Source organism: Umezawaea tangerina, from assembly GCF_003002815.1.
In the GTDB taxonomy this organism is placed as follows: Bacteria; Actinomycetota; Actinomycetes; order Mycobacteriales; family Pseudonocardiaceae; genus Umezawaea; species Umezawaea tangerina.
In genome coordinates this window covers 115,344-225,902 of sequence record NZ_PVTF01000016.1, presented here as the reverse complement: position 1 = coordinate 225,902, position 110,559 = coordinate 115,344, and the positions used below count along the sequence as shown (strand labels likewise).

Below are 110,559 nucleotides of genomic sequence, written 5' to 3'. Positions count from 1 at the left end.
GAACATGTCCGCAGCGAAGTCCTCGATCACCGGGCGCACCAACGCCATCTCCTCCGGCCTCACCGCTACAGAAGATCACATCGCCGACACACCCCCATCACACGACCTAACGAAGTCCTACTAGTCCCGTGCGAGGTGGCGGCGCAGGGTGGGGTGGCCGAACGCGTAGCCGTCCGGTCCGGCCCGCAGCAGGCCCTCGGCGACGAACGCCGCCAGGTCGGCGGGCAGCACGCCCGCGCGGGTCACGGCCTTCACGGCGACGCGGTGGCTCCACCAGCCGTGCAGCGACACGGCGAACGCCGCGAGCCACACGCCCACCGTGGCGGCCAGCATCAGGTGGTGGACGTAGGGGGCGAAGCGGCGTTCGACCAGTGCGAGCACGGCGAAGGCGGGCAGCAGGCCGAGCGCCAGCGCGGTCAGCCCGGCGGCGACGCGGACGGCGAGGGTCCAGCGGGACGCGGTGGGGCGGGTGCGGGCGGCGGGCGCGCGGGTCGGCAGGGTCAGGACGGCGACCGCCAGGCCCGCCGCCGTGCCGGGCAGCAGGCCGAGGGCGATGCCCGCGGCGCCGCCGAACATGCCGACGGAGGCGCCCGTGACGAGCCCGGCCAGGACGCAGGTGAGCAGGGCCGTGGCCGCCGAGCGCCAGTCCAGCGACCAGCGGGTGGCCACGAAGTCGCCGAGGTCGAGGCGGGAGCGGCGACGGTCGGTGGCGTTGCCCGCCGAGTACACCTGGGCGGCGGCCGACGCGGCGAGCACCGCGGCGCACAGCACCGCGAAGCCGGGGTCGGTGGCCCGTGTCGTGAAGGCGAGCAGACCGATGGCGGCGGCCAGCGCCAGCGCCGCGTAGACCCACGGCCCGACCGCGCGGGGAGTCCGCAGCCCGGCCTGGCGGACCCACGAGAGGTTCAGCGCCTGCACGGTGAAGACGTCCCGGTCGCCGCGGTCCATCAGCCTGGCCAGCCCGCGCAGCGAGGAGGCGCGGGCGGGCAGCCGCACGGCCCACAGGTGGTCGAGCCCGCCCGCGAGCAGGCGCCGCACCTCGTCCTCGGTGACGTCCTCGCCCCGATAGCCCTCCACGGCCAGCGCGAGCGCCAGCGGGGTGTCCAGCAGGGCGACCAGGTCGTCGTGGCGCAGGCACGCGGCGCGCAGCGACTCCAGCCCGTCGGCGGCCAGCGCGGTGTCCACGGCGGCCGCGCTCAGCGGCGGGATCCGCACGGCCTGCCCGAACTTGCGCAGCTCCACCTCGTCGGACGGCCGGGCGCACACCACGATCGCGGTGGTGAGGCGGGTCCTGAGCAGGGTCAGCACCTCGACGCAGCGGCGGCGGTCGTCGGCGTGGCGGATCTCGTCCAGCCCGTCGAGCAGCAGCACCACCGGGCACGGGTCGGCGCGCAGCCAGTCGGCGACCCGGCGGGGCGGCACCCGGTAGAGCCTGCCGACCTCGGTGGACAGCCACTCGACGGCGGTGTCCACGGCGTGGTCGACCTGCTCCAGCCTGGCCACGCTGAGCCGCTGGGCCCGTTCCAGCGCCTCGGTGTCCCAGTCGTCGGCGGGGACGACGTCCTGCGCGCTCGCCCACCGCAGGCTGCTGAGCCGGTGCGGCTCGACCCGCCAGCTGCCGGTGGACAGGGACAGCACGATCGGCACCGGGCCGCCGTCCTCCAGCAGCTCCGCGGCGAGGCGGTGCAGCAGGGTCGTGCGGCCGGAGCCGGGTTCGCCCAGCAGGACGCAGCCGCGGTCGGCCCGGACCGCCTCGGCCAGGTCGGCCTCCGGTGCCGTTCCGACCACCCCGAGCGGGTCGGGCAGGGCCGCGCGTGCCGTCCGACGCAGGTCGTCCAGGTGGCGATCGGTCACACCCGAGAATCGCACACGATCCGCGCGGCGGTGGCCGCCACCGGACAACCCGCTCTCACCTATGATCCGACCTGCGATGACTCTCACCGATCGGCTTCCGGCCACCCCCGACCCAGACCTGCTCTTCGACACGTTCGCCTCCTGGGCGGCGGAACGGGGGCTCCAGCTCTACCCGGCGCAGCAGGAGGCGCTGATCGAGCTGGTCTCCGGCTCGAACGTCATCCTGAGCACCCCCACGGGGTCCGGGAAGAGCCTGGTGGCGATCGGGGCGCACTTCGCGGCCATGGCCAGCCAAAATGAAGGACGCAGAAAGAGGTCCTTTTATACTGCGCCCATCAAGGCGCTGGTGTCGGAGAAGTTCTTCGCGCTGTGCGACACGTTCGGCCCGGCCAACGTCGGCATGCTGACCGGTGACGCGAGCGTCAACGACACCGCGCCGATCATCTGCTGCACCGCCGAGATCCTGGCGAACATCGCCCTGCGCGACGGCGCGGAGGCCGAGGTCGGCCAGGTCGTCATGGACGAGTTCCACTTCTACTCCGAGCCCGAGCGCGGCTGGGCGTGGCAGGTGCCGCTGATCGAGCTGCCGAAGGCGCAGTTCCTGCTGATGTCCGCGACGCTGGGCGACGTCTCGTTCTTCGAGAAGGACCTGACCCGGCGCACCGGTCGGTCCACGGCGGTCGTGCGGTCGGCCGACCGGCCGGTGCCGCTGAACTTCCAGTACGTGACGACGCCGCTGCACGAGACCATCGAGGAGCTGCTGCACGGCCGGGAGGCGCCGATCTACGTCGTGCACTTCACCCAGGCCTCGGCGCTGGAGCGCGCGCAGGCGCTGATGAGCGTGAACGTGTGCACGCGCGCCGAGAAGGACGCCATCGCGGCGATGATCGGCGGGTTCCGGTTCACCTCCGGCTTCGGCAAGACGCTGTCGCGGATCGTGCGGCACGGCATCGGCGTGCACCACGCGGGCATGCTGCCCAAGTACCGCAGGCTGGTCGAGCAGCTCGCGCAGGCGGGTCTGCTGAAGGTCATCTGCGGCACGGACACCCTGGGCGTGGGCATCAACGTGCCCATCCGCACCGTGCTGTTCACCGCGCTGAGCAAGTACGACGGCACCCGCACCCGCGTGCTCAAGGCGCGCGAGTTCCACCAGATCGCGGGCCGGGCGGGCCGCGCGGGCTACGACACGGTGGGGACCGTGGTCGTGCAGGCCCCCGACCACGAGGTGGAGAACGCGAAGCGGGTCGCGAAGGCGGGTGACGACCCGAAGAAGCTCAAGCGGGTCGTGCGCACGAAGCCGCCGGAGGGTTTCGTGTCGTGGAGCGACAAGACGTTCGAACGGCTGGTCGCGGCGGAGCCGGAGCAGCTGACCTCGACGTTCTCGGTCAGCCACGCGATGATCCTCAACGTCCTCAACAGGAGGGGGGACGCGTCCGGTGCCGACTTCTTCGGGGCGATGCGGCACCTGCTGGAGGACAACCACGAGACGCGCAAGGCGCAGCTCAAGCACATCCTGCGGGCGATCTCGATCTTCCGGGGGCTGCTCCAGTCCGGGGTGGTCGTGCGGCTGGACGAGCCGGACGCCGAGGGCCGCCGCTACCGGCTGACCGTCGACCTCCAGGACAACTTCGCGCTCAACCAGGCGCTGTCGCCGTTCGCGCTGGCCGCGATCGAGCTGCTCGACCGCGAGTCGCCCAGCTACCCGCTGGACACGCTGTCCATCATCGAGTCCACTCTGGACGACCCGCGCCAGATCCTGTCCGCCCAGCAGTTCAAGGCGCGCGGCGAGGCCGTGGCGGCGATGAAGGCCGACGGCGTCGAGTACGACCAGCGGATGGAGCTGCTCGACCAGGTCACCTATCCGAAGCCGTTGGAGGAGCTGCTGGAAGGCGCTTTCACGAGCTACCGGAACGGGCACCCGTGGGTCGCCGACCACCACCTGTCGCCGAAGTCCGTGGTCCGGGACATGTACGAGCGGGCGATGACGTTCACCGAGTACGTCAGCTTCTACCAGCTGGCGCGGTCGGAGGGGATCGTGCTGCGGTACCTGGCCGACGCCTACAAGGCGCTGCGCCAGACCGTGCCCGAGGAGGCGAAGACCGAGGAGCTCAACGACCTCATCGAGTGGCTGGGCGAGCTGGTCCGCCAGGTCGACTCCAGCCTGCTGGAGGAGTGGGAGAAGCTGCGCAACCCGCTCGACGAGGCCGCGAAGAAGATCGAGATCGACGAGCGGCCGCCCGCCGTCACCCGCAACATGCGGGCGTTCCGGGTGCTGGTGCGCAACGCGCTGTTCCGCCGGGTCGAGCTGGCGGCGCGCCGCGACTACTACGAGCTCGGGATCCTCGACGGCGAGTCCGGGTGGGACGCGGACGCGTGGGAGGACGCGATCGAGCCCTACTTCGAGGCGTTCGACGCCATCGGGATCGGGCCCGACGCGCGCGGTCCGGCATTGCTGATCATCACGGAGGAACCGGGGCGCTGGGACGTGCGTCAGATCTTCGACGACCCCGCCGGGGACCACGACTGGGGCATCTCGGCCGAAGTCGACCTCGAGGAGTCCGACGAGACCGGGACAGCGGCCATCAGGGTCACCGAAGTCGGTGCCATGTAAGGACTCCTGGCGCGGTGGCGGTCGTCGCGTTACCGTCGTCCGCGCCGTGAGGAGCAAGACAGGTGGGCCAGTCGCACGATCGGTTCGGTGTGCTCGGACCACTGGTGGTCCACCGCGGCGGCACCGAGGTCCCGATCACCGCGGCCAGGCAGCGGGTGGTGCTCGCCGCCCTGCTGCTGAACGCGGGCCGTTCGGTGTCGACGGCGGACCTGGTCCGCTTCGTCTGGGGTGACGACCCGCCCGCGCGGGCCGCGCAGACGCTGCCGGTGTACGTGATGCGGCTGCGCCGGGTGCTCGGCGAGCCGCGGCTGATCGACACGACGCCGACCGGCTACCGGATCACCGTCGAGGACGGCGCCCTGGACCTGCAGCGGTTCCGGTCGCTGGTGGCCGAGGGCGCGGCGCTGGCCGCGGCGGGCAGGCCGGAGGAGTCGCGGGAGGCCTACGAGCGGGCGCTGGCGTGCTGGCGCGGACCGCTGCTGGCCGACGTCGACGCGGACCGGCTGCCGACCGGGGGCCTGGTCGAGGAGCACCGGCGGGCGGACCAGGCGGCGCGTCGACCGGCCGTCGAGTGGTCGCCGGTGTCGCAGCTGCCCGCGCCGGTGGGCAACTTCGTCGGCCGCACCGAGGAGCTGGCGCGGGCCGCGGAGCTGCTGCTGCCGGGCCGGGGCGCGAAGGCGTCGCCGACGGTCGTGGTCAGCGGACCGCCGGGGGTCGGCAAGACGGCCGTGGCGATCTCGGTCGGCCACGCCGTGCGCGGGCGCTTCACCGACGGGCAGCTCCACGTGGACCTGCGCGGCCACTCCTCCGCCCCGACGCTGTCCACGACCGCCGTGCTGGCCCGGTTCCTGCGGGCCACCGGGATGAGGGGCGACCGCATCCCGCTCGACGAGGCCTCGCTGGTCGCCGCCTACCGGGCGCGGCTGCGCGGACGCCGGGTGCTGGTGATCCTGGACAACGCGATGTCGGCGGCCCAGGTGCTGCCGCTGCTGCCCGGCGACCCGGCGTGCGCGGTGCTGGTCACCAGCCGCAGCGAGCTGGACCTGCCCGGTTCGGCCGCGGTGCGGCTGGACGTGCTGCCGCCCGAGGACGCCCGGCTGCTGCTGCGCCGCGCGTTGAGCACGGACGCGCGGGAGGGCGTCGTGGCCGAGCTGGCCCGGCTGTGCGGCTACCTGCCGCTGGCGCTGCGCATCTCGCTGGGCAACCTCGTCGGCGCGCCGCGCGGGGACGTCGAGCGGTACGTGGCGGAGCTGCGCGAGGGCGACCGGCTCTCGGCGCTCGCGGTGGAGAACGACGACACGGCGGCGGTGCGGCGGGCGTTCGACCTGTCCTACACGACGCTGCGACCGCCGACCGCCGAGCTGTTCCGGCTGCTGGGGCTGGTGCCGGGGCCGGACGTGGACGCGCACGGCGCGGCGGCGCTGCTGGGCGCCGACCCGGCCACCGCGGCGGCGCTGCTCGGGGAGCTGGTGACCGCGAACCTGGTGCAGCGGCTGGACGGCGACCGGTTCGGGCTGCCGGACCTGCTGCGCGAGTACGCCGCCGAACGGGCCCGCGCGCACGAGCCCGACGGCGGCGCGGCGGCCGTGCAGCGGCTGCTCGACTGGTACCTGCGGACCTCCCACGAGGTCGCCCACCTGCTGTTCCCGGAGCTGGATGTGCCCAGGCCCGCCCCGCCGCACCTGCTCGCCGACGAGGGGGCCGCGAAGGCGTGGCTGGACGCCGAGCGGCCGAACCTGTTCGCCGCGGCGGAGGACTGCGCGCGGTCGGGGCCGCGGCCGATGGCGTGGCAGCTGGTCAACGGGATGGGCGGGTACCTCGGCACGCACGGCCACCACGTGGAGTTCCTCGGTGCCATCGACGCCGCGCTGGACGCGGCCCGCGGGCAGGGCGACCGGGCCGCGGAGACGCGGATGCTCGTGTGGCTGGCCGCGGAGCACCGCAACCTGGGCAACCAGCGGCTGGCGATGAGGCACATCGCGGAGGCGGGTGAGCCGCCCGGCTCGGAGGCGTGGCTGCTGGCCGCGTGGCGCGGGATCCTGGCGATGGAGCTGAACGACCTGCCGACCGCGGTGGCGGCCTTCGAGCGGCTGCTGGTGCTCGGCGACGAGGACTGGGCCATGCCGCACGTCCGCGTCTCCGCGCTCACCGGGCTCGGCGCGGTGGACCTGATGCGGGGTGACGTCGACCGCGCGATCGAGCGCCTGACCAGGGGCGTCGAGCTGGCGCGGACGTCGGCGGGGCTCAACGTCAAGGCGTCCTGCACGAGCCTGCTGGCCCGCTGCCACCTGGCGCTGGGCGACCACGGGAAGGCCGTGGAGCTGCTGCGGCTCACCGCCGCGCAGTGGGACCTGACCGGGTCCGGGCACCTGCTGACCGAGACGCGGGCGTACCTGGCGATGGCGCTGAGCCGATCGGGTGATCACGGGGAGGCGGTCGAGGTGGTGGGCCGGGCGCTGGAGGCGGTCCGGGAGGAGGGTGCGACCGACCGGATCGAGTGCGAGGTGCGCAACGCCTCCGGACTGGTGCTGTGCGGTGTCGGCGAGTACGCCCGATCGGTGGAGGAGTACCGCCGCGCGCTGGAGTTGGCTACGGCGGGCGAGTACCCGTACGGGGCCGTTCGAGCGCTTCTCGGCACGGCGGAGGCACACCTGTGCGCGAACGAATACGCACAGGCACTAGACCACTCCCGGATGGCACTGGCCATGGCCGTGCAGTCGGGTTTCGGATTATTCGAGGTCCGAGCGCGTGAAATGGTTGCCAGATTGCTGGTGACCCAGCTCACCGGAACGTAGGAATGGTTGGGGAAAGGGCTTGCCGCCGCCATTCCTGCGGCCGGTGACCAGGGCGAACAGCAGCCAATTGAGACCTGGTTGACCATTCCGACCGGCTATAGCAATATCCAGGGGTACACGACTGCGTCATGGGGGTGACGATGAACGCCGACTTGGATGCGCTGGGCGACCATCTCGCCCGGATAGCGGCAAATCCACCCTGCACAACGGGTGAACTGGTAGCCGCACTGGAGGGTTTGGCGAAGTTGTCGAACCAGTGGTCCGAGGTGCTGGAATCGCTGCAGGACCCCACGCGCCGCCTGGTCGGTCCGGCCGCCGCGTCGTCGGTGGTCGTCGCCGCGCGCCGCGCCGAGGAGTCCTTCGTCGAACTGGAGATCACCCTCGGGGACGCGCAGGCCGCGCACCCCAGGGTCGCGGACCACAGGTCCCGGCGCATCGCGGGCTGAGGGTCCGGTCGAACCGATCACCGCATTCCTGCGTGAAAGGGGTGCCGGTGGCACCTTGCTAGCGGCCCCTCGACGGGCGACGATGACCCACTGGTGGTCTAATCCCCGTCGCCGTGGAGATCGGCCGTTCACAGCATTGGACACGATCGGACATGACCGCAGGTCTGCCCTGCCCCCTCTGCGAGGGGCCCGAGCGCCGAGGCGCTCTCGAACGGACGTTGCGCGTGCTCGCCGTGGACGACGAGGCCCCGGCGCTGGAGGACCTGGTGTACCTCCTGCGCTCGGATCCGCGGATCGCGCACGTCGAGGGCGTGACGGACGCGACGACCGCGCTGCGCGGGCTGCACCGGGCCATGGACGCCGGTCAGCCGGTCGACGCGGTGTTCCTGGACATCCGGATGCCCGGTCTGGACGGGTTGGACCTGGCCCGCGTGCTGTCGCGGTTCGCGCAGCCGCCGCCCATCGTGTTCGTCACCGCGCACCAGGAGCCCGCGGTCGAGGCGTTCGAGCTGAAGGCGCTGGACTACCTGCTCAAGCCGGTGCGCGCGGAGCGGCTGGCCGAGTCGGTGCACCGGATCGTGCACGAGGTGCTGGACGTCAAGTCCACCACCGCCGAGGCACCCGCGCAGCCCGCCGTGTCGCAGGCCCCCGAGGTCGGCGAGGAGGTCATCCCGGTCGAGCTGGGCGGGATCACCCGGTTCATCCGGCTGGCCGACATCCGCTACGTCGAGGCGCACGGCGACTACGCCCGCCTGCACACCGCGACGGGCAGTGGTCTGGTCAGGGCGGCGTTGAACGGGTTGGAGGAGCGCTGGCGGTCCGCCGGGTTCGTCCGGATCCACCGCAGCCACCTGGTGTCGTTGAGCCACGTCGACGAGCTGCGGCTGGAGGAGGGGCACCTGAGCGTCAACATCGGCGGCGCGGTGCTGCCGGTCAGCCGCCGCCACGCCCGGCACCTGCGCCAGCTGCTGGTGCGGCGGGCGCGTCCGGTGGTGCCGCAGCAGGGTCCCGACGAGAGCGCGCGGAACCGGCAGGCCACGTGAGGCCCGAGCAGCCGCCGCCGACGCAGCGCGTGGTGGTGACGAGCCCGCGGACCGGTGCGCCCCGTCCCCGGCGGCCGTACCCGACGTCGCGGGAGATCAACGAGCAGAGCCAGCTGGGCGCCCTGTACATGCGGTCGCTGATCCGCACCCAGCGCACGCTGGGCCTGCTGGTGGTGGGCCTGGTCGCGGGCGGGTTGGGGACGTTGCCGCTGGTGTTCAAGTTCGCGCCGTCGGTCTCGCGGATCCAGGTGCTCGGCATCGGGCTGCCGTGGGTGCTGCTCGGGGCGGTGGTGTTCCCGGTGTTCGTGCTGGCCGGGTGGTTCTACGTGCGGCAGGCCGAGCGGAGCGAGCTGGCGTTCGCCGAGCTGGTCGAGCGGTCGTGAACAGCACCTACGGGGTCGTGGCCGTGCTGGTGGTCGCGCTCGGCACGATGCTGATCGGCGCCTACGGCCTGCGGATCTCGCGCACGACGTCGGACTTCTACGTCGCCTCGCGCACGGTGTCGCCGTGGTGGAACGCCTCCGCGATCGGCGGCGAGTACCTGTCGGCGGCGTCGTTCGTCGGCATCGCCGGGCTGATCTTCGCGCACGGCCCGGACATGCTGTGGTTCCCGGTCGGCTACACCGCGGGCTACCTGGTGCTGCTGACGCTGGTCGCGGCCCCGCTGCGCCGGTCGGGCGCGTACACGCTGCCGGACTTCGCCGAGGCGCGGTTCTCCTCGCCGGTGGTGCGCCGGGTGGCCAGCGGGCTGGCGATCGCCATCGCGTGGCTGTACCTGCTGCCGCAGTTCAAGGGCGCGGGCCTGACGCTGCACACGGTCACCGGTGCGCCGGACTGGTTGGGCGGGCTGATCGTCGCGGTCGTGGTGACGGTGAACGTGGTGTCCGGCGGGATGCGCAGCGTCACGTTCGTGCAGGCGTTCCAGTACTGGCTCAAGCTCACGGCCATCGCGGTGCCGGTGGTGTTCCTGCTGCTGGCGTGGCGCGCGCACGGCGGGGAACGGCTCAACGGCCCGGAGTTCCCGGTGTTCCGGCAGACCACGACGGTCGACTTCGACACCTCCACGCTGATCCACGTCGAGGCGCCCGCGAACTTCTCCGGCCACGGGCTGCTCGACGGGGTGCGGGTGGACGGCGACCAGCTGTGGGTCAACGCGGGCGAGCACACCGTCGCGGCGGGCAGCTCGTTCGTGTTCCCGGCGGGCGAGACCGTGCCGCACCTGGAGTCGTTGCCGCACACCACGAACGCGGACTGGGCGCTGCCGATGGCCGAGGGCGGGCAGTTCCCGCTCTACGCGGTGTACTCGCTGATCCTGGCGACGTTCCTGGGGACGATGGGGCTGCCGCACGTGATCGTGCGGTTCTACACCAACCCGAACGGCCGGGCGGCCCGGCGCACGACGCTGATCGTGCTGGGGCTGCTGGGGATCTTCTACCTGATGCCGCCGATCTACGGCGTGCTCGGCAGGCTCTACACGCCGGAGCTGCTGCTGACCGGTGACACCGACGCCGTGGTGCTGGTGCTGCCGAGCCGGATGGTCGGGGGTGTCGGCGGGCAGCTGCTCGGCGCGCTGGTCGCGGGTGGCGCGTTCGCGGCGTTCCTGTCGACCTCGTCCGGGCTGATGGTCTCGCTGGCCGGTGTGCTCAGCCAGGACGTGCTGAAGATGCGCGGTGTGCGCGGGTTCCGGATCTCCGCCGCGCTCGCCGCGATCGTGCCGCTGGCGATGACCGTGCTGGTCGGCGGGATCCCGGTGGCCGACATGGTCGGGCTCGCGTTCGCCGTCGCCGCGTCCTCGCTGTGCCCGTTGCTGCTGCTGGGGATCTGGAGCACCCGGATGACCACCACCGGCGCGGTCGCCGGGATGATCGCGGGCGGCGTGCCCGCGCTGGCCGCCGGGATAGTCACCATCAGCGCCAAGACCGCCGACCAGTGGTACCACGTGTTCCTGTCCCGACCGGCGGCCTGGACCGTGCCGCTCGGGTTCGTGGTGATGTACGTGGTGTCGCTGATGACGCCCGGCAGGATCCCGGAGAACGTCAACCGGGTCATGGTCAGACTGCACGCGCCCGAGAACCTCGGGCTGGAGATGAACGAGGAACCGTCCATGAGCGACATCCGCCGGAGAACCGGGACGTGACCGGCCTGCTGGCCGTGGGAGCGATACTGCTCGTCGGAGCGGCCATCGTGTTCGTGCTGTGGCGGGGGTCGGGTCCCCGGCAGGACTTCCTCACCGAGGCGCAGCGGATCACGTTCGAGACCCTGCACACCGCCTGGTCCGCCGCTCCCCCGCTGCGCGCAGGCCTCGTCCCCGAAGCCGCGAAGAAGTCGGCCCGCCACCTCAGGACCCTGCTCGACACCCCCGCGCTGGCGTTGACCGACGAGGTCGAGGTGGTCGCGTGGGAGGGCGTCGGGGAGCACCACTCGGCCGACACGATGCGGTTGGCGCAGGAGGTCTTCAGCACGGGGCGGACCCGCGCGTTCGACATCGGGTGCACGTTGCCGGACTGCCCCGTGCAGATCGCCGTCGTCGCCCCGCTCACCGTGGAGGGTCACGTCGTCGGCGTGCTCGCGGCCTACAGCCGGGAAGCGTCGGCCGGCTTGGTGCGGGCCACCAACGAGGTCGCCCGCTGGGCTTCCGGACAACTGGAGCTCGCCGAACTGGACCGCTCCCGGACCCGCCTCGTCGAAGCCGAGGTCCGGGCACTGCGGGCGCAGATCTCACCGCACTTCATCTACAACTCGTTGAGCGCCATCGCGTCGTACGTGCGCACGAACCCCGAACGGGCGCGGACCCTGCTGCTGGACTTCGCCGACTTCACCCGGTACTCGTTCCGACGGCACGGCGACTTCACGACCCTCGCCGAGGAGCTGAAGTCGATCGACCAGTACCTGGCGCTGGAACGGGCCCGGTTCGGCGAACGGCTGACGGTGACGCTGCAGATCGCCCCCGAGGTCCTCTCGGTGACCGTGCCGTTCCTGTGCCTGCAACCACTCGTGGAGAACGCGGTCCGCCACGGCATGGAAGGAAAGGTCGAACCCGGCCACATCCAGATCCTCGCGGCCGACGCCGGGGCGGAAGCGCACATCACGATCGAGGACGACGGGATCGGGATGGACCCGGAAGCGCTGCGCAGGACGCTGGCGGGGCAGGTGGACGAGACGGCCGGGATAGGGCTGGGGAACATCGACGAGAGGCTGAGGAGGTTCTACGGGGACGACTACGGGTTGGTGGTGGAGACGGCGCAGGGGCTGGGGACGAAGATCAGTGTGCGGTTTCCGAAGTACCAGCACGGGTTGCATCCGTAGGTGATGGGGTTGCCGGTTGTCCGTTGGTGGCGGTGGGGGGACCGGTCGTCGTGGGGGCGTGGGGTGAGCGAAGCCCAGCCCCCGGCGCGCGATTGTCTCAATGCCTTGCCCATGTTTGTCAAGACGATAAAGCCATCTTGACAAACATGGGCAAGGCAGGAGGGCGCTGTGTATCGGGGGCGGGAGGGGATCTGGCTTCGCCAGACATCGAGCTGCGCTCGACTCAAGCATCAGGCTGCGCCTGACAGAGCATCCTCGGCTTCGCCGTCGGACAAGGCATCGGCTGGCGCCGACAAGGCCCCAGGCACTCCGCGCCGGATGCGCGCTGGCGGGCTTCGCCCGTCGTGGGAGTCCTCGACTGCGCCGTCGGAAGGGAAGGCATCCTCGCTGCGCGTCGGACAAGGCATCCGAGCTTCGCCGGACCAAACATCCTCGCTGCGCGTCGGACGAAGCGGGCGGGCGCTCCGCGCCGGGTGCGAGGTGGCGGCTGCGCCAGTTGGTGTCCCTGGGCCGTTGAAGTCTTTTAGAGCGCGATTATCGGCCTGCTCGCGTAGGTCGTCTTGCCCCCGAACGCATCCTGACCAGGCACGCAGTCAGTTTTGTCGGTGCCCGTCGGTAGCGTTCAGTTCGGGGGGCCTTGAAGTCGGCGCCAGCTTTGCTGTGCCCGTTTTCCCAGCTCAGGCGGCGGCGGAGGGGGTGCTGAGGGCCAGTAGTTCAGCTCCTGCGGTGGTCAGGTGAGCGGGGAGCCAGTGGCCGAAGGGGGCGGTGGTGGCTGGTTCGACCAGGCCCGCGTGGACGAGTAGGCGGGCGGCTGGTTGGTCGCAGCAGGGGAGGTTGTCGACTCGGAAGTCGGGTTCGCTGCTGCACGTGAGCTCGACGCGGCCGGCGGCGGTGGCGCGGAGCAGGGCGAGAGCGCGGTGGGAAAGGGGGTCGGTGGCGGTCATGGGGTCCTCCTGGGGGCTTGCTCAGATGAACGTGGTGGGGGCCGATCCGGTTCAGGAGCGGCGGCCCACCACGTTCATCCGACGGTCAGCCCCCGGCCTTCGTTCCGCGGCGTTCGGCCGCTTCGAGGACCGCGTGGATCCATTCGCCGTCGTCCGAGGCGGTGCCCGCGGCCGGGGTGGTGCCGTGGCGGTCCATGGCCGCGCGGCGCAGGCGGAGCCAGAGGCCGGCGTCGGTCCACTCCTGGAAGCGGCGGTGCACGGTCGGGACCGTGACGCCGAAGGAGGAGGGCAGGTGGCGCCAGGCGCAGCCGCTGGTCAGGACGAACACGATCGCGGTGAAGATCGCGCGGTCGGAGACGCGGCTGCGGCCGCCGCCCTGCCGACGGATCTTGGCCGGTGGGATGAGCGGTTCGACCAGGGACCACAGCGAGGCGGGGACGAGGCGGGCGGCGAGCAGCTCGGTCACGTCGCCGCGGGCGGCGGCGGGCTGGCCGGGCTCGGGGTTCTGGCGGAGCCAGGGTTCCGGGCGGGCGGCCTGGGTGCGCTGGCGGGTGCGCAGCAGGGTGGACAGGGCGGCTTCCTCGGCGGGCGTGCGGCGTCGAGGTGGCGGGTAGCCGTACTGCTGCTGCTGCTGGGCTGTGCGGGTGATCTCCGCACTGACCGTCCGGCTGAACGGCGTGGCGGCGCCGCGGACGCCAGGTGGCACCTGGCGCGCCAACCGGGGGTCGGTGTTCCGTGCGAAGTGGGACTCGGACATCTGGTCCTCCGCCGAGGTAGTAGCGATGTGATCACCGTAGGAAGTGGCTTGACTACCCGATAGATGAATTAGGGGCCCTTAAGGCTGAACGGCCCCGCCTAGCGTCACGCGGTGTAGGGGTATGAGTTCAGCGGGCGATGATCTGCGACGAACGGATGAACGGTCATCTTGGCACCACCCCTACTCCCCCTGGCTGCTTCGGGGTGCTCGGAGAACGGCGTCGTGAACGGTTAAGGTCGAGAGGTGACCCGCACGCCGAGATTGCTCGCCACCAGCGACCTGCACGTCACGTACCAGGAGAACCGGGACTTCGTGGCGGCGGTCCAAGCGCCGTCGGCCGACGACTGGCTCATCGTCGCAGGTGACGTGGGCGAGAAGTTCCAGGACATCGAATGGGCGCTCGACCTGCTGCGCAAGCGGTTCGCCAAGGTCCTGTGGTCGCCGGGCAACCACGAGCTGTGGACGACGAAGGACGACGCGGTGCAGACCCGCGGCGAGGTGCGCTACAAGCAGCTCGTCGAGATGTGCCGGAGCATCGACGTCCTCACGCCGGAGGACCCGTACCCGGTGTTCGAGGGCTCGGGCGGTCCGGTGACGGTCGCTCCCCTGTTCACGCTGTACGACTACACCTTCCGCCCCGAAGGCACCTACGACCAGGTGTCGGCGCTGGCGAAGGCGCACGAGGTCGGTGTGGTCTGCACGGACGAGTACTTCCTGTTCCCGGACCCGTACCCCAGCCGCGAGGCGTGGTGCGAGGCGCGGGTCGCCGAGACCGAGCGCAGGCTGGCCGAGGTCGACCCGGCGCTCAAGACCGTGCTGATCAACCACTACCCGCTCGTCCGCGAGCCCACGAGGGTGCTGCGCTACCCGGAGTTCGCGCTGTGGTGCGGCACCGAGCGCACCGCGGACTGGCACACCAGGTTCAACTGCGTGGAGATGGTCTACGGCCACCTGCACATCCCGCGCACCACCCGGCACGACGGCATCCGCTTCGACGAGGTGTCGCTCGGCTACCCGCGCGAGTGGAAGCCGAGGGGCTGGACGGGCGCACAGCTGCACGACGTGCTGCGCGAGGGGGACGCCCGATGATCGCCGACCTGCTGCCGAGCCCGGTCGCGGCCGTGGACCGCTTCGACGACCCGGAGGGCGTCGAGCTGTTCCCCGAGGAGCTGGCGCTGCTGGAGAAGTCCGTCGAGAAGCGTCGCAAGGAGTTCACCACCGGCCGCTTCTGCGCCAGGACCGCGCTGGGGCAGCTGGGCTTCCCTCCCGTCCCGGTGCTGCCCGGCCCGAAGCGCGAGCCCGTGTGGCCCGACGGCGTCGTCGGCAGCATCACGCACTGCACCGGCTACCGCGCGGCCGCCGTGGCCCGCACGAGCGACTTCCGCTCGATCGGCATCGACGCCGAACCCAACGCCCCCACTCCGAAGGGCGTCCTGGAGGCCATCGCCGTCCCGACCGAACTGGCCAGGATGGACGGTCTGCGCGCGGCGGGCGACAAGGTGTCGTGGGACCGCTTGCTGTTCAGCGCCAAGGAGTCCGTCTACAAGGCGTGGTTCCCGCTGACCAGGTTGTGGCTCGGGTTCGAGGACGCCGACGTCACGATCGACCCGGACGCGGGCACCTTCACCGCGCGGATCCTCGTCGAAGCACCGATCGTGGACGGTGAGCCCCTGACCGGGTTCACCGGTCGCTGGCTGGCCAGGGACGGGTTTGTGATCACCTCGATCGCGGTACCCGCCTGAGCGTCTCCTGGTGCACAGTGTCCGGGTGCCACGAGCTTGAGGAGCCGCCATGGGTGACGACGTAGCCCGCCACGAGTTCACCCGCGAGGACCGCACCCGGTACCGGACGAAGGTCCGGCGCTGCCTCGACGTGTTCGCCAGGATGCTGCGCGAGTCCCGGTTCGAGTTCGAGCGGCCCATGACGGGGCTGGAGATCGAGCTCAACCTCGTGGACGAGCAGGGCGACCCGGCGATGCGCAACGCCGAGGCGCTGGAGGCGATCGCCGACCCGGACTTCGTGACCGAGCTCGGCCAGTGGAACCTGGAGATCAACGTCGCTCCCCGGCAGCTGGCCGACGACGGGATCCGCGCGTTCGAGGAGACGGTGCGGGCGAGCCTCAACGAGGCCGAGCACAAGGCGCGCGAGGTCGGCGCGCACATGACGATGATCGGGATCCTGCCGACGCTGCGCGCCGAGCACATGGCGATGGACGCGCTGTCGGTGAACCCGCGCTACGCGCTGCTCAACGAGCAGGTGCTGGCGGCGCGCGGCGAGGACCTGCAGATCGCGATCGACGGCATCGAGCGGCTGAACATGACCGCGGACTCGATCGTGCCCGAGGCGGCCTGCACGAGCACGCAGCTGCACCTTCAGGTGAGCCCGGACCAGTTCGCGGACTACTGGAACGCGGCGCAGACCATCGCGGGCGTGCAGGTGGCCGTCGGCGCGAACTCCCCGTTCCTGCTGGGCAAGGAGCTGTGGCGGGAGACGCGGATCGCTTTGTTCCAGCAGTCGACGGACACCCGCGGTGACGAGCTGAAGGAGCAGGGCGTTCGGCCACGGGTGTGGTTCGGCGAGCGGTGGATCACGTCCATCTTCGACCTGTTCGAGGAGAACGTGCGCTACTTCCCCGCGCTGCTGCCGATCGTGGACCCCGAGGACCCGTTGCAGGTGATCGACCGCGGTGACACGCCGGCACTGTCGGAGCTGCGGCTGCACAACGGGACCGTGTACCGGTGGAACCGGCCGGTGTACGACGTGGTGAAGGACAAGCCCCACCTGCGGGTGGAGAACCGCACGCTGCCCGCCGGGCCCACCGTGATCGACACGCTGGCCAACGCGGCGTTCTACTACGGTCTGGTCCGGGTGCTGGCGGAGAGCGAACGTCCACTGTGGTCGCAGATGTCGTTCAGCGCCGCGGAGGAGAACTTCCTGGCGGGCGCCAAGAACGGGATCGACGCCCAGGTGTACTGGCCGGGCCTGGGCACCGTGCCGGTGGTGGAGCTGGTGCTGCGGCGCCTCCTGCCGATGGCCTACGACGGCCTGGACCGCTGGGGCGTCGACCCCGCCGACCGGGACCGGCTGCTGGGCGTCGTCGAGCAGCGGTGCCTGACCGGGGTGAACGGGGCGACCTGGCAGTCGCGGGCGTTCCACCGGCACTACGACAACACCAGCCTGGACCGCGTCGAGGCGCTGCGGCTGATGCTGCGCACCTACCGCGACCTCATGCACACCAACGAACCCGTGCACTCCTGGCCGGTCAGCTGACCCGTGCACCCGCTTGGCCCGCACCGGGAGTCTCCGGTGCGGGCCAAGCGACTCAGGCGTCGAGCGCCCCCACCAGGTCCGCCGCCGAGTCGCCCCTGTTCCACGCCGAGACCAGCTCGGACAGCAGGACGGGCCACGGCACGGCGGCCATCACGCGGCGGTGCACCAGCAGCACGAGCTTGCCGGACAGGTCCGCGCCCGCGTCGAGCCACAGCACCCGGAACAGCGCCGAGCCCACCCGGTTCGCGACGGCGTCGACCTCGGCGGCCGCCCGGTCCACCAGCGCCTGCCCGGCCAGCCCGTGGACGGGGACCCGCCGCACCTCGCACACCGCACCGCTCTCGCGGAGCTCCTGGTGGCGGTCGAACACGTCGCGGACGGCGGCCGTCAGCCGCCGCTCGCCCAGACCCGCACGCACCTGCACTGTCATGGACTCGAACACCGGGTTCACCCTCGAACGGAAGACTGTGAGTTAGGCAAGCCTAACTCACGGCTGGGGTGCGTCCACGAAGTGGACCTCGTAGCCGAGCGCCCCGAACATCCCCTCCAGCATCTTCCGCGTGTTCTCCGCCGCCTTGTCCGACAACCCGGACTCCTTGGCCGCGTCCGCGATCTTCTGCTCCGCCGCCACGTAGAACGGCTGCTGGTCGGAGGTCTGCACGACGCTGGCCAGCCGGTCGAACAGCCCGCGCTCCTGCGCGAACACGTAGCTGTGCTCGTGGTCGAGGTTGGGCTTGTCCAGCTGCGGCTTGGGCAGCGTGACGTCGACCGTCTTGCGCTCCTCAGACACCGTCATCGCGCCGTCGGCGAGCCCGCCGAAGTCGACGTAGGCGTTGACGGAACCGTTGGACACGAACAGGGTCCGCTGCCCCGCCAGGACGTCCGGCACGAACCGCACGTCCTTCTCGATGTCGATCACGACCTGGTAGTCCCCCGAGGCCGCGTGGTACTGGCTCAGGTCGCGCAGCGACTTCAGCAGCGCGGGCTGGCTCCGGTCGACGGTGTCCGTGCCGAACAGGCTGAGCTTGGGCACCAGGCCCACCAGCTGGAGCGCGGCCGCCGCGACGACCACCAGGCACAGCGCCACGAAGCCGCGCCACACCCACGGAGAACGGGACGAGGACCGCCGAGGAGTCGTCATACCCGGTGGGTACCCACCTCGGCGGCCGGTTAGCCTGGGCCAAACGGCGGCACCGGCTGGTGCGGTGCCCCGCCGAACCCCGTCGGAACCGCTAGTAGTTGTCGCCCCCGAAGAAGATCTCCTCGATCTGGTCGGCCGTCCCCGCCAGCAGCGACAGCGGTTCCACGAACTCGTGGATGTCCAGCGTCTCCAGCGGCAGCGAGTGCCGCAGCACCACGTGCTCGCCCATGATCGCCGCGCCGGAGGCGATCGACGAGTGCCCGACCTCCTCCAGCAGCGCCCGCAGGTCGCAGTTCGCCGCGATGCCCACCGGCGAGGCGATCTGCACCCACTCGTGCTTGGCGTCGAGCACCTCGCGCACCAGGATCACCACCTGGGTGCGCTCGTCCTCCTCGTCGAGGTGCTCGAAGCTGAACAGGATCCGGATCTCGTCGCCTTCTTCGGAGATCACGTCGTACTGGTCGCGGACGTACGCCGCGAGGTCTCCCCACGTTGCCATTCCCCAAGCTTAGGGCGGTTCGCGGCGGCGATGGCCCACAAACCCGCCGCCAGCACCGCGATCACCTCGGAGATCACCAGGACGCGCTCGACGTACCCGATCGGGAACACCCGCCACCACGCCGCGCCACCGGAGGCGTGGACCAGGACGGCGTAGAGCAGCGGGGTGAACGCGGCCACCGACAGCAGCCCGAGGCCGAACGTCCAGCGGGCGTGGCCTGCCCACCTCGGGTGCCGCAACCACGGGCGGGCCAACGAGAGCACGGCGACGGGCAGGCTGACGAAGGCCAGCAGGCTGGCCATCCGGTGGATGCCGCCGCCGGCGGAGGCGGGCAGCGACCAGTCCTGCTTGGGGAAGACCACCACGAGCGCCAGGCCGACGGACCACAGGGTCAACGCGACGGCCCCGGTCGACCGCCACCGGGTGATCCCCTGGCGCACCAGCACCGCCAGCAGGGCGAACGAGCCCGCCGCCAGCAGCGAGACGGCCACCTCGAAGATCCAGCTGTCCGCGCCGAGGCCGTACTGGCTGATCGTGCGGCGCAACCCGGCGGTCGACACCAGCGCGCCCTTGAGGTCCAGCGCCCCGATCATGGCGACGGTGGTCAGCACCGCGGTGGTGCCGCCGAGGGCGACCAGGCGGGCGGCCGGGCTGGGTCGGGTCACCTCTGCTGTGGTCACGCCCGGCAAAACGCCCGGATCGGACGAGGGGTTCCGGGGTTCAGGAAACCAACAGGAAAGTCCTCACCCGCGCGTGGCCAGCCGGGCCGCGACCACGGCCCCCACCGCCAGCGCCCCGGCGAGCCACGGAACGGACGCGCCGACCGCCAACGAGCCCGCGGCCAGCGCGAAGGCACCGGCCGCCGCGAGGGGCGGGCGCGGGTCGGAGTGGTCGTCACCAGCCATGTGCCACGCCCTTCGTCCACCGACGACCTGCACGGACACCTTATCGCATAGAACTTGCAACAGAGACCATCTTGGGCTGTGCGGCGAGCCCCACCACCACATGTAGTATCCGACGCGCTGATGGTTCACCCCCGGTCCGCCGGAGGGTGAGGCAAGAGGGAATCCGGTGGGAATCCGGAGCTGCCCCGCAGCGGTGAGCGGGAACGACCGCCGTCAAGAAGCACTGGACGCGAGTCCGGGAAGCGACGGCCAGTAGGTCCGCCGGCGAGAGCCGGAGTGCCCGCGAGTCCGAAGACCTGCCACCAGCGTGCACGCGGCCTGCGTGCACCACCCGGTGCCCCGAGGGAGGGCGCGCGCGGACGGCGGACGGCCTTCGGTGCCGTGCTGCCTCGCGTCGCCGCCTCCCCCGTGGTTCTCCGGGTGTCCACCGAGCTCGCGAGGAGAGAGCCGTGATGTCGCACTCCAGCCTGGACGGCTGACCTCCACGCACCCGTTTCCCCCCGACCGTCGAGCGGTGCTCGCCGGGCGGTGCCGACTGCCCAGAACCAGCTGTGGAGAGCCATGTCCCCCACTGAAACACCCGTCCAAGTCCCGGTGATCGGCCGTGGCGGAGCGGTGTCCCCGTTCGACTCGACCAGGATCGCGACCGCGGTCGCGAAGGCGTTCCACGCCGTGGAGGGCGCCGACGCCGCGGGCTCGCAGCGGGTGCGCGAACTGGTCGCGGACCTGACCTCGCAGGTCGAGGAGAAGCTGCGGCGCCAGGCCGGGCCCGACCGCGGGGTGCACATCGAGCAGATCCAGGACCAGGTCGAACTGGTGCTGATGCGCGGCGGGCACCACAAGGTGGCGCGCGCGTACGTGCTGTACCGGGAGGAGCACGCGAAGGCCAGGTCGGCGGAGGTCGTGCCGGTGCGGCCCGCGCTGACGGTGCGGTACCCGGACGGCCGGGTGGCGCCGCTGGACGAGGAGCGGCTGGCGCTGGTCGTCGAGGAGGCGTGCGCGGGGCTGCCCGCGACGTCGGCGGAGACCGTGCTGGCCGAGACGCGGCGCAACCTCTACGACGGCATCACCCGCGCCGAGCTGGCCCTGGCACCGGTGATGGCGGCGCGCACGATGGTCGAGATCGACCCCGACTACTCGCTGGTCAGCGCCCGGCTGCTGCTGGACCGGCTGCGGCGCGAGGCGCTGACGTTCCTGGCCGGGAAGGACGACGAGGCGAACCACGCCGAGATGTCCGCGCGGTACCCGGAGTACTTCGCGGACTTCGTCCGGCGCGGGATCGAGCTGGGGCAGCTGGAGCCGCGGCTGGCCGAGTTCGACCTGGCGCGGCTCGGCGCGGCGCTGCTGCCCGACCGGGACCTGGCGTTCCAGTTCCTCGGCATGCAGGTGCTCTACGACCGGTACTTCCTGCACAGCGACGAGCACCGCTACGAACTGCCGCAGGCGTTCTTCATGCGGGTCGCGATGGGGCTGGCGCTGCGGGAGGACGACCGCGAGGCGCGGGCGGTCGAGTTCTACGAGCTGCTGTCGTCGTTCGACTTCATGTGCTCGACGCCCACGCTGTTCAACGCGGGCACCACCCGGCCGCAGCTGTCGTCGTGCTTCCTGACCACGGTCGACGACGACCTGCAGGGGATCTTCCACGGGATCAGCAACAACGCGCTGCTGTCCAAGTTCGCGGGCGGTCTGGGCAACGACTGGACGCCGGTGCGCGGCATCGGCGCCCACATCAAGGGCACCAACGGCAAGTCGCAGGGCGTCGTGCCGTTCCTGAAGATCGCCAACGACACGGCGGTCGCGGTGAACCAGGGCGGGAAGCGCAAGGGCGCGGTGTGCGCTTACCTGGAGACCTGGCACATCGACGTCGAGGAGTTCCTCGACCTGCGCAAGAACACCGGTGACGAGCGGCGCCGCACGCACGACATGAACACGGCCAACTGGGTGCCGGACGAGTTCATGCGGCGGGTCGGGTCCGGTGGCGACTGGACGCTGTTCTCCCCCGACGAGGTGCCCGACCTGCACGACCTGTTCGGCGACGCGTTCGCCGCGCGGTACCGCGAGTACGAGGCGGCCGCGGACCGCGGTGGGATCAAGGTGTTCCGCAGGGTGAAGGCCGCGGACATGTGGCGGCGGATGCTGACCATGCTGTTCGAGACCGGGCACCCGTGGATCACGTTCAAGGACCCGTGCAACCTGCGCTCGCCGCAGCAGCACTCCGGCGTCGTGCACTCGTCCAACCTGTGCACCGAGATCACGTTGAACACGAACCTCGAAGAGGTCGCGGTGTGCAACCTGGGATCGGTGAACCTGGCCCGGCACACCGGGCCCGACGGGATCGACAGCGCGCGGCTGGAGAGGACCGTGCGGACGGCCGTGCGGATGCTCGACAACGTGATCGACGTGAACTACTACACGATCCCGGAGGCCCGGCGCGCGAACATGCGGCACCGGCCGGTCGGCCTGGGGCTCATGGGGTTCCAGGACGCGCTGTTCGCGCAGCGGATCCCGATGGGGTCGACCGCGGCCGTCGAGTTCGCGGACCGGAGCATGGAGGAGATCAGCTACCACGCGATCTCGGCTTCGGCGGACCTGGCCGAGGAGCGCGGCGCCTACGAGTCCTACGAGGGATCGCTCTGGTCGCGGGGGATCCTGCCGTTCGACTCGATCGCGTTGCTGGCGGACACCCGCGGCGCGGACCTGGAGCTGGACCGCTCGTCCACTCTGGACTGGGCTCCGGTGCGGGAGCGCGTGCTGGCGGTGGGGATGCGCAACTCCAACGTGATGGCCATCGCGCCGACGGCGACGATCGCGAACATCTGCGGGGTGAACCAGTCGATCGAGCCGCTGTACCGGAACCTGTACGTGAAGTCGAACATGTCCGGCGACTTCACCGTGGTGAACCCGGACCTGATCCGCGACCTGAAGGCGCGCGGCCTGTGGGACGAGGTCATGGTGAGCGACCTCAAGTACTACGACGGGAGCCTGTCGCCGATCGAGCGGATCCCGGCGGACCTGAAGGCGTTGTACGCCACGGCCTTCGAGCTGGACTCGAAGTGGCTGGTCGAGGCCGGGGCCCGGCGGCAGAAGTGGATCGACCAGGCCCAGTCGCTCAACCTGTACATCGACCAGCCCAGCGGGCGCAAGCTCGACGAGCTGTACCAGCTGGCCTGGCTGCGGGGCCTGAAGACCACGTACTACCTGCGCTCGCAGAGCGCCACGCACGTGGAGAAGTCCACGCTGCGCGGCACCGACGGCAAGCTCAACGCCGTCTCCCCCGTCACCCCGGTCGCACCCGCGGTCACCGCCCCGGTGGTCGTCGAGTCCGCGGGTGCCGCCGTCTGCTCGATCATCGACCCCGATTGCGAGGCCTGTCAGTGAGCCCCGACGTGTCCACCGGCGCCGGTCCCATCGAGGTGGGCGCCGCCCGCGTCAGCGTCGACGACAAGGCGATGATCAACTGCCGCGCCGACGTGAACCAGCTGCTGCCGCTGAAGTACCACTGGGCGTGGGAGAAGTACCTCGCGGGCTGCAACAACGCGTGGATGCCGACCGAGGTGTCGATGCAGGCCGACATCTCGCTGTGGAAGTCGCCCGACGGGCTCACCGACGACGAGCGGCGCGCGATCAAGCGCAACCTCGGCTTCTTCGCCACCTCGGAGTCGTTGGTGGCCAACAACATCGTGCTCGCCGTGTACCGCCACCTGACCAACCCCGAGTGCAGGCAGTACCTGCTGCGGCAGGCGTTCGAGGAGGCCGTGCACACGCACACGTTCCAGTACATCTGCGAGTCGCTCGGCCTGGACGACGGCGAGCTGTTCAACATGTACCGCGAGGTGCCGTCGATCACGGACAAGGCCGCGTGGGCGCTGAAGTACACGCAGCACCTGGAGGACCCGTCGTTCACCACCGGCACGCCGGAGAAGGACCAGGCGTTCCTGCGTGACCTGGTCGCGTTCTACGTGGTGTTCGAGGGCATGTGGTTCTACACCGGCTTCGCCCAGATCCTGTCCCTGGGGCGGCGCAACAAGATGGTGGGGATCGCCGAGCAGTACCAGTACATCCTGCGGGACGAGTCGATCCACCTGAACTTCGGGATCGACGCGATCAACCAGATCAAGATCGAGAACCCGCACCTCTGGACGGACGGGTTCCAGGAGGAGATCCGGACCATGCTGGCCGAGGGGTGCGAGCTGGAGATCGCCTACGGGCGCGACACCATGCCCCGCGGGCTGCTCGGCCTCAACGCCGAGCTGTGCGAGGAGTACATGCACTTCATCACCAACCGCCGCTGCGCGCAGCTCGGGCTGGCACCGGTGTTCGCGCCCGCGGAGAACCCGTTCCCGTGGATGTCGGAGATGATGGACCTGAAGAAGGAGAAGAACTTCTTCGAGACCAGGGTGATCGAGTACCAGAACGGCGGGTCGCTGGAGTGGTGAGGTGACCGGGCGCCGCTCCGCTCGGGAGGGGAGCGGCGCCCGTCCCGCTAGCAGTCGACGACCTCGTAGTTCGCCAGCGACGCGGGCGCCTTGAGCTTGCGGCACACGGTCAGGTACGGGGCGCGCGGTTGCGGGGTCCTCGGGTAGCTGACGACCGGCACCGGTTTGCCCGTCGGCCAGAGGTCGTTGTCGGAGGTCGTGTCCTCCCAGTGGAACGAGCCGGAGGCGCCGTCGACCTTGTCCTGCGCCAACGAGTACAGCCCGTTGCGGACGTCCTGCGGGGTGGGCAGCCGCTTGCCGTCGCCGTTGGAGTAGATGCTCCTGGCGGCCTTGACCGCCGCAACGACGGCGTCGTGGTGCATCACGGCGTACCCGTCGTCCAGGTCGCCGTCGGGGAACCCGAGCGTCCCGGTGAAGGTCGCCCGGAAGCTCGCGAAGCGCTCCGGCACGTTGAGGTTCTGCCGCCACCCGACGACGTCGGTGGACGAGGCCGCCATGATCGTCACCTTCGCGTCCGCGAGGTCGGCGGTGGTCAACGCCTCGTCGCCCTTGCCCTTGGTCCCGGAGGCGATCACGGTCAGCCCGGTCATCCCCGTCGCCAGGACGACGGGCTCGGCGCTCCTGGCGCGGGTGGCCAGGCTCCGCACGAAGGAGGGCAGGTCCGCGTCGCGGCCAGCGTAGAAGACCACCGCGGGTTTGCCCTCGGGCAGGGCGTTGATGGCGTTGACGGCGGGCTGGAACAGGTTCGACGCCTGGTTGGTGTCGGTCGTGCTGCCGGTGAACGAAGCCCGGTGCTTGTCGAGGTCGAACTCCGGGAAGACGTGGACGAAGGCCTTGCCGAGGCTCTCGACGTAGTTGTCGTCGTTGCGGTCGGCGACGAGGAAGCCGCAGGTCACCTCCGGGTGCTCGGCGCGCAGCGAGTCGGCCAGCGCCATGGCGTAGTCGTGGTTCGACGGCGAGACCTTGAACAGCGCGGGCCGCGTGTTGGCCGGTTCGGCGCCCCTGGTGGTCATGTCGTCCGCGGTGAGCACGGCACCGACGGAGGGCAGGCCCCAGCGGGTGTTCAGCTCGACCGAGGCCGCCCTGGTCTGCGGAACGCTCACGCCGAGACCCGTCACCGCCACCAGCCGGTGCTCGCCCGACGTCAGCCCGCCGAGCTGCTCGACGACGTCCTTCCAGGCCTTCTGGTCCCACCCGGTGTTGGCCAGCACGAGCTGCACCTTGAGCCCCACGTCCCCGTACTCGGGGTCGCTGTTCGCGACCTCCTGGGCCGTCAGCGCGCCTTCGAGGGCGTGCAGGATCGAGTCGTCGTCCAGCTTCCCGCCCGGCCTTGCCGCCATGGGCATCATGACCGCCACCCTGACGTAGGGGGACTTGCCCCCGGCCACGGCCCGGTTCTCGTCGACGACCGCCTTGACGACTCGCTGGACCCGCTCGTCCTTTGTGCCGAACGCGTGGTCCCGGTCGACCGTCCAGCCGAGGCACTGCCCCTGGTCGTCGCGGTGCAGCGCGAACCCCTCGCCCGTCGTGGCGTCCAAGCCGTCGCAGCGAGTCGCGTCCACGATGTCCGGGTCGGGGTCGGCGTGCGCGATCGTCCACCAGACCGTGCCGCCGACGAGCAGCACCAGCACCGCGAAGACCGCGATCCACCGGCTTGTTCCGCTTCGGGGCACGGGTTGTCGTTCGGGCGCCTCGTACTGGTTCTCGGTCACCAAGTCTCCCTGAAGGCCTGTGCGGAATCTCTTCGGGGAGTCGAAACGACGGGCGGAACGGTTACGCGATTACTTCACCCGTTGGGGGGTGATTGTTCGTGTATGAGAAGTCGGGAAAAGCGCATTACTGCGGCCAGGTGTCACGTTCCCAGCTTCGCCAGGTACGCGGCCCGGCTGGATTCGATCCCCTTCGTCACGTCCAGCACGGCGGCGTTGCTGCCCGCCGACAGCTCCGACTTCGCGACGGTGGTGGACTCCTCGAAATGGGCGCGGAGCAGGGCGCGCAGCTGGTCGTCGAAGGCCGGTCCGGTCGCCTTGGTGAGCTTGTCCAGTTCGTCCGCGGTGACCATTCCCGGCATGTCGTGGCCCTCGTGCAGGTTCAGGTAGGTCTGGCCCGCGTCGGAGAGGGCCTTGCGGAGCTTGTCGAGCTCGGTGTGGTGGCCGGTCTCGACCTCGGTCGCCAGCGCGGCCAGCGCGGGGTCGACGCCCGCGCGCGTCTTGGCCAGCTCCAGGACGGGCAGGGTGGTCTCGTCCTGGGGGATGGCGAGCTGGACGTAGGCGACGTCGGTGTCGCTGAAGCCGCCCGCCGGGGTCGCCGCGGAGCTGCTGCTCGGCGGTGCGGCCGGGTGGACGTGCCCGCTGTGCTGCTCGGGTTGGGGGGTGGAGCAGCCCGCGAGCAGGAGCAGGGCCAAGGCGAGGGCGGTGCGGAGCATGTGATCACTCCCAGGATGAGGTCACGGGTGCTAGGCGGACTGGCGGACGACGAGGGTCGGTTCGAACACGACGGCGCTGACGGGTCTGGTGGGGCGTTCGATGCGGCCGAGCAGGAGCCTGGCCATCTCGGCCGCCATCTCCTCGACCGGTTGGCGGACGGTGGTGAGCGGCGGGTCGCAGGCGAGGGCGGGGCTGCTGTCGTCGAAGCCGACGACGGCGATGTCGTCGGGGACGTTCAGGCCGTGGCGGCGCAGGACGGGCAGGGCGCCGTGCGCCATGAGGTCGGAGGCGATGAAGATGCCGTCGACGTCGGGGCAGCGGACGAGCAGCTCCTCCATCGCGGTGGCGCCGCCCTCGTGGGTGAAGTCGGCCTCGACGGCCACGACGTCGGGGTAGCCGCGGTCTGCCATGGCCTGCCGGAAACCCGAGAGGCGGTCCTGCGCGGCGGTCGTGGACACCGGGCCGGTGATGGTCGCGACGCGGAAGCAGCCCCGGTCGGCGAGGTGGTGGGCGGCCAGTGCGGCGCCCGCGGTCTGGTTCACGTCGACGTAGGTGATCGGCATCGGGCGGACCGGCCTGGCCGCGAGCACGACGGGCAGGTTCGACTCGATGAGCAGGCGCGGCAGCGGGTCGGCGCCGTGGGTGTGGATGAGGATGACGCCGTCCAGCCTGCCCTGCCGCAGGTCGGCCACGACCTGCTGGTGGGTGCCGGTGCCCGCGCTGGTCAGGACCAGCTGCACGCCCAGTGGCTGGGTCACGTCCATGACACCGCCGACGACCCGGCCGAAGTACGGGTCGCCGAGCATCCTGCCCTCGTCGGGCAGGACGAGCCCGATGGCCCCCGCGCGCCTGGTCACGAGCGACCTGGCCGCGCGGTTGGGGGTGTAACCGGTGGCGACGATGGCGCGGGTGACCATCTCACGGAGCTCCTCGTCGACCGTGGAGACCCCGTTGACGACCCGCGACACCGTCGCCCGTGACACACCGGCGACCCGCGCCACCTCTTCCAAGGTGACCGGGGCGGGTGTGGAGCGGGGCTCTGGCACGTCTGCCTTTATACCGTTCTTCAAGCGGACACCCGGTCTTCACGACGAGACCAGTCCTGAATGGACGCCGCGCGGCTCCGGGGGTCGGGCCCCGGAGCCGCGCGGTGGTCATGGCAGGTCCTGGCCTACTGGTAGACGCGGACGTAGTCGACGAGCATCCGCTGCGGGAAGACCGTGCTGGCGTCCGGGGGACCGGGCCAGTCACCGCCCACCGCGTTGTTCAGGATGATGAAGAACGGGTGGTCGAACACCCACGGGCCGCGGGTCGCCTCCACAGTCGCCTTGTCGATGGCGATGACCTGCTGGTCGTCGATCGACATCTTGATGCCCTTGCTGTCCCAGTCCAGGGTGAACTTGTGGAAGGCGTTCATGTAGTCCGCCCCACCCGGCAGCGCCAGCGGGGCGCCGATGCCGCCGCCGCCGGAGTAGGCCGGCCCGTGGATGGTCTGGTAGGCCGTGTTGGGCTCGCGGCCGAGGTGCTCCATGATGTCGATCTCACCGGAGTTCGGCCACGGCGTGCCGTTGTCGAGGATGTTCGAGCCCAGCATCCAGAACGCGGGCCACAGGCCCTTGGTGCCGGACACCTTGATGTTCGCCTCGACGCGGCCGTAGGTCCAGGTGGCCTTGCCGTGGGTGATCAGCCTCGACGAGGTGTACTGGCACGTGCCGCTGCCGCTGACCGGGTCGACCGGGCAGGCCGATCCCGGCGTGACCTCGCGCCTGGCCTCCAGCACCAGGTTGCCGTTGCCGTCGGTGAAGGTGTTGTTGTTGTTCGTGTAGTACTGCAGCTCGGCGTTCTGGCCGGTGCCGACCTCCGGGCGCCACTTGTTGGCGTCCGGCTTGGTGCCGTTGGGCGTGTTGAACTCGTCCGACCACACCAGCTGCTTGGGGTTGCGCGGGTCCGGCGGGATCACCGGCTGCGGGTTCGGCGCGCCGCCGGTGCCCCACACCTGGAACTCCCAGAGCGAGTAGCCGTAGGGCGAGCCGCGGCCCGTGCCGTACATCCGCACGTACCGGCCGCTGCCGTTGACGGTGAGCGTCTGCTTGAAGCCCGTCCCCGTCGTGGTGGAGTAGATCGGCGTCCAGTTGCCCGTGCCGTTCGGCGAGACCTGGATCTCGAACGACTTGCCGTAGGCCGGGTCCCACTGCAGGACGACCTTGTGGATCTGGGCGGTGGCGCCGAGGTCGACCTGGATCCAGCCGGGGTCGACCCAGCCGACGTCGGTCGCGGTCGCCCACCGGGTGGCCGGGTCGAAGTCGAACGCCTTGTCCGTGGTGCAGCCGGTGCAGTTGGGGTCGTTCTGCTGCGTGGACGCCGTCCCCGGCTTCTTGTACGACAGCAGGACGTCCCCGTTGGTCGGCGGGTTCTCGGTGTCGCTGCCGGTGCGCACCGCGAACTCCCACAGCGAGACGCCCCACTGGGTAGCGCGGGCGGTGGTGTAGACGCGGATGTAGCGGCCGCTGCCGGTGAAGGTGACGTTCTGGACACCACCGGTGCTCGTGGTCGTCGAGTAGACCTGCGTCCACGCGTTGCCGTCGGCGGACACCTGGATCTGGTAGGCCGTCGCGTAGGCGGCCTCCCAGTTCAGCGTGGCGCCGCAGACGCTCTGCGTGGAGCCCAGGTCGACCCGCAGCCACTGCGGGTCGCCGGGCACGCTCGACCAGCGCGTGCCCGCGTCGCCGTCCACCGCCGAGGTGGCGACGAACGGGCTGCCCGCCTCGACCGACGAGGCGGTGACCGGCTTGCCCTGGGCCGCGTTGGCGGTGCCGCACACCGCTGCCGCCGCGTGGGCCGTGAGGATGGGTACCGCGACCGCGCAGGCGGTCACGACGGCCGTCAGGACGGCGACGAGCCGTCCCCGGTGTCGTGCTTGCATGACATCTCCATTGATCGTCGCAACAGGACGGACGGCGCGGCTCACGGGTGGCCGTCGACCCCGCACTTGATGATGGGGTTGATGCAGTCGCGCACGCGGCGTGCCATCTCGGCCTCGGGCCACGCGTTGAAGAAGTCGCCGTGCATGGTGAACCCGGCCCCCGACGCGAGCCGGAAGCCCGCCGGGTTCCCGTTCACCGGGTAGCGGACGACCTGGCGCAGCTTCGGCACCGGCACCGGGTGGGTGGAGGGGCAGTCGCCGTTGACCGGGTAGGCCATGTGGCTCTTGTGGTCGGCCGAGTCGAGGTCGCGCCCGTTCCAGCACTGCGGGAAGTCCAAGTAGGACTCCAGCTCCGTGCCCGCCGGGCATTCCACGAAGTCCTTGGACGGGTTGACCTGGCCGGCGTGCAGGCACGACCAGCGGGAGATGGTGGTGGCGTCCGGCGCGGTCGCCTTGGCGTTGCCCGCCACGATCCGCAGGCCCAGCGGCAGCGGCTGGATCCGCGCGATCACGTCGTCGCGCACGCCCTCGCCCAGGTAGTAGAACGTCGGCGGGTCGGGCACGACCACCTGGTTGTTGTTGTAGAAGTCCGGGATCCAGTACGACGACAGGTCCAGGGACGGGCTGCAGTTGCTGTTCGCGGCCAGCAGGGTGTTGATGTTGCTGTTGGCGTTGGTCGAGGTGTTCCCGAAGAACGCGTGCATGTGCGACGCGCCCGGCAGGCTCGGGAAGACGATCGGGTCGTCGGGCAGCCGGTGGCTGAACGGGCAGGACGCGAGGAACTCCGCCACCCGCACGATCGGACCGGACGGCGGCGGGGTGGTCGTGGTCGGACCGCCCGCGCGGGTGCCGTAGACCTGGAACTCCCACAGCGAGATGCCGTACTGGGTCGCGCGGGTGATGCCCTCGATCCGCACGTACCGACCGGACCCCGAGACCGCCAGCGTCTCCACGCCACCGGTCCCACCCGTCACCGTCTTGATCGTGGTCCAACCGTCCGCACCGTTCGCGGAGGTCTGGATCCGGTAGGAGCTCGCGTAGGCGTTCTCCCAGGTCAGCTTGACCTGGCTGACCGTCGAGGTGGAACCGAGGTCAACCCGCAACCACTGCCCGTCCGACGCGGCACTGGACCAGCGGGTACCGAGGTTGCCGTCCACCGCCGCCGGCGCGAGCGTGCCGCCGTTCTCGGAGGACGAGGCGGCCACCGTGGCGCCTTGGGACAGCAGGTCGGGAGCGGCGACGGCGGTGTTGCTGCCGACGTACAGCGCGGACGCGGTGAGACCAGCGATCGCAAGGCCCGCGAACAGACCTCGCCACCGGGTGGGCGCACGGCGAATCGTGAGTGCCACGACTCTCCTTTCGCAGGGGAGCGGGCCGCGCAGACCCGGTGCCGTGGACCTGGCACCGGGACGGCCCGGAAAGGTTACGAGGAGGTTTCAGGAGAGCGCTCTCTCAGCGGACGCTAGGACCGCGCGCGGACGACTGTCAAGGAATACCGGGAGTTCCGGTCCAACTTCAGCGATCAGGCCCGATTCTGCCGGACACAAATCCAGAGAGCGCTCTCTCGGAGGCGGTCATCTTTCGGAAAGCGCTTGCTCCCACCAGCCCCCGACTCCCCCTGCCGAACCACCCCTCGCGCGGCATACTCCTCGCCATGCATTTCCGCGCGAAAGTCCTGCTCAGCGGCAAGACCGCCACCGGCGTCCAGGTCCCCGACGAAGTCGTCACCGCCCTCGGCCCGAGCCGCAAACCCCCGGTCCGCGCCACCATCGACACCTACACCTACCGCACCAGCGTCGCCTCCATGGGCGGCGTCTTCATGCTCCCCATCAGCGCCGAGGTCCGCACCGCCACCGGCGTAGCCGCAGGCGACGACATCGACATCACCCTCGAACCAGACACCGACCCCCGCGACATCACCATCCCCGCAGACCTCGACTCCGCCTTCACCCCAGAAACCAGACACCGCTTCAACGCCCTCTCCTACAGCGCCAAACCCCGCCTGGTCACCCCCATCGAAGACGCCAAGACCCCAGAAACCAGACAACGCCGCATAACCAAGATCATCACCGACCTACAACCCTGACCCCCGCAAGCGATGCGAAGCGAGCCCACCCGACGCGAAGCGGAGCAAGGATGCCCCGCCCAGCACATTGCGAGCACGGACCCCCGTTGGGCGCAGCCCGCCAACGCGCATCCGGCGCGAAGCGCCTGGGGCCTCGTCGGCGCCAGCCGATGCCCTGTCGAGCGAAGCTCGATGCCCTGTCCGACGGCGCAGCCGAGGATGCTTTGTCGGGCGGAGCCCGATGCCCTGTCCGACGGCGCAGCCGAGGATGCTTTGTCGGGCGGAGCCCGATGCCCGAGTCGGACGCAGTCCGATGCTGGCGAAGCCAGACTTCCCCTCTGCCCCCGATCCACAGCGCCCTCCTGCCCGATCTTCGTTGTCAAGATGGCTTTATCGTCTTGACAACGAAGATCGGGCATTGAGACAATCGCGCGCCGGGGGCCGGGCTTCCCACGGGTGGGAGGGCCGAAAGCCGAACTCGCAGGATGAGAGGGCCGGGCGCCGGACTCGCAGGACGAGAGGGCCGGAACCGAGCTTCACGACACGAGGCCAGGAGACCGATCCTCACCAAAGCAGGACGGCCAACCCCCACCAGAACGCGACCCCACCAAACCCCCTCACCCCACCGCCTCCGCCGTCCCCACCAACGACGCCCTCCCCAGAACATGCGACGCCATCGTGAACCCCAACAACGCAGGCGTCCCGTCCACCGGCACCCCGATGTCCTCCACGTCCAACGCGTGCACCGTGATCACGTACCGGTGCACCCCGTGCCCCGCCGGCGGCGCCCCTCCCACGAACCGCGCCACCCTCGCATCGTTCGGCAGCTGCACCGCCGCCTCCGGCAACCCCGCCCCCTCCTCGTCCCCCGCCCCTCCGGGCAGCGACGTCACCTCGGCCGGGATGTTCGCGACCGCCCAGTGCCAGAACCCCGACATCGTCGGCGCGTCCGGGTCGTACACCGTGACCGCGTAGCTGCGGGTGCCTTCCGGGGCGCCGGACCACGACAGCTGCGGGCTTGCGTCAAGGCCGCCGGGCACGCCGAACATGCCGGACAGCTGGGCGGGTGCCAGCGGCTCGCCGTCGCGTACATCCGTGCTGGTCACGTCGAAACCGGGCACCTCGGGCAGTCGTGCGAACGGGTCGTTGACAACCATCGACTTCTCCTCACCAGGACTGGGAACGTCGACCACGCTAGCAATAATCGATTATCCCCGCTAGAGTCGACCATGTGACAGACAACGCGGTGCCCCCGTCGACCCGTGCCTACGAGTCGCTGCGCTCGGCCGTGCTGCACGGCGACTTCCGCCCCGGCCAGCCCCTCAAGCCCCAGGAGCTGGCCTCCAGCCAGGGAGTGAGCCTCGCCGTGGTGCGGGAGTCGCTGCTCAGGCTGGTGGGCGAGGGCCTCGCCGAACGGCTTCCCAACCGCGGTTTCGTGGTCCCGGAGGCGGGCGACGCGCGGTGGCAGGTCATCGCGGAGGCCCGTGCCGCGGTCGAGCCCACCATGCTGCGCATGTCCATCGCCCGCGGCGACCTGGAGTGGGAGACGAGGGTCCGCGCGGCCCACCACCGCCTCGCCCGCACGCCGACGTACGACAACGAGACCGACGCCCACTACTCCGACGCCTGGGCCACCGCCCACCACGAGTTCCACCGCGCGCTGCTCGACGCGTGCGGCAACGACGTCCTGCTGGACACCTTCGAGCGCTTCTGGACCGCGAGCGAGCTCTCGCGGCGGTGGTCGGCCGCCGAGTCCCCCGGACGCGACGCCGTGGCGGAGCACCTGCGCCTGGAACAGCTGGCTTTGACCAGGGAGGGCGACGCGGCGGCCGAGGCACTGGTGGCGCACCTCGGGATGACCGCGGCCAACCTGGCCAAGGCGGGCAGGAAGTCCTGACGCACCACGGGCCGGGTCGGGGGAGAACCCTCCCGAACCCGGCCCGCGAAGACCTTCGACCCGACCCTTCCGGACCGCTCGGCGCGGTGACCGCGCCCCCTCGACTGCTCTAGAGACGTGCGGCGGGCGGCAGTGCGCCCGCGGCCGCGACGGGCCAGGTGAGCGGGTCGGGTCCGAGCTTGTCCAGCTCCGCCACCTGGAGCTTGCACCACGGCGAGATGTCCCGCGTCCCGTCCAGGACCGACTCCGCGAAGTCCTGCCACGGCACCCATTCCACCGAGTCCACCTCGTCCGGGTTCGGCGTCGGGTCACCGACGGCGACACCGCGGAAGACGGGGCACATCTCGTTCTCCACCACGCCGTTCGGCATGACGGCGCGGTAGCGGAAACGGGGCAGGACCAGGTCGACCTCATGCACGTCGGGCAGGCCGAGCTCGTCGGTGAGCCTGCGCAGCACGCCGTCCGACATCCGCTCACCGGGCGCGGGGTGGCCGCAGCAGGTGTTGGTCCAGACACCGGGCCAGGTCTTCTTGTGCAGCGCGCGCCGGGTGAGCAGCGTGCGCCCGCGGTCGTCGAAGAGGTAGCTGGAGAAGGCCAGGTGCAGCGGGGTGTCGGCGTGGTGCACCTCGGCCTTGTCCGCCAGGCCGACCTGGTTGCCCGATTCGTCCAGCAAGAGAACCTGTTCCGTGGTCACGCCGGACACCTTGCCACATCGGCGGGACCGCGGAAGTCCCTCGAAAGGCTGCCGCGCAACGGGTGCGCGACAGCCTTTCGGGGGCTTTACAGGGTGATCGTCCAGGCGTCCAGGACACCGGTGTCGCCGGGTCCGTTGTCGCCGACGCGCAACGTCCAGGTGCCGGTGGCCTGCTCGCCGACCCCGGAAGCGGTGAACGTCCTGGGGCTGGGGAAGGCCGTGCACGGGTAGCCGCCGTAGCGCTGGAGCGGGTACGCGCGGCCCGACGGACCGACCAGCGTGATGGTCAGGTCCTGCGCGCAGGTGTGCGTCGCGGTGACCACGACGGTCGGCGTCCGCCCAGCTTGACCCGCCAGCGCGACCTTCACCGGGCTCACCGCCACGGTGTGGTCGCGGATCGGGAAGTCGGTGTCGTTGCCGAAGGTCCGGCCGCCGCCGGGGGTGCCGGGCGGGGTGTGCACGGTCACCGGTGCGCTCGCCGCGGACACGTTGCCCGCGGCGTCCTTCGCCTTGACGGAGAACACGGTGTCGGTGTCCGGTGTCAATCCGCTGATCGTGGCCGTTGTCGTCGACACGGTCGTGGCGAGGGCACCGCCTCGGTAGACCTCGTACCCGGTCACGCCGACGTTGTCGGTGGACGCGTTCCACACCAGCGTGGCGCTGCTCGACGTGGTGGCGGTGGAACGCAGGCCCGCGGGCACCGACGGCGCCTCGGCGTCCGGTGTCCCGCCGCCGGTCCCGGTGACGAGGGACAGCCCCCACTTGCGCAGCGCCTCGTCCACCGGCTGGAAGATCGACTGGTCGTCGGCGCCGCCGGGGCCGCACGAGGACTGGCCGCCGGAGTGCAGGCCGACCGCCTTGTCACCCGCCAGCCACGCGCCGCCGGAGTCGCCGCCCATCGAGCAGGCCGTGGTAGTGGCCAGGCCTTCCACGACGGTGGAGCCGTAGTCGACCGTCTGCTCGACCGCGGTCACCGCGCCGCACTTCCACTTCGAGGTGTTGCCGGAGTGGCAGACCGACTGGCCCACCAGGGGTTCGACCGAGCCGGTGACCGTCACCGGGGCGCTCCCCCAGGTGTTGACCGCCGCGGACAGCGTCCAGCCCGCCTCCGTCACGGCCACGACGCCCATGTCGCCCTCGCGGCCGTTCACCGTCCGGGAGCCGCCGGTGTTGGACGTGCCGATCCTGTTCTGCAGGCCGGACTGCCCGTAGGCGGCCTGGTTCGCGTCGTTCGTGCAGTGCCCGGCGGTCACGAAGTGCTTGCCACCGCCGGAGTCCGTGGCGGGGAAGCCGACCGAGCAGTTGCTCTCGCCGTCCGGCCACCACGGGTTGCCGGGCTGGACGGTGCCGGACTGCTGCACCGGGGCGGCGGACTCGACCACCCGCACCGGGGCGCCGAAAGCCCGGACGCGGTCGAGGAACGCCGTGGTGGCGGCGGACCTCGCGGCCCGGTCGACCCGGACGACGACACCGTCGGCGGCCGGGTCGGGGCCCCAGCCGGTCACGCCCGGCACGCCGTCGCCTGCCAGGTCGCCGATGGACGCGGTCAGCGGCGCCAGCTCCGCCTGACCTCGGCGCACGACCCTGGCCTCGGCGCCCCGAGCCCGGACCTGGATCGTCGAGGCGGGGTCGGTCACGGCCACGACGAGCTTGCCGGACGCCGCGTCGAACCAGCGGGCGCCGAGGGACTTCGGCAGGGCGGCCGACGCGCGCTGGGCGTCGGCCTCGGCCGCCAGCCGTGCCCGCGCCTGGGCCCCGGTCAGGCCGAGGTCGCGTTGCAGGGCGTCGAGGACGGCGGGCGGCGGCTCGTCGGGAGCCGCCGCCGCACCACCGGGTGCGAAGGACAGGAACAGCGCGCAGGCACTGGTCGCCAGCAGGGCTTTTCGCAACATGGGCCACTCCAGTTCGTGCAGGGTGGCTCGACGCTAGGTCGGCCGCCGAGGGGGCGAAATCGGGGAAACCCCTTGTCGGGCTCGCCCCGGCTCGCACCCACCCCCAGGATGTGGAGGTGCTGATCAGCCGGGGTGTGGCGGTGGACGGGTTCGACGGGGTGCGCAGGCTCGTGCTGCACGGCCCCGCCGGGATCGGCAAGTCGACCGTGGCCCGCGCGCTGGCCGAACGGGCCCCGCGGGCGGTGTGGCTGGCCCCGGACGCGGCCGACGCCGACCTGCCGTTCGCCGGGCTGGCGGAGCTGCGCGGGATGGTGCCGCGCGAGGTCGGGCCGGTCACCGCGGCCGTCGACCGGCTGGTCGCGCGGGGCCGGGCCGCGGAGGTCGTCCGGGCGCTGGGGCCGCGGACGCTGCTGGTGCTGGACAACGCGCAGTGGCTCGACGTGCAGAGCGCGGAGCTGCTGGCGTTCGCGTTGCGGCAGGCGCCCGCGGGGTTGCGGGTGGTCGCGGTCGAGCGGACGCACCGGGTGCCGGTGCGCGCCGCCGCGGTGTGCGGTGAGGGCGCGGCCCGGTGGGGGCTGCCGCCGTTGGCGGCGGACGGGATCGCGGAGCTGTTGGCGCAGAGGGGTTTGCGGTACCGGTGGGCCGGGCGGGTGCACGCGCTCAGCGGCGGGAACCCCGCGCTGGCGCTGGAACTGGGTGCCGCGATCGCCGCGCTGGACCACGACCTCCGGCCGTTCGAGGCGGTCCCGGTGCCCGAACGGGTGCGGGCGGTGGTGCGGGAGCGGTGGGCCGAGGTGGGGCCGGAGGCGGTGCGGACGCTGCGGGTCGCGGCGCTCGCGGACCGCCCGACCGTCGCCGTGCTGCACCGGGCGTGCGGGGCCGAGGCCGACGGGCACCTGGCGGAGGCGGTGGCGGCCGACCTGGTCTCGGTCGACGACACCGACCACGTGCGGTTCACCGCCGGGGTGCTGGCCTCCACCGCGGGCGTGCCGCACGCCGAACTGCTGGCGCTGCACGGGATCCTGGCCGAGGTGGCCGACGACCCGGTGGAACGCGCCCGGCACGCCGCGCTCGCCGCGGACGAGCCGGACGCCGGCGTCGCCCGGCGCACGCAGGAGGCCGCCGCGGTGGCGCGGGCGCACGGGAACCGGGCGCTGGCGGCGGAGCTGGGCCTGCTCGCGGCCCGGCGGACCCCGGCCGCCGACGAGGCGGAGCTGGTGGCGAGGTCGGTGCGGGCCGCGGTCGACGCCGGGTTCGCCGGGCACGTGGAGCGGGCGCGGGAGGCGGCGAACCTGGTGCTGGCGCGCAGCACCGACGCGGCCGACCGGGTCCACGCGCGACTGTCCCTTGTGGACGTCTCCGGGCAGTCGCTCGCCGCGGCCGACGAGGAGTTCGCGCACGCCTACGCCGAGGCGGAGGGGAATCCGGCACTGGTCGCGGCGGTGCGGCTGCGGGAGTCCTGGAAGGCCAACCTGTGCGACGGCGACCCGGTCGCCGCGCGGGCCGTGGCGGCGGACTCCGCCGAGCTGGCCGCGCGCGGCGGTGACCTGGCCGTGCGGGCGATGGCGTTGACCATGCAGGCGCGGATGGAACGGGTGCTCGGGATGCCGAGCGCGGACGCGGTGCTGGCGCGGGCGTTGGCGCTGCCGGTGGACGGGAGCGCGCTGGGGGTGCACAACTCCCCCGCCTACCTGGCCGTCCGGCACGCGCTGTTCGACCACCGGCTGGTGGACGCGCGGGCGCAGCTGCTGGCGCTGCTGCCGGCGGCCGAGCGGTCGGGGTCCGCCGAGGACGTCACCGACGTGCTGCGCAGCCTGGCCGAGGTGGAGGCGCGGGCCGGGCAGTGCGGGGTGGCGCTGCACCACGCCCGCCGGGCCGTGCGGACCACCGCCGAGGCCGGCCTGTCCCCCGGCCCCGCCTGGTGCACGGCCGCGCTGGCCGAGGCCGCGGGAGGGACGTTCGAGCGGGCGCTGGACTACGCGCGGCGCGGGGCGCGGGCCTCCGAGGAGGAGCACGACCGGGTGTTCCTGTCCCGGACGCTGCACGCCGCCGGGGCCGTGCTGCTGGCCACCGACCGGGCCGCCGAGGCCGTCGGGGTGCTGACGCGGGTGCGGGTGCTGGAGGACGAGCAGGTGGTGGGCGACCCGTCGATCCTGCGCTGGCACGGCGACCTGGCCGAGGCTCTGACCGCGGTCGGCGAGGAGGAGGCGGCACGCGAGCTGGTGGCGCGCACCCGCGCGGCGACCGACCACGCCGGGGTGCTGGTGGGGCTGGACCGGGCCGAGGGCGTGCTCACCTCGGACGTCGACCTGCTGGCCGCGGCGGCCGCGCGGGCGGTGCTGCCGCTGGAACGCGGGCGGACGCTGCTCTCACTGGCCGGCGTGCACCGGCGCGGGCGGCGACGCGGTGCGGCCAGGGCCGTGCTGCGGGAGGCGGTGGAGCTGTTCGCGGGTCTGGAGGCGCATCCGTGGACGGCCCTCGCGCAGGACGCCGCGGACCGGCTCGCGCCCCGGCCCGGTGCGGGGCTCACCGAGGCCGAGGCGCGAGTGGCGGAACTGGTGGGGCGGGGGGCGAGCAACCAGCAGGTCGCGTCGGCGTTGGCGGTCAGCGTGAAGACCGTCGAGGCGACGCTCACCCGCGTCTACCGCAAGGCGGGTGTGCGGTCCCGTTCGCAGCTCGCCGCGAACCGAGGTCAGCAGCCGCCGCAGTTGTAGAACGTGACGTCCCAGTGGTTCGACTCGTTGTAGTAGACGTTGCCGGAGTTGGCCTCCCACTTGCCGCCGCCGATGGAGGTGAAGTGGCCGGTGATGTAGTTGGTCAGGCAGGTGGACATCCGGAAGTCGAGCTTGTAGCCGTTCCAGTGGCTGTAGGTGCCGCTGGCGTGGCCGGTCTCGGTGCCGCCGGTGATGACCAGCGCGCAGCCGCTGGCGCGCTTGAGGACTCCCGCGCCCTGGATGCTGGCGAGGTTGACCTGGTCGAACGAGGTGCACGTGGAGTTGTTGCGGTTGCTGCAACCGCCGCTGGACGACCAGGTGATCCCCGCGGCCGTGAGGCGGCTCGCGGCGTCGCTGTGGGTCAGCTTGGTCACCTGGGCGGAGACGTCGGCACTCGCGACGGAAGTGCCTGCGAGAACGGCGAACAGGGCGAACGCCAGGACGGAGAGCGTGCGGGCAAGGCGCATGGACTTCTCCCCAGAAGTTGGTTATTCCCCGGCTGCGGCCGGGCTCCGAGGGATTCTGGCGGGGCCGTGTCGCACGGCGACAGTGCCGGGTCGTCCGCGCATACGGGTTCACGAACCCACTTGTCCGCTTTGTTGCCATCGCGGAGAAGTGTCAATCCCCTACTTGCCCACCGCGCACCTTGCACGTCGACCCGCCCTCCGCGCGGGTACTGCGCGGAGGGCGGGTCGACGAGGTGGTGCGGTCAGTCGGAGTGGCGCAGCACGCTCTCGACCTCGGTGACGAACGCGGCGACGCCGTCCTCGTCGGTGGCCGCGCCGTGGGCCTGGAGCAGCTCCAGCAGCGCCACGCCGCTGGCCGAGCGGCGGGCCAGCCTGCGCAGGCCGAACGCGGACTCGTACCAGACGACGGCCATCGCGGCCGCGGCCACGACCGCCGCGAGGAAGCCCCACATGGGCCGCCTGCTCGCGTCCGCCGCCGCGGCGGCGCCGAGCGCGGCGGCCGCGGCCAGCAGGAGCACCGAGAACGCCCCGGTCCAGCGGCGGGCCTTGGCGTACTTGGCGCGGCCCCGTTCGAAGCCGTCCAGGCGTTCGCCGACGCGGTGCTTGAGGTAGACGCGGAGGAACTGGATGCGCCGCTCCGCCTCGGAGACCGGGGGCCTGGGCCGGGCGGGCGCCTTGACGACGGGCCTGGGCGTCGGGCTCGGCTTGGCGGCCGGTGCCGTGACCGGCTTGGGCGTGGCCGCCTGCGCGGTCGCGGGCTTCGCCGCCGGTGCCGGGGGCTTGGGCGCCTGCGCCTGCCCGGTGGCCGCCTTGGCGGGCTGCGCCGGTCCGGTGGCGGGCTTGGCCGCCTGCTCCTGCGCCGGTGCGGGCGCGAGCGCGTCGGAGATGGACTTGGCCGGGGGCTTGGCCCGCGCCTTGGGGGCGGGCTTGGCCGGTGTCGGCGTGGAGGTGTCGGTGTCGGACGTCGTGTCGCTCATCAGGGTGTCACCGGTTCATGGCGGTACCGCGCCACCGCGTTCGCGAGCTCGCGCAGGCGCTCCTCGCGGTCGGCGTCGGACGTGGGCAGTGGGGCGGCCAGGTGGTCGAAGTACAGGGCGCGCAACGACTCGGCGCGGCCCGCGGCGGACAGGTCGTCCTGCGACGCCTCGTACCGGCGGGAGATGGCGACGAGCGCGGCCGCGAGGGCACCGGCCACGGCGACCAGGACACCGGGCCAGGGTTCGGTGCCCAGCCAGGCCTGGAGGGCGCCGAAGGAGACGGTGGTGAAGCCCGCGGCGATGGCCAGCACGATCAGCAGGCGGGCGTGGTTGCGCTCGCGGCCCGCGGCCGCCTCGCACTCGTGGAACGCGGGCGCGATCACCCGGTTGGCCTCGTGGATCGAGTCGGCCAGCAGGGGGTACTCGACGACGAAGCCGGGGTCGATGATCGGGACCGGCTCGGGGGCGCGGTAGCGCAGCTTCGGGAAGATCGTCAGCGGGGCGGCGGGCGGACCGCCGATGAAGCTGTCCAGCGCCGCCACGACCCGTTCGGGGCCCTCGTCGACGTGGACGACCGCGACGCTGCCGCTGCGGATCAGGACGGCGAGGTCGTCGTCCTCGGACAGGGTGCCGCTGGAGATCTCGTCGGCCAGGCCGCCGGTGCCCGCGACGACCACCAGCGGGCGGTCGCCGCCCAGGTGCGCGGTGAGCTGGTCGCGGGCCAGCTCGGCGCCGCCGATCAGCAGCGCGATCGCCTTGCCGCGCTTGCCGGTGATGGCGTCGATCGTGCGGAACAGGGCGGGCGTCTCCTCGCCCCAGTTCTTGCCGGGCACGAGCACGGCCACGTCGTGGTTGGGGTTGAGGGACAGCTCACCCTCCGACGGCTTGTCCTCCCCCGCGACGACCTTGCCGCTGGGGGCGACGGCCACGAACGGCGGCAGCTTCCCCTCGACCGCTTCGAGCGCGACCCCGAGCAGGTGCACGACCCCGACGTCGGCGCCCGCCGTGACGAACACCGCGTCCCGCCCGGTGACCACCCGGCGCAGCAACGGGAGCACCTGCGAGCCCAGTTCGGTGCTCAGGGAGTCGCCGGAGGAGAAGAGCGCGATCACGGGGCGACCTCTGGACACGCCCAGTGAGCGCGCCTTGATGTTCGCGTCGGGGTGCGCCAGTCGCTTGACGCGCGGACCATCCGCTGTTGGCATGCCGGGCACCCTAGCCCGGCCTCACGCGTATTTCACCCTTCCGGCGACGGAATTCTCACTGGAATGGGCGTTGCCCGAACGCCGGTACAGTGCTCACGGAACCCTGAGCAGGCGACATACGGACGGTAGTAGGGCATGACGGTGACCGAGCACGACGTGGAGATCGACCCGAGCCGGGGCGTGGCGGGGGTCGATCCGGCGCAGCTGGAGATCTGCCTGCGGGTGTTGGCGCAGGTCGAGCAGCTGCCGACCGAGCACCCGGACGCCGTCGCGATCCGCCGGGCCACCGCGGGGATCTTCAAGACCGTCCGCAAGATGCGCCGCACCGCCCGCCGCGAGGCGGAGTCGGCGGCGGACCGCGCGGTGATCGAGTCGACCGCCACCGGGTCGCCCAACCGCATCGACGACGAGACCCAGGGCATCCTGCTGGTCGACAGCACGCCGGGCGCGAAGGCGGGCACGCTGATCAAGGCGAAGGCCTGCTACACCTGCAAGAACAGGTACACCGAGGTCGACGCCTTCTACCACCAGCTCTGCCCGCCGTGCGCCGCCCGCAACCGCTCGCGCCGCGACGCGTCGGTCGACCTCTCCGGTCGCCGCGCGCTGCTCACCGGCGGCCGCGCGAAGATCGGCATGTACATCGCGCTGCGGCTGCTCCGCGACGGCGCGCACACCACGATCACCACCCGCTTCCCGAACGACGCGATCCGCCGGTTCAAGGCCATGCCCGACAGCGCGGACTGGCTGCACCGGCTGCGCGTCGTCGGCATCGACCTGCGCGACCCGTCGCAGGTCATCGCCCTGGCCGACTCGGTCGCGGCGGCGGGCCCGCTGGACGTGCTCATCAACAACGCCGCGCAGACCGTCCGCCGGTCCCCGCAGTCCTACGCCCCGCTGGCGGCCCTGGAGTCCTCGCCGCTGCCCGACGGCCCGCTGCCGGAGCTGATCACGTTCGGCCACACCAACGACGCCCACCCGGCGGCGCTGGAGGGCACCATGCCCACCGTCCCGACCCCGCACGCGCTGACCGCGCTGGCGCTCACCGCGGGCTCGGCGTCCCCGGCGCGGATCGCCACCGGCACCGCCATCGACGCGGGCGGCCTGCTGCCGGACCTGCACGACGAGAACAGCTGGACCCAGCGCGTGAACGAGGTGGACGCCCTCGAACTGCTGGAGGTGCAGCTCTGCAACATGACCGCGCCGTTCATCCTGGTGTCGAAGCTGCGCGCCGCGATGGCCGCCTCGCCCGCGCGGCGCAAGTACGTGGTCAACGTCTCCGCCATGGAGGGCCAGTTCAGCCGCGCCTACAAGGGGCCCGGCCACCCGCACACCAACATGGCGAAGGCCGCGCTGAACATGCTGACCCGCACCAGCGCGGAGGAGATGCTCACCGACGGCATCCTGATGACCGCCGTGGACACCGGCTGGATCACCGACGAACGCCCCCACCCCACCAAGATGCGCCTCGCCGACGAGGGCTTCCACGCCCCGCTGGACCTGGTGGACGGGGCCGCGCGGGTGTACGACCCGATCGTCCAGGGCGAGCAGGGCGTGGACCTCTACGGCTGCTTCCTGAAGGACTTCGAGCCGTCGGCCTGGTGACTACAGCCCGGTCAGCAGGTCGTCCTCGACGATCCCCGGCTCGGCACCGACCCGGATGAACCACTCGGTGCCGAACGAGTGGGCGAACGCCTCCTCGGACTGGCCGAGGAAGAAGGACTGCTCGCTGATCTGGCTGGCGTGGGCCCGCATCGCCGCGCGCTTGACGTCGGCGTACCCGGTGACGTCGACGGCCGTCGTCAGCTCGGTCTCCGGGGTGCCGAACCTGTTGTCACCGGTCAGGTCGGGCACCTCGATGCCCGCGGCGCGGGCGGCCTCCCAGCCGCGGCGGGCGTGGTCGCGGTTCATCGTGGCCTGGTAGACCCGCGGGGTCCCGGCCAGCTCGGCGGCGCGCATCCCGACCCGGTGCACCTGGATGTGGTCGGGGTGCCCGTAGCCGCCGTGGTCGTCGTACACGGTCAGGACGTCGGCGGCCTCCTCCACCAGGATCGCCGCGAGCCTGCCCGCGGCCTCCTCGACGGACGCGGTCCAGAACGTGTCCGGGGCGTCGTTGGTGGGCTCGCCCATCATCCCGGAGTCCACGTAGCCGAGGAACTCGACGCGCTTCGCCCCCAGGATCTCCGCGGACGCGTGGGTCTCGCGGACCCGGCGGTCGCGCAGCAGCTCCCCCTCGTCCAGGAACCCCTCGGCGACCTCGCCCACCTCGCCGCGGGTCGCGACGACCAAGACCACCCGGTGCCCCTCGTCGGCGGCTTTGCGCATGACACCGCCGCACAGGATGCACTCGTCGTCGGGATGGGCGTGGAAGGACACCAGGGTCGCCATGCCCCCGGACGTTACGGGAAGCCGACACGCGGGGCAGGGCGTCCACGAGGGCGGCGCGCCGTACCGCGATACTGCCGGGCATGCTCACCACGGAGGCCGGTCTGGTCATCTCGCCGACGGACCTGGTCGACCTGCTGGAATGCGAGCACCGCAGCACCCTGAACCACGCGGCGGCCGCCAGGGTCGCCGGTGTGCCCACAGCGGACACCACGGGCGCGGCGCTGGTCGGCAAGCACGGCGTCGCCCACGAGCAGGCGGCGTTGGCGCGCCTGAAGGAGCGCTTCGGCGACGGTCTGGTCGAGATCGGACTCCCCGCGCCGCAGCACGAGGCGCTGGCCGCCGCGGCCGAGCAGACCCGCGCGGCGCTGGAGTCCGGCGCCCCCGCGGTCTACCAGGCCGTGTTCTACGACGACGGGTTCTACGGCCGCGCGGACTTCGTGATCACCTCCCCGGAGGGCTACGAGCCGCACGACACCAAGCTGGCCCGGCACGCGACCCCCGCGGCGGTGCTGCAGCTGACCGCGTACGCCGACGCGCTGCGCCGGGCGGGCCACCCGACCGGCCCGTCGATGCACCTGCTGCTGGGCGACGACAACACGCACACGTTCGCCGTGGCCGACTTCCTGCCGCTGGTCGACCACCTGCGCACCCGGCTGCGCACCCGGCTCGCGGTGCCCGCCGCGCTGCCCGCGCGGCTGTGGGCCGACGAGCGGCCCGCGTGCGCGACCTGCAAGTTCGCCCGCAGCTGCGCCACCGGCCGGGAGGCCGCCCGCGACCTGTCGCTGGTGGCGGGGATCCGCACCGACCAGCGGCGCAAGCTGGCGGCGGCCGGGCTGGACACCATCGACGCGCTGGCCGACGCGACCGCCTCCGACCGCCCGTCCGACATGTCCGCCGGCACGTTCGGCGCGCTACGGTCGCAGGCGGCGTTGCAGGTCATCCAGGACAACTCGCGGACCGAGGACGACCCGACGGGCAAGGTCGCCTACGAGGTGCTGTCCCCGGACGTCCTGTCCACCCTGCCCTCCCCCAGCCCCGGTGACGTGTTCTTCGACATGGAGGGCGACCCGTTCGCCCTGGCCGGTGAGGGTTTGGAGTACCTGTTCGGGGCGGTAACCATCGGCGGAGCCGACAATCAGACAACAGCCGGTGAGACCGACGGCCCGACGGCAGCGGGTGGGTCCGCGGAGTCCTTCACCCCCTTCTGGGCGCACAGCAGGGCGCAGGAGAAGGCGGCGTTCGAGGGGTTCGTGGACTTCGCGCTGGAGCGGATCCTCGCGCACCCCGGCAGCCACGTGTACCACTACGCGCCCTACGAGGTCAGCGCGCTGAAGCGGTTGGCGGCGCTGCACGGGACGCGCGAGGAGGCGGTCGACACGCTGCTGCGCACGAGTGCGCTCGTCGACCTGTACGCGGTGGTGCGCAAGGCTTTGCGGATCTCGCAGCGGTCGTACTCCATCAAGTACCTCGAACCGCTGTACATGCCGGAGGCCCGGTCCGGCGACGTGAAGAACGCGGTGTCCAGCATCGAGGCCTACGAGGAGTACCTGACCCTGCTGGAGCTCGGCGACACCGAGCAGGCGGCGGTCGTGCTCGCGGGCATCGAGGAGTACAACACCTACGACTGCGTGTCCACGCACCGGTTGTACCGGTTCCTGCTGGACGTCCGCGCCGAGGCTGGCATCGAGCCGCACGTGCCGGACGAGTCCGTTGTGGACACACTGGTCAACGACACGGCCGAGGAGCTGGCCGCCGAGCGCCGGGCCGAACGGGCCGCCAAGCTGGCGGCGGTCGTGGACCCGTTGATGGAGGGGCTGCCGGACAACCCCGCCGACGCGACCGAGGACGAGAAGGCGCGCGCGTTGCTGGCCGCCGCCGTCGGCTACCACCGGCGGGAGACCAACCCGGCGTGGTGGGACTTCTTCCGGCAGGTCGGCGCGCCGCTGCCCGACCTGGAGGTGGACAACACCTGCGCGGTGCCGGTGTCGGTGCGCACGGACGACTGGGTGATGCCCAGCGGCCGCGTGCGCAACGCCAAGCGCGAGGTGCACGCGGTGTGCGACCCGGACCGCCCGCACCCCTTCGGGCAGGGCGAGCAGGTACGGCTGCTGTACCCCGGCAACCCGCACAGCTGGACCCGCAAGGCCGAGGTCGTGTCGGAGTCCGCGAACGGCGTGGTGCTGCTGGAGAGCGTCAAGCCCGACGAGCTGGACTCGTTGCGCCCCATCGCGATCCTGCCCGGCGACCCGGTGAAGCCCGCGCCGAAGGACGACGCGGTCTACGAGCTGGCGCAGTCCGTCGTGGACGTCCTGCCCGTGCTGCCCGCGCATCCGGGCATCGACCTGCTCCGCCGGATCCCGCCGCGGCTGGTGTCCGGGGCGCTGCCGCAGGGCGAGGACCTGGTCGCGGCCGTGATCCGCGCCGTGGACCTGCTGGACGGCTCCACGCTGGCCGTCCAGGGACCGCCCGGCGCGGGCAAGACGTACCTGGCCGGGCGGCTGATCGCGCACCTGGTCCAGCGCGGCAGGACCGTCGCCGTCACCTCGACCAGCCACAAGGCCGTGGAGAACGTGCTGTCGGCCGCCAAGGCCGCCGGGCGCGAGCTGGGCGTGCCGATCCCCTGCGCGAAGAAGGCGAAGGGCAAGCCCGCCAAGGACTGCGAGTGGGACCAGCCACGCGACAACCCCGCCATGGTGCGCTGGCGCGCCGAGCAGGGCGGCGGCCACCTCGTCGGCGGCACCGCGTGGACGTTCTCGAACGCGGCCGTGCGCGAGCAGCCGTTCGACGTGCTGATCATCGACGAGGCCGGCCAGTTCGCACTGGCCGACGCCCTCGCCGTCTCCACGTCCACCCGGAACCTGGTGCTGCTCGGGGATCCCCAGCAGCTGCCGCAGGTCGTGCAGGGCACCCACCCGGCCGGTGCCGACGCCTCGGCACTGGGCCACCTGCTCGGCGACGCCGACGTGATCCCACCCTCGCTGGGCTACTTCATGGACCAGTCGCGCCGGATGCACCCGAACGTCTGCGACCCGGTGTCACGGCTCTCCTACGCGGGGCGGCTGCACGCGCACCCGACAGCCGCGGGCCGATCCGTCGAGGGCGTGGACTCCGGGCTGTACCTGGACCTCGTCGACCACTCGCACAACATCACCAGCTCGCCGGAGGAAGCGGACGAGGTGGTGTCGGTGGTGCGGTCGCTGATGGGGCGGGCCTGGACCGACCAGGGGACCTCGCGGGCGTTGACCGAGGAGGACGTGCTGGTGGTCGCGCCGTACAACCTCCAGGTGCGGGTGGTGCGGCGCGCGTTGGAGAAGGCCGGGTACGACGGTGTGCGGGTCGGGACCGTGGACAAGTTCCAGGGCCAGGAAGCGCCGGTCGTCGTGGCGACGATGACGTCGTCCGCCGCGGTGGACCTGCCGCGGGGGCTGGACTTCCTGTTGTCGCGCAACCGGTTGAACGTGGCGCTGTCACGGGCGCAGGCCGTCGCGGTGCTGGTGTGCTCGCCGCGGTTGGTGGAGGCGGACATCCGCGGGGTGGAGCAGATGCGGCTGGTGTCGGGGATGATCGGGTTGATGAAGGGGGCGCGGGAGTGGCCGTCCCTAGCTCGGTTTGTTGAGGGCGGCCGTCCCTAGCTCGGTTTTGTTGAGGGCGGCCGTCCTTCGCTCGGTTTGTCGGTGGTGTGGCCGATTTGACTTGGGGCCCCTTTTTTGGGCTTCGTCGGGCGAAAAAGGGCAGGTGGTAGAGCCTGCCCGCCGACCAATTTTAAGCCCAAAAACCCCAAGTCAAATCGGCCACGCAATGCGTGGGTCGGCTCGCTGGTGCGTGGCCCACCAGGTTGTGGCGGGTTGTTGGTTTGGTTTGTTGTCAGGTCTTCGGCAGCCCCGGCGGGTTGATCTCCGACGTGGGCACGGCCTCGCTGGCCAACCCCCACCTGTCCAGGACTTCCGCGTACTTGCCGTTCTTGATCAGCAGGTTGAGCGCGTCCGCGACCGGTTTCACCAGGCCGCTGTCCTTCTTCGTGGTGGCGGCGATCTTGCCGACGATCTCGCCACCACCCGAGAAGCTGCCGATGACCTCGGTCTTGCCCGACGTGGCCACGTGGTGGGCCGATGTGGGGTTCGGGCCCAGGTAGGCCTCGATGCGGCCGGACTCCAGGGCCAGGTAGTAGTCGGAGGAGTTCTGGTAGTACTTGATGTTGGTGGGCTTCAGGCCCTTGGCCTCGTTCTGCTTGGACCAGTCGACGAGGATCTTCTCCTGGTTGGTGCCCGAGCCGACGGCGATCACCTTGCCCGCCACGTCGGCGGGGCCGTTGACCTTCCAGCCTGCGCCCTTCTTCGCCTCGAACGCCAGCGTGTCCAGGCGGTAGGTGGCGAAGTCGTACTTCTCCTTGCGGGCCTCGGTGACGGTGATGTTGGAGATGCCCAGCTGGTAGGCGCCGGAGTCCAGGCCCACGAAGAGGTTCTCCCAGGAGGAGACCTCGAGCTGGGGTTCGAGGCCGAGGACCTGGGCGACCAGGACGGCGATGTCGGTCTCGACGCCGATGGGGGTCTTGTCGTCGGTGGCGTAGAAGCGCAGCGGTGGTGCGGTGCCCGCCGAGCCGCCGATGGTGATCCTGCCGGTGGCCCGGACGGCTTCCGGGACGGCGGCGGCGATGGCGTCGTCCTTGGTGGCGCTGACGCGCTTCTGGTCGGCGCTGAGGTTGATGACCTTGCCCTGCGCCACGACCTGGTCGTCGGTCGCGGCGCCGGTGGTGCCGCCGCAGGCCGAGAGCAGGAGCAGGAGGGCTGCCGCGGCGGGGACGGTTCTGGCTCGGGGCACGGGACTCTCCATCTTCACAGCACTTTGGACAGGAAGGCGCGGGTGCGCGGGTGGGTGGGGCGGTCGAGCAGGTCGCCCGGTGGGCCCTGTTCGACGATGACGCCGCCGTCCATGAAGACGACGCGGTCGGCGACCTCGCGGGCGAAGCCGATCTCGTGGGTGACGACGATCATGGTGGTGCCGGTGCGGGCGAGGTCCTTGATGACGTCGAGGACCTCGCCGACGAGCTCCGGGTCCAACGCCGAGGTCGGCTCGTCGAAGAGCAGGAGCTTGGGGTGCAGGGCCAGGGCGCGGGCGATGGCGACGCGTTGCTGCTGGCCGCCGGAGAGCTGCCTGGGGTAGGCGTCCTCCTTGTCCGACAGGCCGACCCTGGCGAGCAGGCGGACGGCGGCGGTGCGGACCTCGGCCTTGGTCCTGCGCTGGGCGGAGAGCGGGGCCTCCGCGACGTTCTCCAGCGCGGTGAGGTGCGGGAAGAGGTTGAAGTTCTGGAACACGAACCCGATGTGGGTGCGCTGCTTGAGGATCTCGCGTTCCTTCAGCTCGTGCAGGCGGTTGCCCGCGCGGCGGTAGCCGAGCAGGTCGCCGTCGATGCTGACGTACCCCTGGTCCACCTTCTCGAGGTGGTTGATGGTGCGCAGCAGCGTGGACTTCCCGGAGCCGGACGGGCCCAGCACCACGACGACCTCGCCCGTGTCGACGCGCAGGTCGACTCCCTTGAGCACCTCCAGGGTGCCGAAGCGCTTGTGGACGCCGCGCAGGTCGACCATCGCGGCGCTCACCGGGCGACCTTGGCGCGCAGGACCGCGTACTGGGCGCGCACGCGTTGCAGCGGTGTCGGTGGCAGGTTCCTCAGCGCTCCCTTGGCGTAGTGGCGTTCGACGTAGTACTGCGCGACGGACAGCAGCGTGGTCATCGCGATGTACCAGACGGTGGCGACCATGAGCAGGGCCACGACCCGCGCGTTGCGGCCGTAGATGACCTGCGCCTGGTAGAACAGCTCCCCGATCGCCATGACGGACACGACGGACGTGCCCTTGAAGAGGCTGATGACCTCGTTGGCGGCGTTCGGGAGGATCGAGCGCATCGCCTGCGGCAGCACGATCCTGCGGAACTGGCGCAGGCGCGGGATGCCGAGCGCTGCGGCGGCCTCGAGCTGGCCGTGGTCGACGGAGATGACGCCCGACCGCACGATCTCGGCGGCGTAGGCGGCCTGGTGCAGCGCCAACCCGAGGACGGCGGCGCTCATCGGGCCGATGAGGTCCTTGGTGTCGAAGGAGACGAACGACGGTCCGAACGGGACGCCGAAGTCGAAGCGCTGGTACAGGTAGGCGATGTTGAACCAGAACAGCAGCTGCACGATCAGCGGGATCGAGCGGAACGCCCACACGTAGGTCCAGCTGACCACCTGGAGGAACGGGCTCTTCGACAGCCGCATCAGGGCCAGCACCACGCCGAGCGCGAAGCCGAGGACGGTGCCGTACGCGGTGAGCTGGACGGTGACGCCCACCGCCCGCAGGATCGAGTCGGCGGTGAAGTACTGCCGGAACGTCGGCCAGTCCCAGCCGGTGTTGGTCACCAGGCCGTGGACGAACTGGGCCAGCAGCACCAGCACGACGGCGACGCCGACCCACCGCCACGGGTGGCGGGACGGCACGACCCCCAACGCGGCTGGGTCGGCCTCGGTGTCGGGGACGGCCGCCAGCGGCCGCGCGGAAACGCTCATGGGGAGTCCTTGTGCCGGGGTGCGGCGAAGAGACCCGGCGGCCGAGGCGGGCCGGGTTCAGGGGAGGCGGGAGGTGGGGCTCAGCGGCCGGGACAGATGGCGCTGCTGACGCGCCCGAGGTCCACGTGGCGGCGGGAGCACAGGACTGCCATGGGGCGGCTCTCCGTTCGCGCTGGTTCGGGTGGTGGCGAAGCGAACCGTAGCCACGCCGCGATCGCGCGGACAAGACTCCAGGGGCACTCCGCGTGGATCGCCCAACTGGTGAAATGGCCCGGCTCGGCGGTTGACACCGTTTTCTCTCACTCGAATGGCCCAGCACCGCCGGTGAACAGCAGGTCGGTGCGGTCCGTATTGCCTAGTGGACCCCGACGACCGCACTGGAGTGACCCATGGAGCTCGTCCGCCTCGCCCGCACGGCGCTCGGCCTCGCCGTGGTGACGACCACGGCGGCGGTCGCGTGCCTGGCGACGGCCGCGCCCGCGTCGGCCGAGACGGCCGACGTGACGGCGGCGTGCGGGGCGGACGGCGCGGTCCTGTCGGTCATCCTGCGCGGCTACGGCAAGGTGAAGAACACGGTGAAGGTCCAGGACGGCACGATCGTCCTGGAGAGCCGCGAGTTCAGCCAGGAGTACCTGGGGTCGTTCCCGCGGTCCGCGGAGGTGCCGCACACGTTCCTGGTGACCTTCCGGGCGCCGGACAACACCAGGCTGTCGTTCGTGCGGGAGGTCAAGACGGCCGCCTGCGCCACGCCACCACCCGCCGCGGCGCCCTCGGCACCCCCAGCGCCCTCCGTTCCCGCCACGACGACGTCGTCGGCGGCCCCCACCACGACCACCACGACGACCACCACGCCCACTGGGAGTAGCTCCGCCGTCTCGTCTGGCACCGAGTCGGACGTCTCGGCACCGCCGACGACGAACACCGGGATCATCCCGCTGGGCAGCAAGAGCGACCTGTCGGGCGCCGGTGCGGGGGTCGCCATCCCGCTGCTGCTCGGCCTTTGCCTGGTCAGCGCGGTTGTCGTGATCCTCTTCAACGGCAGGCGGAGGCGCCGCACCGACTAGACCCACTTGATCGGTCAGGACACTCCTGGCCTGCCGTGATGCACTTCGGACAGTGACCAACCTTCACCTGATCGGCCTATCAATTGGCGTGAACAGGCATAGGGGTGGCTCCGTACAGAGAAGTGGCGGTCCGCGATGCCCGCCGTACGGACCACGACAGGAGTGTCACCATGCGGCATGCACGGTCGGACGACGCGGCCATCCGGGTGGCCCGGCGCGCGCTCGGCGCCTTCGCGCTGATCGGCACGACCGCCGTCGTCTGGTTCGGGTTCGTCGACCCGGCGGACGCGCACACGCCCACGGTGAAGACGAGCTGCGTGGACGGCCGGGCCGTGCTGGTCGTGGAGGTCCGCGACTACGACTCGCGGGTGACGAACACGATCGCCGTCGCCGACGGCTCGGACACCCTGGAGAACCGGACGTTCGGGGCGTCCTACCGCAACGCGTGGAGCAGATCGGGCACCGCGGCGCACCAGTACCGCGTGGTCGTGCGGGCGGGTGACGACCGGACCGGCGACAAGGGGTTCTCGTTCGAGCGGACGGTCCAGCAGGCGCCGTGCGCGCAGGCCGCTCAGGCCAGGCAGACGTCGTTCGGCTTCCCGTGGGCCGCCCCGTCGACCACCACGACCACCACCCGGACGACCACCACCACTCCCCCGCCGCCACCGCCGCCGGTCGTGACGTCCAGCTCGACGACGACGACCACGACCACGACGAGCGCACCGCCGGTGGTCGTCGAGCCGCCCGCCGGGAGCGGAGCGGCGGAGACCACGACCACCACCGCCCGCACCAGCACGTCGTTCGCCCTGGTGCCGCCGCTGGTCAGCCTGGTCGGACCGCCGGAGCTGGGGACCGAGCGGACGTCCACCGGGTCGGAGGCGCCGCCGAGCAGTTCCTCGTCGACCTCCACGACGACGCCGGCGGGCACGACCTCCGACACGTCGACCACCAGCAGCACGCCGTCGTTCCCCACGTCGACGCCGACGACCCGCAGCGACGTCTCGGTCCTCGCGGACGACCGGAACCTGCCGACCACCGGAGCCTCGGTGGCGATGCCCCTGCTGTTCGGGCTCTGCCTGTTCACCGCGGGCGGTGTCGTGGTGTTCAGCATGCGAGGGCAGCGCAAGCGCGGCAAGCACGCCGCCTGACCGCTTCCCCTGTCCCCCAACGCGAACGGGAGCCCGCCGACCGGAGTGGTCGACGGGCTCCCGCGGTGCGGTCGGAGGGGATGGCACTCCCCTCCCGCCGAGGTCAGGGCAGGACCTGGATCTTCCTGCCCTCACCCGCCTTGAACTGCTCGATGGCCGCCGCGTAGTCGCCGAGCGGGAGCCGGTCGCTGATGAAGACGTTCGGGTCCAGCACACCGGTGGCGAAGAGGTCCGCCGCCCGTTCGAACGAGTGCAGCACCGCCATCGAGCCGGTGATCGTGATCTCCTGGTTGTAGATCTTGTACGGCTCGATCGTCGCCCGCGCCGCGTAGTCCGACACGCCGAACTGCAGGAACGTGCCGCCCTTCGCGACCCGGCCGAGGCCGTCCTGGATCGCCCGCTCGTTGCCGGTGGCGTCGATCACGACGTCCCAGCCCTTGGGGCGGTCCAGCTCGTCCGCCGTCGTGGCCGTGGCCGAGACGCCCAGCTGCTTCGCCGTCGCGAGGCGGTCGGTGTTGATGTCGACCACCTCGATGCTCGCCGCACCGGTGAGCTTGCCCAGCTGCAGCATCATCAGGCCCATGGTGCCCGAGCCGTAGATGAGCACCCGGCTCGCCAGCTGCGAGCGGAGGATGTCGTACCCCCGCACCGCGCAGGAGAGCGGCTCGATCAGCGCCGCGTCCTCGGTCCGCACGTGGTCGGGCAGCTTCACGCAGTTCGCCACCGGTGCCACCGCGAACTCCGCGGCTCCACCGGAGACGGACACGCCGATCGCGTTCCACCGCTCGCACAGGTTGTTGCGGCCCAGCCTGCACATCCGGCACTCGTGGCAGTACAGCGACGGGTCGACGGCCACCCGGTCGCCGACCGCCACCTCGGTGACGTCCTTGCCGATCTCCACGACCACACCGGCGAACTCGTGACCGGGGATCACCGGGAGGGTCGGCGCGAACTCGCCCTGCAGGATGTGCAGGTCCGTTCCGCACAGCCCGCACGCCGCCACGTCGACGACCACCTCGCGCGGCCCCGCCTTGGGGTCGGGGACCTCGGTCACCTCGAGCTGACCGATGCCGGTGATCACGACGGCCTTCACTTGACAGCTCCTAGCGACAAGCCCTGGACCAGCTTGTCCTGGGCGGCGAACCCGGCGATGAGCACCGGGAGGGACACCACCGTGGCCGCGGCGCACACCTTGGCCAGGAACAGGCCCTGGCTGGTGACGAAGCCCGTGAGGAACACCGGGGCGGTGCCCGCGACGACGCCGGTGAGCACCCTGGCGAACAGCAGCTCGTTCCAGCTGAAGATGAAGCAGATCAACGCGGTCGCCGCGATGCCCGGCATGGCGATCGGTGCCACCACCCGGCGCAGCGTCGTGATGAGACCGGCTCCGTCGATCGACGCCGCCTCCAGGATCTCCGGTGGCACCTCGGCGAGGAACGAGCGCATCAGCCACACGGCGATGGGCAGGTTCATCGAGGTGTACAGGATCACCAGGAACGAGATGTTGTCGAGCATCCCGGTGAACTGCGCGACCAGGTAGATCGGCAGCAGGCCCGCGACGACCGGCAGCATCTTGGTGGAGAGGAAGAAGAACATGACGTCCGTCCACTTCTCCACCTTCTTGATGGAGAGGGCGTACGCCGCCGGGATCGCCAGCAGCAGCACGATGATCGTCGAGCCGATGCTGGCGCTGAACGAGTTGATCAACGGCGGCCACGGGGACTGGCCCGTGGACGCGCCGAAGAACTCCTCGTACCCCTGCAGGGTCAGCCCCGCGCCCAGCGACGGCGGGTTCGTGGCGGCGTCCGGCTCGCTGTGCAGCGAGGTCAGCACCATCCACGCCACCGGCGCGAAGAACAGGATCGCCGAGAACCAGGCGACCACGCCTACCAGCCTGCGCATCACTTCACCTCGTCCTTCAGCAGGGACGACACCACTCGCAACGCGAAGTTCGCGATGATGAGCGACCCGATGACCACCACGACACCCGCCGCGGACGCCTGTCCGTAGTCGTGCGCCTGGTAGAAGGTCTGGTAGATCGTGTACGGCAGGTTCGCCGTGCCCAGACCACCCGAGGTGATGGTGAAGACCGCGTCGAAGTTCTGCACGATGTAGATCGACCCGAGCAGACCGCCGAGCTCCAGGTACTGGCGCAGGTGCGGGAACGTCAGGTACCGGAAGATCTGCCACGGCGTCGCACCGTCGATGCGCGCGGCCTCGACCACGTCCATCGGCCTGCTCTGCAGACCCGCCAGCAGGATCAGCATCATGAACGGGGTCCACTGCCACACCAGCGCCGCCTCGACGGCGACCAGCGGCATGTCGCTGATCCACTCCGGCTGGGGTGGGCGGTCGGCCCCGAACAGGCTCCACAGCCAGGTGATCGCGCCGTTGAACAGGCCGTACTCGGGGTTGTAGAGGGCGTGCTTCCACAACAGCGCGGCGGCCACCGGAACGACCAGGAACGGTGCGATGAGCATCGTGCGGACGAGTCCGCGACCCCGGAACTTCTGGTCCAGCAACAGGGCCAGACCCAGACCGAGGACCAGGCAGACCACCACGACCACGACGGTGAGGATGACCGTCGTGACGATCGACGATCTGAGGTTCGCGTCGGTGAACACCGCCGCGTAGTTGTCGAACCCGGCGAAACCGCGGTTGTCGGGGTCGAGCGAGTTCCAGCGCAGCACCGAGATGATCAGCGTCGCCACGAAGGGCAGCTGGGTCACGATGATGGTGAAGATCAGCGCTGGGAGGAGGGGGGCCCGACGGGCCCAGCGCGCTGCCGCGCTGGGACCCTTCGGAGCGGGCGGGGTCGCCCGCCGCTGCTGCCGTGCTGGTGGTGGGGCCGTGTCGAGGCTCATCGAGGGCTCCCTGCTACTTGGCGCGGTACTTCTCGGCGACCTTCTCCGCGAGTGCCTGTCCCGCGGTCAGGGCGTCGTCGACGGACGTCGAACCGGCGATGGCGGAGCTGATCTGCTGCGACACCTGGGTTCCGAGGTCGGTGAACTCGGGGATGCCGACGAACTGGATGCCGCTCGCGGGCCTGGGCTGCACACCGGGGTCGTTCGGCTTGGCGCCCTTGATGGCCGCCTCTGCCTGCTTCGCGAACGAGCTGCCCGCCGCCAGGTAGTCCGGGTTCTGGTAGGTGGACGAGCGCTTGCCGTCCGGGACCTTGGACCAGCCGAGGGACGAGCCGACCAGCTTCTCGTAGTCCTTGCCGGACGCCCAGGACATGAACTTCCAGGCCGCGTCCTGCTTCTTGCTGGCCTTCTGGATGCCGAACGCCCAGCTGAACAGCCACTGCGAGGACTCGGTCTTCACGACGGGGGCCTGCGCGAAGGCGAGCTTGCCCTTGACCGGGGAGTCGTTGGCCTCCAGGAGACCCGCGGCGACGGTCGCGTCGTACCACATCGCGACCTTGCCCTGCGTCATGTTGTTCAGGCACTCGGCGAACCCGGCCTGCGGGGCACCGGCCTCACCGTGCGCGCGGACCAGGTCCACGTAGAACTTGGTGGCCTCCTTGAACTCCGGCGCGTTGACCTGCGCCTGCCAGTCCTTGGTGAACCAGGTGCCGCCGAAGGTGTTGACCACGGTGGTCAGCGGCGCCATGACCTGGCCCCAGCCCGGCTGGCCGCGCAGGCAGATGCCCTTCATGCCCGGCTCGGCACCGTCCACCTGGGCCGCGAGGTCGGCGACCTGCTGCCAGGTCGGCTTCTCCGGCATCGTGAGGTTCTTGGCGTCGAAGACGTCCTTGCGGTACATCAGGAAGGACGACTCGCCGTAGAACGGCTCGGCGTAGACCTTGCCGTCCGCCGCGGTGAGCGCCTGCCGGATCGGCTCCAGCACGTCGTTCTGGTCGAACGCGCTGTCCTTCGCGATGAAGTCGTCCAGCGGCGTGAGCCAGTTGTTCTTGGCGTAGATGGGCGTCTCGTAGTTGCTGATCGTCGCGACGTCGTACTGACCGGCCTGGCTGGAGAAGTCCTGGCTGATCTTGTCGCGGACGTCGTTCTCGGGCAGCACGGTGAAGTTCACCTTGATGCCGCTCTGCTTGGTGAAGTTGTCGGCCGTGAGCTTCTGGAGGTCCTGCATCTGCGGGTTGTTGACCATCAGCACGTTGATGGACGAACCGTCCGCTGTGGAACCACCCCCACCGGCGCCACTGCACGCCGTGACCCCGACTGCCACCAGCGCGGCTGCCGCCACTTGGGCGACGCGGCGAGAACTGAATGACGTCATCGTCTTTCCTTCCCATCTAACCGATTCTTGCCCTGGATGAGGGCGTCGAGCAGCCAGGTCACCACGTCGTGGAGATCGTGGTGCACCACTCGGGGGAACTGTGATCAGGTTCTGACAACTTTCGGACCCAGCGCGGCGTAGCGGTGTCCCTCGGCCGCGGGTAGCCCGGAATCCGTGATGATCGCTTCGAGATCCGAGATCGCGGCGAACCGGTTGAAGCTCGCCACGCCGAACTTGGTGTGGACACCGACGAAGATCTTCCGCCGCGATACCTGCACCGCTTGTGCCTTGACCGCACCGACAACGGGGTCCGGTGTGGTCAGACCGTGCTCGCGGGAGATGCCGTTCGACCCGATGTAGGCCAGGTCGATCACCATCTCGCTGAGCATCCGGATCGCCCAGTGGTCCACAGTGGCCAGTGTGCGGCCGCGAACGCGACCGCCCAGCAGGAGAACCGTGACCGAGGGCGTCCCGGACAACGCCGCCGCCGTGGGCAGCGACGCCGTGACGACTGTCAACGGATGCGTCGTGGGAAGGGACTCCGCCACCAGCTGCGGGGTGAAACCCTCGTCCACGAACACCGTCTCGGCGTCGGCGAGCCTGTCCGCCGCCGCCTTGGCTATGCGCCTCTTCTCCGGCACCATCGAAGCCGACCGGAACGCGAGTCCCGTCTCGAACCCCGCGCTCTCCACGGGGAAGGCGCCACCGTGCGTCCGGCGGACCAGACCGTGGTCGTCGAGGAGCCTCAGGTCCCTGCGGACCGTCTCCGGCGCCACGCCGAGCTCGGCGGCGATGTCGACGACGTCGACCCGTCCGTCGGCCCGAGCACGGGCGAGAATGCGGCGCTGACGCTCTTCTGCCTGCATGCACATCCTCCTGCCCGCTCGGACTGATGATGCCCGTTCGGGCTGCCCATAGGTTTAACACCGGTGAAACAGTGTGGCCAGCGACACAGCACGTGTGAAGATGCCCGATTCCGGCCCGTTTGGCCAGCCGAAACACCCCTATTTCGACCCCTATTACCAAATCTTTGCCCGTTCGGTACGGAAAGCATGCCCGAATCCCTGGGGGAGGGATGGTGCTGATGGGGGTACGGGGGTGGGGGTCGGATGCTGGATAGGGCCTGGGCAGGGCGGGTGAGGGGGGATGGGGTGGTGGGGGGAGGGTAACGAACCAATGACCGAACGGTCACGGTTGTGGGGTCAGCGTTAGGGGGGTTGTTTAAAGGGGTGGTTTTTGGGTTGTGGGGTGGGCATGGGCCGGGCCCCCGAGGAGGTCGAGGCTCGGGGGCCCGGGGCTTGGTGTTGGTGTGTGTGTGTGGGTTGCCGGGTGTGGTCGTCGTCGTGGGTCGCCCGGTGTGGGTGGGGCGGGGTGTGTCGCCCGGTGTCGGTGCCGCGGTCTCCGGGGGTGTCGCTACAGCGGACCCAGGTGCGGTCGGCTTGACTTGGGGCCCCTTTTTTGGGCTTCGTCGGGCGAAAAAGGGCAGGTGGTAGAGCCTGCCCGCCGCCGCAAGTCTAAGCCCAAAAACCCCAAGTCAAGCCGACCGCACGAGCGGACGAGCATGCTCGCTTCCAGCGTCGTGGGCCGCTTGTCGGCTGCTTCCAGCGTCGCTGGGCGGGGCGCTCGCTTCCAGCGTTGCTGGGCGGCTTGTGTGTTGGTTCCAGCGTCGTTGGTGGGTGTGGGTGGCTGGCTAGCTGTTGTAGACCTCGAACTCGCTGATCTGGGCTGCGGGCCAGCCGGTGTTGGCGGTGATGGTCAGGCGGACGTACCTGGCTTGGGTTGGGGTGAAGGTGGTGGTGGCGGTGTTGCCGGTGGTCGGGTCGAAGCGGTAGTCGGTGGAGGGGGCGAGGGTTTGGTAGGTGGAGCCGTTGGTGCTGGATTGGATGGTGAGGGTTTGGGCGCGGGTGGTCCAGGCGGTGGCGGGGGGAAGTTTGAGGGTGACTCGGCTGATCTGAAGGGGTGAGCCGAGGTCGACGGTGAGGGATTGGGGGAAGGAGCCGTTGGTGCTCTCCCAGTAGGAGCTCTGGTTGCCGTCGGTGGTGTTGGACGTGGGGAAGCCGCCGGTTTGGCTGGTGGCGGTGGTGGGTTTGCCGCGGGCCGCGTTGCCGGTGGGGTCGGGAGGTGGGGTGGTGGTGGTCGTTGTGGTCGTCGTAGTGGTGGGTGGGGTGGTCGGGTCGGTGTGGACGGGGTCGGGCCAGGAGCCGCAGTAGGTGTTGTCCCAGCCGGTGTTGCCGGTGCCGCGGGTGATGGCGAACGAGGTGCCGCCCATGCAGTTGTACGTGCCCGCGTTGCCCAGCCCGGTGGCGGTGACGTTGGTGAACGACGCGGCGCCCGGTGACTGGAGCTGGAGGGCGAAGGTGCCCGCGCCGATGATGCGCACGCCGCTGAAGAACACGTTGGTGATGGTGCCGTTGATGAACTGGATCGCCTCGTAGTTGGAGTCGACCAGGTCGGTGTCCGTCACGTCGATCCGCCCCGACATCGCCCCGTCGCGGGCGTCGAACCACAGGGCCCCGACGCCGAACTGCCAGTTGGAGTCGAGCACGCCGGCGCGCAGGGTGGTGTTGCGGGACAGGGTGGTGGTGCCCGCCAGCGGCACGGACTGGAAGCGGTTGCCGACGTGGATGCCGCCGCCCTGGTCCTGGGTGTCGGCGACGACGTTGTCGGTGGCGGTGTTGTCGTGGCCGCCGTAGATCGCGATGCCGTTGGCCTTCATGGGCACGACGACGGTGTTGTGCCGGATCGTGTTGTGGTGGTCGGCGTCGTGCTCGGACCACAACGCGATGCCGTCGTCGCTGATGTTGCGGAACAGGTTGTTCTCGATCAGCACGCCGCTGATGCCCTGGTGCAGGTTCATGCCGTCGGCGAGCTGGTCGACCACCTTGTTGCCGCTGACCGTGAGCCCGTCGAACGGCCCGTCGAGCCAGAGGCCGACCTTGGTGTGCTGCAGGAGCATGCCGGACACGACCGAGCCGCCGCCCAGCGCGCCGCCGATGGCGTTGACCTGGTCGCAGTCCTCGCGGGTGGTGACCTCGCCGATGATGGCGAAGTCGCGCAGCTCCACCTTGCCGCTGCGGCCGCTGTTGCCGCCGACACCGCAGCTGGAGGGCTCGCCGAGGCCGTAGAAGCCGACGCGGTTGCCGCGCACGACGCTGTGCCAGTGGCCCGCACCGCGCACAGTCACCTGGTCGACGGTGATGTGCCGGGTGACCGTGAAGGTCCCGGCCGGGATCCAGACCTCCTTGCCCGCGGCCTTCGCGGCGGCCACGGCGGCGACGAACGCGTCGCTGTCGTCACCGGAGTCGCCCGCCACGGCGCCGTGCTCGGTCACCGACACGGAGTTGGCGGGCCTGGTCGCGGGCTGGGCGACCAGTTCGAAGTCGGCGAGGTCGATCGTGTACGACGGCGCGTTGTCGCCGCTGTCGACCTGGAGCCGCACCTTGGCGCCCGCGGCCAGGGTGCGGCCGAACAGGGCCCTGGTCGAGTCGTACATGTGGTGCGGCTTGCCCTGGCCGGGGTCGTTCGCGTACGGGTAGCTGCCGTAGCGCCAGGAGTACTTGGAGGTGAGCGTGAGGCTGCTCGCCTTGGCACCCTCCAGGTACAGCGACAGCGGCGCGGTGATGCCCGCTCCCCCGTTGCCGTCCGGGACGCTGTAGCGGATGTCGATCGAGTTGGCGGGCTTGGTGAGGGTGAACTCGACGTACTTGCCCTGACCGGACAACGTGACCGCCTGGCGACCGGACGCCTCGCCCTCCAGGGTGCTCTGCCTGCGGCCGGGGCCGATCTTCGTGCCGTTGGTGGCGGCGGACTCGGCCTCCTGCTCGGTGAACGGGACGGTGGCGCCCCGGCCCGCGATGTCGAACGGGGAGGTGTACGCGGCCGCCGCGGCGACCTGGCCGGAGGCGGACTCGGGCGAGGCGACGACGACCAGCGCCGTCACCACCGCCGCGGACAGCGCGGCCGCGCTGAGCGCGAGCGGCCTGCGCAGGGGTGACTCGGTTCGCATGGGACGGGCCCTTCCTAGGAGGTGTAGGCCTCGAGCTCGGAGAGCTGCCCGGCGGGCCAGCCCGTGTTCCCGGTGAAGCTCAGCCGCAGGTAGCGCTGGTTCGCGGTGACGGCGACGGTCACCTGGTTGCCGGTGGCCGGGTCGAACCGGTAGCCGGCGGACGCGAGCACCTGGGTGAAGCTCCCGCCGTCACCGCTGGAGAGCACGCTGAACGTCTGGGTGCGCGCGCCCCACGCCGTGGCGGGCGGCAGCTTCAGCACCAGCCGCCGCACGGAGGTCGACGCGCCGAGGTCGACGGTGAGCGTCTGCGGGAACGAGTTGTTGGCGCTCTCCCAGTAGGAGGAGGCGTTGCCGTCGGTGGTGTTGGACGACGGGTACTCGCCGATCTGGCTGCTGGCACCGGCAGGCCTGCCGCGCGCGACGTTGCCGGTCTGCGGCGGTGTGGTGGTCGGCGGGGTCGTCGTGTCGCCCGCGTTGCGCGGGGGCCAGCTGCCGCAGTCGGTCCACTGGCTGTCCCAGCCGGAGTTGCCGCTGCCGCGGGTGATCGCGAACGTGCCCGCGCTCGACGGGTAGACGCAGTTGTAGAAGCCGCGGGTGCCCACGCGCGAGGCCACGACGTTGGAGAACCGGCCCGACCCCGGCGCCTCCACCTGGAGCACCACCGTGCCGACGCCCTCGACGGACGCGCCGTCGACGGTGACACCGGTGATCGGTTTGCCGGTGCCGCCGCCGGACACGAACTGGAGCGCGCTGTACGGGCTGTCGACGAACCGGTTGTCGGTCACGCTGACCGGCGAGGTGATCGGGAAGTCGTAGGAGTCGAACCGGATCGCGCTCATCGGGTGGCCCCAGTTGGGGTTGATCGCCCCGGTGCGGACCATGGTGTTCTGCGCGACCGTCGTGGTGCCCGCCAGCGGCGAGAACGAGCCGTCGTAGACGAACGCCTGGTTGGAGATGGCGATGCCGCCGCCCAGCGCGTTGGTGTCGCGGATCAGGTTGCCGCGCACCGAGATGTCGGTGCCGCCGTAGATCGCGATGCCGTTGGCCAGGTTGGGCTGGACGATCGTGTTGTCGGTGAACGAGTCCCGCACGTCCGCGCCCAGCGACCACATGGCCAGCGAGTCGTCGCCGGTGTTGCGCAGGAAGTTGTTGCGCACCACCGAGTCGGTCACCCGGCCGTTGAAGTTGAGGCCGTCGGCGGCGAGGTCGAGGAAGCGGTTGTTCTCGATCACCGCGCCGTTCGTGGTGCCGTTCATCGTCCAGATGCCGCACTTGAGGTGCTGCATCCACAGGCCGGAGATGACCGAGCCGCTGCCCAGCGGGCCGTGGTAGGCGTTGTCCGGGTTGTTGTCCACGCGCTGGGTGACCTCGCCCATGACGGCGAAGTCGTAGAGCTTGATGCTCCCCTGCACCTGGCCGTTGTTGAGGAACGGGTTGTTGCTGTGCAGCACCGAGTGCCACGCGCCCGCGCCGCGGATGGTGACCTGGTCGATCGCCAGGCCTCGGCCGATGTCGAACGTGCCCGGCGGCACCCACACCTCGCGGCCCTGCGACTTGGCCGCGTTGATGGCGTTGACGAACGCGTTCGCGTCGTCGCCGCCGTCGTTGGGCGTGGCGCCGTAAGCGGTGACGGACAACGAGTTAGCGGGCTGGCCCGCGGCACCGGCGACCTGCTCGAAGTCGGCGAGGTCGACGGTGGCGGTGGTGACGTTGCCCGCGTCGAGCTGGACGCGCACCCGGTCGCCCGCGACCGCGTCCCGGCCGAGCAGCGCCCGCGACTCGTCGTAGAAGTGGTGCTCCTTGGCGCCCGCGATCCACGGGGCGGTCAGCCAGCTGTACTTCGAGGTCACCGCGAGGTCGCGCACCTTGGTGCCGTTGACCTGGACGGAGACCGTGCCCTGGCTGCCGTCGGGGACGCTGTAGCGCAGGACGATCGAGTTGGCGGGCTTGGTGAGGGTGAACTCGACGTACTTGCCCTGACCGGACAGGGTGACCGCCTGGCGACCGGAGGCCTCCGACGGGAGCGTGCCCTGGGTGTAGTCGGGGCCGATCTTCGCGCCGTTCGTGGCCGCGGACTCGGCCTCGTACTCGGTGAACGGCACGGACGCGCCGTTGCCGCCCGCGGTGAGGGTCAGCGGTGGTGCCTCGCGGGGCGCGGCGGAGTAGACCAGCCCGCCGATCGCGGACGCGGCGACCAGCGCCAGCGCCAAGGGCAGGGCTGTGCTGCGGACAGGAGACATCGACGGCTCCAAGCAGGGGGACGAGCGCAGGGGGTCAAGACCCGGCCGGACGCCGGGCGGGTGGTGCCGGGCCCACCGGTGGTCGTGGCGACCACCGGTGGGCGCGCGCTGCGGCTTACCCGTGCACGGGTCTCAGGCGCGACGACATCGTTGTCCTCCTCGGGATCAGCTCAGCCGGAGCCAGGCGGCGGTGTCGGACGGCAGGTCGCCGTCGACGAGGGGAGCGCTGGTGAGCAGCACGCTGTCGTGCTCCGGCAGGGGGATCGGCGCCGACGACAGGTTGACCACGCACGCGAAGCCCGGTGAGCGGGTGAAGGCGAGCACGCCGGGACCGAGGTCCAGCCACGTGAGGTCGCCGTCGCCGAGCGCCTCCTCGCTGCGGCGCAGCCGGAGTGCGTTGCGGTAGAGGGAGAGCATCGACTCCGGGTCGGCGGCCTCGACCTCGGCGGTGAAGTCGCTCCACTCCTCGGGCTGCGGCAGCCACGCCGTGCCGTCGCCGAACCGGAACGGCGGTTCGGCGCCGCCCCACGGGATCGGGATGCGGCAGCCGTCGCGACCGCGGTCGGTGTGGCCGGACCGCACCCAGACCGGGTCCTCGCGCAGCTCGTCGGCGAGGTTCTCCACCTCCCAGAGGCCGAGTTCCTCGCCCTGGTAGACGTACACGCCGCCGGGCAGCGACGTGGTCAGCAGCGCCGCCGCGCGGGCCCGCCGGGTGCCCAGGTCGAAGTCGGTCGGCGCCAGGTGCTGGCGGTCGCCGAAGTCGAACGAGGTGTCCGCGCGGCCGTAGCGGGTGACGTGCCGGGTGACGTCGTGGTTGGACAGCACCCAGGTGGGCGGGGCGCCGACCGGGGCGTGCGCGGCGAGGGTGTCGTCGATGACCCCGCGCAGCGCGGAGGCCTCCCACGGGCAGCCGAGGAAGTCGAAGTTGAACGCCGAGTGCAGCTCGTCCGCGCGCAGGTAGCGGGCGAAGCGCTCGGGGTCGGGCAGCCACATCTCGCCGACGAAGATCCGCTCGCCGGGGTACTCGTCGGCGACGCGCCGCCAGTGCCGGTAGATCTCGTGGACGCCGTCCTGGTCGGAGAAGGGCAGCGGCTCCGGGGTCTCCCCGTTGAGGTCCGGCAGGCCGTCCTCCTTCACCAGGCCGTCGGCGACGTCGATGCGGAAGCCGTCGACGCCGCGGTCGAGCCAGAACCGCAGGATGTCCTCGAACTCGTCGTGCACCCTGCGGTTGGTCCAGTTGAAGTCCGGCTGCTCGGGGCTGTAGAGGTGCAGGTACCAGTCGCCCGCGGTGCCGTCCGGGTTCGTGGTGCGGGTCCACGCCGGGCCGCCGAACCGGGACTGCCAGTCGTTGGGCGGCTCGGAGCCGTCCTCACCCTTGCCCGGCTTGAACCAGAACAGCTCCCGCACCGGGCTGTCCGGACCTTCGGCGATGGCCTGGAGGAACCAGGGGTGCTGGTCGGAGCAGTGGTTGGGCACGATGTCGATGATGATCTTGATCCCGAGGGCGTGCGCCTCGTCGATCAGCTTCTCGGCCTCCACCAGGGAGCCGAACAGCGGCTCGATGGCCCGGTAGTCGGCCACGTCGTAGCCGCCGTCCGCCATCGGCGACGGGTACCACGGGTTGAGCCAGATCGCGTCGATGCCCAGTTCGGCGATGTAGGGCAGCTTGCGCAGCAGGCCCTGGAGGTCACCGACCCCGTCGCCGTTGCCGTCCGCGAAACTCCGGACGTACACCTGGTAGATCGCCGCCCCGCGCCACCAACGCGTGGTCGTGGTCGTCTTCGCTTCGGCCACTTCAATGCCCTTCTCGTGGAATGGGTCAGCCCTTGACGCTTCCCGCTGTGAGGCCGGCCAGGATGTGCCGTTGGAACGCAAGGAAAACGGCGATCATCGGCAGGGCGGCGAGCACCAGCCCGGCCAGCAGCAGGTTGATCGGGGTGTCGGGCGCGAAGCGCTGCAACGCCACGCTGAGCGTCTGCAGCGCCGGGTCGGAGAACACCAGCAGCGGCCAGATGAAGTCCTTCCAGGCGGCCACCACCGACAGGATCGAGACCACGGCCAGGATCGGGCGCGCCATCGGCAGCACGACCCGCCACAGCACGGTCACCGCTCCCGCCCCGTCCATCCGCGCCGCGTCGAGCAGCTCGGTCGGGATCTGGTCGAAGAACCTCTTGAGGAGGTAGATGTTGAACGCGTTGGCCGCCGCGGGCAGCCAGATCGCGGCTGGGTTGTTGACCAGGTTGACCCCGAGGACCGGCAGGTCCGTGATGGTCAGGTACATCGGGACCAGCAGGGTCGACGGCGGCAGCATCAGCGTGACCAGCATCAGCGCCAGCACCCCGTTGCCCAGCACCGGGCGCAGCTTGGACAGCGCGTACGCCGCGGGCACGTCGACCAGCAGCTGCACCGCCCACGCGCCCGCCACGACGACGACGGTGTTGAGGAAGTACTTCCCCAGGTCCATCAGATGCCAGGCCTCGGTGTAGTTGCCGGGGTGCCAGGTCCTCGGCAGGATCGTCGGCGGCACCTGCGCCAGCTCCACCGCGGGTTTCATCGCGCCCATCACCAGCCACAGGAACGGGAGCACGAACGCCGCCGTGAACACGACGAACGTCACCGTGAACGCGATCTTGTAGCCGATCCCCTCGCGGTTGCCGGAGAACAGCGTCCTGACGGCTCGGTCGCTCATGCCTCCGCCTTCCGGGTCACGCGCAGGTAGGCGAACGAGAAGACCGACAGGACCAGGAGCAGCAGCGTGCTGAGCGCGCTCGCCGTGCCGAAGTCGTTGTAGACGAAGGCGTAGCGGTAGAGCAGCAGCAGCACGGTGACGGTCGAGTCGTCCGGCCCGCCGCCGGTCATGATGTAGGGCTCGGTGAAGATCTGCATCGTCGCCACGACCTGGAGCAGCAGCAGCACCAGCAGCACGAACCGGGTCTGCGGGATCGTCACGTGCCGCATGCGCTGCACCACGTTCGCGCCGTCCAGCTCGGCCGCCTCGTACAGCTCGCCGGGGATGGTCTGCAGCGCCGCCAGGTAGATCAGCGTCGCCGAGCCCAGGTTCGACCACGTGGCCACCAGCACCAGCGACAGCAACGAGGTGCTGCTGTCGTCGAGCCAGTGCGGCCCGTCGATCCCGACCGCGCGCAGCAGCGAGTTGAACAGGCCGGGACCGGGGTCGTAGAACCACTTCCACAGCAGCGCCGCGACCACCGGCGGGAGCATCACCGGCAGGTACACGACCAGCCGGAAGTACCCCTTCGCGTGCCGGAGCTCGTTGAGCAGCACCGCGATCAGGAACGGGACGAAGAAGCCGAACACCAGCGCGAGCCCGGTGAACAGCAGGGTGTTGCGCCACGCGTCCCAGAACAGCGGGTCGGCGAACAGCAGCTCGAAGTTGTCCCAGCCGACCCACACCGGGTCGGTGATGAAGTTGACCTGCTGGAAGGCCAGCAGGACACCGCGGACGATGGGGTACCAGGAGAACAGCGCGAAGCAGAGCAGCGCGGCGCAGAGGAACCCGTACGCGGTCAGGTTCTCCACGATCCGGCGGCGGAGCCGTCCGGGGGCCCGCCCCGGACGCCGGGTGGCGTCCGGGGCGGGTGCTCCGGCAGGGCGGAGCAGCGTGGACGAGGACATCACTTCACCTGTGCCAGCACCGGGTTCACCTTGGCCTCGGCGTCGGACAGCAGCTGGTCGACGTCCGCGTCCTTGTTGGTGAGCACCGCCTGCATCACGTTGTCGAGGATCGCGTAGACCTGCTGCGCGTTCGGCGGCTCGATGGCGCCCTTGATGCTCTCGAAGGAGTCCACGTAGGCCTTGAAGTTCACCACCGGCACGGTCGCGCCGGCGTCCTTCAGCTGGTTCTGCTTGTCCCGCGTGGCGCCGGTCCAGATGTCGGCGACGGGCGGGACCGGCAGGCCGATGGGCTGGCCGTCCGCCTTGTAGCGCTGGAGGTTCTTCTCGATGCGGTCCGGGTTCAGGTACTTCCACTGCACCCACTTCAGACCGGCCTTGATCTTCTCGGGCGTGGCCTTCGGGTTGAGCATGTAGCCCTCGCCGCCGATCAGCGTGCCCTTGCCGTCCGGGATGCCCGCCAGGCCGTAGTCCTCGTACTTGCCCTTGAACTGGTTGACCAGCGTGGGCACGTTGTCCGGCGCGGCCAGGTACATGCCGAGCTGGCCCGCGCCCATCATCTGCTGCACGTCGGCGAGCTCGAGGAGCTGCTTCTCGCCCATGCTGTTGTCCTCCCACCTCATCTTCTTGAGGTGGTTCAGCACGGCCTTGCCCTTGTCGTTGTCGAAGTCCGCGACCCACTTGTCGCCGTCCTTGCGCGCGATCTGCCCGCCCTGCGAGTACATCCAGGTGGTGAAGTGCCAGCCGCCCTGGTTGCTCTTGCTGTACTCCGCGAAGCCGACCGTCCCGCCGCCGAGGTCGGTGATCTTCTTGGCCGCCACCGCGACCTCGTCCCACGTCTTCGGCGGGGAGTCCGGGTTCAGACCGGCCTTGGTGAACAGCGCCCGGCTGTAGAGCAGGCCCATCGAGTAGTTCGCCGTCGGCACGCCGTAGACCTTGCCGTCGGCCGAGAACACGTCCTTGAGGTTCTGCTGGATGTCCCCGTAGTGCGGCATGTCCTTGACGTACTCGGTGATGTCGGCCGCCTGGCGGCGCGCGATCAGGTTCGCCGGGTCGGTGAAGTACGCGTAGAACACGTCCTCCAGCTGCCCGCCCGCGAGCTTCGCGGAGAACGTCTTGGGGTCCATGAACCCCTCGTGCGGCTGGAGGTCGATGTCCGGGTTCGCCGCCTCGAACTCCGCGACGTCCTCGTCGAAGATCTTCCGGTCGAACGCCTGGGTCTGCGGCGGCTGGCCGTTGATCGACAACGCCACCTTCCCGCCGGTGGACGAGCTGTCGGACGTGCCGGACGAGCACGCGACGGTGGCCAGGCCGAGGCTGCTGACCAGCAACAGGCCTGCGGCTCTGCGGACCGTTGATGTCTTCATCGGTGGGGACCCTTCTCGACGAGGGTGCGCGGGATCTGACCGGAAGTCGGAGGTGACTCTCGGCGGCGGATCGGCGACGGCTTGTGTGGCGCACACCATAAGCGTGACGAGCCGGAGTCCGCAAGATGTCTACGATATTTCGCAAGATGCTGACATTTGCCACGGTGGTGCGGACGCGCCGAAGGGGCGAGCCGTGGTCGACTCGCCCCTTCGGGGTGTGGCGAACTGGGTGCGGGCCAGCGGTCCGGTCGACGAGGAGTCGCCCGCACAGGCGTCGTCCCGGCGCTCGCGTCCGACCTGACCGGAGCGGTCAGCCCGGTGTTCGCGGTCGGACGCCGCGGGGTGCTACCGGGGCGCGGGACCGGTCGAGGCGCGCACCACGAGCTCCGGCTCGAACAGCAGTTCCTCGTCGGGCACCTGCGCGCCGGAGATCTGGTTGGCCAGCAGCTCCACCGCCGCCCTGCCCATCGCCTCGATGGGCTGGCGGACCGTCGTGAGCGGGGGCTCGGTGCAGTTCATGAACGCCGAGTCGTCGTAGCCGACGACCGACACGTCCTGCGGGATCCGCTTGCCCTGGCGGCGGACCGCGCGCACGGCACCGAGCGCAAGCGGGTCGCTGGCGCAGACGATGCCGGTGACGCCGCGCTGCAGCAGGCGGGTGGCGGCGGCCTGGCCGCCCTCGAGGGAGAACATGGTGTGCTCGACGAAGTCGTGCAAGAGCTCCAGGTTCGCCCGTTCGGCGCAGACCCGCAGGGCCGCGAGCTTGCGCTGCGAGGGCACGTGGTCGGGCGGGCCGAGGACCGCGCCGATGCGTTCGTGGCCCAGTGACACGAGGTGGCCGAAGGCCTGTTCGACGGCGACCGCGTCGTCGCAGGAGACGCGCGGGAAACCGAGGTCCTCGACGGCGGCGTTGACCAGGACGGCGGGCAGCTTGCGGCGGGTCATCTGGCGGTAGTGCTCGTGCGGGGCGTCGGCCTGGGCGTACTGGCCGCCCGCGAACACGACACCGGAGACGTGCTGCTCGAGCAGCAGTTCCAGGTAGTCGGCCTCGGACACGCCGCCCGCCGTGCGGGTGCACAGCACGGGGGTGAAGCCGCGTTGGGCGAGCGCGTTGCCGACCACGTCGGCGAACGCCGGGAAGATCGGGTTCTGCAGCTCGGGGAGCACCAGCCCGACCAGCCGGGCGCGCTCGCCGCGCAGCTGGGTCGGACGCTCGTAGCCGAGCACGTCGAGGGCCGTGAGCACGGCCGAACGGGTGGCGTCGGAGACACCCGGCTTGCCGTTGAGCACGCGGCTCACGGTCGCCTCGCTCACGCCGACCTTCGCGGCCACTTCCGCCAACCGTCGCTGCACCATCCAGCAAGTATACGACAGCGATTAACGCAGTCTTGCGTACTCTTGCACACGCTTGCGCGGTTTGTCTGCCGCGTGGCTGAGCGCCAGGTCGCGCGCCGACGCAAGCAGCGCGCAAGGCGACACCACCTGGTCCACCAACCCGGTCCGCAACGCCTCCGCCGCGCCCACCCGGCGGCCGGTCAGCACCGCCCGGTCGACGTCGGCGGCCGTCACGCGCACGAGGCTCCCACCGGCTACGAGCACCCGCGCGTCGCACGCCAGCGCGACCGCGCACCCGCCGCCGAAGGCGTGGCCGCCGATGGCCGCGACCACCGGGACCGGCAGCAGCGCGACCGCCTCGCAGAGCCGGCGGAACAGCTCCGCGCGGGCCCGCAGCTCGGCCACCGTCGTCCGCGCGAGCCGGGTCAGTTCGACGCCGGGGAGGAACGCGCCGTCGCCGCCGTGCAGGACGACGGCGTCGGCGTCCGACGCGGCGTCGAGTGCCGACCGCAGCGCGGCGGCCTCGGGGTCGCCCATCCCCGTCGGAGGGCATCCGACGAGGACCAGCGCGACCCCGGCGAGGAACTCCAGGGTGACGGGCATGAGGCCGTCATCGTGACCGAACGCGGACCCGTGTGTCATGCGGGTGACCACCATCGAGTGACATGCGGCGTGTCATGTCAGGAGGTCAGGCAGGGTGGGGGGTCGCCCTCCGGGCACCGTGACCGGGTCGGTGAGCCCCACGGGGTGACTACGCGGAGTGATCACAACCAGCCGCGGCGCATCGCCTGCACGCCCGCCTGGAACCGGGTCTGCGCGCCGGAGCGGTCCATCAGCTGCCGGACGCGGCGCTGCACCGTGCGCGGCGCCAGGCCCAGCTGCCGGGCGATGCTCTCGTCGGTCAGCCCGGCCGCGAGCAGCGCCAGCAGCTGCGGGTCGGCGACCTCGTCGGCCGCGCCGCCCGCCACCGACCGCGGTGTGAACGGGATCCCCCGGTCCCAGTACAGGTCGAACGTGGAGATCAGCACGTCGAGCAGCGCCGACGGCCTGATCAGCAGCACCTTGTCCACCACGCCGTCGGACGCGATCGGCAGCACGGCCACGCGGGCGTCGACCAGCCCCAGCTTGAACGGCAGCGTCGGCGTGACCCTGGCCCGCTCCCCCGCCGCCACCAGGTGCACGATCTCGGCCAGCCTGCCGGGCAGCTCGACGCTGGACCGGTCGTAGATGACCCGCCACTGGACCTGCCGGGCGCGCGTGTCGACCTCCAGGGCGACGTGGTCCTCCGGCGGCGAGACGTAGGGCGGCTGGTCCAGCACGCACACCTCGGTGCGGGCACCCGCGAGCAGCGTCACCCACAGGTCGCGCACCGCGCCCGCCCCGGTGACGACCTCGACCATCCCGCTGTCGTCCTGGTGCTGCTCGTCGCGGCCGCGCAGGTACAGCTCCATCAACGGCAGCGCCTCGGCCCGCGCGCGCCGGTGACCGTCCTCGCGCGCGGCGATGAGCATCTCCACGGCCAGGTCCGGCGCGACGGCCTGCCACACCGCCGGGTCGCCGGAGCGGCGCTGCACCAGACCCAGTGCCGCCAACGACTCCACGACCGGACCCGCGGCCAGGTCCGGCAGCTCGGCGGCGATCTCGTCGACGGTGCAGGTGCCGACCCGGACCAGCACCTCGTAGACCCTCGACTGCTCCGGCGTCACGCCCAGGTGTTCGAACACCGACGCATTGTTCACCACTGGACCATTCGGTCGCACCGGAGCGACCGTCCGGCGCAGTGGCCGTGGCGGGAACACGGCACTGGCGCGAACCTGCCCGTCCTGGGCCTGTGCCCGGCGGCAAGGCCCTGCCTACCTTCCAGCTCAGCTCCGCGGCCGCTTCGGAAACCCTGATCCCTCGGCGGCGAGCGGGGTCCCTGCAGTCGGAAGGAACACCGCAGTGAACGGATTGCGACGCACCGCCACGTGCGCCGCCGTCGTCACGGTGACGCTGCTCGGCGGCCTCACCACGACGGCGGTCGCGGCACCGGCGGCTCCGCCCGCCGCAGACCCGCAGGCCCAGCCGACCGCGACCGGGAACGCCCGACCGTACGACCGGCTGATCGTGGGCTACAAGGCCACCGCCGCCGAGGCCGGTTCGGACGACGCGGCGGCCGCGGACGCGAAGTCCAAGGGCGACAAGGCGGGCAAGGCCCTCAAGCTGGACCGCAGGCTCGCCACCGGTGCCGCGGTCGTCGACCTCGGCGGCCCGACCACCGCGGCCGGCGCCGCGAAGGCCATCGAGGAGTTCCGCGCCGACCCCGACGTCGCCTACGTCGAGCCCGACCTGCTGATGCAGCCGCTGGCCGACCCCGACGACACCGAGTACGCGAAGCAGTGGGACCTCTTCGAGGCCACCGCGGGCATGAACGTGCCCGGCGCGTGGACGGGCTCCACCGGCGCGGGCGTCACCGTCGCCGTGATCGACACCGGTTACGTGGCGCACTCCGACCTGGCGGGCAAGACCGTGCCGGGCTACGACTTCGTGTCCGACGCCGCCCGCGCCCGCGACGGCGGCGGCCGCGACAGCGACCCGTCGGACAACGGCGACTGGATGAAGCGCGGCGACTGCGGCGTGGACTCGCTCGGCCAGCCGGTCCCGTCCGCCGACCAGGGCTCCAGCTGGCACGGCACGCACGTGGCGGGCACGATCGCCGCGGCCACCAACAACGGCAAGGGTGTCGCGGGCATCGCCTACGACGCCAGGATCCAGCCGATCCGGGTGCTCGCGCAGTGCGGCGGCAGCACGTCCGACATCGCCGACGCCATCGTCTGGGCCTCCGGCGGCGCGGTGTCCGGCGTCCCGGCCAACCCGACGCCCGCCAAGGTCGTCAACATGAGCCTGGGCGGCCGGTCGGCGTGCTCGGCGACCTACCAGAACGCGATCGACACGGCCGTCGGGCGGGGTACGACCGTGGTGGTCGCGGCGGGCAACTCCAACGCCGACATCTCCGGGTTCACCCCCGCGAGCTGCAACAACGTCGTGGCGGTCGCCGCGAGCAGCCGCGAGGGCAACCGGGCCTTCTACTCGAACTTCGGGACGAAGGTCGACATCACCGCGCCGGGTGGGGAGACCCGCCGCGGCACGGTGTCCACGCCGGAGAACGGCATCCTGTCGACGCTGAACACCGGCGCGACCACGCCGGGCGGCGAGACCTACGCGCCCTACCAGGGCACCAGCATGGCCGCACCGCACATCGCCGGGCTGGCCGCGCTGGTCGTGGCCAAGAACGGCTCGCTGACGCCCGCCAGGGTCGAGGCGCTGATCAAGGACAACGCCCGGCCGCTCGCGGGCACCTGCACCGGTGGCTGCGGCGCGGGGCTGGCCGACGCGGCGAAGACCGTCGCGGCGGCGGGCGGCACCACGCCACCGGCCGGCGGGACGTTCCAGAACACGACCGACGTGCAGATCCCGGACAACGGCGCCGCGGTGACGTCGTCGATCACGGTCAGCGGGCGCACCGGCAACGCGCCGTCCGCGCTGAAGGTCGGCGTGGACGTCAAGCACACCTACCGCGGCGACCTCGTGATCGACCTGATCGCACCGGACGGCAGTTCCTACCGGCTCAAGGGTTCGGCCGACGACTCCGCTGACAACGTGACGACCACCTTCACCGTCAACGCCTCCAGCGAGGTCGCGAACGGCACGTGGAAACTGCGCGTCCAGGACGTCGCCGCCGCCGACACCGGCTACCTCGACTCCTGGAGCCTCGTGTTCTGACCTCCCCGGCCCCTCCCCTGTCGGGCCGGACACCGAGTCGGAGGAGCCCCGGACCTAACGCGGTCCGGGGCTCTTCCCGTTGTCCGGCAGGGGTTCCAGCACGGTGCGGTGGATGTGCCGGAAGATGATCGAGCTGCGGAACCCGACCACCTCCTTGCGCACGGCCAGCCGGTCGGCCAGGAACGCGTGCAGGTGGTCGATGTCGCGCACGCTCACGTGGATCAGGAAGTCGTCGCTGCCCGCGGTGACGAACACCGACATGACCTCCGGCAGCTCGCCGAGCGAGCGCTGGAACGCGTCGATGACGACCCGGCTCAACGGGCGGACCTGCGCCGAGACGATGGCCTGCACGCCGCGGTTGAGGCTCGGCAGGTCGATGTCGGCGTGGTAGCCCCGGATGACGCCGCGCTCGCGCAGCAGCCGGGTCCGCTCCAGGCACGTGGACGGCGCGATGCCGACCTTGCGGGCGATGTCGCGGTTGGACTGCCGAGCGTCCTCCTGGAGGTGGCGGACGATCGCCGAATCAAGTTCATCCACGGGCTGCTCCCACCTCGCTGCGCCGAACTTCGTTCGGGACCGCCCCCATCGGGCTGGGCTTCACCCTAACTTCTGGGACATGACCCGTTCATCGTCCAAGGAGAGCCCCTTGAAGTGGAATCACGAGGACCTGGTCGTGCGCCGCGGCCGCCGGTCCGGCGTCACCACGATGGTCGCCGTCCACTCGCGGGTGCTCGGTCCCGCGGTCGGCGGCTGCAGGATGAAGGCGTACCCGGACCTGGGCGCGGCGGTCGACGACGTGCTGCGGCTGTCGCGGGCGATGACGGACAAGTGCGCGGTGGCGGGCGTGCCGTTCGGCGGTGCCAAGAGCGTGATCGCACTGGAGGAGGGCACCGTCCTGACCCCGGAGCTGCGGCACGACGTGCTGCTCGACCACGCCGACCTGATCGACTCCTTCGACGGCTCCTACCTCGCGGGCCCGGACGTCGGGACCGGCCCGGAGGACATGCTGGTGCTGCGCGGGGTCACGCCGCACGCGTTCTGCCTGCCCGAGGCGCACGGCGGCACCGGCTCCTCCAGCGGCCCGACCGCCGTGGGCGTGCACGCGGCCATGGTCGCGGCGGCGGGCGCGGTGTTCGGCTCGACCGACCTCGCGCGCCGCCGGGTCGTGATCGCCGGGTTCGGCTCGGTGGGCACGCTCCTCGCGGCCTCGCTGGCCAAGGCGGGCGCGCGGGTCGTGGTGTCCGACGTCGACGGGAGCAGGCGCCGGGCCGCGGGCGAGCAGGGCCTGGAGTGGGTCGACCCGGACCGGGCGCTGTCCACGAGCGCGGACATCGTCGTCCCCGCCGCCGTCGGCGGGGTGCTGGACCCGGACTCCGTCGCGCGGCTGGACACCGCGCTGGTCGTCGGCCCGGCCAACAACCAGCTCACCGACGACTCGGTGGCCGCCGACCTGGCGGGCAGGGGCATCACCTGGGTGCCGGACTACGTGGCCAGCGCGGGCGGCATCGTCTACACGCTCGGCCGCGAGTTCGACGGCCTGTCCCACGACGCCGCGATCGAGCGGGTGAAGACGATCGGCGCGACCGTGGAGCAGATCCTCACGGCCGCGGCGGAGGCGGGCACGACCCCGCTGCACGAGGCCACCGAGCTGGCCGCGCGGCGCCTGGTCGGCTGAGGAAGTCCACGACCAGGCGGTCGAACTCGGCGGGGCGGTCCAGGTTCACCAGGTGGCCCGCGCCGGGGACCACCACCTTGCGCGCGGCGGGTGCCTCGCGGGCCACGAGGTCGGCGGCGCCGTGGATGTCGGAGGAGTCCAGGGCGCCGACGAGCAGCAGGGTCGGGGCGGCCAGCTCGGCGACGCGCCCGACCGCGCCGAACGGGGTCGAGGGCTTCGGCGCCGCGCGGTGCCGGACGAAGTTGTCCAGCACCACCTCGCGGCACCGCTCCCGCACGGCGGGGTCGACCTCGTCCGGGGACCGGTGCGGGCCGTCGACCCACGTCCGCAGCACGAGCTCGACCCGGCCGTCGACACCTCCCGCCGCGCCGAACCCGCCCATGTGCTCCAGGACGAACGGGTCGCGGAACACCATCCCGCTGATCCCCGACCCGACCAGCACCAGCCGGTCGACCAGGTCGGGGCGCGCGATGGCGAGGTCGAGCGCCGTGAGCCCGCCCAGCGACATGCCCACCAGCGACGCGCGCGGCACGTCGAGACCCGCGAGGAGCAGGCGCAGGTCCTCGTGGTGGGCGAACGGTCCCGTGGGCGTGGACGACCCGCCGTGGCCGCGGGCGTCGTAGCGGATGACGGTGTGGTCGCGGGCGAGCACGTCGGCCTGCGCGTCCCACATCGCACGGGACAGGTAGCCGCCGTGCAGCAGCACGACGGGGCTGCCGTCGCCGCGGACGTCGTAGGCCAGCTCGCCGCCGTCGACCGCGACCGTGCCGGTGATCACGGCGGCCGACCCTACCGGAGGGTGCGGCGGACACCGTCCGGATGGCACAGTCGTGGCGACCGCACCCGTCGCCATCAGGGGGATAGCCGCATGACCCGACCCGCCCGCCGTGACCCGAGCAAGCTCGTCGACGCCACCGGTTTCCGCGAGGACGTCCGGAGGGGGTGGGGCGCGGCCGACCGCGCCGTCCGGCTCCCCGAGGGCGCCGCCCGCGCCGCCGCCGACCACCGGGCCAGGCTCGCCGCGGCGCTGCCGGGGCGGCGGATCGCCGTCGCGTCCGGGTGGGCGCCGGTGCGGGCGAACGACAGCGACTACGGGTTCCGGCCGGACAGCGACTTCTCCTGGCTGACCGGCTGCTCGGCCGAGGGCGCGGTGCTGGTGATGCGCGACGGCGAGGCCGAGCTGTTCCTGCACGAGCCCGCCGGGCCGGAGGACCCCGACTTCTTCGCCAGCGCGCGCGACGGCGAGCTGTGGATCGGGCCGGTGCCCGGACTGGCCGACTGGTCCGCGGCGCTGGGCCTGCGCTGCCGTCCGATCGACCAGCTCGCGTCGGCGTTGCGCGGGCGGCTGCCCGAGGTGTTCTCCGCCCACGGCACGGACCCGCTGCTCGACGCGCTCGCGAGCGGCGCGAACACCGCCGAGCTGCGCTGGACGCTGGCAGAGCTGCGGCGGATCAAGGACGACTGGGAGGTGGGGCAGCTCCAGCGGGCCGTGGACGCCACCGCCGTCGGGTTCGCCGAGGTCGCGGCCGAGCTGCCCACCGCCGTGAAGGGCGGCGGCGAGCGCTGGCTGGAGGGCACGTTCGACCGCAGGGCGCGCACCAGCGGCAACGGGCCGGGGTACGCCTCGATCGTGGCTGCCGGTCCGCACGCGCCGGTGCTGCACTGGGTGCGCAACAACGGTCCGGTGCCCGAGGACGCCGTGCTGCTGCTGGACGCGGGCGTGGAGGTCGACACGCTCTACACCGCCGACATCACCCGCACGCTGCCGATCTCCGGCGAGTACAGCACCGAGCAGCGCCGGGTGTACGACCTGGTGGCCCGCGCGCAGGTCGACGCGCTGGCCGCCGTGCGGCCGGGCGCGGACTACCGGGCGTTCCACCACGCGGCGATGCGGGTGCTGGCCGAGGGCCTGCACGACTGGGGCCTGCTGTCGGTGTCGGTGGACGAGGCGCTGTCGCAGGACGGGCAGCAGCACCGCCGCTACATCGTGTGCGGCGTCGGCCACTTCCTCGGCCTGGACGTGCACGACTGCGCGAACTCCCGCGCCGAGGCCTACCACGACGGGCCGCTGGAGGTCGGGATGGCGCTGGCCGTGGAGCCCGGCCTGTACTTCCACCCCAACGACGAGACGGTGCCGCCGGAGCTGCGCGGCATCGGCGTCCGCATCGAGGACAACGTGGTCGTGCGCGAGGGTGGCGTCCAGGTGCTGTCCACCGCCCTGCCCACCGCGCCGGACGAGCTGGAGCGGTGGGTGCGCGCCCAGCAGCGCTGACCCTCAGCTGTAGAGCACGCCCAGGAACTCGACGAGCAGCCGTTCCCGCAGGCGCGGGCTCGCGGCGGCGAGCAGGGCGTTGACCGGGGCCATCCGCTCCGGCAGCGCGCTGTCGCCGCCGCCCAGCCCGGCCGCGGCGAGCAGTCCGGCGAACTCCTGCGGGGTCAGCGCGTCCGGGTCGAGAGCCCTGATCGCGGCCACGACCTCGGGCGCCACCGGGACGGGTCCGGCCTTCACGGCGGCGCGGACGGACTCGTCGAGGTCGGCCAGCAGTCCGGCCTCGGAGCCCGCGTTGGCGGCGGTGACGGTGAGGTGCAGGTTCGCGGGCGAGGTGCCGTGGGCGAACTGGGGCTGCACGTACCAGTTCCGGGCCTTCATCTCGTCGGCCACGGTGAACACGTCGAAGTCGTCGCGGTCCGCCGTGACGGCGACCAGCGTGGAGTCCGGCGAGCCGAGCACGCGCAGGCCGTCGATGCGCGCGATGCCGTCCAGGATCAGCCGCACCGCGCCGAGCGTCCGCTCGGCCAGCCCCAGGTAGCCCTCGTCGCCGAGGTGCCGGGTGACCGCCCAGGCCGCGGCCAGCGGCCCGCCCGAGCGGGTGGACTGGGTGGTGGGGTTGAGCATCGTGTAGCCGGGCCAGTCGGCGCTGGCGAAGTACTGCGGGCGCCGCAGGTCCGCCGACGCGTGCAGCAGCACCGACGTGCCCTTCGGGCAGTAGGCGTACTTGTGCAGGTCGACCGACATGCTGGTCACGCCCTCTACGGTGAGGTCGAACGGGGGCAGCTCGACGCCGAGCCTGCGGAAGTACGGCAGCACCCAGCCGCCGATGCAGGCGTCCACGTGGCACCGGACGCCCGCCGCGGCGGCGGCAGCGGCGATCTCGGTCACCGGGTCGACCACGCCGTGCGCGTAGGAGGGCGCGCTGGCCACCACGAGCACGGTGTCGTCGTCGATGGCGGCGGCCATCGCGGCCGGGTCGGCGCGGAACGTCTCCGGGTCGACCGGCACCATGACGGCCCGCACGCCGAAGTAGTGCGCGGCCTTGTGGAACGCCGCGTGCGCCGTGGCGGGCAGCACCATCGCCGGGCGGGCCACGTCGGGCCGGGAGTCGCGGGCGGCGACCACCGCCAGCAGGCACGACTCGGTGCCGCCGGAGGTCACCGTGCCGACGGTCGCGGCGGTGCCGCCGAGCAGCCCCGCGGCCATCCGCACGACGTCGTTCTCCAGCGTCAGCAGGCTGGGGAACGCGGTCGGGTCGAGCCCGTTGACCGACGACGCCAGCGCGTGCGCCGAGGCCGCCAGCTCGTCCAGGCCCGGCACGGCGCTGTCGTAGACGTAGGCGAGCGTGCGCCCGCCGTGCGTCGGCAGATCGCCGGAGCGCAACGCGCGCAGCTCGTCCAGCACCTCGTCGTTCACACGGGCTCCTCACGCTTGAGCAGGGGCAGGGCGACCACGGCCAGCACCGCCGGGATGGCCGTGAACCCGACCAGCGCAGCCAACACGGCCCCCGACGACTGCACAACCGCGCCGTCGGTGCTGGCTTCGTACCCGCCCAGGGCGAGCACCAGCCCGTACACGCCAGGACCGAGCGCCAGGCCGAACGTCTCCCCCGCCGTCCACACACCGGAGAACAGCCCGGCGCGCGAGGAGCCGCTGGCCCGCTCCTCGGCGGTGATCACGTCGGGCAGCATCGCCAGCGGGAACACCTGCATGCCCGCGTAGCCGACCCCGACGAACGCCATCAACCCGATCACCACGCCGACCGGCAGCACCCGCGCCGCGCCGAGACCGACCACCGCGACCGCGAACAGCAGCGACGCGGCGACGAGCCCGATCCGCTTGCCGTACCGGCCGCCGACCCGCTGCCACAGCGGCATGACCAGCAGCGCCGGTCCGACGAACCCGACGAACAGCACCGTCTGGTACTTCGAGTCGCCGAGCACGAGCCGGGCGAAGTAGTCGACGCCCGCGAGCATCGTGCCCAGCCCGACGGCCTGGACGACGAAGACGGTGAGCAGCAACCGGAACGGCTTGGACCCGCGCACCACGGCCCACAGCTCGCGCGGGCTCGCGGCCGTGGTGACCCTGGTCGACGCGGCGACCCCGGCCGTGCCCAGGTAGGTGACCAGCGTGCCGAGGAGGATGAGCACACCGACGGAGACGCCCATGACCGGGTAGCCCGTCAGGTCGCGGACGGCCGGGGCACCCGCGCCGCTGACCAGGATGGCCAGCGCCAGGACCGCCATCCGCCAGGCCATCAGGCGGGTGCGCTCGTCGTAGTCCTCGGTGATCTCGGCGAGCATCGCCACGTACGGGACCTGGAAGAACGCGTACGCCGTCGCGCACAGCAGGAACACCGCGGCCACGTACACCGCCGACCCGCCCGCGAACAGGGCGGCGAACAGCACGGCGACCGCGAGGCCACCGCCGAGCAGGAACGGCCTGCGCACCCCGGCCCGGTCGCTGATCCGGCCCGCGACGGGGTTGAACACCACGTCCCAGGCCTTCGGCAGGAGCACCAGCAGACCCGCGACGGCGGCCGGGACGGCGAGGCCGTCGGTCAGGTAGGGCAGCAGCAGCAACCCCGGAACCGTGCCGAACGCGCCGGTGACGAACGAGCCCATCGCGTATCCCGCGCGAACGCGGGTGGTGACCTGCCGCATAGGCAGGAGATCGTAAGGCCCGATCGCCCCACGACCGCGACACCGGCTTCGGTGGCGTCCTCGGCGGCGGGAAGAACAAGACTGTTTCTTCGCAGGTTGGCCGCGCACCCTTGGCGCTGCGATCACGAGGGGGTGTGCGGAGTTGACCGATCGGGAGATCGAGCTCGAACAGGAACACGTGACCGGGCTGTACGCGCGGGTGGACGCGCTGCGGGAACGGGCGCTGGCGGGGAGCGAGGACGCGGACGCCGCCGCCGTCCGGCGCGCCGAGGTGGAGCGGTTGGCCGCGGTGGAGCACGGGCTGTGCTTCGGACGGCTGGACATGGCCGACGGGCGTCGGGTCCACATCGGACGGATGGGCCTGTTCGAAGGCGACGAGGCGTTGCTGGTGGACTGGCGGGCGCCGGTCGCGAAACCGTTCTACACGGCCACCGCGGCGGTGCCGGAGGGCGTGCGGCGACGGCGGCACATCACCACGCGCGGCCGCGAGGTCGTGGCGCTGGACGACGAGCTGCTGGGGTCCGGCGGGGACGGGGACGTCCTGGTCGGCGAGGCGGCGCTGCTGGCGGCGGTGACCGCGGAGCGGACCGGGCGGATGCCGGACGTCGTGATGACGCTGCGGGCCGAGCAGGACCGGATCATCCGCGACGAGAACCGCGGCGTGCTGGTCGTGCAAGGGGGACCGGGGACCGGGAAGACCGCCGTGGCGCTGCACCGGGTCGCCTACCTGCTGTACCGGCACCAGCACCTGCGGGGTCGCGGCGTGCTGGTCGTGGGACCCAGCCGGGTGTTCCTGGAGTACATCGGGCAGGTGCTGCCGGGACTCGGCGAGAACAGCGTGGTCACGTCCACGGTGGTCGGGCTGCGGCCGGACCTGGTGGTCGACCGGGTGGACCCGCCGGAGGTCGCGGAGGCGAAGGGGCGGATCGGGATGGCCGCCCGGCTGGCCGCGGCGGTGCGGGAGCGGGTCGTCGTGCCCGACCACGCGGTGGCCGTGGAGTTCGAAGGGCAGGTGCTGGAGGTGACGCCCGCGGAGTGGGAGGCGGCGGTCGGGAAGGGGAAGGCGTCGGGGCTGCCGCACAACCAGGGGCGGTTGGTGTTCGAGCGGGAGGTGGTGGAGGTGCTCGCCGGGCGGTTGGTGGAGGGGATGGAGGGGGTGGTGCTGGACGACGGGGGTGAGGCGCTGGACGGGGGTGACGCGGATGGGCGGTTGAGCGCGGCGGATCTGAGGGGGTTGGCGGCGGCGGGGGTCGTGGTGGGGGAGGACTTGGGGCCTCGGGCGTTGCTGGATGAGGTGGATCGGGGGTTGTTGAGGGATTCGTTGTTGGCGGATGGGGGGTTGAGGGAGGTGTTGGAGGGGGTGTGGCCGGTGTTGTCGGCTGCGGAGGTGGTGGGGGGTGGGGGTGCTTGGAGTGGGGATTCGGGGAGCGAGGCTTCTTGGAGTGCGGCTGATGTGGCTTTGGTGGACGAGGTGGAGGCGTTGATCGGGGGTGGTCGGGTGGTGTTCGGGCATGTGGTGGTGGACGAGGCGCAGGAGTTGTCCGCGATGGAGTGGCGGATGGTGATGCGGCGGTGTCCCAGTCGGTTCATGACCGTGGTGGGGGATCTGGAGCAGACGGGGAGCGTGTCGGGGGCGTCGTCGTGGGGGGAGGTGTTGGGGCCGTTCGTGGGGAAGCGGTTCGAGGTGGCGGGGTTGAGCGTGAACTACCGGACGCCGGTGGAGGTGATGGAGGTGGCCGGGGCGGTGCTCGCTGCGCATCGGGAGGGGGTGGTGGTGCCTCGGTCGGTTCGGGTTGGTGGGGAGGTGCCTTGGCGGGTGTTGGTGGAGAGGGGGGAGGTGGTGGGTTGGGTGGGTCGGTTCGACGGGGCGGTTGTCGCTTCGGACGGGGTGGTGGAGGAGTTGTGTCGTGGGCTGCCGGGTCGGGTGGTGCTGACGGCTCGGGAGGCGAAGGGGTTGGAGTTCGACTCGGTGCTGGTGGTGGATCCGGTGGGGATTCTGGGTGGGCGTACTGGTGTGAGTGATTTGTACGTGGCGATGACTCGGGCTGTGCGGAGGTTGGGGGTGGTGTGTGTTGGGGAGGTGCCTGGGGAGTTGATGGGGATGGTGGAGTTCGGGGGGTGACGAAGCCCAGCCCCCGGGCGCGCAATTGTCTCAATGCCTCACCCCTGTTTGTCAAGACGGTGAAGCTGTCTTGACAAACAGGGGTGAGGCAGGAGGGCGCTGTGTATCGGGGGCGGGAGGGGATCTGGCTTCGCCAGCATCAGGCTGCGCCTGACTTCAGGGCATCGGCTGGCGCCGACAAGGCCCCAGGCGCTTCGCGCCGGATGCGCGCTGGCGGGCTGCGCCCAACTGCGGATCCTCGGCTGCGCGTCGGACAGGGCATCCTCGCTGCGCGTCGGACAGGGAAGGCATCCTCGCTGCGCGTCGGACAGGGAAGGCATCCTCGCTGCGCGTCGGACAAAGCAGGGGTGGGTAGGTGGGTGGGCTGCGTCCGGGGAAGTGGCCGGACGCAGCCCGGGTGGTTGGTTTTAGCTTTGGTAGGGGGCGGCGGCGGATTTTGCTGCTACTACGAAGGCACCCTTGTTCTTGGGCCAGAAGGTGCTGGAGACGCAGGAGTAGGCGGGGAAGAAGCCGCCGCAGGTGCCGCTGGAGGCGCCGACCTCGAAGGTGACGCTGGCTACGCCGAGGACGCCGTAGGTGTAGTCGTCGGTGGTGCCGGTGGTGTCGTAGCCGACGGTTTCGGCGTTGGTGCCGACGAGGTAGCCGTTGTAGGCGGCCATTTTCTTGCCGAAGGCGCGCATCTGGGCGTCGTTGGGGGCCTTGGTCTGGCTCCAGCCCCAGGGGATGATGATGTCGTTGCCGTAGCTGTGCAGGGTGATCATGGTGCCCCTGGCCGTGGTGGGGGCGGGGGCGGTGTCGGAGCTGTCGCGCTGGTCGGGGTAGATGGAGCTGAAGAGGCTTTCGAGGGCGGCGGTCTCGGGTTCGGACTTGGCGGCGGTGCCCTGGTAGGTCTCCGAGCAGGCGGAGTTGGAGTCGCCGCCCCACTTGAAGGACGAGTTGCGGTTCAGGTCGATGCCGATGTTGGTGCCGGAGCAGGAGCCCCTGGAGTTGTTGGCGTTCTTTCGTTGCAACCTGGGGCTGTTGCCGCCGGCCGCGACGAGGTCGACGCCGTCGGGGTTGGCGACGGGGACGACCCAGACCTCGGTGGTGTCGAGGATGGTGGTGGCGTCGGCGTCCGTGCCGTAACCGTCGACCAGGTAGTCGATCCAGCGGGAGGCGAGCTCGCCGGTGGAGAGCTCGCGGGCGTGGATCTGGGCGATGATGGAGAACCTGGGCTTGGTGGAGTTCGGGGTGCGGGCGCAGTCGCCCGCCTGCTTCTTGGTGATGCAGATGGCCTTGATGTCGTGGCCGGTGCTCAGGCCCTGGGTCTTGCGCCAGGAGTCGCCGATGTCGTACTGGGTGGTGAGGTCCGGGTGGGCGGAGGCGACGGAGTTGAGGTGGGCCTCCTGCTCGGCGGCGGTCTTGTAGCCGCCGTAGAACGAGGCCGTGCCGACGTCGGCCTTGCCGGGCGCGATGTCCTTGTACACGGTGTCGAAGCGGGTCGGCTTGAAGCCGGCCTGGCGCAGCCGGGTGGCCTCGGTGGTGTCGCCGATGACGAACGCGGCACCGTCCTCCGACTCGGCCACGTCGAAACCGGCATGGTCGAGCTGGTGTGCCTGGGCGGCCGAGGAGACCGGCACCCGCCAGACGTAGGGGACTCCCGCCGGGGCGGCCTGCGCCGTCGTGGGAACGACGAGCGCGGCCGCCACCAGCGCGGTGGTGAGCAGGGATTTCGGTCGCACAGGGAACACCTCTCGTGCGGGCCTGACCATGCAGGGGTAGTCAGGCGAACACGCTCAGTGTGCCCACCTGGCTCCCCGCCGCCACCCCTCGAACGGCTGATTCCCGCTATCGGGTGGTCCGAGTCCGGACAAACCGATCACCGCAGCCGCTCGGCGAGGACCGGACCGACGACGTCGAGCGCCACCGGGTCGGTCATCTCGCCGTGCGAGCAGTCGACGAGCCGGACTTCGAGGGAGCCCACGTGCGGCTCCCAGTCCGAGGGCGCGGGCGAGCCGGGGCCCTTGTCCGCGATGGCGCCGAAGAACAGCATCGCGCCGTCGTAGCGACCGCTGGCCACCGTGCTCATCAGGTTCACGTTCTGCGCGAACACCGTGACCAGCGCCTCCAGGGGCACACCGGGCACCGAAGGCTCGTGCCCGAGGGACCGGACCATCGCCTCCAGCGCCGCGGGGTCCTCCGGGACCAGCGGTGGCACCGACGGGTCGACGCGGGTCGGGTAGCCGTCCAGCACGGCGAGCAGCGACACCTCCTCGCCCTCGGCGCGCAGCCGTTCCGCGAGCAGGTGCGCCATCCCGCCGCCGAACGACCACCCGAGCAGCCGGTAGGGGCCCTCGGGCTGGACCTCCCGGATCCGCTCCAGGTAGTCCTTCACGACCTCGTCGGCCGAGGCACCGCGCGCGTCGGGCTCGGTGAGGCCGCGGGACTGCAACCCGTACACCGGGCAGTCCACGTGCCGCAGCAGACCGGAGTACACCCAGCTGATCCCGGCCGCCGGGTGCACGCAGAACAACGGCGAGCCGGAACCGTTGGCGCGCAACGGGAGCAGCACCGCGAGCGGGTCGCCCGCACCGCCGTCCAGCCGCGGCGCCAGCTCCACGACCGAGGGCGACTCGAACAGGTCGCGGATGCTCGGCTCCGCGCCGAGCACCGCCCTGATCCGCCCGATCAGCCGCACGGCCAGCAGCGAATGGCCGCCCAGGTCGAAGAACGAGCTGTCGATGTCCACTCCGGACACCCCCAGCACCTCCTCGTACAGGCCCAGCAGGGCTTCCTCGCGCGGGGTCCGCGCGGCGCGCCCGCCACCGGTGTGCTCCGGTGCGGGCAGCGCCGCGCGGTCGAGCTTGCCGTTGGGCGTCAACGGCAACGCGTCCAGCACGACGCAGGCCGACGGCACCAGGTGCTGCGGCAGGACGTCGGCCAGGCGCTTGCGCAGCAGCCCCGTGTCGACCCCTTCGCCCGAGGGGACGACGTAGGCGACCAGCTGCTGCCGGTCGGCGCGGACGGCGGCGGCGGCTTGCGCGACCTCCGGGCACGAGGTGAGGGCGGCCTCGACCTCGCCGAGCTCCACCCGGAACCCGCGCAGCTTCACCTGGTCGTCGACCCGTCCGAGGTACTCGAGCTCCCCGGACGGCAGCCACCGGACCAGGTCGCCGGTGCGGTACATCCGCTCCCCCGCGCCGAACGGCGAGGCCACGAACCGGGCGGCGGTCAGCCCCGGCCGGTCCAGGTAGCCCCGCGCCAGCCCGTCACCGGCGACGTGCAGCTCGCCGACGACCCCGACCGGCACCGGACGCAGCACCGCGTCCAGCACGTGCACCCGCGTGTTCCACGCGGGCCTCCCGATCGGCACGGCACCGGGCCGCACCGACTCCCCCGGCCGCACCACGGACCACGTGCAGCCGACGGTCGCCTCGGTGGGGCCGTACTCGTTGACGACGGTCGCGGTCGGGTGCCGCTCCCGCCACCGGTCGAGGACCTCGCCGAGGAGCTGTTCGCCGCCGACCACGAGGTCGCCGGTCGGCGAGAACCCGTCCGGCAGCTCCTCCAGCAGCGCCAGGTGGCTGGGGGTGGCCTTGAGCAGCCCGCAGGCGAAGTCGCCCGCGCCCTCCAGCGGCGTGACCCGCACCGTGCCGCCGACGGTCAGCGGCACGTGCACGGCGGTGACCGTCAGGTCGAACGCGATCGGCGAGTGGAACAGCGACTCGCCGCGCGCGCTCGGGTAGGTGTCGCCGGCCCAGGCCAGGTAGTCGACCACGGACGCGTGCGACACGACCACGCCCTTGGGCCTGCCGGTCGACCCGGACGTGTAGATCACGTAGGCCGGGTGCCCCGGCAGCAGCGGCGTGAGCCGGTCGGCGTCGGTGAGGTCGGTGTCGGGGCAGTCCGGGACCTCAACGGAGTCCAGCACCAGCACCGGGTCCGCGTCCGACAGCAGGTAGGCGATCCGGTCGGCCGGGTAGTCGACCTCCACCGGGACGTAGGCGGCGCCGGTCTTGAGCACCGCGAGCAGCGCGACGACCAGGTCGGCCGACCGCGGCAGCACCAGCGCCACCCGCCGCTCCGGTCCGGCGCCCGCCGCGACCAGCGACCGCGCCAGCCGGTTCGCCCGCGCGTTCAGCTCCGCGTAGGACAGCCGGGTGTCCCCGTCGACCACGGCGGTCGCGGCGGGGGTGCGGCGGACCTGCGCCTCGACCAGCTCCGGCACCGACAGCGCGGGCACGGGGTGGTCGGTGCGGTTCCACTCCACCAGGACCGACTCCCGCTCCCCCGGCAGCAGCACGTCCACCGCGCCGACCGGCAGGTCCGGGTCCGCCACGACCTGCGCGAGCACCGCGGCCAGCCGCGCCACCAGCGCCTCGGCCGTGCCGCGGTCGAAGAGGTCCGCGCGGTACTGCAGCACGCCCTCCAGCCCGTCCGGGGTCTCGCCGAGGCTGAGGTTCAGGTCGAACTTGCCCGCCCCGCCCTCCACCGGCTCCGCGGTCACCTCGACACCGGGGAACTCCAGCGACGCGCCGGCGTTGTTCTGCAGCACCAGCATCACCTGGAACAGCGGGTGCCGCGCCATCGACCTGGTCGGGTTGAGCGCTTCCACCAGCCGCTCGAACGGCACGTCCGCGTGCCCGAACGCGGACAGGTCGGTGTCGCGCACCCGGTCCAGCAGCGCCCGGAAGCTCGGGTCGCCGGAGGTGTCGGTGCGCAGCACCAGGGTGTTCACGAAGAACCCGACCACGTCGTCGAGCGCCTCGTCGGTGCGCCCGGCGACCGGTGTGCCGATCGGCAGGTCGTCACCGGCGCCCATCCTGGACAGCAGCACCGCCAGACCGGCCTGGAGCACCATGAACAGCGTCGTCCCGGTGGCGCGGGCCAGGTCCAGCAGCCCGGCGCGGGTAGTGGCGTCCCAGCGCACCGGCACGAGACCGGCGTCGGCGCCCGGTGTCGCGGGCCGCGGCCGGTCGACGGGCAGCGCCAGCTCCTCCGGCAGGTCGGCCAGGACCGAGGTCCAGTAGCCGACCTGGTCGTCCTCGGCGAGCAGGTCCCGTTGCCACAGCGCGTAGTCCACGTACCCGACGGGCAGCGGCGACCAGTCCGGCGCGACACCCCGGCGGCGGGCCTCGTAGGCGGTGCCGAGGTCGCCGAGCAGCGGGCCCAGCGACCAGCCGTCGCACGCGATGTGGTGCAGCACCAGCACGAGCACGTGCTCACGCCGCCCGACCTCCAGCACGGTGGCCCTGATCGGCAGCTCGGTGGCCAGGTCGAACTCGTACCAGGCCGCCGAGTCCACCGCGGCGGCCGAGTAGGAGGCCACCTCCAGCGGCACCATCCCGACCGGGTGCACGTGCTGGTAGGGCTCGTCGTCCACGACCGGGAACACCGTGCGGAGCGCCTCGTGCCGCGCCGACACGTCGTTGAGCGCGGCGCCGAGCGCGGCGATGTCCAGCTCCCCGCGCAGCCGCAGCGCGAACGGCACGTTGTAGGCGGACCTCTCGCCGAGCTCGGCCAGGAACCACAGCCGCTGCTGGGCGAACGAGAGCGGCGGCCGCTCGGGCCGCTCCACCGGACGCAGCGCGAGCCGTGCGCTCGGGCCGTCGAGCCGCGCGGCCAGCCGGGCCGGGGTCGGTGCCTCGAACACCGCGCGGATCGACACCTCGGCGTCGAACGCCGACCGCACCCGGCTGACCAGCCTGGTCGCCAGCAGGGAATGGCCGCCCAGCGCGAAGAAGCTGTCGTCCGCGCCGACCGCGGGCAGACCAAGCACCTCGGCGAACAGTCCGCAGAGGATCTCCTCGCGGACCGTGCGCGGCGCCCGGCCGCCCACCGCGGCGGCGAAGTCGGGTTCGGGCAGCGCGGCCCGGTCGAGCTTCCCGTTGGCGGTCAACGGCAACGCGTCGAGCACCAGCATGGCGGCGGGCACCAGGTGCGAGGGCAGCACCGACGCCAGGTGCTCGGTGAGCGCGCCAGGGTCGGTCGAGGCGACCGCGTAGGCGACGAGCTGCTTCTGCCCCGCGGAGTCCGGCCGCACGACGACCGCGGCGCGGGACACCGCCGGGTGCGCGGCCAGCACGGCCTCGACCTCGCCGGGCTCCACCCGGAACCCGCGGATCTTGACCTGGTCGTCGGCTCGGCCCACGAACTCCAGCACTCCCGCCGACGTCCAGCGGGCGAGGTCGCCGGTGCGGTAGAGCCGTTCCCCTGCACCGAAGGGCGAGGCCACGAACCGCTCCGCGCTCAGCCGCGGCCTGCCCAGGTACCCCTCGGCCAGCCCGATGCCGCCCACGTACACCTCGCCGACCACACCGGGCGGCACCAGCCGCAGCCGGCCGTCCAGCACGTGCACGGAGGTGTTGCCCAGCGGGGTGCCGATCGGGACCACGGCGGTGTCGGCGGCGGTGACCTCGTGCGCGGTGGCGAACACCATGCTCTCCACCGGCCCGTACCCGTGCACCAGCCGCAGGTCCGGGAAGTCCGCGCGGGCCCGCACCACGTGCGCGACCGACGGCGCGTCCCCGCCGGTCAGCACCTGGCGGACCCGGCCGAAGACCGAGGGGTGCAGGTCGACCATCACCGCGAACAGCCCGGCGGACAGCCACAGCGTGGTGATTCCGTGCCGCTCGACCAGCCGCTCGACCTCGGCCGGGTCGGGGGTCTGCCCCGGCGCCAGCACGCACGTGCCGCCGTGCAGCAGCGCGCCGAACAGCTCCAGCACCGCCGCGTCCCAGGACACCGGCGCGCACTGGAGGAACACCTCGTCGCGTCCGAAGTGGACGTACGACTGGCCGAAGAACGTCCGCACCACCGAGCGGTGCGACCCCATGGCGCCCTTGGGGACGCCGGTCGAGCCGGACGTGTAGAGCACGCAGGCGATCCCGCGCGGGTCGACGTCCAGGACCGGGTCGTACGGGCTGCGCGCCGACACGTCCGGGACCGCCGTGACGACCCGGTGCGCACCGGCCTCCTCCAGCACGGCCCTGATCCGCTCGGCCGGGTGCGACGGGTCCAGCGGCAGGTACCCGGCGCCGGTCTTGAGCACGGCCAGCAGCGCGACCACGAAGTCGGGTCCGCGCTCCACGCACACGCCGACCAGCTCGTCGCGGCGGACGCCGTCGGCGATCAGCTCGTGCGCGAAGCGGTTGGCCCGCGCGTTCAGCTCGGCGTAGGTGACGCTCTCGTCGCCGAAGACCAGCGCGACCGCGTGCGGCGTGCGGCGGGCGTGCTCCTCGACGAGCTCGTGCACGCACCAGTCCGGGATGGCGGCCCCGGTGTCGGCCAGCAGCCGTTCGCGTTCGCCGGGCAGCAGCACGTCCACGGTGCCGACGGGCGCGTCCGGCGCGGCGGCGACCTGGTCCAGCACCAGGGCGAAGCGGGCGGCGAGCCGTTCGGCGGTGCCGTGGTCGAACAGGTCGGTGGAGTACTCCAGCACCCCCTCGATCCCGGTGGCGCGCTCCTTCAGGTTCACCGTCAGGTCGAACCGCGAGGAGTGCGCGCCGACCGGCTCCACGTCGGCGTCGGTGCCGGGGAAGCTGACGTCGCCGTCGGAGTTGTTCTGCAGCACCAGCATCACCTGGAACAGCGGGTGCCGCGCCATCGACCTGGTCGGGTTGAGCGCTTCCACCAGCCGCTCGAACGGCACGTCCGCGTTGCCGAACGCGGTCAGGTCCAGCTCGCGCACCCGTGCCAGCAGCTCGCGGAAGGTCGGGTCGCCGGAGACGTCGGTGCGCAGCACCACCGTGTTGACGAAGAACCCGATCAGCTCGTCGAGCGCCTCGTCGGTGCGGCCCGCGACGGCCGTGCCGAGCGGGATGTCGTCCCCCGCCCCGAGCTCGGCCAGCAGCACCGCCACCGCGGCCTGGAGCACCATGAACGTCGTGGCGCCGGTGTCGCGGGCCAGCTCCGCCAACGCGTCCCCGGTCGCGGCGGACACCCGGACCGGCACCAGCCCGCACCCACCGGACGACTCCGCGGACCGCGGCCGGTCGGCGGGCAGCGCCAGCTCGTCGGGCAGGTCGGCCAGGACCCGCGTCCAGTGGCCGAGCTGCCGGGAGACCGCGCTGTCCGGGTCGTCCTCCTCGCCGAGCACCTCCAGCTGCCACAGGGTGTAGTCGGCGTACTGGACGGGCAGCGGCTCCCAGTCCGGTGCCCGCCCGTGCCGCCGGGCGTCGTAGGCCTCGGCGAGCCCGGCCAGCAGCAGCCCCATCGACCAGCCGTCGCTGGCGATGTGGTGCACCACCACCAGCAGCACCCGCTCCTCGGGCCCGACCTCGAAGAGCCACGTCCGCAGCGGCAGGTCGACGGCGAGGTCGAACGGCAGCGCCGCCGCGGCCCGCACCGCCTCCGCCGAGTAGGGCTCGACCCGCAGCTCCGGGGCGGTGTCGAGGACCCGCTGCTCCGGTACCCCGTTCACGTCGGGGAACACCGTGCGGAGCACCTCGTGCCTGGCCGCCACGTCGGCCACCGCCGTCCGGAGCGCGCCGACGTCCACGGCGCCGCGCAGCCGGAGGGTGAACGGCACGTGGTAGGCGGATCCGGTCTCGAACCGGCTGAGGAACCACAGCCGTCGTTGCGCGTGGGACAGCGGAACCATGATCTCCTCCTACCTCGCCCTGCGGCGCAGCGCCGGACGGGCCTTGGCCGCGCCGCCGACGCGTTCGGCGAGCCCGGCGACGGTGGGCGCCTCGAAGATCGCCCGGATGGACAGCTCCACGCCCAGTGCCGTGCGCACGCGGCTGATCAGCCGGGTGGCGAGCAGCGAGTGGCCGCCCAGGTCGAAGAAGCTGTCGTCGATGCCGACCTCCTGCAGCCCCAGCACCTCCGCGTACAGTCCGCAGAGGACTTCCTCCTGCGGGGTGCGCGGCTTGCGGCCGGTGACCGCCGCCGCGAAGTCCGGCGCTGGCAGCGCCCGCTTGTCGAGCTTCCCGTTGGGTGTCAGCGGAAGCGCGTCCAGCACCACGAACGCGGACGGGATCATGTGCTCGGGCAGCAGCCCGGTCAGGTGGTCGCGCAGGTCGCCGGACTCCACCTCGCCGACGACGTAGGCGACGAGCCGCTGGTCGCCGGGCCGGTCCTCGCGCACCAGCACGGCCGCCTGGCCGACGGCGTCGTGCCGCATCAGCGCGGCCTCGATCTCGCCCGGCTCGACCCGGAACCCGCGCACCTTGACCTGGTCGTCGACCCGGCCGATGTACTCCAGCACGCCCTGCGCGGTCCACCGGACGAGGTCACCGGTGCGGTAGAGGCGTTCGCCGCCGCCGAACGGGGACGCGACGAACCGCTCCGCGGTCAGGCCGGGACGGCCCACGTACCCCTGCGCCAGGCCGATACCGCCGACGTAGAGCTCACCGACGACGCCGACCGGGGTCAGCCCGAGCGAGCGGTCCAGCACGTAGGCGCGCTTGTTGCCGATGGGCTTGCCGATCGGGATCGAGTGCCGGTCCAGGTCCGGCTCGACGACCTCGTGCACGGTGGTGAAGCCCATGCTCTCGGCCGGGCCGTAGCCGTTGATCACGCGGATGCCGGGGAACTCGCGCAGCGCCTTGGCGACGTGCGCGACCGAGGCCGCCTCGCCGCCGGTCATGGCCTGCCGGACGACCTTGAACACGTCCGGGTACTCGTCGAGCATGAAGTTGAACAGGCTCGCGGACATCTGCAGCGCGGTGACGTCGTGCTTGGCCACCAGGGCGGCCATCACCGACGGCTCCGGGTTCTGCCCGGCCTGCAACACCGTGGTGCCGCCGTGCAGCAGCGGCCCGAAGACCTCCAGCGCGAACGCGTCCCAGGAGACCGGCGAGCACTGGAGGAACACCTCGTCCGGTCCGAAGTGGAGGTACTCCTGGCCGAGGTAGGTGCCGACGAGGCCGCGGTGCGAGGTGGCCACGCCCTTGGGCTTGCCGGTGGAGCCGGAGGTGAACATGACGCAGGCGACGGTGTCCGGGTGGCCGAGGCCCTCCAGGTCGCCAGCGGACTCGCGGCCGATCAGCGCGCCGTCCAGGTCGGTCCGCACGCAGTCCACGGGCGCGCCCTCGAGCCGGTTCGCCAGGCCGCGGCGGGTGACCACGGTCCGCACGCCCGCGTCGGTGAGCACGCCGGTGAGCCGGTCGGCCGGGAACTTGGGGTCCAGCATGGTGTAGCCGGCACCGGCCTTGAGCACCGCGAGCAGCGCGGCGACCAGCTCGGGGCCGCGGTCGAGGTAGACGCCGACGAGGTCGCCGGGGCGCACCCCGCGCCGCACCAGGTGGTGCGCCAGCTGGTTCGCGGCCGCGTTCAGCTCGCCGTAGCCGATCTCGGCGCCCTCGTGGACCACCGCGATCGAGTCCGGCGTGCGGTGGGCCTGCTCCTCGAACAGCTCGTGCAGGCACCGGTCGGCCGGGATGTCGACGTCCGTGCTGTTCCACGTCACGCCCAGGACGCGGCGCTCGTCGTCGTCGAGCACGTCGATCAGGCCGACGCGGGAGTCGGGGTCGCGCACGGCCTGGGTGAGCACCCGGACCAGCCGGGTGGCGAGCGCGGCGATCGTGGAGCGGTCGAACAGGTCGGTGGCGTACTCGATCGCGCCGCCGATGCCCGCCGAGGTCTCCTCGAAGCCGAACATCAGGTCGAACTTCGACGAGCCGGTGCGCACGATCTCCGGGCTCACCGCGAGGCCGGGGAACTCCAGCGCGGCCTTGCTGTTGTTCTGCAGCACCAGCATCACCTGGAACAGCGGGTGCCGCGCCAGCGAGCGGGCCGGGTTGATGGCCTCGACGAGCCGTTCGAACGGGATCTCCTGGTGGGCGTAGGCCGCCAGGTCCGTCTCGCGGACCCGTGCCAGCAGGTCGTTGAACGTGGGGTTGCCCGAGACGTCGGTGCGCAGCACCACCGTGTTGACGAAGAACCCGACCAGGTCGTCGAGCGCCTCGTCGGTGCGGCCCGCCACGACCGAGCCGACCGGCACGTCGTCCCCGGCGCCGAGCCTGGTCAGCAGGGCCGCGACACCGGCCTGCAGCACCATGAACAGCGTCGTGCCCGACGAGCGGGCCAGCTCGGTCAGCGCGGTGTGCAGCTCGGGGTCGACGCGGAACCCGTGGACCTCGCCGCGGTTGCTGGTGGCGCTGGGCCGCGGCCGGTCCACCGGCAGCGCCAGCTCGCCCGGAATCCCCTCCAGGGCACCGGTCCAGTACTTGAGCTGCGCGGCCAGCAGGCTCTCCGGGTCGTCCGCGTCGCCCAGCAGCTCCTGCTGCCACAACGTGTAGTCGGCGTACTCCACCGGCAGCGGCTCCCACACCGGCCGGTCGTCGGCGCAGCGCGACTGGTAGGCGATGCCGAGGTCGCGCAGGAACGGGCCCATCGACCAGCCGTCGCTCGCGATGTGGTGCACCACCACCAGGAGCACGTGCTCGTCGGCGCCGACGCCGAACAGCCACGCCCGGATCGGCAGGTCGACGGCGAGGTCGAAGTGGTGGCCGGTGAACCCGGTCAGCGCGTCGGCCAGTCCCGACTCGTCCAGCTCGACCACGGTCAGCTCGGGTGACGCCTCGCCGGGCTCCAGGATCCGTTGGTACGGCTCGTCGTCGGCGACCGGGAACACCGTGCGCAGCGCCTCGTGGCGCGCGACGACGTCGGCCAGCGCGACCCGCAGGGCCTCGCGGTTGAGCGCGCCCCGCAACCGGACCGCGAACGGCACGTTGTAGGCGACACCCTCCCCGAGCTGACCGAGGAACCACAACCGGCGCTGGGCGAAGGACAGGGGGATCACAGCAGTCTCCTCAGTGCAGTCGGGCGGAACGTCAGTTGGAGGCGGCCATCGCCGCGACGAGGCTGGCGGGACGGAGGTCGGTCCAGTGGGTCTCGACGTAGTCGAGGCAGGCCTGGCGGGTGCCCTCGCCGTGCACGGCGGTCCAGCCGGACGGGATCTCGATCGCCGCGGGCCAGAGCGAGTGCTGCCGCTCGGCGTTGACGAGGACCAGGTAGACGCCGTCTTCCTGCTCGAACGGGTTGACGCTCATCGGGAGACCTCTTCTGCGGTGGGGGGTTCGGTGGGCAGGACGCGCTGCGAGCGGAACGGGCCGAGCAGGCGCAGGAGCTTGCCGAGCGCGGTGGCGGCCAGCAGGACCCACATGGCCTCGCGGATGCCGATGGCGTCGGCCAGGACGCCGCCGAGCAGCGCGCCGATCGGGATGACCCCGAAGGCGACGAACCGCGAGCTGGTGAAGATGCGGCCGAGCAGGTCCGGCGGGCAGTAGGACTGGCGGAAGCCGTTGACGACGACGTTCATCACGACGATGCCGACGGACGGGATCATCAGGCCCAGCACGAAGAACACGAGTCCGTAGCCGGGCTGGGTGAGCGGGATGAGCAGGCCGAACGGGGTGGCGCCGAGCGCGGCCAGCAGCAGCGCGCGGCCGGAGCCGAAGCGCTTCACGATCCGGGTGGCGATGAGCGCGCCGAGCACGCCGCCGAGCGCGTCGGCGCCGATCAGCAGGCCGACCGTGCTCGGACCCTCGCCGACCTCGCGGAACAGGAAGATCACCAGCAGGGCCTGGGCGCCGCTGAGCGTGAGGTTGTCGACCGCGCTGCACAGCGCCAGCACCCGCAGGTACGGGTCGCGCACGACGTAGCGCAGGCCCTCGCCGATGTCCTTGCGCAGCGTCGTCCGCACGGCCTTGCGCTCGACCGGCGGCTCCTGCGCCCGGATGGCCCGCAGGCAGACCGCCGAGACCAGGAACCCGACGGCCTGGGTCAGCAGACCCGTGGCCGCGCCGAGCGCCTGGACGACCAGGCCGCCGAGACCGGGGCCCGCGACCATCGCGACCTGCTCGCTGCCCGCGAGCTTCGCGTTGCCCTCGGCCAGGTCCTCCTTGTCGACGACGGTCGGCAGGTAGGCCTGGTAGGCGGCGCTGAAGAACACCTGCCCGACCCCGGCGAGCAGGGTCACCACGAGCAGCTGGGTCATCGTGAGCGCACCGGCCCACGCGGCGATCGGCACGCTGAGGAACAGCAGCATCGACACCAGGTCGACGGTCACCATCACCGGCCTGCGCCGCATCCGGTCGGTCCAGGCGCCCGCGGGCAGGCCGATCAGCAGCCACGGCACCCACGACATCGCGCGCAGCAGCCCCATCTCGAAGCCGCCCGCGTCCAGCACGTCGACGGCGACCAGGGAGACCGCGACGGCGGTGACCGTGCCGCCGATCTTGCTGATCGTCTCGCCCGCCCACAGCAGCCGGAAGTCCCGGTGCCACAGCAGGCCGCCGCGCCGCCTCGGCGGGTCCTGCACCGCCGTGTCGGCGGGGTTGGTCTCCGTGGTCGTCACGACCTGACCTCCTGGTGCGGCAACGGGAAAAGCCGGAACGGCACGACCACGCGGCGGGCGCGGTCGGTCGCGGCGCGGGCGAAGACCGCGGCGGCCGCGCCCGCCCGGACGGTGGACGGCACCGGGTCCTCGGGGCCGAGGACCACGAACCGCCTGGCCGGTGACCGACGGCGGTCGCCTGCCTGGATCGTCGACGGCGCGCCGTCGGACGGGGAGGGCACGGCCCGCACGCCGTGGCGGCGGGTGCCCCCGGCACGGGCCCGGACCGGCAGCGGCTCCGCGCCCGCCCTGCCGAGCAGCAGGAACGCCTCGACCGGCGACCACACCTCGCGGCCGCGGCCCCACCGGACGCCGCTCACGACCGGACCCCCTGCTCGGGCAGCAGGATCTGCTCGGGCGCGGGCCGGGACCACACGTCCTCCGAGCCCAGCGCCCACGGCGCGTACTTGCCCACCGAGCTGATCAGCAGCCGCAGCTCCAGCGCGAGGCACTCGGCCAGCCGCACCAGCCCCTCCTCGGGGTCCTCGTCCACGGCCAGCAGCGCGGCCCGGCCGAGCCCGACGGCGCGGGCGCCCAGCGCGACGGCCTTGGCCGCCCTGCTGCCCTCCCACATCCGGCCGGTGACCAGCAGGCAGCCCTCGGGCTCGCCGATGCGGCGCAGGCACTCGCCCAGCGGCAGGCCGACGTGGTCGAGGAACCCCGACGGCGCCCAGCCGGTGCCGCCCTCGGCGCCGTCCACGGTCACCGCGTCCGCGCCCGCTCCCCACGCCACCCGCACGGCCGAGCCGATGTCGCGGGCGGGCGGCAGCTTCACCCACACCTTCGCGCGGGGGAAGTTGTTGCGCATGAACCGGATCTGCTGGTGCAGGATCTCCTCGGTGAACGTGCCGGGGCTGCTGGAGCGCAGCACCCGCGAGCCGAACAGCGGGTCGATCGCGAACGCCTCCGCGATCCGCGCCGCCTTGTCGGCGTCGAGCACGGTCATGCCGCCGAGGCCGGGTTTGGCGCCCTGCCCCACCTTCAGCTCGAACGCGAGCCGCCCGCTGTCGAGCAGCGGCTGGGCCGACAGGTCGCTGTAGACCAGGTTCCACACCTCGGCGTCGGCGTCCTCGGTGCTCTGCTGGACCACGACGCCGCCCCAGCCGTCCGGCGAGGTCTCCGCGTAGGCGCTGATCCGTTCGAGCAGCGACTTGTCCGTCGTGCCGAGCCGCCCGTACCCGTTGACCGGCACGATGTTCTCGCCGATCACCATCGGGATGCCGAGCGCCCCGGCCTGCCTGCTCGCGGCCTGCCCCAGGTCGGTGCTGGCGACCTGGGTCGACCCGAAGGCCGACAGGTACACCGGCATCGTGGAGCGGAAGCCGCCGACCACCGTGGTCAGGTCGACGTCGCCGTAGAGCGGTTCCCTGGCGAGGTCGATCAGCTTCTCCAGCCGCTGCGGCATGAACACCGGCGGCACCAGCCGCATGGTGTCCAGCTCGTCGGCGAACCCGGTGCCGCTCGCCCCGAACAGCCTGGTGCCGTACTGCTCGACCGGCGGGAACGCGCACGCCGCGCCACCGCGGGCACGGGCGCGTACCTCGTCCTCGGGGAAGCCCTCCGCGCGCAGCCCGCTCACCAGGACACCACGCCGGGGATCTTGGGGTAGGCGCTGGCCTGCCACACCGCGTCGAGCCCGCACAGGTAGCGCACGAAGCGCTGGACGCCGATGCCGAACCCGGCGCTGGCGGGGATGCCCTCGCGGACCATCTGCAGGTACCAGCCGTACTTGGCGGGGTTCTCGCCCGTCTCGCGCATCCGGGCGACGATCCGGGCGTACTCGAACTCCCGCTCGCTGCCGGAGCACAGCTCGCCGAAGCCCTCGGGGGCGATCAGGTCGAAGTTGCGCAGCACGCCGGGTTCGGCCGGGTCCTCGCGGTCGTAGAACCCGCGCGAGCCCTTGGGGTAGTCGGTGATGAAGAACGGGCGGCTGGACTTGCGGGACAGGATCGCCTCGCCCTCCCAGTCGATCTCGGCGTCGGCGCTCTGCGCGTGGCCCAGGCCCCGCAGGTCCGCGACGGCCGCGCCGTGGGTGACCCGGCCGAACGCGCCGGACAGCAGGTCGGTGAACGCGTCCTTGTCGCGGCCCAGCTCCTCGAGCTCGGCGGGCATCTCGGTGACGACCCGGTCGACCATCGCCGCGACGAGCTCCTCGACGACCTTGAGCGCGTCGTCGCGCTTGGCACCGGCGATCTCCACGTCGAGCTGGTGGAACTCGGCCAGGTGCCGGGAGGTGTTCGCGGTCTCCGGCGGCTCCAGCCGCACGTTGGGCGCGATGGAGAACATCTTGTCGAAGCCGAGCAGCGACGCCTGCTTGTAGAGGATGGCGCTGGTCATCAGCTTGTAGCGGTGGCCGTAGTAGTCGACGTCGACCTGCTTGGACCCGCGGCCGCCGGGGTCGGTGACCGGGCCGATGACGGCGGGCAGCAGCTCGGTGAAACCGTTGTCGCGCAAGTACTCGCGGGCGGCGGTCAACGCCTTGTCCTGCACGCGCATCACGGTGCGCGTCACCGGCGAGGTCAGGTGCTCGCGGGGGGACGGTGGTGCGGTGGTCGTGCCCGCCGTGGTCGTGGTCAGGGTCATCTGCGCGGTCCTCTCCAGTCGTTCGTCGTCGAACGTCCGCTCCACGTGGGTCAGAGCGGTCAGCAACGTCGCCGAGGTCATGCCCTCGGCACGGGGTGGGGTCACGAGGTGGCCGATCGGCAGCGCGCCGATCCGGCTCCACGCGAGGCGCCCGGCACCGTCGACGTGCCCGCGGGTGCGGCCCGCGTTGTCGGGGTGCAGGCAGTACGGCACGTCCAGGTAGCCGAGCTCGAAGGCGCGGACGAGACCGCGGCCCAGGTCGGGGTCGAGGTCCAGCACCGCGTCCACGATCGCGCGGGCCTCCTGGTACACGGCGCTGTCGTCGTCGCCCGCCGGTGCGGTCCCGGCCCGTTCCGCCGCGCGGGCGGCGTGCTCGAGCGCGGCCACGTTCTCCGCGATCGTCGGGATCCGCGAGGACTCGGCGACGGTCTTCACGATCAGCCGGGCCCCGCCGGTGCGCGCCGCCAGCCGGGCCGCGCCCGCGAGCAGGCTCAGCGCGCCCTTCGGGGTGCGCGGGTAGACGCCCATGTAGGCGTAGACCACGACGTGCCACTGCACGCCGTCGAGGAACTCCCGGCCCAGCCTGCGCAGGGCGCGCATGGCGTCCTCGTCCTGGCCCGCGTCGGTCTGCTGGGCGTAGCTCAGCGAGATGCTGCGCAGCCCGTGCCGCCGGAAGAAGATCCCCTCCAGCACCGAGATCGCGACCAGCAGGCTCGGCGGGCACAGCTGGCCCATCATGCAGCCGCCGAACGTCTCCAGGTGCGCGTCGGGCACCGCGGCCAGCAGCTCGCAGGACCGCGACCAGTTGTCCACCGAGTCGCGCAGCGGCAGCCTGCTGTAGGGCAGGCAGTAGGACACCGGGCCGCCCTCGGTCGCGGTGAACCCGGCGCCGAGCAGCGCCGCCACGATCGGCTCCGGGTGGGCCGAGCCGTGCCGGATCTGCACCGGGAAACCCCGGCCCCGCAGGCCTTCCACGACCGCGGCGGTCGTGCTGGGCTCGTGGGCGACGATCGGGTAGCCGTTGAGCGCGACGCCCTCGGCCAGCGCGCGGCGGGCCTCGCCGTCGGCACCGACGCGGGTGTAGCTGTCCAGGGTGATCGTGCCGACCGTGGTCGCGTCGGCGAGCTTGGTGGCGATCAGCCCGGACCGCATCTGGCCCGGATCGCTGAACCCCATCCTCGGCTGCACGACCAGGCGGCCCGCGGCGGCGGCCTCGGCCACGAAGTCGCCGAACGCGACGGCCGAGGACACCTGGTGCGCGATCCGGCTCATGCCGTCACCGCGGTCAGCGCGCCCAGCGCGTCCACGTACTCCCGGAACGCCGCGATCGGGGCGCTGTCGTCGAACACGGCGTCGAACCCGGCGCGCAGCAGGTCGTCGGTGTGCCGCGCGTTGTCGACACCGCCGATCCCCAGCTTGCCGCCGATCACCACCGGTGTCCCGATGAGGTCGGGGTGCGACCGCAGCTCGTTGATGACGCGGACGCCGTCGTGGTGGCCGTGGCCGTTCACGCTGCTGATGACGACCAGGTCCGGCCGGTGCCGAACGCAGGAGGCGATCAGCAGGTCGTCCGGGACGCAGGCGCCGATGTTCACCACGCGGTGGCCCAGCTCCTCCAGCAGCAGCTGCAGGAAGACCAGGTTCCAGGTGTGCGAGTCCGAGGCGACGCTGCTGACCAGGACGGTGAACTCTCTCTTCTCAAGCTCCATCGTCGGCCTTTGTGAGTGACGGGTAGAAGCGGTGCCGAGTCTCACGGCGCCGGACCGTCGCGGGCATGGGTGCGGCACCCCCACATTCCGTCCTGACCTGGCACGGGACCGACCGACGGGGGTGCGGTGCGAATCTGGGGGCGAAGCCCCCATGTCGAACCGCGGCGCAGGTGACACCGTCTTCCCCGTGACCTCCTCACCCGCCGCGCCGCGACCCACCACCTGGTGGGCGGGTGGCCTCCGCCTCGCGGAACGGCCGCCCGCGCCCAGCGGGCGGACGAGCGCGCGGCTGGCGAAGTGGAAGGCCGCGCACGACACCGCCGAGTGGTTCGCCGCCCGGCTCGCCGACGCGGGTCTCGACGAGGACGCGCTGGCCGCCCTGCTGGGCGAACCACCCCTGGAGCTGGCCGCCCGCACCGGGCGGCCGGAGTGGGCCGCGTTCGTGGAACGCGCCACCACGGACGCGCCCCCCGCTCCGCACACCGGTGGTACCTGGCAGTCCGGCTTCGCCCACGTCCTGCGCCCGCTCGCCGCCGCGGCGGCCGCCACCGACGCTCGCCTGGACAGCGCGTTCACCGAACGGCTGACGTCCCGGCTGGTCCGCACCGCGGCCCGCACCCTGGTGCTCGAGCTGAACCTGGCCCGGCAGCGCGGCGAGCTGGTCGGCGCGACCCCGGCCGACCGGTTCACCTGCTTCGTGAACGGCGTCGACCTGTCCGACCTGCTGGCCCGCTACCCGGTGCTGGCGCGGATGCTCAGCCAGACCTGCCTGCACGCCGCGGAGGCGCACGGCGAGATGCTCGACCGGTTCGCCGCCGACCGCGACCGGATCGTGGCGGAGCTGCTCGACGGCGTGGACCCCGGCGCGATCATCGCGGTGGAGTCCGGCCAGGGCGACTGCCACGGTCGCGGCCGCACGGTGTGCACGCTGCGGTTCGCCGACGGCTCGCGGCTGGTCTACAAGCCGCGCCCGATCGACCTGCACGTCCGGTTCAACGAGATGCTGGGCTGGCTGGACGGCCACACCCGGCTGGGTCTGCGCCGGGTGCGGATCGTGCGCGGCGACGACTACGGCTGGGTCGAGTTCGTCGAGCACGAGGAGTGCTCCGAGGTCAGCGGGATCGGCCGGTTCTACCACCGGCTCGGCGCGGTCCTGGCCCTGGTCTACGCCGTGGACGGCACGGACATGCACTACGAGAACCTGATCGCGTGCGGCGACCAGCCGGTGCTGATCGACATCGAGACCCTGTTCCACCCGACGCTGCTGACCGCCGCGCCGAGCTCGGACCCGGCGGCGAACGCGCTGGCGAACTCGGTCACGCGCACCGCGCTGCTGCCCCAGATGCTGCTGGGCGACCACGGCGTGTTCGACCTGTCCGGCCTCGGCGGCGACCACGACGGCGCGAACTACCCCGCCGAGACGGTCGACTGGGCGGACCCCGCCACCGACACCATGCGGCTGGTCCGCCGCCCCGCGCCGAGCACGGGCGCCCACAACCGGCCCCGGCTCGGCGGCGAGGAGGCCGAGCCCGGCGACTACCAGACCGCGCTGCTGGCCGGGTTCCGCGTCGGCCACGACACGATCTGCGCCCACCGCGCCGAGCTGCTGGAGCTGCTGCGGACGTGCGCCGACGTGCCGGTGCGGTTCGTCACGCGGGCCACCCGCACGTACGCGACCGCGCTGGACGAGACGACGCACCCGGACGTGGCGCGCGACGCGCTGGACCGCGACCTGGCGCTGGACCTGCTGTGGACCGAGGCCCGCGACGACGCGCTGCTGCGCGCGCTGGTCCCGCACGAACTGGCCGACCTGTGGGCGGGCGACGTGCCGCTGTTCACCGTGCGGCCCGGCAGCCGGGACGTCTGGACCGCCCACGGCCTGCGCGTCCCCGACCTGCTGCCGCTGTCCGGCCTGGAGGCCGCCGAGCGCAAGATCGCCGGGATGGACGAGGTCGACCGGCACGACCAGCAGTGGCTCATCGCCGCGTCGCTGGCCAGCAGGACGGGGACGGTCGCGCACCGCGGCGCCGCCGTCGTGCCCGGACGGGTCGCGGCCGGGGTGCCCGACCCGCAGCGGCTGCTGGTCGCGGCCTGCGGCATCGCCGACGAGGTCCTGGCGCACGCCACCGTCGACGGGGACCGGGTCAACTGGCTGGGCCTGGAACTGGTGGACGACCGGCACTGGACCGTCATGCCGATGGGCGCCGGGATGTCGAACGGCTACACCGGCGTCGCGCTGTTCCTGGCCCAGCTGGGCGCGCTGACCGGCGCCGAGCGGTACACCGACTTCGCCCGCGACGCGCTGCGGCCGATCCCCGGCCTGCTCGACGCGCTGGCCGCCGACCCCGAGCTGGCCCCGGCCGTCGGCAGCGGCGGCTTCCACGGCCTGGGCGGCATCGCCTACGCGCTCGCCAGGCTGTCCACGATCCTGCCCGAAGACCCAGAGCTGCCCCGTTGGCTCGAAGCCTGCGTCGAGTTGGCCTCCGACATCGACGACGAGTCGTCGTCGGTGGTCGACGGCTGCGCGGGCGGACTGGCCGCGATGGTGGCGGTGCACGCCGAGACCGGACTCCCCCAGGCCGGGAAGCTCGCGCACCGCTTCGCCGACCGGCTGGCCGACCGCGCGGTGCGCGGCGACGGCTTCGCCCGCGGCGGCGCCGGGGTCGGGTGGGCGCTGCTGCGCTTCGCCGCCGCCAGCGGCGAGGTGCGGCACGCGGTGTCCGGGAGGGCCGCGCTGCGCGCCGACCGCAGCCTGCGCCAGCGCCTGCTGCCCGTCGGCGAGGCCGACCACGGCTGGTGCGCGGGTCTGTCCGGCGCGGTGCTCGCCCACGTCGCGCACCCCGAACAGCCGCTGGACGCGTACACGCTGCACCTGGACCGGTGCATCAACGCCCTCGCGGTGCACGAGCCCCTGCGCGACCTCAGCCTGTGCCACGGCGAGCTCGGTGTCGTGGAGTCGCTGGCGGTGCTCGCCGAGCGCGGCCACGAGCGGGCGGCCGCGGCGAGGACCCGCCGGGCCGGGCTCGTGCTCGGCGCGCTCGACCAGTACGGCGCGCGCTGCGGGACACCCGGCGGAGTGCCCTCCGCGGGACTCCTCACCGGTTTGTCCGGTATCGGCTACGGACTGCTCCGCCTAGGTTTTCCGGAACACGTGCCTTCCGTGCTCCTGCTCCAGTCCCGATGAACCATGAATCCCACAAGGAGAAAATCCCGATGAGCAACGCCATGCACACCGAGGCCCCGGCGCTCGCCACCGACGAGGACGACGCCGAGACCAACCCCGCAGGGGAGATGGCGCTGTCCAACCGGACCAGGGTCGGCATGCGCACCAGGGTGCTCTCCGGTCTCGCGCTGACCGCGGGCATGGCCGTCCTCGCGTACGGCACCAACACCTTCACCACGGTCAGCGCCCCCGGATTCCCGGTCTGACCGGTTTGTCGTCCGGACTGCCTGCCCCCTGGGGGTGCAGGCAGTCCGGTCATCCCACATTCGGCATTCCAATAGCGGAACCGGCCGATGCCGGAGTCTCGCTAAGGTCGGCTTCATGCAGACCCGCGCGCCGGTCGTGGTCGGCCGGGACAAGGAAGTCCACGAGCTGGAGCGGGCACTGGAAGACTCCAGGGCCCGCCGCGGCAGCGCCGTATTCCTCGTCGGCGAAGCGGGTGTCGGCAAGTCGAGACTCGCGCGGGTGGCCGCGGGCCGGGCGTTCGACAGCGGTATGAGGGTCCTCCGGGGCCGCGGCAGCACCATCGGACCGATGGTCCCGTTCCGCCCGCTGTCGGAGGCGCTGCTGTCGCTGTTCCGCGGCGGCGAGGGACCCGACGAGCAGGAGCTGGGCCCCTACAAGCCCGTCCTCGGCAGGCTCATCCCGGAGTGGAGCCGGGGCGAGGGCCAGCACAACGGCGAGTCGCTGGTGGTGCTGGCCGAGGCCGTGCTGCGACTGCTCTCGATCGTGGGCAAGCGGCAGGCGTGCCTGCTGGTGCTGGAGGACCTGCACGACGCCGACGCCGAGACGCTCGCCGTCATCGAGTACCTGGCCGACAACCTCGACCAGCAGCCGGTCGTGCTGCTGGTGACCATCCGCGCCGAGCCCGGCAACGCACTGGACGTGGTGACACTGGCGGCGCGGCGCGACGCGGGCGTGATGCTGGAGCTGTCCCGGCTCGACCGCGAGGAGGTGCGCCGGATGGCCGCCTCCTGCCTGGAGGTCGCCTCCGACGCGGTGCCCGCCGAGGTGTCCGACCGGCTGTGGGCCGACAGCGCGGGCAACCCGTTCGTCGTCGAGGAGCTGCTGCACGGCATGGTCAGCAGCGGCCTGCTGGTGCCGGGTCCGGACGGCTGGCGGGTGCTCGGCGAGCTGCGCGTGGAGGTGCCGACCGCGCTGGTGCGCAGCATCGCCCACCGCACCGACCGGCTGGGCCCGCAGGGCCGCGAGCTGCTGTCCGTGGCGGCCGTGCTGGGCCACCGCTTCCCGCTGTCGGTGGTGCAGCGGGTGACCGGGATGGACCACCGCGGACTGCTCAGCCACCTGCACGCGGGAGTGGCCGCGCAGCTGGTCACCCCAGACGAGCCCGCACCCGACTGGTACGCCTTCCGGCATCCGCTCACCGCCGAGGCGCTGCGCGCGCAGCTGACCCCCAGCGACCGCGCGGAGATCTCCGGGCGCACCGCCGACGCCATTCAGATCGCCTATCCGGACCTGCCCGGCGAGTGGTGCGCGCTGGTCGCGTCGCTGCGGCTGGACGCGGGCGAGGACGCCCAGGCGGGCAGGCTGCTGGCCGAGGCGGGCCGCCGGGCGCTCAAGGGCGGTGCCGCGGGGTCCGCAATCACCCTGCTCGACCAGGCGAACCGGCTGCTGACCAGCGGCGTCGACCCGGACATCCGGGCGGACGTGCTGGAGTCGCTGCTGCCCGCGCTCGCCGAGGCGGGCCAGTTCGAGTCGGCCATCCGGCTCGCCGACACGCTCGCCGAGCTGTCCGGGGCCGGGCTGGCCAGGTCGCGGCGGGTCAAGCTGCACACCGAGCTGGCCAAGGTCGCGCACATCGCGGGCCGCTGGGACTACGGGATGGCGCAGGTCGGCGCCGCCCGCGCGCTGCTCGGCTACGACGCCGACGACGAGCAGACCGCCCCCGTGGACGCCATCGCGGCCGCGCTGACGATCCACACCCAGAGCCCGGACCGGATCGCCGACGCCGCCGTCCTCGCGCGCCGGGCCGTGGACGCCGCCAAGCGCGTGCCGCTGCCGCTGGTGGGCTGCGAGGCGTGGCAGCTGCTGGGCATCCTGGCCCGCGAGGGCGACCTGTCCGAGGCCAACGCGTGCTTCGAGCAGGCCCGCAAGCTCGCCGAGGAGTACGACCTCCCGATCCAGCAGATCTACGCCATGGTGCGGATCGCGGGCAACGACTGGCTCGTGGAGGCCAGCACGACGTCGTTGGACCGCACCCGCGAGGAGGCGCAGCGGGTCGGCGCGATCACCATCGTGTACAACGTCGACGCCATCCGGTCGCTGCACGCCGTGCTGCTGGGCCGCTACGACGAGGCCGCCGAGCTGGTCGACCAGACCTTCCAGGTCACCAGCAGGCTCCAGATGACGCCGCTGACCCGGTACCTGCTGATGGTCAGGGCCACCTCGGCCGCCCACCAGCTCAACCGGCAGGCCATGGAGCAGGCCATCACCGAGTTCCGGTCGCACGCGGGCGGCGGGTCGCAGGAGCTGCCGCTGTGCTTCGGCCTGGCGCGGACGTTCTGCGCGCTGCTGGAGGAGGACCGCGACCTCGCCGAGAGCGAGCTGGCCCAGGCGCTGGCCTACGAGGCCGAGAACCCCACGATGTTCCACCTCGCCGGACGGCACGGCCTGCACCTGCTGCTGGGCGTGCTGGCCGGGCGGGCGGGGTGGCCGCACTACCGCGAGATCACCGCGGCGGCCGCCAGCGGCATGCGGTGGAACCGGGTGTTCGCCGAGCTCGCGCACGCCGTGCTGCTCGGCCGCGACGGCCGGGTGGAGGAGGCGGGCGCGGCCGTGGCGGACGCCCAGCGCACCGCCTCGCTGTTCCCGGTGGCGCGCCACCTCGGGCTGCGGCTGGTCGCCGAGGCGGCGCACGCCGACGGCTGGGGCGACCCGGTGACGTGGCTGCGCGGCGCGGAGGAGTACTTCCACCAGGCGCAGGTCACGCCGGTCGCGAGCGCGTGCCGCGGCCTGCTGCGCCAGGTCGGCGCGTCGGTGCAGCAGCGGCGGAGCGGGACCGAGCAGGTACCGCGTCAGCTCAGAGTGCTCGGAGTCACTGTTCGGGAGTTCGAAGTGTTCCGCCTGCTGGCGAACAGGATGGGCAACAAGGCCATCGCGGCACGGCTGCACATCTCCCCCAGGACGGTGGAGAAGCACGTCGCGAGCCTGATCAGCAAGACGAGCAGACCCGACCGCGAGGCGCTCAGCACGTTCGCCGCGGCGATGGCCGGATGACGTATGAGCAAATTCGCATGGTCTCTTCAGCGCGGTTGGCGTACACGAACCGATTTCACCGCATAGACTCTCCCTTGCCCGGTGTTGTCGACCCCCCTGACCGCACCCGGCGTGTACACGGCCCCCGGCTCCCAACCCCCCAGGTGAGCTGGGGGCCGTCGCACGTCACGGCCCCCGTCAGCCGCTCAGAGCAGCTCCCCACCCACGTCCCCGTGCGGAACCCCCTGGGCAGGAACCCCTTGGGCAGGAATCGTGCCGAGCCGCCCGGCCTGGAAGTCCTCGAACGCCTGCAGCACCTCGGCGCGCGTGTTCATGACGAACGGTCCGCCCCACGCGACGGGCTCGCGGATCGGCGCGCCGCCCAGGACGACCACCTCCATCTCGGCGTACCGGGACTCTTGCTTCCCCGCGCCGTCCAGGGTGATCGTGTCGCCGGGCCCGAACACGGCGAGCTGGCCGGTGGAGATCGGCCGCCTCCCCGCACCGACCGTGCCGTCGCCCGCGAGGACGTAGACCAGCGCGTTGAAGTCCGGCCGCCACGGCAGCCGCAGGCGCGCGCCGGGGCTGACGGTGGCGTGCAGCATCGTCATCGGCGTGTAGGTGGAGCCGGGGCCCTGGTGGCCCGCCACGTCCCCGGCGATGACCCGCAGCAGCACCCCGCCGTCCGGTGTGGTCAGCAGGACGGACTGGTGCCCGCGGAGGTCCTGGTAGCGCGGCTCGACCCACTTGCGGGCCTTGGGCAGGTTCACCCACAGCTGCACGCCGTGGAACACGCCACCGGTGCGCACGAGCTCCTCGGTGGGCTTCTCGATGTGCAGCAGCCCGCCTCCGGCGGTCATCCACTGCGTGTCGCCGTTGGTGATGTTGCCGCCACCGCCGTGCGAGTCGGCGTGCTCGAACTCCCCGTCGATGATGTACGTCACGGTCTCGAAGCCCCGGTGCGGGTGCCACGGGGTGCCCTTGGGCTCGCCGGGCCCGTAGTCGACCTCGCCCATCTGGTCCATGTGGATGAACGGGTCGAGGGCGGCCAGGTCGACGCCCGCGAACGCCCGCCGGACGGGGAACCCCTCGCCCTCGAAACCACTGGGACCAGTGGTTACCGAGCGGACCTCGCGGTCCACCGACGCGGGTCCCGGTTCGGGGACGCGGGCCAGGCTGGTGATGTCGGTGACGGTGACCGCGGGCATCGCTTTCCTCCCAGGTTGACACTTCAACTCACCGGTTCAACGATATTGCACCCGAAGTGATTCCCACACGGCCGTTCGGGTCTGCGAAAACTCGAAGGTGGACTCCAAGGGAGACGTTCCGTAACCTGATCGAGACTTCGCGCCAGTCGCTAGCCCTTATGGGCGAACGACCAGGTCACCGCCGCACAGACTGTGACAAGTGCTGCATGGGCACAGGTGGGAAGTACCCGACGAAGGAGGCTGCGCGACGTGTCGTCGCAACCACGCAAGCGGATGCTCCAAGGAGCACTGGCGGCCACAGCGGTCGCCGCATCGGTCCTCGGTACGGCTCCCTACGCCAACGCCGACCCGGCATCCGAGGCTCTGCAGAAGTACAACGACCTCTCCCACGAGGCCGAGGTCCTCAACGCCGACCACCTCAAGGCGCAGGAAGCGCTGAAGGCGGCCGAGGACGAGCTGGGCAAGGCCAACGCCGACCTGTCCACGGCCACCGAGGCGGAGAACTCCGCCAAGGCCGTCGAGGAGCAGTTCCGCGGCCAGGTCGACCTGCTCACGGAGGCGTCCTTCGAAGGCGCCCGCTTCAACAACCTCTCCGCTCTGCTGGTCGCCGAGTCGCAGCAGGACTTCCTCAACCGCATGTCCGCGATCAGCGTGCTCGCCGCGGACAACAGCGAGGCCCTCGGGAAGCTGTCCGGCGCGGTGGAGTCTGCCGACCAGGCCCGTTCCTCGGCCAAGAACGCCACCGACCGGGCGGGCAAGGCCAAGGACGACGCGGCGAAGCTCCTCGACGACATCGACAAGAAGGCCGAGGAGCTCGACGGCCGCGTCAAGGAGGCGAAGAGCGCCTACAACGCGCTCAGCTCCTCCACCAAGAACTCCCTGGCCAGCGGCAGCGACAACACCCCGATCAGCACCAGCGCCACCGGTGACGTGGCCGTGGCGCTGAACTTCGCGCTGAGCCAGCGCGGCAAGCCCTACGTGTTCGGCTCCAACGGCCCGGACTCGTGGGACTGCTCGAGCCTCATGCAGGCCTCCTACCGGGCGGCGGGCATCTCCATCGGCCGCACGACCTACGCCCAGGCGGTGCTCGGGCGGGCGGTGTCGCGCAGCGAGGTGCAGCCGGGCGACCTGGTCATCTACTACGCCGACCAGGGCCACGTGGCGATGGTCGTGGACAGCAACACCGCGGTGCACGCGTCGACCGAGGGCGTGCCGGTGAAGACGGCGCCCATCGACTCGATCGGACCGATCAACACGATCCGGCGGATCGTGGGCTGATCCCGCAGCTCACCCGACGAGCCGCCGCGGACCCGGTCCGCGGCGGCTCGTCGGCGTCAGGACGTCCTCTACCGACCCACCAGGTGCTCGACCTCCTGGCGCAGCACGTCGGGGTCGTTGAAGAACGCCGTGTGCCCCACCCCGGACCAGGTCAGCAGCCGCGACCCCCGGATCTGGGCGGACAGGCCCACACCCCACTCGTGCGGCGTGGCCGGGTCGTGTTCGCCGCTGACGACGAGCACCTGCCGCGCCCCGCGCACCGACAGGGCGCCCCACGGGTTGGCGGCCCGGACGGGCCAGCCGAGGCAGCCCGCCTGGACGTCCCAGCCCTCCACGTAGCCGCGCGTCACCGGCGCGGCCCGGTGGATCTCGCGCTCACGGGCGACCAGGTCCGCGACTCCCCGCACGGTCGAGGGGAAGTCGTGGCAGCCGATCACCCGGTAGGCGGCGTCGCTGCCCACCCCGGCGAACGCGCTCACGTCGGCGGGCTCGGCGAAGGCGGGGACGAGCAGGTCGGCCACGGCGGGCCACTGCCCCCGCAGCGACAGGCCGGAGTAGACCCCGTACCCGACCCGCGAGGCGAAGTCCGGGACGCGGTCCAGCAGCCGCCGGTACTCGGCCGTCACGTCCCGCCCGTGCAGCGCGCACGACGCGTCCTCGGCGCACCAGGCCGCGAACCGGGCGAACAGGTCCTCGGACACGCGGGCCTCGTCGAGCGCCAACCTCCGCGACCCGATCGCGTGGTCCACCGCCCCGTCGAGCACGGCGGCCCGCACCCGGCCGGGGAACAGCTGCGCGTAGGTGGCGCCGAGCAGCGTCCCGTAGGACAGCCCGAGCCACGACACCCGCGACTCCCCCAGCGCCTCCCGCACGACGTCGAAGTCGCGGGCGGCGCTGACCGTGTCCACGTGGTCGACCAGCGGCCCGGTGGCCTCCCGGCACGCCGACGCCACCGACCGGTTGTAGGCGACCAGCCGGTCGAAGCCGGCGCGGTCGTCGGGGAACTGGGAGACCGCGGGGTCGAACGGCGGCACCGGGCAGGTGATCGCCGGGGTGCTCGCGCCCACGCCGCGCGGGTCGACGCCGACGACGTCGAACCGGTCGCGCAGCTCCCGGGGGAACAGGTCCGGCACGTCCCGGACCAGGTCCGCGGCCGGACCGCCCGGTCCGCCGGGGTTGAAGAACAGCACGCCGATCCGGCGGGCCGGGTCGGCGGCGGACAGCCTGCTCACCGCGAGGGTGATCTTCTCGCCGCCGGGCAGGCCCCAGTCCAGCGGCACCTCCACCGTCGCGCACTCGGCGCCGTGCTCGCCGCAGCCCTGCCACCGCGGTTCCCGCGCCGACGCGCCCGCCACCCCGGTGACCGACCCCAACCCCAGTGCGACGACCGACACCAGTGCCAACACCCGTCCCATGCTTCCCCTCCGTCGATCCGCCCCTACCGGCGAAGATCGTCGGACGGTCCGGCGTCAGCGGGCATCAGCCCAGGAGATGACGTGACCCTGACAGGGTGCGGGACCGCGCAGCCCCCGCCGACCGGCCCTTGTGGCCCGCTCCGCGCCTCCACTAAGACTGCGGGACCGCCCCAGTCGAGGAGGACGTGAGTTGGACAGCAAGACGATCGTGCGAGGCGTGGCGACACTGGTCGCGGCCGCCGGGCTGCTGCTCGGCACGACGACCGCCGCGGGCGCGGCGGGCGACCCGGACGTCACGCGCGGCCCGTGCGGCTACACGAAGACGCCGGAGGAGCCCGCGGCACGGCCGGTGCGCCTCCCGGACGACCCTCGGCACACACCGGACCGCGGCACGGTCGACGTCCTGCTGAAGACCAACCAGGGGCCCATCCCGCTGAAGCTGGACCGCAAGCAGGCGCCGTGCACCGTGCAGAGCTTCGTGCACCTGGCCAAGCACCGGTTCTACGACGTGACCACGTGCCACCGGCTGACGACGTACTCGACGCTCAAGGTGCTGCAGTGCGGCGACCCGAGCGGCACCGGCGAGGGCGGCCCCGGCTACAAGTACAAGGACGAGCTGCCGACCACGCTGCCGCCCGCCCCCAACGACCCGACCGGCGAACGGCGGATCTACCCGCGCGGCACGCTCGCGATGGCGAACGCGGGCCCGGACACCAACGGCAGCCAGTTCTTCCTGGTCACCTCGGACTCGGTGCTGCGGCCGAACTACACCGTGTTCGGCACGATCGGCGAGGAGGGCCTGGCGACCCTCGACAAGGTCGCCGCGGCCGGGGTGACGCCGACGCCGGAGGACCCGGCGCCGCTGGACGGTCCGCCGAAGCTCA

79 protein-coding genes, 2 pseudogenes and 1 riboswitch (1 of these 82 cut by a window edge) are annotated in these 110,559 nt (G+C 71.8%); of the genes and pseudogenes, 28 read left to right on the top strand and 53 right to left on the bottom strand.

Translation table 11 applies throughout. The annotated features are described in order from the left end of the window. Positions 1-120: 120 nt before the first annotated feature. The gene (locus CLV43_RS40135; RefSeq protein WP_170156225.1) at positions 121-1,854 is read right to left on the bottom strand and encodes an NACHT domain-containing protein; all 1,734 of its coding nucleotides are present in this window, start codon (positions 1,852-1,854) and stop codon (positions 121-123) included. A gap of 76 nt (positions 1,855-1,930) precedes the next feature. Here CLV43_RS40135 and CLV43_RS40130 point away from each other — a divergent pair, with 76 nt between their 5' ends. From CLV43_RS40130 to CLV43_RS40100, 7 genes are all read left to right on the top strand, one after another. After that, positions 1,931-4,465, top strand: coding sequence for a DEAD/DEAH box helicase (locus CLV43_RS40130; RefSeq protein ID WP_106194847.1), 2,535 nt, complete (start codon positions 1,931-1,933; stop codon positions 4,463-4,465). Between the two features lie 62 nt (positions 4,466-4,527). Beyond that, positions 4,528-7,260 (top strand): ATP-binding protein, encoded by a 2,733-nt coding sequence (locus CLV43_RS40125; RefSeq protein ID WP_106194844.1) that lies wholly within the window; start codon positions 4,528-4,530, stop codon positions 7,258-7,260. A gap of 140 nt (positions 7,261-7,400) precedes the next feature. Next, positions 7,401-7,706 (top strand): hypothetical protein, encoded by a 306-nt coding sequence (locus CLV43_RS40120; protein ID WP_146175100.1) that lies wholly within the window; start codon positions 7,401-7,403, stop codon positions 7,704-7,706. 152 nt (positions 7,707-7,858) lie between these two features. Further along, positions 7,859-8,749, top strand: a complete 891-nt coding sequence (locus CLV43_RS40115; protein WP_106194839.1) for a LytR/AlgR family response regulator transcription factor — start codon at positions 7,859-7,861, stop codon at positions 8,747-8,749. Continuing rightward, on the top strand, positions 8,746-9,132 hold the full coding sequence (locus CLV43_RS48205) for a DUF485 domain-containing protein (RefSeq protein WP_106194836.1): 387 nt from the start codon (positions 8,746-8,748) through the stop codon (positions 9,130-9,132). Before CLV43_RS40115 ends, CLV43_RS48205 begins: the two co-directional genes overlap by 4 nt. Continuing rightward, on the top strand, positions 9,129-10,886 hold the full coding sequence (locus tag CLV43_RS40105; RefSeq protein WP_106194833.1) for a sodium/solute symporter: 1,758 nt from the start codon (positions 9,129-9,131) through the stop codon (positions 10,884-10,886). Before CLV43_RS48205 ends, CLV43_RS40105 begins: the two co-directional genes overlap by 4 nt. Further along, positions 10,883-12,055: a histidine kinase gene (locus CLV43_RS40100; protein ID WP_106194830.1), complete on the top strand. Its 1,173-nt coding sequence runs from the start codon at positions 10,883-10,885 to the stop codon at positions 12,053-12,055. Before CLV43_RS40105 ends, CLV43_RS40100 begins: the two co-directional genes overlap by 4 nt. 677 nt (positions 12,056-12,732) lie before the next feature. On the opposite strand, the gene CLV43_RS40095 is transcribed toward CLV43_RS40100, so the two are convergent. Further along, complete coding sequence (locus tag CLV43_RS40095) at positions 12,733-12,999, bottom strand: hypothetical protein (protein WP_106194827.1); 267 nt, start codon at positions 12,997-12,999, stop codon at positions 12,733-12,735. 91 nt (positions 13,000-13,090) lie between these two features. Next, a pseudogene (locus tag CLV43_RS49830) lies at positions 13,091-13,465 on the bottom strand (transposase); the annotation flags it as partial. 534 nt (positions 13,466-13,999) lie between these two features. On the opposite strand from CLV43_RS49830, the gene CLV43_RS40085 reads away from it, so the two are divergent. The 3 genes from CLV43_RS40085 to CLV43_RS40075 are packed head-to-tail and all read left to right on the top strand — an operon-like array spanning position 14,000 to position 17,026. Beyond that, complete coding sequence (locus CLV43_RS40085; protein ID WP_106194821.1) at positions 14,000-14,845, top strand: metallophosphoesterase family protein; 846 nt, start codon at positions 14,000-14,002, stop codon at positions 14,843-14,845. Beyond that, positions 14,842-15,498: a 4'-phosphopantetheinyl transferase family protein gene (locus CLV43_RS40080; protein ID WP_106194818.1), complete on the top strand. Its 657-nt coding sequence runs from the start codon at positions 14,842-14,844 to the stop codon at positions 15,496-15,498. Before CLV43_RS40085 ends, CLV43_RS40080 begins: the two co-directional genes overlap by 4 nt. Before the next feature lie 49 nt (positions 15,499-15,547). After that, positions 15,548-17,026 carry a glutamate-cysteine ligase family protein gene (locus tag CLV43_RS40075; protein WP_106194816.1) on the top strand — a complete coding sequence of 493 codons (1,479 nt, stop codon included), beginning with the start codon at positions 15,548-15,550 and terminating at the stop codon, positions 17,024-17,026. Between the two features lie 52 nt (positions 17,027-17,078). On the opposite strand, the gene CLV43_RS40070 is transcribed toward CLV43_RS40075, so the two are convergent. From CLV43_RS40070 to CLV43_RS48200, 5 genes are all read right to left on the bottom strand, one after another. After that, positions 17,079-17,456 (bottom strand): condensation domain-containing protein, encoded by a 378-nt coding sequence (locus tag CLV43_RS40070; protein ID WP_146175099.1) that lies wholly within the window; start codon positions 17,454-17,456, stop codon positions 17,079-17,081. A 57-nt stretch (positions 17,457-17,513) separates the two neighbouring features. Then, entirely contained in the window at positions 17,514-18,167 is a 654-nt protein-coding gene (locus CLV43_RS40065; RefSeq protein ID WP_106194810.1) for a DUF4230 domain-containing protein, read from the bottom strand. A gap of 91 nt (positions 18,168-18,258) precedes the next feature. Further along, positions 18,259-18,666, bottom strand: a complete 408-nt coding sequence (locus CLV43_RS40060) for a hypothetical protein (protein ID WP_106194807.1) — start codon at positions 18,664-18,666, stop codon at positions 18,259-18,261. Then, positions 18,615-19,346: a DUF998 domain-containing protein gene (locus CLV43_RS40055; RefSeq protein ID WP_245887350.1), complete on the bottom strand. Its 732-nt coding sequence runs from the start codon at positions 19,344-19,346 to the stop codon at positions 18,615-18,617. Before CLV43_RS40055 ends, CLV43_RS40060 begins: the two co-directional genes overlap by 52 nt. 63 nt (positions 19,347-19,409) lie before the next feature. Further along, positions 19,410-19,571 carry a hypothetical protein gene (locus CLV43_RS48200; RefSeq protein ID WP_170156224.1) on the bottom strand — a complete coding sequence of 54 codons (162 nt, stop codon included), beginning with the start codon at positions 19,569-19,571 and terminating at the stop codon, positions 19,410-19,412. 104 nt (positions 19,572-19,675) lie between these two features. Further along, a riboswitch (cobalamin riboswitch) is annotated at positions 19,676-19,889 on the top strand. Positions 19,890-20,132: 243 nt separating this feature from the next. On the opposite strand from CLV43_RS48200, the gene CLV43_RS40050 reads away from it, so the two are divergent. Both CLV43_RS40050 and CLV43_RS40045 read left to right on the top strand, forming a co-directional pair. Then, positions 20,133-22,949 (top strand): ribonucleoside-diphosphate reductase subunit alpha, encoded by a 2,817-nt coding sequence (locus tag CLV43_RS40050; RefSeq protein ID WP_106194805.1) that lies wholly within the window; start codon positions 20,133-20,135, stop codon positions 22,947-22,949. After that, complete coding sequence (locus CLV43_RS40045; RefSeq protein ID WP_106194895.1) at positions 22,940-24,007, top strand: ribonucleotide-diphosphate reductase subunit beta; 1,068 nt, start codon at positions 22,940-22,942, stop codon at positions 24,005-24,007. The genes CLV43_RS40050 and CLV43_RS40045 overlap by 10 nt, the downstream gene beginning before the upstream one ends. 47 nt (positions 24,008-24,054) lie before the next feature. Here CLV43_RS40045 and CLV43_RS40040 read toward each other — a convergent pair whose 3' ends face one another. The 5 genes from CLV43_RS40040 to CLV43_RS40020 all read right to left on the bottom strand — a co-directional run bounded on the left by CLV43_RS40040 (position 24,055) and on the right by CLV43_RS40020 (position 30,705). Then, positions 24,055-25,719: an ABC transporter substrate-binding protein gene (locus CLV43_RS40040; RefSeq protein WP_146175098.1), complete on the bottom strand. Its 1,665-nt coding sequence runs from the start codon at positions 25,717-25,719 to the stop codon at positions 24,055-24,057. 140 nt (positions 25,720-25,859) lie between these two features. After that, complete coding sequence (locus tag CLV43_RS40035) at positions 25,860-26,432, bottom strand: DUF305 domain-containing protein (RefSeq protein ID WP_106194798.1); 573 nt, start codon at positions 26,430-26,432, stop codon at positions 25,860-25,862. A gap of 30 nt (positions 26,433-26,462) precedes the next feature. Beyond that, complete coding sequence (locus tag CLV43_RS40030; RefSeq protein ID WP_211304785.1) at positions 26,463-27,479, bottom strand: LacI family DNA-binding transcriptional regulator; 1,017 nt, start codon at positions 27,477-27,479, stop codon at positions 26,463-26,465. Positions 27,480-27,604: 125 nt separating this feature from the next. After that, on the bottom strand, positions 27,605-29,356 hold the full coding sequence (locus CLV43_RS40025; protein WP_106194795.1) for a discoidin domain-containing protein: 1,752 nt from the start codon (positions 29,354-29,356) through the stop codon (positions 27,605-27,607). Positions 29,357-29,397: 41 nt separating this feature from the next. Further along, complete coding sequence (locus CLV43_RS40020; protein WP_211304784.1) at positions 29,398-30,705, bottom strand: DUF1996 domain-containing protein; 1,308 nt, start codon at positions 30,703-30,705, stop codon at positions 29,398-29,400. Positions 30,706-31,010: 305 nt separating this feature from the next. Between CLV43_RS40020 and CLV43_RS50250 the strand changes: the two genes are divergently transcribed. Next, a complete protein-coding gene (locus CLV43_RS50250; RefSeq protein WP_106194792.1) occupies positions 31,011-31,442 on the top strand; it encodes a DUF1905 domain-containing protein in 432 nt (143 codons plus the stop codon). A 596-nt stretch (positions 31,443-32,038) separates the two neighbouring features. Here CLV43_RS50250 and CLV43_RS40010 read toward each other — a convergent pair. Further along, on the bottom strand, positions 32,039-32,578 hold the full coding sequence (locus CLV43_RS40010; RefSeq protein ID WP_106194789.1) for a YbhB/YbcL family Raf kinase inhibitor-like protein: 540 nt from the start codon (positions 32,576-32,578) through the stop codon (positions 32,039-32,041). Between the two features lie 74 nt (positions 32,579-32,652). Between CLV43_RS40010 and CLV43_RS40005 the strand changes: the two genes are divergently transcribed. Further along, positions 32,653-33,318, top strand: coding sequence for a GntR family transcriptional regulator (locus CLV43_RS40005; RefSeq protein ID WP_245887348.1), 666 nt, complete (start codon positions 32,653-32,655; stop codon positions 33,316-33,318). A 109-nt stretch (positions 33,319-33,427) separates the two neighbouring features. Here CLV43_RS40005 and idi read toward each other — a convergent pair whose 3' ends face one another. Both idi and CLV43_RS39995 read right to left on the bottom strand, forming a co-directional pair. Continuing rightward, the gene (gene idi / locus CLV43_RS40000; RefSeq protein WP_106194783.1) at positions 33,428-34,012 is read right to left on the bottom strand and encodes an isopentenyl-diphosphate Delta-isomerase; all 585 of its coding nucleotides are present in this window, start codon (positions 34,010-34,012) and stop codon (positions 33,428-33,430) included. Between the two features lie 86 nt (positions 34,013-34,098). After that, positions 34,099-35,904, bottom strand: a complete 1,806-nt coding sequence (locus CLV43_RS39995) for a proprotein convertase P-domain-containing protein (protein WP_106194886.1) — start codon at positions 35,902-35,904, stop codon at positions 34,099-34,101. Positions 35,905-36,020: 116 nt separating this feature from the next. Here CLV43_RS39995 and CLV43_RS39990 point away from each other — a divergent pair, with 116 nt between their 5' ends. Continuing rightward, positions 36,021-38,618 carry an AAA family ATPase gene (locus tag CLV43_RS39990; protein WP_170156223.1) on the top strand — a complete coding sequence of 866 codons (2,598 nt, stop codon included), beginning with the start codon at positions 36,021-36,023 and terminating at the stop codon, positions 38,616-38,618. Here the strand turns inward: CLV43_RS39990 and CLV43_RS39985 are convergent. The 3 genes from CLV43_RS39985 to CLV43_RS39975 form a co-directional block, all read right to left on the bottom strand. Then, the gene (locus tag CLV43_RS39985; protein ID WP_106194777.1) at positions 38,597-39,085 is read right to left on the bottom strand and encodes a hypothetical protein; all 489 of its coding nucleotides are present in this window, start codon (positions 39,083-39,085) and stop codon (positions 38,597-38,599) included. The genes CLV43_RS39990 and CLV43_RS39985 overlap by 22 nt on opposite strands. Positions 39,086-39,327: 242 nt before the next feature. Further along, entirely contained in the window at positions 39,328-40,062 is a 735-nt protein-coding gene (locus tag CLV43_RS39980) for a hypothetical protein (RefSeq protein WP_106194774.1), read from the bottom strand. Next, positions 40,062-41,267 carry a hypothetical protein gene (locus tag CLV43_RS39975; protein ID WP_106194771.1) on the bottom strand — a complete coding sequence of 402 codons (1,206 nt, stop codon included), beginning with the start codon at positions 41,265-41,267 and terminating at the stop codon, positions 40,062-40,064. The genes CLV43_RS39980 and CLV43_RS39975 overlap by 1 nt, the downstream gene beginning before the upstream one ends. A 135-nt stretch (positions 41,268-41,402) precedes the next feature. Here CLV43_RS39975 and CLV43_RS39970 point away from each other — a divergent pair, with 135 nt between their 5' ends. Next, on the top strand, positions 41,403-42,869 hold the full coding sequence (locus CLV43_RS39970) for an SDR family NAD(P)-dependent oxidoreductase (protein WP_211304783.1): 1,467 nt from the start codon (positions 41,403-41,405) through the stop codon (positions 42,867-42,869). Here CLV43_RS39970 and CLV43_RS39965 read toward each other — a convergent pair whose 3' ends face one another. Continuing rightward, complete coding sequence (locus CLV43_RS39965) at positions 42,870-43,652, bottom strand: PIG-L family deacetylase (RefSeq protein ID WP_106194768.1); 783 nt, start codon at positions 43,650-43,652, stop codon at positions 42,870-42,872. Between the two features lie 80 nt (positions 43,653-43,732). Between CLV43_RS39965 and CLV43_RS39960 the strand changes: the two genes are divergently transcribed. Then, the gene (locus tag CLV43_RS39960) at positions 43,733-47,284 is read left to right on the top strand and encodes a TM0106 family RecB-like putative nuclease (RefSeq protein WP_106194765.1); all 3,552 of its coding nucleotides are present in this window, start codon (positions 43,733-43,735) and stop codon (positions 47,282-47,284) included. A 232-nt stretch (positions 47,285-47,516) separates the two neighbouring features. Here the strand turns inward: CLV43_RS39960 and CLV43_RS39955 are convergent, their stop codons facing one another. From CLV43_RS39955 to CLV43_RS39945, 3 genes are read right to left on the bottom strand one after another with little or no spacing between them, the layout of a single operon-like run. After that, positions 47,517-48,470 (bottom strand): ABC transporter substrate-binding protein, encoded by a 954-nt coding sequence (locus tag CLV43_RS39955; RefSeq protein ID WP_245887347.1) that lies wholly within the window; start codon positions 48,468-48,470, stop codon positions 47,517-47,519. A gap of 14 nt (positions 48,471-48,484) precedes the next feature. Continuing rightward, complete coding sequence (locus CLV43_RS39950; protein ID WP_170156227.1) at positions 48,485-49,237, bottom strand: amino acid ABC transporter ATP-binding protein; 753 nt, start codon at positions 49,235-49,237, stop codon at positions 48,485-48,487. 8 nt (positions 49,238-49,245) lie between these two features. Then, positions 49,246-50,193, bottom strand: a complete 948-nt coding sequence (locus CLV43_RS39945; RefSeq protein WP_106194756.1) for an amino acid ABC transporter permease — start codon at positions 50,191-50,193, stop codon at positions 49,246-49,248. 389 nt (positions 50,194-50,582) lie between these two features. On the opposite strand from CLV43_RS39945, the gene CLV43_RS39935 reads away from it, so the two are divergent. Beyond that, the gene (locus CLV43_RS39935) at positions 50,583-51,257 is read left to right on the top strand and encodes a hypothetical protein (RefSeq protein ID WP_106194749.1); all 675 of its coding nucleotides are present in this window, start codon (positions 50,583-50,585) and stop codon (positions 51,255-51,257) included. Between the two features lie 170 nt (positions 51,258-51,427). After that, positions 51,428-52,405: a hypothetical protein gene (locus CLV43_RS39930; RefSeq protein WP_106194746.1), complete on the top strand. Its 978-nt coding sequence runs from the start codon at positions 51,428-51,430 to the stop codon at positions 52,403-52,405. A 103-nt stretch (positions 52,406-52,508) separates the two neighbouring features. Here the strand turns inward: CLV43_RS39930 and CLV43_RS39925 are convergent, their stop codons facing one another. From CLV43_RS39925 to CLV43_RS39860, 14 genes are all read right to left on the bottom strand, one after another. Beyond that, positions 52,509-53,498 (bottom strand): zinc-dependent alcohol dehydrogenase family protein, encoded by a 990-nt coding sequence (locus CLV43_RS39925; protein ID WP_106194744.1) that lies wholly within the window; start codon positions 53,496-53,498, stop codon positions 52,509-52,511. Further along, positions 53,495-54,307: a carbohydrate ABC transporter permease gene (locus tag CLV43_RS39920; protein WP_106194880.1), complete on the bottom strand. Its 813-nt coding sequence runs from the start codon at positions 54,305-54,307 to the stop codon at positions 53,495-53,497. Before CLV43_RS39920 ends, CLV43_RS39925 begins: the two co-directional genes overlap by 4 nt. After that, on the bottom strand, positions 54,307-55,269 hold the full coding sequence (locus CLV43_RS39915) for a carbohydrate ABC transporter permease (protein ID WP_106194742.1): 963 nt from the start codon (positions 55,267-55,269) through the stop codon (positions 54,307-54,309). The genes CLV43_RS39920 and CLV43_RS39915 overlap by 1 nt, the downstream gene beginning before the upstream one ends. 13 nt (positions 55,270-55,282) lie before the next feature. Further along, positions 55,283-56,644, bottom strand: coding sequence for an ABC transporter substrate-binding protein (locus CLV43_RS39910; RefSeq protein WP_106194739.1), 1,362 nt, complete (start codon positions 56,642-56,644; stop codon positions 55,283-55,285). Between the two features lie 104 nt (positions 56,645-56,748). Beyond that, positions 56,749-57,510: a DeoR/GlpR family DNA-binding transcription regulator gene (locus CLV43_RS39905; RefSeq protein ID WP_106194736.1), complete on the bottom strand. Its 762-nt coding sequence runs from the start codon at positions 57,508-57,510 to the stop codon at positions 56,749-56,751. An 824-nt stretch (positions 57,511-58,334) separates the two neighbouring features. Continuing rightward, positions 58,335-60,650 carry a discoidin domain-containing protein gene (locus tag CLV43_RS39900; RefSeq protein ID WP_106194733.1) on the bottom strand — a complete coding sequence of 772 codons (2,316 nt, stop codon included), beginning with the start codon at positions 60,648-60,650 and terminating at the stop codon, positions 58,335-58,337. 14 nt (positions 60,651-60,664) lie between these two features. Further along, positions 60,665-62,890 carry a discoidin domain-containing protein gene (locus tag CLV43_RS39895; protein ID WP_106194729.1) on the bottom strand — a complete coding sequence of 742 codons (2,226 nt, stop codon included), beginning with the start codon at positions 62,888-62,890 and terminating at the stop codon, positions 60,665-60,667. 165 nt (positions 62,891-63,055) lie between these two features. Next, positions 63,056-64,684 carry a glycoside hydrolase family 13 protein gene (locus tag CLV43_RS39890; RefSeq protein ID WP_106194726.1) on the bottom strand — a complete coding sequence of 543 codons (1,629 nt, stop codon included), beginning with the start codon at positions 64,682-64,684 and terminating at the stop codon, positions 63,056-63,058. Positions 64,685-64,709: 25 nt separating this feature from the next. Then, on the bottom strand, positions 64,710-65,579 hold the full coding sequence (locus CLV43_RS39885) for a carbohydrate ABC transporter permease (protein ID WP_106194723.1): 870 nt from the start codon (positions 65,577-65,579) through the stop codon (positions 64,710-64,712). After that, positions 65,576-66,526, bottom strand: coding sequence for a carbohydrate ABC transporter permease (locus CLV43_RS39880; RefSeq protein WP_106194720.1), 951 nt, complete (start codon positions 66,524-66,526; stop codon positions 65,576-65,578). Before CLV43_RS39880 ends, CLV43_RS39885 begins: the two co-directional genes overlap by 4 nt. Beyond that, positions 66,526-67,890 carry an ABC transporter substrate-binding protein gene (locus CLV43_RS39875; protein ID WP_106194717.1) on the bottom strand — a complete coding sequence of 455 codons (1,365 nt, stop codon included), beginning with the start codon at positions 67,888-67,890 and terminating at the stop codon, positions 66,526-66,528. The genes CLV43_RS39880 and CLV43_RS39875 overlap by 1 nt, the downstream gene beginning before the upstream one ends. A 345-nt stretch (positions 67,891-68,235) precedes the next feature. Next, complete coding sequence (locus CLV43_RS39870) at positions 68,236-69,243, bottom strand: LacI family DNA-binding transcriptional regulator (protein ID WP_106194877.1); 1,008 nt, start codon at positions 69,241-69,243, stop codon at positions 68,236-68,238. Between the two features lie 24 nt (positions 69,244-69,267). Beyond that, the gene (locus tag CLV43_RS39865) at positions 69,268-69,828 is read right to left on the bottom strand and encodes an enoyl-CoA hydratase/isomerase family protein (RefSeq protein WP_170156222.1); all 561 of its coding nucleotides are present in this window, start codon (positions 69,826-69,828) and stop codon (positions 69,268-69,270) included. A gap of 161 nt (positions 69,829-69,989) precedes the next feature. Further along, complete coding sequence (locus tag CLV43_RS39860; protein WP_170156221.1) at positions 69,990-70,949, bottom strand: helix-turn-helix domain-containing protein; 960 nt, start codon at positions 70,947-70,949, stop codon at positions 69,990-69,992. Between the two features lie 217 nt (positions 70,950-71,166). Between CLV43_RS39860 and CLV43_RS39855 the strand changes: the two genes are divergently transcribed. Next, a complete protein-coding gene (locus CLV43_RS39855) occupies positions 71,167-72,987 on the top strand; it encodes a S8 family peptidase (protein ID WP_211304782.1) in 1,821 nt (606 codons plus the stop codon). Between the two features lie 54 nt (positions 72,988-73,041). On the opposite strand, the gene CLV43_RS39850 is transcribed toward CLV43_RS39855, so the two are convergent. Beyond that, the gene (locus CLV43_RS39850) at positions 73,042-73,524 is read right to left on the bottom strand and encodes an Lrp/AsnC family transcriptional regulator (protein WP_106194708.1); all 483 of its coding nucleotides are present in this window, start codon (positions 73,522-73,524) and stop codon (positions 73,042-73,044) included. A gap of 109 nt (positions 73,525-73,633) precedes the next feature. On the opposite strand from CLV43_RS39850, the gene CLV43_RS39845 reads away from it, so the two are divergent. Next, positions 73,634-74,662 (top strand): Glu/Leu/Phe/Val dehydrogenase dimerization domain-containing protein, encoded by a 1,029-nt coding sequence (locus tag CLV43_RS39845; protein ID WP_245887345.1) that lies wholly within the window; start codon positions 73,634-73,636, stop codon positions 74,660-74,662. Here the strand turns inward: CLV43_RS39845 and CLV43_RS39840 are convergent. Continuing rightward, positions 74,586-75,440: an alpha/beta fold hydrolase gene (locus tag CLV43_RS39840; RefSeq protein WP_106194702.1), complete on the bottom strand. Its 855-nt coding sequence runs from the start codon at positions 75,438-75,440 to the stop codon at positions 74,586-74,588. The genes CLV43_RS39845 and CLV43_RS39840 overlap by 77 nt on opposite strands. A 90-nt stretch (positions 75,441-75,530) precedes the next feature. On the opposite strand from CLV43_RS39840, the gene CLV43_RS39835 reads away from it, so the two are divergent. Then, entirely contained in the window at positions 75,531-76,934 is a 1,404-nt protein-coding gene (locus CLV43_RS39835) for an aminopeptidase P family protein (RefSeq protein ID WP_106194699.1), read from the top strand. 3 nt (positions 76,935-76,937) lie between these two features. Here the strand turns inward: CLV43_RS39835 and CLV43_RS39830 are convergent, their stop codons facing one another. Together CLV43_RS39830 and CLV43_RS39825 are read right to left on the bottom strand one after the other, a co-directional pair. Further along, positions 76,938-78,350 (bottom strand): pyridoxal phosphate-dependent decarboxylase family protein, encoded by a 1,413-nt coding sequence (locus CLV43_RS39830; protein WP_106194696.1) that lies wholly within the window; start codon positions 78,348-78,350, stop codon positions 76,938-76,940. Then, entirely contained in the window at positions 78,347-79,597 is a 1,251-nt protein-coding gene (locus CLV43_RS39825) for an MFS transporter (RefSeq protein ID WP_106194693.1), read from the bottom strand. The genes CLV43_RS39830 and CLV43_RS39825 overlap by 4 nt, the downstream gene beginning before the upstream one ends. A 142-nt stretch (positions 79,598-79,739) precedes the next feature. Between CLV43_RS39825 and CLV43_RS39820 the strand changes: the two genes are divergently transcribed. After that, positions 79,740-81,719, top strand: coding sequence for a HelD family protein (locus CLV43_RS39820; RefSeq protein WP_106194691.1), 1,980 nt, complete (start codon positions 79,740-79,742; stop codon positions 81,717-81,719). Positions 81,720-82,126: 407 nt separating this feature from the next. On the opposite strand, the gene CLV43_RS39815 is transcribed toward CLV43_RS39820, so the two are convergent. The 10 genes and pseudogenes from CLV43_RS39815 to CLV43_RS39780 all read right to left on the bottom strand — a co-directional run bounded on the left by CLV43_RS39815 (position 82,127) and on the right by CLV43_RS39780 (position 99,335). Next, complete coding sequence (locus tag CLV43_RS39815) at positions 82,127-83,440, bottom strand: M14 family zinc carboxypeptidase (protein WP_245887342.1); 1,314 nt, start codon at positions 83,438-83,440, stop codon at positions 82,127-82,129. Between the two features lie 137 nt (positions 83,441-83,577). Beyond that, positions 83,578-90,300, bottom strand: a complete 6,723-nt coding sequence (locus CLV43_RS48970; protein ID WP_211304781.1) for an amino acid adenylation domain-containing protein — start codon at positions 90,298-90,300, stop codon at positions 83,578-83,580. Positions 90,301-90,309: 9 nt separating this feature from the next. Beyond that, positions 90,310-93,447 (bottom strand): non-ribosomal peptide synthetase, encoded by a 3,138-nt coding sequence (locus CLV43_RS48965; RefSeq protein WP_211304780.1) that lies wholly within the window; start codon positions 93,445-93,447, stop codon positions 90,310-90,312. Positions 93,448-93,478: 31 nt separating this feature from the next. Further along, on the bottom strand, positions 93,479-93,697 hold the full coding sequence (locus CLV43_RS39805) for an MbtH family protein (RefSeq protein WP_106194686.1): 219 nt from the start codon (positions 93,695-93,697) through the stop codon (positions 93,479-93,481). Next, entirely contained in the window at positions 93,694-95,004 is a 1,311-nt protein-coding gene (locus CLV43_RS39800; protein WP_211304779.1) for an MFS transporter, read from the bottom strand. Before CLV43_RS39800 ends, CLV43_RS39805 begins: the two co-directional genes overlap by 4 nt. Next, a complete protein-coding gene (locus tag CLV43_RS39795) occupies positions 95,001-95,363 on the bottom strand; it encodes a hypothetical protein (RefSeq protein ID WP_106194683.1) in 363 nt (120 codons plus the stop codon). The genes CLV43_RS39800 and CLV43_RS39795 overlap by 4 nt, the downstream gene beginning before the upstream one ends. Further along, entirely contained in the window at positions 95,360-96,622 is a 1,263-nt protein-coding gene (locus CLV43_RS39790; protein ID WP_106194680.1) for a glutamate synthase-related protein, read from the bottom strand. Before CLV43_RS39790 ends, CLV43_RS39795 begins: the two co-directional genes overlap by 4 nt. Beyond that, entirely contained in the window at positions 96,619-97,626 is a 1,008-nt protein-coding gene (locus tag CLV43_RS50555) for an asparagine synthetase A (protein WP_211304789.1), read from the bottom strand. Before CLV43_RS50555 ends, CLV43_RS39790 begins: the two co-directional genes overlap by 4 nt. A 114-nt stretch (positions 97,627-97,740) precedes the next feature. Beyond that, positions 97,741-98,898, bottom strand: a pseudogene (locus CLV43_RS50550) (methylaspartate mutase); the annotation flags it as partial. Beyond that, complete coding sequence (locus tag CLV43_RS39780) at positions 98,895-99,335, bottom strand: cobalamin B12-binding domain-containing protein (RefSeq protein ID WP_106194674.1); 441 nt, start codon at positions 99,333-99,335, stop codon at positions 98,895-98,897. The pseudogene CLV43_RS50550 and the gene CLV43_RS39780, both read right to left, overlap by 4 nt. A gap of 187 nt (positions 99,336-99,522) precedes the next feature. Between CLV43_RS39780 and CLV43_RS39775 the strand changes: the two genes are divergently transcribed. From CLV43_RS39775 to CLV43_RS39765, 3 genes are all read left to right on the top strand, one after another. Then, a complete protein-coding gene (locus tag CLV43_RS39775) occupies positions 99,523-102,519 on the top strand; it encodes a type 2 lanthipeptide synthetase LanM family protein (RefSeq protein ID WP_245887340.1) in 2,997 nt (998 codons plus the stop codon). 29 nt (positions 102,520-102,548) lie between these two features. Beyond that, on the top strand, positions 102,549-102,764 hold the full coding sequence (locus CLV43_RS39770) for a hypothetical protein (protein WP_106194667.1): 216 nt from the start codon (positions 102,549-102,551) through the stop codon (positions 102,762-102,764). Between the two features lie 115 nt (positions 102,765-102,879). After that, complete coding sequence (locus tag CLV43_RS39765; protein WP_106194664.1) at positions 102,880-105,795, top strand: helix-turn-helix transcriptional regulator; 2,916 nt, start codon at positions 102,880-102,882, stop codon at positions 105,793-105,795. Between the two features lie 185 nt (positions 105,796-105,980). Here the strand turns inward: CLV43_RS39765 and CLV43_RS39760 are convergent, their stop codons facing one another. Then, positions 105,981-106,982 carry a pirin family protein gene (locus CLV43_RS39760; RefSeq protein WP_106194661.1) on the bottom strand — a complete coding sequence of 334 codons (1,002 nt, stop codon included), beginning with the start codon at positions 106,980-106,982 and terminating at the stop codon, positions 105,981-105,983. 249 nt (positions 106,983-107,231) lie between these two features. On the opposite strand from CLV43_RS39760, the gene CLV43_RS39755 reads away from it, so the two are divergent. After that, entirely contained in the window at positions 107,232-108,260 is a 1,029-nt protein-coding gene (locus CLV43_RS39755; protein ID WP_106194658.1) for a C40 family peptidase, read from the top strand. A gap of 68 nt (positions 108,261-108,328) precedes the next feature. Here the strand turns inward: CLV43_RS39755 and CLV43_RS39750 are convergent, their stop codons facing one another. Beyond that, a complete protein-coding gene (locus CLV43_RS39750; protein ID WP_106194655.1) occupies positions 108,329-109,675 on the bottom strand; it encodes an alpha/beta fold hydrolase in 1,347 nt (448 codons plus the stop codon). A 205-nt stretch (positions 109,676-109,880) separates the two neighbouring features. Between CLV43_RS39750 and CLV43_RS39745 the strand changes: the two genes are divergently transcribed. Further along, positions 109,881-110,559: the 5' portion of a peptidylprolyl isomerase gene (locus tag CLV43_RS39745; protein WP_106194868.1), read on the top strand. It continues 35 nt past the right edge of the window; 679 of the gene's 714 nt are visible here — the first part of the coding sequence; the start codon lies at positions 109,881-109,883; its stop codon lies beyond the right edge, outside the window.

Coding starts and splice junctions, on each gene's coding strand:
- CLV43_RS40130 (WP_106194847.1), top strand. CDS start 1,931: ATGACTCTCACCGATCGGCTTCCGGCCACCCCCGACCCAGACCTGCTC.
- CLV43_RS40120 (WP_146175100.1), top strand. CDS start 7,401: ATGAACGCCGACTTGGATGCGCTGGGCGACCATCTCGCCCGGATAGCG.
- CLV43_RS40115 (WP_106194839.1), top strand. CDS start 7,859: ATGACCGCAGGTCTGCCCTGCCCCCTCTGCGAGGGGCCCGAGCGCCGA.
- CLV43_RS40095 (WP_106194827.1), bottom strand. CDS start 12,999: ATGACCGCCACCGACCCCCTTTCCCACCGCGCTCTCGCCCTGCTCCGC.
- CLV43_RS40080 (WP_106194818.1), top strand. CDS start 14,842: ATGATCGCCGACCTGCTGCCGAGCCCGGTCGCGGCCGTGGACCGCTTC.
- CLV43_RS40075 (WP_106194816.1), top strand. CDS start 15,548: ATGGGTGACGACGTAGCCCGCCACGAGTTCACCCGCGAGGACCGCACC.
- CLV43_RS40070 (WP_146175099.1), bottom strand. CDS start 17,456: ATGACAGTGCAGGTGCGTGCGGGTCTGGGCGAGCGGCGGCTGACGGCC.
- CLV43_RS40065 (WP_106194810.1), bottom strand. CDS start 18,167: ATGACGACTCCTCGGCGGTCCTCGTCCCGTTCTCCGTGGGTGTGGCGC.
- CLV43_RS40060 (WP_106194807.1), bottom strand. CDS start 18,666: ATGGCAACGTGGGGAGACCTCGCGGCGTACGTCCGCGACCAGTACGAC.
- CLV43_RS48200 (WP_170156224.1), bottom strand. CDS start 19,571: ATGGCTGGTGACGACCACTCCGACCCGCGCCCGCCCCTCGCGGCGGCC.
- CLV43_RS40050 (WP_106194805.1), top strand. CDS start 20,133: ATGTCCCCCACTGAAACACCCGTCCAAGTCCCGGTGATCGGCCGTGGC.
- CLV43_RS40035 (WP_106194798.1), bottom strand. CDS start 26,432: ATGCTCCGCACCGCCCTCGCCTTGGCCCTGCTCCTGCTCGCGGGCTGC.
- CLV43_RS40025 (WP_106194795.1), bottom strand. CDS start 29,356: ATGCAAGCACGACACCGGGGACGGCTCGTCGCCGTCCTGACGGCCGTC.
- CLV43_RS50250 (WP_106194792.1), top strand. CDS start 31,011: ATGCATTTCCGCGCGAAAGTCCTGCTCAGCGGCAAGACCGCCACCGGC.
- CLV43_RS40010 (WP_106194789.1), bottom strand. CDS start 32,578: ATGGTTGTCAACGACCCGTTCGCACGACTGCCCGAGGTGCCCGGTTTC.
- CLV43_RS39995 (WP_106194886.1), bottom strand. CDS start 35,904: ATGTTGCGAAAAGCCCTGCTGGCGACCAGTGCCTGCGCGCTGTTCCTG.
- CLV43_RS39985 (WP_106194777.1), bottom strand. CDS start 39,085: ATGCGCCTTGCCCGCACGCTCTCCGTCCTGGCGTTCGCCCTGTTCGCC.
- CLV43_RS39980 (WP_106194774.1), bottom strand. CDS start 40,062: ATGAGCGACACGACGTCCGACACCGACACCTCCACGCCGACACCGGCC.
- CLV43_RS39975 (WP_106194771.1), bottom strand. CDS start 41,267: ATGCCAACAGCGGATGGTCCGCGCGTCAAGCGACTGGCGCACCCCGAC.
- CLV43_RS39970 (WP_211304783.1), top strand. CDS start 41,403: ATGACGGTGACCGAGCACGACGTGGAGATCGACCCGAGCCGGGGCGTG.
- CLV43_RS39965 (WP_106194768.1), bottom strand. CDS start 43,652: ATGGCGACCCTGGTGTCCTTCCACGCCCATCCCGACGACGAGTGCATC.
- CLV43_RS39960 (WP_106194765.1), top strand. CDS start 43,733: ATGCTCACCACGGAGGCCGGTCTGGTCATCTCGCCGACGGACCTGGTC.
- CLV43_RS39950 (WP_170156227.1), bottom strand. CDS start 49,237: ATGGTCGACCTGCGCGGCGTCCACAAGCGCTTCGGCACCCTGGAGGTG.
- CLV43_RS39945 (WP_106194756.1), bottom strand. CDS start 50,193: ATGAGCGTTTCCGCGCGGCCGCTGGCGGCCGTCCCCGACACCGAGGCC.
- CLV43_RS39935 (WP_106194749.1), top strand. CDS start 50,583: ATGGAGCTCGTCCGCCTCGCCCGCACGGCGCTCGGCCTCGCCGTGGTG.
- CLV43_RS39930 (WP_106194746.1), top strand. CDS start 51,428: ATGCGGCATGCACGGTCGGACGACGCGGCCATCCGGGTGGCCCGGCGC.
- CLV43_RS39920 (WP_106194880.1), bottom strand. CDS start 54,307: ATGCGCAGGCTGGTAGGCGTGGTCGCCTGGTTCTCGGCGATCCTGTTC.
- CLV43_RS39915 (WP_106194742.1), bottom strand. CDS start 55,269: ATGAGCCTCGACACGGCCCCACCACCAGCACGGCAGCAGCGGCGGGCG.
- CLV43_RS39910 (WP_106194739.1), bottom strand. CDS start 56,644: ATGACGTCATTCAGTTCTCGCCGCGTCGCCCAAGTGGCGGCAGCCGCG.
- CLV43_RS39905 (WP_106194736.1), bottom strand. CDS start 57,510: ATGCAGGCAGAAGAGCGTCAGCGCCGCATTCTCGCCCGTGCTCGGGCC.
- CLV43_RS39900 (WP_106194733.1), bottom strand. CDS start 60,650: ATGCGAACCGAGTCACCCCTGCGCAGGCCGCTCGCGCTCAGCGCGGCC.
- CLV43_RS39895 (WP_106194729.1), bottom strand. CDS start 62,890: ATGTCTCCTGTCCGCAGCACAGCCCTGCCCTTGGCGCTGGCGCTGGTC.
- CLV43_RS39885 (WP_106194723.1), bottom strand. CDS start 65,579: ATGAGCGACCGAGCCGTCAGGACGCTGTTCTCCGGCAACCGCGAGGGG.
- CLV43_RS39880 (WP_106194720.1), bottom strand. CDS start 66,526: ATGTCCTCGTCCACGCTGCTCCGCCCTGCCGGAGCACCCGCCCCGGAC.
- CLV43_RS39875 (WP_106194717.1), bottom strand. CDS start 67,890: ATGAAGACATCAACGGTCCGCAGAGCCGCAGGCCTGTTGCTGGTCAGC.
- CLV43_RS39865 (WP_170156222.1), bottom strand. CDS start 69,828: ATGCCCGTCACCCTGGAGTTCCTCGCCGGGGTCGCGCTGGTCCTCGTC.
- CLV43_RS39835 (WP_106194699.1), top strand. CDS start 75,531: ATGACCCGACCCGCCCGCCGTGACCCGAGCAAGCTCGTCGACGCCACC.
- CLV43_RS39825 (WP_106194693.1), bottom strand. CDS start 79,597: ATGCGGCAGGTCACCACCCGCGTTCGCGCGGGATACGCGATGGGCTCG.
- CLV43_RS48970 (WP_211304781.1), bottom strand. CDS start 90,300: ATGGTTCCGCTGTCCCACGCGCAACGACGGCTGTGGTTCCTCAGCCGG.
- CLV43_RS39805 (WP_106194686.1), bottom strand. CDS start 93,697: ATGAGCGTCAACCCGTTCGAGCAGGAAGACGGCGTCTACCTGGTCCTC.
- CLV43_RS50555 (WP_211304789.1), bottom strand. CDS start 97,626: ATGACCCTGACCACGACCACGGCGGGCACGACCACCGCACCACCGTCC.
- CLV43_RS39780 (WP_106194674.1), bottom strand. CDS start 99,335: ATGGAGCTTGAGAAGAGAGAGTTCACCGTCCTGGTCAGCAGCGTCGCC.
- CLV43_RS39770 (WP_106194667.1), top strand. CDS start 102,549: ATGAGCAACGCCATGCACACCGAGGCCCCGGCGCTCGCCACCGACGAG.
- CLV43_RS39765 (WP_106194664.1), top strand. CDS start 102,880: ATGCAGACCCGCGCGCCGGTCGTGGTCGGCCGGGACAAGGAAGTCCAC.
- CLV43_RS39760 (WP_106194661.1), bottom strand. CDS start 106,982: ATGCCCGCGGTCACCGTCACCGACATCACCAGCCTGGCCCGCGTCCCC.
- CLV43_RS39750 (WP_106194655.1), bottom strand. CDS start 109,675: ATGGGACGGGTGTTGGCACTGGTGTCGGTCGTCGCACTGGGGTTGGGG.